This window comes from Acinetobacter sp. I-MWF (genome assembly GCF_025433935.1).
Lineage (GTDB): Bacteria > Pseudomonadota > Gammaproteobacteria > Pseudomonadales > Moraxellaceae > Acinetobacter > Acinetobacter guillouiae.
Genome location: NZ_JAMBAR010000001.1, coordinates 4081475 through 4196817 on the forward strand (window position 1 = coordinate 4081475; position 115343 = coordinate 4196817).

A 115343-nucleotide genomic window follows, 5' to 3' on the forward strand; every position below is an offset into this window, starting at 1 on the left:
AGGTACACGACCTTCACGATACCATTCAGTACGTGCAATTTCTGCACCACCTAAACGACCAGAAACTTCAACTTTGATACCTTTAGCACCAGCACGCATAGTGTTTTGAACCGCACGCTTCATAGCACGACGGAACATTACACGTTTCTCTAATTGTGAAGCAATTGCTTCAGCAACTAAACGAGCGTCTAAGTCTGGGCGATCGATTTCGTTGATGCTTACTTGCGCTGGAACACCCATAATCTTGGTAAGTTCACGCTGTAATTTCTCAATGTCTTCGCCTTTTTTACCGATAACGATACCTGGACGAGCAGTGCTAATTGTTACTTTAGCAGCGCCTGTAGGACGTTCGATAAGAATATTGCTGATCATCGCACTTTTAAGTTTTTTAGTTAAAAACTCACGAACTTGAAGATCTTTAAGCAAGTATTCAGCGTATTGTTTCGGACTCGCATACCAGTTGGCGTTATGACGTTTTACAACACCAAGGCGGATACCGATTGGATGAACCTTCTGACCCATATCAAACCCCTACCTTAACGGTAATGTGACAAGTACGCTTAGTAATACGATCTGCACGGCCTTTAGCACGTGGCATAATACGTTTAAGGCTAGTGCCTTCATCAACGTAAATCGTAGTAACCTTAAGGTCGTCTACATCTAAACTGTTATTGTGTTCAGCGTTTGCAATTGCAGATTCCAATGCTTTTTTCACTACAACTGCAGCTTTTTTGTTGCTGAAGTTTAAGATATTAAGCGCGTGAGCAATAGATTTGCCACGGATTAGGTCTGCAACCAAACGAGTTTTTTGTGCCGAGATAGCGGCACCGCGTAATTTAGCAGTAACTTCCATCATAGCACCTTAACGTTTAGACTTCTTGTCAACACCGTGACCACGATAGGTACGAGTTGGCGCGAATTCACCGAGTTTGTGACCAACCATATGTTCAGATACGATCACTGGAACATGGTTACGACCATTATGTACAGAAATTGTTAAACCAACAAAATCCGGGAGGATCATCGAACGACGCGACCAAGTTTTGATCGGCTTACGGTTATTAGCCGCGATAGCCGCTTCAACCTTAGCGAACAAGTGCGCATCGACGAATGGGCCTTTTTTCAGAGAACGAGGCATTGTCAGATTCCTTTACTTGTTACTTAACGCGACGGTCGCGAATGATCATCTTAGTCGTACGCTTATTGGTACGAGTTTTGTACCCTTTAGCTTTTTGACCCCATGGGCTTACAGGTTGAATACCTTTGTTACGCCCTTCACCACCACCATGTGGATGGTCAACTGGGTTCATCGCCATACCACGAACGGTAGGACGAACACCACGCCAGCGTGCAGCACCTGCTTTACCAAGTGAACGAAGGTTGCTTTCTGAGTTAGATACTTCACCTAACACAGCGCGACATTCAACGTGTACTTTACGCATTTCGCCTGAACGAAGACGAATGATTGCGTAAGAACCGTCACGACCCAACAACTGAGCAGAAGTACCAGCAGAACGCACTAATTGTGCACCTTTACCGATTTTAAGCTCAATGTTATGTAATGTAGAACCGATAGGCATATTACGAAGCGGTAAGCAGTTACCTGGACGAATTGGAGCATCGTTACCAGATTGTACTTTATCGCCAGCACGTAAGCCTTTAGCAGCAATAATATAACGACGTTCACCGTCAGCATATTTCAATAAAGCAATATGCGATGTACGGTTAGGATCGTATTCAATACGTTCAACTACAGCAGGGATGCCGTCTTTGTTACGTTTGAAGTCAACGATACGGTAGTTTTGTTTATGACCACCACCAACGTGACGAGTTGTAATGTGACCGTTATTATTACGACCACCAGTACGTTTTTTAGCTTCAACCAACGGTGCATAAGGCGCGCCTTTGTGAAGATGATTATGAACCACCTTCTCTACAAAGCGACGTCCTGGAGACGTTGGCTTACATTTTTGAATTGGCATAATTTTCGTCCTTATTCCGCTGTGCTTTCAGCGGTATCGCCCAAGTCAGCCATTTCAACATCTTGGCCAGCTTTCAGGGTGACGTATGCTTTTTTAACATCAGAACGACGTCCTAATGTTTTACCAAAGCGTTTAGTCTTACCTTTAGTGATAGTCGTGTTAACTTTAACAACTTCTACACCAAATAATTGCTCTACTGCTTTTTTGATTTCAAGTTTGTTTGCATCGATAGCAACTTTAAAAACTTGAACACCAGCAGTTTCGCCTAGAACTTGTGCTTTTTCTGAAAAAACAGGCCCTTTTAGGACTTGATAGATACGTTCGTTGTTCATCCGAGTTCTACCTCAATCTTCTTAGCAGCCGCAACAGACATAACAACTTTATCAAACGCGATCAAGCCAACAGGATCGATCCCAGCAGCATCAACCACATCAACGTGTGGAAGGTTACGAGCAGCTAAATATAGATTTTCATCTACAGCTTCAGTAACGATTAATGCGCGAGTAGCGTTCAAGCCGTTTAGTTTTGCAAGCAATTCTTTAGTTTTTGGAGCTTCAACTGCAAACTCTTCAACCAATACAAGACGATCTTGGCGAACAAGTTCAGCTAAGATACATTGCATTGCACCGCGGTACATTTTGCGGTTTACTTTTTGAGACCAATCTTGTGGACGAGCAGCAAAAGTTTTACCACCACCAACCCAGATTGGGCTACGAATAGAACCAGCACGAGCGCGGCCAGTACCTTTTTGACGGAATGGTTTTTTACCACCGCCAGAAACGTCTGCACGTGACTTCTGAGCTTTAGAGCCTTGACGACCACCAGCTAAATAAGCTGTAACAACTTGGTGTACAAGAGCTTCATTAAATTCACGTCCGAAAGCAACTTCAGACAATTCAACAGCAGAGCCGGAAACAGTTTTTAAATTCACGTTATTTCCCCTCAGGCCTTGATCGTAGGACGAACGATAACGTCGCCACCAGTAGCACCAGGAATCGCACCTTTAACAACAAGAACTGAACGTTCTGCGTCGATAGATACAATTTCAAGACCTTGTACAGTTACGCGATCATCACCTAAGTGACCAGGCATTTTTTTGCCTTTGAACACGCGACCAGGAGTCTGGTTTTGACCTGTAGAACCAATTACACGGTGAGATACTGAGTTACCATGTGTAGCATCTTGCGTACGGAAGTTCCAACGCTTAACACCACCCTGGAAGCCTTTACCTTTTGATTGACCAGTAACGTCAACAACTTGACCTACTGCGAACAAATCAACACCGATAGTGCCACCAACTTCACGACCTTCAAGATCAGCTTCTGCAACGCGGAATTCTTTAACTAAACGACCAGCAGCAACACCAGCTTTCGCAAAGTGACCTTTCTGAGCATTTGTTACGCGAGATTCGCGACGTTCACCAGTAGTGATTTGAATCGCTTGATAACCATCAGTTTCAAGCGTTTTGATTTGAGTGATACGGTTAGGATCAACCTCAATCACTGTTACAGGCACAGAAACACCAGCATCTGTAAAGATACGTGTCATACCGCACTTGCGACCGACTAAACCAATAGCCATGTGCATAAACCTCTAAAAAAGCGGCCTAATTAACTTATAGAGCGTTAATTAACCGAAAGCCTTAACCCAATGCGATCTGAACATCAACACCAGCTGCAAGATCCAACTTCATCAACGCATCTACAGTTTTATCTGTAGGTTGAACGATGTCGATCAAACGTTTATATGTGCGGATTTCATATTGGTCACGCGCATCTTTGTTTACGTGTGGTGATGTTAAAACGTTAAAACGTTCGATGCGAGTAGGCATCGGAATTGGACCACACACTTGTGCGCCAGTACGTTTTGCTGTTTCTACGATCTCTTGAGAAGATTGATCAATTAAACGATGATCAAAAGACTTAAGACGGATACGAATTCTCTGGTTAGACATACCAGTTAACTCCAAGCCAAATATATAAAGAATCACCCTTGACGCATCTCACCCCACTAAATAAGGTAAGTGTCAAAGGCAGTGAAAATCACTAAGGTCGTGATCGATGCCACGACTGTAACGATCTGAATGACTTTCTTCGCCATTCACCCCACCATATCGGAGGGTCGCTCATTATAACGATTGTTTAACACTTAAGCAAACTTATTTGGACATTTTTACCTTTTTTTGAGTAATTAATTATAAATAAAGCGCTTATTATTTAAACACCAGCTTAAACCCTTAAAACGTAGTCAATCGCATGATTGAGCAACTGATTCCCAATCACATAATCCGTTTGTTGTGATTTTTTTAGCTTCAATAATGATTGACTGTGTACCCCACTAAACACCATATCCTCTTCTTCATGCTCAATGAAGATTTTTAAGCTATGTGGGGTGATTTCTGGGTGAAACTGAAATCCCAATACATTTTTACCAATCTGATAAAGTTGGTTGGGACATGCTGGATTCTCCGCCAAACGAATTGCACCTTTGGGAATATCAAAGGTCTCACTATGCCATTGCATAACATTGACACGTTCAGGCAATTGGAAATAATCTTCTGGCACATGGTTGCTTTTATTGACCAAAGTCCAGCCAATCTCTTGCACAGTATTACGCCGAACATTGGCACCTAGAGCATTGGCTATCAACTGCCCACCCAAACACAACCCGATTGCGGGCTTTTCCGATGCCAAATAACGGCGAATCCATCGTTTTTCGACCTTTAACCAAGGATAGTTGGCTTCATCATTTACACTCATTTCCCCACCCATAATGATGAGTAAATCCACATCATTGACATGCGGCAAAGCTTCTATTTCTAATTGTGAATCTGTGGGTAAAGCAAAAAATTCTGTTGCAGTAATTTCTGCGCCCATTGCTTTTAAATATTCATAACAGCTACCAAAGCCTTCACCTGCAATATGCTGAAAATAATGCACTTTAAGTTTTTTCATGTTATCACCTATTCTTGTTGTATCAATTACGCTACAAATCACAAAACATAATTGGATAAATGCAAAAATGAAGCCAATATCAATTTTATTTATTATTTTTCACAATTTATTGCTTTTCGCCACTGAGCGATTATGTTTTGCTTACTTTAGTCCAGCTATTAACAAAAATTGAGTATTCCTGTGAAACAAAAACCAGTTACTGCTTTAATTCATTCTTCTCGTAAAGCACCACAATATATAAATACAATACAGCCTCCCCTATTTCGTGCGTCAACAATTATATTTGAAAATACCGATGCACTATTTAATCGCCATTGGACAGATCGTTATGACTATAGTTATGGAACACATGGCACGCCGACAACGTTTACCCTAGGTGATCACATTGCCCAAATAGAAGGTGGTGAATATTGCTTGCTTGCGCCCAGTGGTTTATCTGCAATTAATCTGGTCAATTCATGTTTTTTGAGTCATGGAGATGAAGTCTGGGTTGCAGACAATATCTATGGTCCCAACATGGAACATCTACGTCATCTTGAAAAAAGTTATGGCATTATCGTTCAAGTTTATAATCCTATCGATGCAGATACATTCCAACCCAATGAAAATGCCAAACTGATTTGGCTAGAAGCCGCAGGTTCAGTCACACTCGAATTTCCTGATTTGGTGAGTTTAGTCAAAAAAGCCAAAGCAAAAAATATCCTCACAGCTTTGGATAATACCTGGGGCGCTGGCCTAGCGTTTAATGCCTTTGATTTTAGTCATGAACATTTAAGTGTAGATATCAGCGTACATGCCTTAACCAAATACCCAAGTGGTGGTGGCGATATTTTAATGGGATCTATGGTCACTCAAGATAAAGCTTTACATCATAAGCTATTCCGTATGCATGCCATTCAAGGTATCGCGATTTCGGGTGATGATGCCGCACAAGTGCAACGTAGCTTGGCCTCAATGCAAATTCGTTATGAGCATCAGTCTCAAAGTGCTTTAAAGATTTTAAATTGGTTAAAGAATCAAAATGCGTTTGCTCAAGTTTTACATCCTGCGGATTCTGACAATATAAGCCACACCTATTGGAACCAGACCTGCCAAACAGGACAAAGTGCTGGTCTTGTTAGTGTTATTTTTAAACCTGAGTTTGATATCAACAAAATCAGAAAGTTTTGTGATCATTTATCTTTATTTAAACTCGGTTTTAGTTGGGGCGGTCCTGTCAGCTTAGTCATGATTTATAATCTGACAGACATGCGTCATTTAGAACGCACACACCTAGAGCAAGGTCTATTGGTTCGTTTCTGTATTGGCTTAGAGCATCCAGACGATTTAATCCAAGATATTCAAAACGCACTTCAAGCCATTCAGGCTTAATATATAATCTCTGGGTCTTTACTATATAAATGATAGCAAGGGCCCTACACTTACCTTTAAACGCGATTAAGTGCAGAGATCATTCAGCGAAAAGTACATTTAGCTTTTACTTATTCCCTGTGCATTTCAAGAAACAATCCACACCACCCTACATTCATATTCAACAATAAAAACAGATTTACAACATCATCATTTAATGCAATTTTGTATAACAACAATGATATAAATATTGAGTCAGATGAAGAATATCCAAACTCAAATTAAAGCTATAGGAATAACAATGGGCACACCAATCGTCATCGCAAAAAAAACTTCAGATACAACACAAGATATTGTATTACACTCACAATTTGCTAACCGTCATGGTTTAATTGCAGGCGCCACAGGGACAGGTAAAACCATTACCCTTAAAGTGCTTGCTGAAAGTTTTTCACGGATTGGTGTACCCGTATTTCTTGCCGATGCCAAAGGGGATGTTTCCAGTATAGCCAAAGCAGGTTCAACCAATCCTAAGTTCGAAGAACGCATTAAAAGCTTAGGAGTAGACAGTGTTCCTTTTGCTGCGTCACCGACTATTTTTTGGGATTTATTTGGTGAGCAAGGACATCCGATCCGTACCACAGTCTCTGAAATTGGCCCACTGTTACTTTCGCAAATGCTGAATTTAAATGACACTCAAGAAGGTGTGCTTTCAGCGGTGTTCCGTGTTGCAGATGATCAAGGCTTACTGTTAATTGATTTTAAAGATTTAAAAGCCATGCTGACCTATGTCAGTGAAAATGCGGCTGCTTTAAAAGCAGAATACGGCAATCTCTCACCTGCAAGTTTAGGTGCTATTCAGCGCAATCTATTGGCCTTAGGTGATCAGGGCGGTCAACGTTTCTTTGGTGAGCCAAGCCTTGATATTATGGATTTTATCCAAACTGATGCCAATGGGCATGGTTATATCAACCTATTGGCTGCGGATAAGCTGATGAACACACCAAAGCTCTATGCGACCTTCCTGCTTTGGATGCTTTCAGAATTATTTGAAAAGTTACCTGAAGTCGGTGACTTAGATAAGCCAAAATTGGTGTTCTTTTTTGATGAAGCGCATTTGCTCTTTGATAATGCCAGCCCAGCATTACAAGAAAAAATTCAACAAGTGGTCCGTCTAATTCGCTCTAAAGGTGTCGGAATTTATTTCATCTCACAAAGCCCATTAGATATCCCAGAAAATGTTTTAGGACAACTGGGCAACCGTGTACAACATGCCTTACGCGCGTTTACCCCTAAAGATCAAAAAGCAGTAAAAACTGCGGCTGATACCTTCCGCGCTAATCCAGAGTTTAAAGTAGATCAAGCAATTACAGAACTGGCTGTCGGTGAAGCGCTTATTAGTTGCTTAGATGAACAAGGTACACCTCAAGTGGTTGAACGAGCGATGGTGATGCCACCCTACTCATCATTTAGCCCAATTACTTTAGATGAACGAAAAGCATTGATGGCGCAAAGTATTGTTGCGGGTGTTTATGACAATGAAGTGGATCGTGATAGCGCTTATGAAATGCTACAACGTAAAGTTTCTGATAGCTCACAACAACAGGTGGCTTTTGATGCAGTGGCACAACAAGCCAAGCAATTAGAAGAGCTCACAAAGCAACAACAGACTCTCGATAAGCAACAAGCCAAAGAGCAAGAACGCTTAGAAAAAGAGGAAGCAAAAGCTGCAGCTGCACGTGCCAAACTAACTCAAGATGTGATCGGAACTTTTGCTAAAAGTGCCGCAAGAACCTTAGGCGGTCCTACAGGGCAAAAACTGGTCCGCGGTTTGTTAGGTTCATTATTTGGTGGGCGTTAATTCTTTTAAACACAAATATGAGGAGCGTTAGCGCTCCTTTTTTATTCCTCATTTTATAGCGCATGTTCTTGCTTATGTTTTTATTCGCTTATCCCACTTATCATCTCCCCTAAACACATCTAAAAACTTATTCAAAAAATTCATCTAAAAAACTTAAAAATAAATTCAATAATTTCAATTAATAAAGCTTAAATTAAAAATAAACCATAATTATTTTATGTGCTTTTCTTAAAGGTGTATTGCAAATACACTTTATAAGGTATATTTTAAATACATCTTATAAATGACAGCCAAGAGAGATCAACAATGACTCCGCAGCAAATTGACCTTGTAAAAGCAACAGTTCCTGTTCTTCGCGAAAATGGTGTAGCACTTACCGGTTATTTTTATAACCGCATGCTCGGCAATAATCCCGAATTAAAAGAAACCTTTAACATGGGGCATCAACGTAGTGGTGCACAGGCTCAAGCCTTGGCTGGTGCTGTTTTAGCATATGCTGAAAATATTGAAGACCCTTCTGTACTTTTGCCTGTGGTTGAACTGATTGCCCATAAACATGTCAGTCTGAATATTCAAGCACCTGATTACAACATTGTCGGTGAAAACCTATTACATTCGATTAGTGAAGTATTAACTATTTCGATGGAAGATCCATTAATTGACGCATGGGCTGCAGCTTATGGGCAATTGGCCGATCTATTTATCAGCACTGAAAAAGCGATTTATGAACAGCACCAACAAACTCAAGGCAGCTGGTTAGGCTGGCGTAAATTTAAAATCGCTAAAAAAGTGAATGAAAGCGAAGAAATTACCTCTTTCTATCTTGCACCAGTCGATGGTGGTGCATTACCTAAATATGAAGCGGGTCAATATATTTCAGTGCGCGTATTTGTTGAAGCATTAGGCTTAAAACAACCACGTCAATACACACTATCGACAAGTCCACAAGCAGACTATTTACGTATTTCAGTTAAACGTGAAGATGAAAAAGGTGATTTGGCAAGTGGTTGGGTATCAAATACTTTACATGGCTTAGCTGAAGGTTCAGAAATTGAAGTGTCTGCTCCAACAGGTAACTTCTACCTGATTGATAGTAGCAAACGTAATGTCTTCATTAGTGCGGGTGTAGGTTTAACCCCAATGATTGCAATGCTTAACCAATTGGTGACTTTAGACATGCCTCAACCGGCTAGCTTTATCCATGCATGTCGCAGTAGCCAAGTACATGCGATGAAACAACATATCCAAGAGCAAAAAACTAAATTCCCACGTCTCAGTACATTTACAGCTTATGAGTTCCCACATAGCGGTGATGTTATAGGTGAGGACTATGATGTGGCTGGTCGTTTAGACTTGGCAACGGTTGATACAGCACTACTCCCAGCCAATGCTGATTATTATCTTTGTGGCCCAATACCATTTATGCAACAACAACACCAAGCATTGGTAGCTCGTGGTATTAAACCTGAACAAATTCATAGTGAAGCGTTTGGTACGGGTGGTGCAGGTATCTAAATCTACATCCGTTCTTTATAAGGCTGGTCTATGATAGACTGGCCTTATTTATTTCAGGATGAGATACATCTTTACCCATAGATGAGCAGCCTACATGCAACTAAATAAATTTACCGACTATGCCCTGCGCATCTTAATGTACATCGCGCCTCCAAAAGATGTGCCTTATACGATTGCTGAAATTGCAGAAGATTTACATGTTTCAGAAAATCACTTGGTCAAAATTGTGCATTTTATGGGAAAACAAGGTTGGTTGATTACCACACGAGGTAAAGGCGGTGGTTTGCGCTTAAACCCAGATATCTTAGAATTTCGCTTAGGATATATTGTACGAATTCTCCAACGTGATGCACAAATTGTAGAGTGCAATACGCCACCTTGTGTGCTACGTCCACGCTGCGGCTTAAAGGGTATTTTAGATCAGGCCGTTGAACAGTTTTATCAAAGCCTAGATCACTATACTGTTGCCGATGTTCTCAATGCACCACCACAACATCCAAAGATCGTAAACTCGCCTATTCCCAATCTCAATGTGTAAATCGCAAAAGCTCATCGTCCAGCATCTTAATAGCCAATATTTCAGTTAACACGATCAAAATTCGCTTGAACCTCCGACTTCCTTTATAATGCACTTTGTTTATCCGTTTATTGAAGTTGAAATATGCATCGCAGCAGTGGAAAGTCTAAAAATAGTAAGACCTCAAGCGCCCCTAAACAAAAAATCAGTTATGAAAAAAAGGCTGATCCTGCGATTTCAGAATACTCAACTTCATCTTTGAACTGGTTGCGTAAAGCTGAATTTCTAATGAGTGCACCTAAACTGAATCTTTGTGTAGAAGATACCGGTTATGAAGTTGCCTTTGCAGGCCGTTCAAATGCAGGAAAATCAAGTGCTATCAATGCATTGACCAATCAAAAGCAATTGGCACGCGCGTCGAAAAGACCTGGCCGTACGCAAATGATTAACTTTTTTAGTTTAGGTAATCCAGATCAACGCCTTGTCGATTTGCCAGGTTATGGTTATGCGGCTGTACCTGAAGCAATGAAAATTGTTTGGCAAAAAGAACTTGAGAATTATTTGATTCATCGCAAAAGTTTACAAGGTCTGGTTTTGCTCATGGATATTCGCCACCCTTTACAACACTTCGATGTGATGATGTTGGAATGGGCATATTCACGTCACTTGTTTGTGCATGTACTGTTGACTAAATCCGACAAACTCAACCGTGGTCCTGCCAGTAAAGTGTTGTTAGATGTACAACAACAATTGAAGAAAATGAAGTTGAATTTTTCGATACAACTGTTTTCATCACTCAACAAACAAGGTCTAGAAGAACTCGCGTCAATTATGGCAGGTCGCTTAAACTACACCTTAGACAAAACTTTAGATTTTGATATTGATGCAATTCCTGAAGCCACTGAAGATGATTTGGATGATGAGTTCATTGATCAAGACCAAGAATCCGAATTCAATAGTGAAAATATTGATGGAAATGTAGATGAAAATCCACAAGCATAAATAAAAAAGTCTTGTCTAACAAAATTCATCACATATTGATACTGGAATGTCCTAAATTGCTAATAACTATTTAGGACATTTTTTTATACTTGAATAATAAAGTGTGAAATCACCAAAGAAAAATTAGGACACTGTGATGAAGTTACTCGCTAAATTAAAGAACAGTCGGATTGGATCGTCTATTCAGTACCACATCAAACCACGTAAAGTGAAATTTGAATGGCAAGATACCCCTGTCGATTGGATTCCAAATCAGCCATTTGTCAGCTACTTTATCAATGAAATTAACAATATTCTCCCAGCAGGTGAATTTTGGTTTTGCCGTTTATACAATCGTGTTTTACCCAAAATCACAGATGAAAAATTAGCTGAAGATGTTCGCGCCTTTATCCGCCAAGAAGCGATGCATGCTCAAGCACATGCTTCGGCAAATAAAGAATACTTAACTGTGCGTAATATTGATATTCAACGTAATCTTGAGATTATGGATTTCTTGTTTGGTAAATTACTTGCAGATCAACCACTCGGCTTTAAAGTACCCAAAGTCCTCGATCATCAATGGGATTTGTTCCGCTTAGGTATCGTCGCCACTGTTGAACATATGACTTGTGTCTTGGGTAAATATGCACTTTATAATAAAAAATGGGCGGAATTGGGTGCAGATCCAAATATGCTTGATTTAGTCAAATGGCATGGTGCCGAAGAGATTGAACACCGTACAGTGGCTTTTGATCTGTATCGTCATTTAGGTGGTGGTTATATTTCTCGTTATTATCAAAGTGTTATCGTGATTGCCGCTGTATTAGGCTTATGGGTTGATGGTGCTGCACATATCATGGGGCAAGACCCACGTTATGCAGATAAAAAACCTGCTTTCTATAAGCCTTGGATTTGGCGTGAATGGGCGAGTATCGCACAATCAGATAATCGCTTAATGCCACATCCATTATGGTTGGTTTCACAGCAATTGGGCTATTTAATGCCTTGGTATGATCCAGTACATGAAGCTAAAACAGAAGATGCAATTGCTTATTTGGATCAATCCCCTGCAGCAAAACGTGCATTGCCTAGAGTTGCAGCATAATAACTGTTAAAACTAATCAATACTGAAATCAAATAAAAAAAGCAGGATTTAGATCCTGCTTTTTTAGGTCAATCTTTTAGAACAAGATCCTAACCATACACTAAGTTGGACTTTCCATATCTTTGGTATTTCGGTCAACCACCACACTAATCATCATATCCCCTTGTACATTCACTACGGTACGTACAGTATCGAGAATACGGTCAATTGGCAGAAGAATCGCAATTGCTTCCGCTGGTAATCCCACAGATTGCAGCACCATGATCATGGTAACCATGCCCGCACTTGGAATACCCGGTGCACCCAATGAAGCAATCATCGCGGTCAAACAAACAATCACTTGTTGGGTAATTGATAATTCTAAACCCATTAAATTGGCAATAAAAAGCGCTGCTGCTGCTTCATAAAGTGCTGTTCCATCCATGTTTAACTGGGAACCAAAAGGAATCACAAAGCCTGCAATTTGTGGACGCACACCTAAATTTTCTTGAGTACATTTTAAACTCAATGGCATGGTTGCAGAACTTGAACTGGTTGCAAATGCTGTAATTAATGCTGCACGCGTTCCTTTAAAAAAGGTAATCGGATCCATTTTTCCAAAGATCCATAACAACAATGGCAGAACCACGACACCATGAAATATGGTGGTTCCCGTAACAACAATAGCAAACTCAGCAAGACGGCTTAAAATAGAGATGTCTTCTGTTGCAATCAGCTTTGCCATCAACGCAAAAATACCAATCGGCGCAACTTTCATCACCCAACCCACTAACATCATCATGATGTCAAAAAACTGACGTGCCAGTTGTTTGATTGAATTAAAGCGCTCTCCACCATGTACCAGTGCCAAACCCAATAACAAAGCAAACAGCACGACTGCCAAAACATTACCATCACTAAATGCTTTAAATGGATTGATGAGGGTATTTTGAATAAAATTGGTTAAAAATGAGCTAGGTGTCAGTGAATCTGGGCTTTTATGTTGATTCATTGCATCCTGAAACATTGCAATATCCACACCTTGTCCAACATTGAATAGATGTGTTGAGGCTAAACCGAGAATAAGTGCCAATGTCGTTGTGGTTACACAACAAGCCAAGGTTATTTTCCAAACTCGACTGAGTTGACTGCCCGCTTCTAAGTTTGAAACACCCACCAAGATTGAACTAAAAATAAGTGGAACCAAAAGCATTTTTAATAAACCAATAAAAATACTACTGGCGATGCTCAAACCATAAATGCTGGCATCTAAAAATTGAGTATTAGGGAATTGATTTAATAAAAATCCAAATGCCACACCAAGAATGGCTGCAATAAAAATTTGGGTATTTAAACTCATCTTCGCTGACTATTATAAATATTTACACGTTGAACTATGCCATTGAAGTTATTTAGAATCGAGCATTTTTTTGTCACAAGCTCTGCTAAAAAATAGAAAAGCCATCATAGATGATGGCTGAGTTTCACGATTAGCATATCAATGCAAAAGTATTATTGAGTTTCGATTTCACGTACTCGCATCAAGCCTTCTTGAACGGTACTACACACCAATTCGCCATTTTGCCACATACGGCCAAAATTCAGACCACGTGAATTTGCACTGACGGTTGCATCCATATCATAAAGCATCCAATCATCTGCTTTTACTGGTTTATGGAAATAGATCGTATGATCGATACTGGCACATTGTAAACTTGGCGAGAGGTAATTGAGACCATGTGGGCGCAAAGCAGTCATCATCAAGGTATAGTCCGAATAAAACGCAACAATTGCTTGATTTAAGGAGATATCATCCGCCTGCTCTGCGGCTAATGGCTCATGCGTACGCAAGTAATGTGCATAAGACGGTGCTTCAGGTTGTGGCTGAAATGGATTGGTCACATTGATCGGACGAATTTCTACCTGACGTGGACGCATAAACGCAGCGCGAATATTTTCCGGGATAAAACTGATTAAATTTTCTTTAAGCTCTTGCTCTGCTTTTAATTCATCAGGTGCTGGATATTCTGGTTCAGCAATTTGATAATTCAAGCCTTCTTCAGGTGTTGCAAATGATACCATTGCAGAAAAAATGGTACGTCCATGCTGGATTGCACGTACTTGACGACTTAAGAAGCTTTTGCCATCACGTAACCGATCAACCTCATAAATGATTGGGGCATTGATATCACCGCCATATAGGAAGTATGCATGTAAAGAATGCACAGGGCGATCAGCGGTATATGATGCTGCCCGCAGTGCTTGTCCTAAAACTTGCCCACCAAAAACACGCTTACCAACTAAATTTCGACTTTGACCACGAAAAATATGTTCTTCAAGTTTTTCAAGGGTTAAAAGCTCTACAAGCTCTTGGGTTAAAGCATTCATAAGTGACCTTTCTATATACTGAATACTGACTTTATTCCAATGGATAGAACAAAGTATCCATATTTTAGAGATTTAACTCTATTTTGCCATAAGTCCTGAGAGAAACATTAAATTTTCATAAACTGTATTGTCACTTCTCTTGTGCTGATGGATTGTTTAAAATACGTTTTTTAACGATAAAATCTGACAAGCGACCCGCAGTTTGTCAGAAAATGACATACTGTTCTGTGCTTTAATTACAGAAAATATTTTTTATCCGCTTTATTGCGTGATTCACCATTGGCTAGGAGTATTTATGTCCAAGAGTGGCTTTGGTCAAATGTATCGTCGACTTTCGAGTAAAATACTTGACCTTGTGGTAACACCACATGTTCTTGGAGAGGTTCCTACAGAAGCTCAACCTTTAGACCCTTCAACTGAAAATTCTGAGCTCATTCAGCCCACAACTCAAAAGGTTGTCTGCTATGTTCTACAGAATTACTCACGAAGTAACGCTTTAGTTGTTGATGGTGAAACACGTCGTTTGCAGCTTCCTCCTGCACTTGACCCATTAATCATTGGCAATAGTCGCGAAAAAGCTGCGATTTTATTTTTACAACACCAAGATGAAAACAATTATTTTAATCCGCCTACGCATGCTTATCCGCCGCGTTTAGTTAGACTGATTGAATCACTTGATCAAAATGTTGATTTAGATATTGAATTAATCCCTGTCACAGTACTGTGGGGACGTTCACCAGATAAAGAAGACTCTTGGTTTAAACTGTTATTTACCGACACTTGGGCAACCCCAAGTAAAGTTAAACAGTTGATGAACATTGGTTTACATGGTCGACAGTCATTTTTGGAATTCCATGAAGCGCAATCGCTTAGAGCTTTGGTCGATCATGCGAAAATTGCTCATCCCAATATTTCACCAGCCACTTATATTGTCAATCAATTAAATGACTACTTAGATCGTCAGCGTGAGGTCATTCTCGGTCCAGATTTATCTGATCGCCGTAATGTCATGCAATCACTGATTAAAGCCCCTGATGTACAGGATGCAATTCGTAAAGAAAGTATTCGCTCAAAAATCAGCATGATTGATGCTGAACATAAAGCGATTGGTTTTGTAAACGAAATTGCATCCGACTATTCTGCATCGGCTGTACGCTTTGCAGATATGGCTTTGACTCGTCTATGGACACAACTTTATGACGGTGTTGAAGTACATAACTTCAATACTGTGCGCGAGTTAGTCAAAGACTATGAAGTGATTTATACACCTTGTCACCGTAGCCATATCGATTACTTGTTATTGTCTTATGTGATTTATAAACGTGGTTTGATGGTGCCGTATATTGCTGCAGGCGATAACCTTAACATGCCATTTGTCGGTCAATTACTGCGTGGAGGCGGTGCATTCTTTATCCGTCGTTCATTCCGCGGCAATGCACTTTATACATCGGTATTTAAAGAATATTTATTTAGCATCCTGTCTAGAAACACACCTCTTGAATACTTTATTGAAGGCGGTCGTTCTCGAACTGGACGTTTGTTACCCCCGAAAACTGGCATGCTCGCAATGACGGTACATGGTCATTTGCGCGGCCGTGCCAAACCGATTGTCTTTATCCCAACCTATGTCGGTTATGAGCGCTTGATGGAAGGCGCAACTTATGTCGGCGAAATGAATGGTAAGCCAAAAGAAGCTGAATCCATTTGGGGAATCTTGCAAACCCTGAAAAAAATTGAGCGTATTTTTGGTAAAGTGCATGTCAATTTTGGTGAGCCTGTTTTCTTAGATGACTTACTCAAAGCACATGGCGCTGATCAAATCACCATTGAACATAATGATGATCCAATTCCGCAAGAAGTCTCAGATGCAGTAACCAGCTCGGCAAATGCGATTCTGGAAAATATCAACCGTGCTGTGGTGATCAACCCTGTTTCTTTATTGTCACTGATTTTATTGGCAACTCCAAAACACACACTTGATGAAGAAATCTGCATTAAACAGCTTGATACATATCGCAAGTTATTAACTGCAAATCCTTATGACAGCCGCACTCAGGTCACGCCATTATCAGGTAAAGAAATCATTGCCTATGGTATGAAACTGAAATTGATTAAACGTGTCCAGCACGTCCTTGGCGATATTATTGCCATTGAAGATAATCAAGCCATTTTACTGACTTACTTCCGCAATAACATTTTGCATGCCTTTGTTTTACCGTCGCTGGTCGCAGCATTGGTCGAACATAATGGCAAGATCAGTAAGTCTGATTTACTCAATGTGATTCGTACCCTTTATCCATTCTTAAAAGCAGAGTTGTTCTTAAAATGGAAAGATAGTGAAATCAAGGCTCAAGTGACTGAATATGTCGATGCTTTGGCTCAAGCGAATTTAATTTTTGTCGATGATGAAGATTTTATTTTCAGCCCTGCGCCAAACTCAGAAGACCATAATCAATTGGCTGTTTTAGCTGCTCCAGTACGTCAAAGTCTTGAACGTTATTACATGACGCTGGCTTTAATTACTCAACGTGGCTCTGGAAATATCTCGATTCGCCAAGTTGAAGAATTAAGTCACTTGGTTGGACAACGTTTATCTGTATTGTATGAGTTCAACTCACCTGAGTTCTTTGATAAAGCGTTATTCCAAAGTTTTATGAAAGTCTTAACTGAACAAGGCTATATCAAAACCAATGAAGACCATGCCATTGTTTTTGATGAGCAGTTTAGAAATGTTGCGCAATATGCCAATTTGGTGCTTGATGATGTAACTTTGCAAATGCTTCACCATATCACCTCATTTACAGATGAGGAGTTAAAAGAAGCTTTAGATGCTTTAGCCGCTCAACAAGCCAAGAAGCGTTTAAAACGGAAGAAAAAATAAAAGCTTTAAAGTGCCTTTTTCCTTTGGGAGAAGGCTGGGATGATTACCTCTCCCTAACCCTCTCCTGCAAGGAGAGGGAACTTCTCAAGTCCTCTATAATAAACAATACTGAACCAACCCATTTTAATATCTAACAATTTTTTAGTTCATTTACAAACTTATCTAAAACGTAAAATGATCCTTAAAAATAGCTAGTATATTTTAAGGTTTAAATTCTTCTGATAATCAAGATAACAGTTTTGATGTACCCACTTAAATTCTGTTGCAAGCATCCTCTCCGCAAAAATTTGCTTCCCTGTTTGATTGGAACTTTCCAAAACCAAGTGCGATAAATTCAACTGTTGTTGGAACCATAAAATTATTTCATGCAATGGTAGCGGTTGATTATTTGTACAAATATATGATTTTTCTGGATGTTCCACGTGAAGCAAATGCGCTAAGAAATGTGCAAGGTCATCTATATGGATTCGATTTGACCAATGAATATTGGGATAACTTCGTGTGGTTTCTGCAAGTTTAACCATACGAGCAACGGATGTGCCATAAATCCCAGTTGGGCGTACAATCACACATTTAGATGGATAAGCCTGTTGCCATCGCTGTTCCATTGCCAATAACAACTGACCCTGTTGATCACTCGGAATAGGCGTTGACTCATCATCAATACGTTCACCACGGTTTTCCCCATAAACACGTGTCGATGAAACCACAATAATTCGTTTGAGCGGATGGTCTTTTAAAGCCCTCACAATCGGTTGTACCGAGTCGACATAGGTTTGTTGATAATTTTCGATAGCACTTAGCGGAGAATTTCGAGATGGTGCGAGCAATACATACACCACATCGACAGGCTGAATTTGCGCTAAATCGAGTTGTTGAATGTCTTGAATCAAATGTTGTGCGAAATCATCATCTTTCGTACTGCGGCTAACTGTGGTAATTTGGTGATCTTGCTGAAATAATTGTTTGGCAACACGTTGCGATGTTTTACCATAACCAATAAATAGAATATGCATTACACGACCTATTCTTCGAAACCGATTTTCAAAATCAATCAAACTTAAGTTGAGGGGACATGGCTGCCGTCCATCAATTGCAAGGGGTTGGCAATGCCGCCGCTGCTTTACTTGAAAAACTAAATATTTTCACCACAGATGATTTGCTGTTTCATTTGCCACGTGATTATGAAGATCGTAGCACGATCATTCCCATGAACCAATTACAAGTCGGTCGTAGTTATCTCATGGAAGGCGTGGTCAGATCAATCGATATGCCACCCGGTAAACGCAAATCGATGGCGATTTTATTGCAAGATGATTTTGGCAAAGTTACTTTACGCTTCTATCATATCTATAAAGCACTCACAGATCGTGCTAAAGCAGGTAATCGTTTAAGAATCTTTGGGGAAGTCCGTGTAGGGGCTCGGGGCCTTGAACTTTACCATCCTGAGATCCAGTTAATTACTGAACATACAGCGCTCCCTAAAACCCAACTAACAGCAATTTACCCTGCCACCGAAGGCTTAACTCAACCCAAATTACGCGAATACGTTAAGCAAGCTTTAAACCAGCATGCCGATGCTTTACCTGAGTTATTACCTGAAAAATTCACCAATGGTTATGCGCTTAAACAGGCATTGGAGTATATTCATCACCCTCCTGTAAATGCCAATATGCTGCAACTTTCACAAGGTTCTCACCCTGCTCAACAACGTTTAATTTTTGAAGAATTGGTTGCACATCAAATCAGCCTATTAACCCGACGTGCTTATATTCAACAAATTGCAGCGCCAGCATTTTCAACCAGTAAAAAATTTGCAAAAGCCTTATTGGCAAGCTTACCTTTTGAAATGACCAATGCACAGAAACGTGTATCAAATGAAATTGCCAAAGATTTAAAACAAAACAAACCTATGTTGCGACTGGTTCAGGGCGATGTAGGTGCAGGTAAAACATTGGTTGCAGGTGTTGCGGCTTGTCATATTTTGGAAGAAGGTTGGCAAGTGGCGCTAATGGCACCGACTGAAATTTTAGCTGAACAGCACTATATCAATTTTAAGAAATGGTTCGAGCCACTCGGTTTAAATGTGTCATGGCTTTCAGGCAAACAAAAAGGCAAAGCACGCGCTGTGGCTGAACAAACCATTAAAGATGGAACTGCCAATATTGTGGTGGGTACCCATGCTTTATTTCAGGACAATGTTGAATTTTCCAAACTTGGTCTCGTGATTATTGATGAACAACATCGTTTCGGGGTAGATCAACGTCTAGCTTTACGTAATAAAGGCGTGGATAACACCACACCACACCAATTGGTCATGACAGCAACACCAATCCCTCGCACACTGGCAATGTCTGCCTATGGTGACCTAGATACCTCAGTGATTGATGAATTGCCTCCTGGACGTACTCCCATTCAAACAGTCACGATTCCACTTGATAGACGCGAAGAAGTGCTGAATCGTATCACCACCAACTGCGCTGAGGGTAAACAGGCGTATTGGGTCTGTACATTGGTAGAACAATCAGAAACTCTCGATGCTCAGGCCGCAGAAGCCACCTATCAAGAGATTAAAGATCGCTTTCCACAGATTAATATTGGCTTAGTCCATGGAAAAATGAAAGCCGATGAGAAGCAACGGGTCATGCAACAATTCAAAGACAATGAATTGCAACTGCTGATTGCAACGACAGTGATTGAAGTCGGGGTCGATGTTCCAAACGCTTCCATTATGGTGATTGAAAATGCTGAACGCTTAGGCCTGTCTCAGTTGCATCAGTTACGTGGTCGGGTCGGTCGTGGTGCAACCGCAAGTTTCTGTGCTCTACTCTATAAACATCCTTTATCACAAAATGGCCAAGAACGTTTACGTATCATGCGTGAAACCAATGACGGTTTTATCATTGCAGAAAAAGACTTAGAAATCCGAGGACCGGGTGAATTACTGGGCACCAAGCAAACAGGAGATTTAGGTTTCCGTGTCGCCAAGCTAGAACGAGATGATCATTTACTTAATCAAGCACATTATGTTGCCAGTCAAGTACTAAAAGATGATCCAGAAAATGCTGAAGCTTTATTAAAACGCTGGTTACCTGAAGCACCCAGATATGCCTATGTCTAAAGATGTATTTAGAATATCCATGCATAAACATCATAGCTTAGATATTTGATTCATTCAGTCTAACGACGCTTATCAAAATCTATGACCACAAATGATGACATGGAGGTTGTCATAGCATGGTGATATGAAGATTAAGCGATATAAAGCTTAATAAAAATCTGCTATTGATCTATTCAGCACACTATGCGAAATTAATCCCAAATAAAAAATAGAACAGAGCATGCTCCAATTTATCAATCAACTTCTCCATAAAAGCGTACAAAGCCTTTCCCCTTGCCTGCTTTGTGGAACAGATCGACAACAACAGCATTCTCTTTGTAACACGTGTTGGAACGAACTTCCTTGGTATAAGCAGCATATAGAACGGCATCAACACCAGATTGTTTGTGCTCACCGTTACGACTTCCCAATTGATCGCATCATCCAAGTCTATAAATATGAACAACAACTGCAATATCAGACACTATTGGCACAAAGTTTATTGAATTTAAGCCTACCTAAAATTCAAGCCATTGTTCCTATGCCAATTTCTACTGCTCGTTTAAAAGAACGCGGCTACAATCAAATGCTGATTATCGCCAAAATCATGGCAAGGCAATTAAATATCCCGGTATGGCAACCCGTGATTCGAGAGGCGCAACACTCACAAAAAGGTTTAAGTAGAATTGAGCGCTTAGAAAATATTGAATATCAATTTAAAATGATCAAAACAGAAAAAAGAAAATATAAAAAAGTACTGATTATTGACGATGTCGTGACCACAGGCAGTTCAATTCATGCTTTAACCCACGCTTTAGAAAACTTGGGGTGCCAGCAGATTTATAGCGTCTGCATTGCCGCAGCTCAATAAATTTTCCTCATCGTTCAGCGATACATGCATTGTGAAGCAAACATAGCAAAAATTATGAATGGATTAAATTTGCTTTACACCATGGGATCACGATCTCTTTGGTCAATGGCGCTAAAAGCGTTTGCGCACCATCCAAATCAATCCATTTCATTTCAGCAATTTCTGCATTGATTTTTGGTGTTTGTTCTAGGTCGACTAGATAGAGATAACTCACCAATTGAAAGTCTGCTTCATTGGCTGCTTTTGTTTCAAAACGCCCAATAAACTGAGTAATCTCTGCTTGAACACTAATTTCTTCTAAAATCTCACGCAACATGGTCTGCTCTGGTGGTTCATTGGGCTCAAGCTTTCCACCAACCTGCATAAAAAATTGTGTATTTTGCTTTCTCACCAACAGCAATTGATTTTTATCATTCAAAATCACAGCTGCCGCGACAGTAATTACATTCATAAGATTTAAAAATAGAATAAAAACACAATATATTGTGACAGCAATAAATTTAAAAACAATATATTGTGTTTTAGTTTTTAACCAAATGTACGATCTGCTTGATCTAATTTAACCAATTCTTCACGTTCTTTTACGCCCCATTTTGGTTCTGGCGCTTGATAGTGACTAAACTGGATTAGAATTTCTTCGATCGAGGCAGAATCAATCAACTGATCTGTAAAACGCGCTTTAGAAAAACCTTTGTCTGTCGTGAGTTGAATAAATTTCAATAAATCATCATAAAAACCTTCAACATTTAAAAATGCACAAGGTTTTAAATGAATTCCCAATTGTGCCCACGTCCATTGCTCAAAAATTTCTTCAATGGTTCCTGCACCACCAGGCAATGCAATAAAGCCATCGGAAAGTTCAGACATTTTTGTTTTTCGTTCATGCATATTTTTAACAATATACAGCTCGGTCAAATCTGGATGTGCCAATTCACGATCGACCAATCCCTGAGGGATCACACCAATCACTTTGCCTCCTGCTGCCAAAGCACTGTCAGCGACGATGCCCATTAAGCCTGAACGGCCACCACCATAGACCAAAGTTTTCCCTTGCTTGGCGATTGTTTCACCAGTCAGCTCTGCAACATCAGCAAAAATTTGATCCGTACCTAATGATGAACCACAAAAAATAGCAATAGAATTCATAAATTTAACCTAACTTTAATTTTGTCATGCTAAAAATGCAGACGACCAATCAAGATTTTTTTTACAAAACAGCAATGTAATGAGTGTTTTTCCTAAAATCCTTGTCTAAAATACACACATCAAATCGACACCACACTGCGCAAGGGAGAAAAGACATAATGCTTGAAGCCTTTTACGCCACTGAGCGCGGTAGCTTAGAAGATGCAACAATTAATGGTGGATTCGACCTACATCCTGAATTGGTATGGGTTGACCTCATTGCACCTTCACAAGAAGAACAAGAATGGGTTCTAGATGCTTACCAGCAAAATTTACCAACTCTTAAATCTTTAGAAGACATTTCATCCTCTGCACGATTCTACCGTGATGATGATGGGATTCTACATATCAGTACTTATTTTTTAACAAAAAATAAAAATTACCAAGTTGAAGGCGATCCCGAAGATACTTCAAACATGCTTGCCAATGTGCAAACGGTTGCATTCATTTTGCATAAAGACCGCTTATTTACCTTACGTGGTGAAAAGCTGGTTGCCTTTCGTGCCTTTCGCGCACGTGCACGCCGTAATGACTATGAAATTGAATACAAAGATCCGACATGGATTCTTTTAGGCTTATTAGAAGCAAAACTAGATGAGCTTGCGGATATCTTAGAAGATATCCACAAAGACTTAGAGTTATATTCCACAGAAGTCCTCAACGTACGTCATCGTGAAATGATTTTAGATTTAGATGACATGATTACCCGTTTAGCACAAAAGGAAGATATGCTTGGAAAAGCGCAACTTTGTCTGATTGACTTACGTCGTGTCTTAACCTTTTTGTCTCGTCCTCGCGCATTGGGGAGCCATATCTATGATGCAGATATTCGAGAGTTAAGTGAGGATGTACGTTCCCTTGTAGAACATGATGCGTTCTTGTTCCAAAAAGTACGATTCTTACTTGATACCACCTCTGGATTTATTAACACTGAACAGAACGATACCATTCGTCGCTTCTCCATCTTACCCAGTATGCTTGCGCCACCGATGTTGATTGCCAGTATTTATGGGATGAACACTGAGATTCTGCCTTTTGCCCATGGCCACTGGAGCTTTTATGTGGTGATTAGCATCTTAATTGCTTTCTTTGTGGGGCCTTTGGCTTACTTTAGATGGAAGAAATGGATTTAAATACTCCATTCCCCTTATTGGATTGAGTTGAGATTTAGCACTACTCAATGCAGAAAGAAAAATGAGTCAATAAAAAAGCACCTTTAGGTGCTTTTTTACATCAATATTGCATATGCTAAATTAATTTCAAGTCATCTTGCAAATGGCAAGCTTGAATAATTTTCATCATCTTTTCAGGCACTGCTTTAAACTGCAGCCCCTGAAGATTTGGTGTTTGACGTAACCACTGCACAAACACAGATAAAGCAAGGGTACTGCCATGTTCAAGCTGTGATAGATTCACAGTTATTGGAAAATTTTTCTCATTTTGAATCACTCTCAAACCATTTAAATAATAGCTTTCAGCATTCTCGTAAGCAATTTTACCACTAACATATAATTCCTGATTTTTAAATTCAATCACTCGCTTGCACCTATCTATGTTATGAGCTTACTTCTTAACAGCAGCGTCTGCATCAGGCTTGAATGTTGCAATTGCTTTATCAATATTGCCGCCATTACGTTGCACGTTCGCAGCAAATTGGTTACGGAATTGCAAACCTAGATCGATACCAGACACATTCAAATTACGTACTTTCCATTGGCTACCTGCATCAGACAATTGGAAAGATACAGGGATCTTTTCGCCATTGTTATTGAAGTCTAAAGTAACGACAGGAAACTTGCTGTTGGTTGCCTTATACGGACGCATTGAATACGATTGATTTGAATACTTTGCAAATGCGCTACCATAATTCTCAATCAACGTATTACGGAAATTTTGTTCAAATTGCGCACGTTGAGCAGGGGTACTGCTATTTGCATAAGTTCCCATCACAATACGTGTAAACGCTTGACCATCGACATAAGGATCAAGGTTTTGGCGAACAATCGCTTTCACAGTAGCAGGGTTTTGCAATTTACCTTGATCTGCTTTTAAGCGCGAAATCAGGCCATCAGCAACACGTTTAACAAATACTGGTGGTGCTTCTGCTGGAGCAGCTTGAGCTGCAGTCGCCACCATAGTTGCCAAAATAGTTGCAGTAAAAGTTTGTTTTAACAGCATGTTCATTTTCAATAACTCCTCTAATGCCTATTCAACAAATGAAGTTTGAGCATCAGTTGTTTCAGTGGATGCAGATGCATCTTTAGCTTCCGATGTGCCAGTTGATGATTTTCCTGCACCACCCGTAATAAATTTGGTAATCAAATCTTCTAGATCCATCGTACCTTGGGTATTTTCAATGCTTTCACCACGTTTAATGTAGTTAATGCCGCCACCTGGTACGATTTTCAAATATTTTTCGCCTAAAAGACCATTGGTTGCGACCATTATGTAAGCATCTTCATCAATATTTGTGATGGATTTCATGTTACCTAACAGTTGCTTTTCCATTTCTTTTTGTTTCTCAGGTGTTGCAGCCTGATAATCAGCACTGTAATGTAAATCACCTAGCGCATTTTCTTTTACTTTCTTCAACTGTTCCGCATTGAAGGTGGTCAATGAACCATCCAAATCGAATTTAACCGTTGCATGACGTGTCACAGGATCAAGTGTAATTGCATCAACTTGTCCAATTTTAACACCGCTCATGGTCACTTTGGCACGCGGTTTTAAACCATTCACATTGTCGAATGTTGCAGTCATTTCATAACTGTCTTTTAAGTTTGTACCGACCAAACCACTCACTTTCATGGCTAAAAAGAATAGAGCAAGAGCAAAAATGATGACAAAAATACCGACGGTCAGCTCACTAGCACGTGATTTCATTAAACACCTCCGAACATGACCGCAGTCAACACGAAATCAAAACCTAAAACACATAACGATGAATACACAACAGTACGTGTCGTAGATGTTGCGATACCTTCAGATGTTGGTTCACAAGCATAACCTTGATACACCGCAATCCAAGTACAAATTAAAGCGAATACTAAACTTTTAATGATGGTTCCGTTAAACACATCTTTCATAAACTGAGTGCTACTCAGAATACCACTCCAGTACGAGCCTTCGTCTGCGCCGAGAAAATCCACACCGACCATTTTGCCACCCATAATACCAATCGCAGCAAAGATCACAGACAGCATCGGTAAACTGACAATACCGGCCCATAAACGTGGAGAAATCACACGCTTTAACGGATCAACACCAATCATTTCCATACTAGATAATTGTTCAGTTGCCTTCATTAGACCAATTTCAGCAGTCAAAGCAGAGCCAGCACGACCAGCAAAAAGCAAGGCAGCCACAACAGGCGCAAGTTCACGCAACAAGGTTAAAGCCACAGCCGCGCCCAACATGGCTTCACTACCAAAAGTGACCAAGATGTTATACATCTGCAAACCGAGTACTGCACCGATGAACAGCCCAGATACCGCAATGATCAATAAAGACAGTACGCCTACTCGATACATCTGATAAATGAAAAGTTTTACACCAAGTATTGTTGGCAAAGAGAATAAAATGCGCAACAACATGAGCATTGCAACACCAATGCCCTGAACACGTTCTAGAACGCGTCTACCCAATAAGGCAATAGCATTCATGAACTAACCTCATTACTTAAATAGGCTTGATGACTAAATTGATAATCAACAGGACCTTCAACCGAACCTGTTAAGAATTGCTGTACAAATGGAGAAGCGTGCTGTTGCAATTGCTCAGGTGTCCCCTCGCCTTGCACCTTACCTTCAGCCACAACATAAATATAGTCAGCAATTGATAATGTTTCATCAACATCATGTGAAACAATAATTGTTGTTAGATCTAAAGCGTCACGTAATGATCGAATTAATCGGGTCAAAACCCCCATCACAATCGGATCTTGCCCAGCAAAAGGTTCGTCATACATAATCAAATCTGGGTCAAGCGCAATCGCACGAGCAAGCGCCACGCGTCGATTCATCCCGCCAGAAAGTTCTGCGGGCATCAACTTTTCAGCACCACGCAAACCAACCGACTCTAATTTTAGTGCCACCAACTCAGCAATTAAATTTTCTGGTAATTTTGTATGTGCGCGAATTGGAAAAGCAACATTTTCATAGACGGTCATGTCGGTAAATAACGCACCACTCTGAAATAACATCCCCATACGCGCACGTGCAGCAAAAAGCTCATTACGTGACATCGAAGCAATGTTTTTCCCATCAAGTCGTACTTCACCAGCATCTGGGCTAAGCTGACCACCAATGAGCCGTAACAAGGTTGTTTTACCTGTTCCAGATGGTCCCATGATTGCGGTAATCTGCCCACGACGAATCTGTAAACTCACATTATCGTAGATAACGCGTTCACCTCGGTTAAAACTTAAATTTTTGACTTCAATTAAAGCTTCAGCTTCGGAATGACTGTGTTTATTCATAGCTGAACTTTTTCCTGCATTTATCAGCCCACATACTATACTCTTAAATATCTATATGTTTTGTAATTAAAAGATAATAAAAAATCATAAAGAATATTCATCTTTATAAACAATGTTTGTTGGGCTATTTTTTAGTTTTTTACTTTTAAATTTTATTTAATGAGCAAATAGATTATCTAAAAAGCAGGCTATAAAAAAAGTACCCAACATTTGAGATTAATAAAAGTGAGAACATATATAACATAATTACCTCAAAGAAATCATCAACTTTATTAGATTCAATTTTTCATAAGTTAAGTCTAACTGTTTTATTAAATAAATTGAACTATGTCACACTTTATTCTACCAAATACTTTTCAACTTGCAATAAAAAACCAGCCTGAAGGCTGGTTTTTTATTAAAAATATCTAATTAATCGTTGAATTTGCGACGCGGACGGTCTGCATTGAATTCACGTTTTGGACGATCTTCACCACCAAATTCACGCTTAGGACGATCATCACCGCCAAACGCACGTTTAGGACGATCTGAATTAAATTCACGCTTCGGACGGTCTTCACCACCGAATGAACGCTTAGGACGATCATCACCGAAAGAACGTTGTGGACGGTCACCGAAACCACCTTCACGACGTGGTGGACGATCACCAAAATCACGCTTAGGACGATCAGCAAAACTGCCTTCACGACGTGGTTTGTAATCTACGCTGTTACCACGGTTGTCATCATTCGAGTTAAAACGAGGTTTATCGTTAAAACCGCCTTCACGACGTGGACGATCAGAGTTGAAATCACGCTTAGGACGATCTTCACCACCGAATGAACGTTGTGGACGGTCACCGAAGCCGCCTTCACGACGTGGTGGACGATCACCAAAATCACGCTTAGGACGATCTTCGCCACCGAATGAACGTTGTGGACGATCACCGAAACCACCTTCACGGCGTGGTGGACGATCACCAAAATCACGCTTAGGACGATCATCACCATAAGATGGACGATCACCACGTGGTTTGTCATCGAAGCTACGACGTGGACGATCATCACCGCCTTCACGACGTTTGAAGTTTGATTCACCTTCAAAACGACGACCACCGCCGAAACCGCCACGACCGCCTTCACGACGACCGCCACCGTTACTACGACCACGACCGCCACCATCACGACTACCGCGAGCTGGAGGTGGAGATGGCTCTAGACCTTCGATTTCAGAAACACTTAAACGCGCTTCTAAATAATCTTCTAAAGCACGGATTTTACCGCGTTCACGGTAAGTTGCTAAAGTGATTGCTTTACCAGTACGACCCGCACGACCTGTACGACCAATACGATGCACATAATCTTCATTCTTCATTGGAAGACCGAAGTTAATTACGTGAGAGATTGTTGGTACATCAAGACCACGAGCAGCTACGTCTGTAGCAACAAGAATTTTTGCACGACCTTCACGGATACTGCGTAAACGACGGTTACGTACAGTTTGTGGCATAGCACCATGAAGCGCAACAACTGAAAGACCAGCTTCTGCAAGCTCTTCAGCAAGCATATCTGTATCTTCTTGAGTTGAAGCAAATACAACTGCTTGATCTACGTCTTCTTCATTTAACCAATGCGTAAGCAATTTTTTCTTATGCTCAAAGCCATCAGTCCAATGTAAAGTTTGGGTAATATCAGTATTTGTTGAATGACCTGTTTCAATTGCAATACGTTCAGGTTCGTTCATCATGCGTTCAGCAAGATTAATGATACGTGGTGCAAATGTTGCAGAGAACATTAATGTTTGTTTACGATTTAAAGCTAAATCGCTGATTGCTTCTAGGTCTTCAGAGAAACCTAAGTCAAGCATACGGTCAGCTTCATCGACGATTAAAGCATCAACTAAATCAAGTTTAATTTGACGACGGTTTACAAGATCAAGTAAACGACCTGGAGTCGCAACAACAACTTGTGCACCTTTTAATTGTTGGATTTGCTTACCAAAAGGCATACCACCCATGATTGCTGCAACACGTACACCTTTCATATGGCGTACAAATGCAATCGCATCTTGACATACTTGTTGTGCAAGTTCACGAGTAGGTGAAATCACCAAGATATTTGGTTGAGTTACTGCTTTCATACGATCTTTAAATGGTACAAAAGTATCTTGACCAGCTAAAGCGTTTAACGTAGGGAGTAAGAATGCAGCTGTTTTACCAGAACCAGTTTGGCTTGATACTAGAAGGTCTTTTCCTTCTAAAGCCGCTGGAATAGATAGTTCTTGAACAGGAGTCGGCGTAGTAAAACCAAGACTCTCGAGTGCTTTCTGTAGCGACTCGTCTAATGAAAATTCAGCAAAAGTTTTGCTCATAGAGATATTCACCCTAATGTGGGTGCTCCATTAATATATGGTCTGATGGACATCGGCAAAAAGCGGCACAGCAATAATCGCTGAAAATATAGAATCAGCGGCGATCCGAGAACGACGATGCGTATAACGCACATTTGATAACAGCCGCAACCTGAAGGAATCGCTTAAGCGATTGGGTGGGGCGCGAAATATTGTCCTCTCTTTGGACCGGACGCGCATACACAATATAGAAGAGAAATGTTCAGGTAATGAACGAAATTTAGTGCGTGCGCAGAGTATAGCAGAATTTATAATAATGTCACGAAGTTTTATTGTTTTTTCCTGTATTGTATTAAGTCATTCATTATCTACAGGAATTAAATAAAAAACTTGATCTACAGCTAAACTTTCATCCTTAAGAATATCTGCTACAGCTCCCCCTAAACACTCAACGGTAAACTCGCTTAGAATAATCGTATTGGTTTGCCAATGATATGTGATCTTAACTTCCCCCAATAAGTTGTATTATTTTTATATCAGTACTATTCGCTAGGTCTTGCAATCACCAATGTTTAAACGACTATATTCCGTATTAATAGTATCGCATTAAATCACAACCCATAAAAAAGCCCTCATAAAGATGAAGGCTTTTTAAAACTCAATCTACACAAGTATAAATTACTTCGCAGCTTCACCCCAAGCAGGAACAACAGCTTGCATCAATGGTTTTAGCATTTTCATAGAACACGCAATCACTTGACCATTTTCCATAGAATCTGAACCACCACGAGCATCAACGACAGTACCACCCGCTTCTTTCACCATAAGCTCGCCTGCTGCGATATCCCAAGGTTTTAAACCGAGTTCAAAATAACCATCTAAGCGACCAGCTGCAACATAAGCCAAGTCTAATGCAGCAGAACCCGCACGACGATATTGTGCGCCAGCTTCAGTTACATTTAATAATGATTCAAAATGGTTTTTCGCATAAGAAACAATCTCACCATTACGTTTAGCGCGGTAAGCATGACCTACACCCATAAAGGTATTTTCAAGACTGTCTTTAACATTCACACGAATACGACGTTGATTCAACATTGCGCCACGACCACGGCTTGCAGAGAATAGCTCATCTTTCACAGGGTCATAGATAACACCGTGTTGAGTTACACCTTTATGTTGAACTGCAATAGATACACAGAAATGTGGGAAAGCATTGATAAAGTTTAAAGTACCATCAAGAGGATCAATCACCCAACACCAATCAGCATCGTGACCTTTACCTTCTTGTAGCCCAAACTCTTCACCAAGGAAGCTGTGATTTTTATAACTTTTACGAAGCGTATCAATAGTCAACTGCTCGATATAACGATCTACACGAGTTACTGGACCATCAATACCTTTTTCTTCGACTTGTAGATCGAGTTTATGACGATTTTGATGCGCTTTTAAAAGCTCTTGACCAACTAACTGAGCCGCACGCGCAGCCATCACCACCATAGGTTCCATTGAACACCCACTACAAATTTGAAGATACTGATAAAGAATAATGCATAAAAGCGCCGACATTTTAGCAAATATCGGCGCTTTTTGGGAAATTTTGTTGCTAAATTTTTACAACTTTAACTTTTACATGAGGTTAAACGTGTTGTACCAGCTTTAACCAAGCCTGTTCAATCGAGTTTTGAATACCTTTTACATCTAAACCACAGTCTTGGAGCATTTCAGAATGGCTTGCTTGTGCGAGGAATTCATCAGGTAAACCTAGGTTTAAAATTGGCTTCACAATTTGCGCCTGTGCCAAGAACTCATTTACCGCACTACCAGCACCCGCCATTACAGCATGTTCTTCAACAGTTACAAATAAGTGAGTTTTGTCTGCCAAATCACGAATAATCTGTTCATCCAATGGTTTCACAAAACGCATATTGATCACACGAATTGCAATATCCAACTTTGGTGCCAGTTGTTTTGCTGATTCAAGCGCAGGTTGAACTCGACTACCAAAGGCCAAAATCGTGATACCTTCTTCGTGTTCAGTATTGAGTTCTAACAATACTTCAGCTTTACCAATTTCCAGCTCAATCAACTGTTGTTGAATTTCTACACCTAAACCATTACCGCGTGGATAACGGACTGCAGTTGGGCCTTTGTATAGATATGCTGTATGCAACATTTGACGACATTCGTTTTCGTCTTTTGGCGCCATGATCACCATATTGGGTACGGTACGCATATAAGCATAATCATACGCACCAGCATGCGTAGGACCATCTTCGCCGACTAAACCTGCACGATCAATACCAAAGGTCACATCAAGATTTTGTAAAGCAACATCATGAATCAATTGGTCATAACCGCGTTGCAGGAAGGTTGAATAAATCGCCACAACTGGCTTCAATCCTTCACATGCCATACCCGCAGCTAATGTCACGGCATGCTGTTCTGCAATTGCAACATCAAAGTAACGCTCTGGAAATTGTTTAGCAAACTGTACCATGCCTGAGCCTTCACACATGGCAGGCGTAATTGCGAGTAATCTGTCGTCTTGTGCAGCTTCATCACAAAGCCATTGCCCAAATACATCTGAATATTTTGGCGCTACATTTTTAGTTGCTGATGCATTAATTTTGCCAATCGCATGATATTTAATTTGATCCGCTTCAGCAGGTGCAAAACCCTTACCTTTCACGGTATAGACATGGATCAGGCGTGGCCCTTTACGCTTTTTCAGCGCATTAAAGACTTGTACCAATTGCTCCACATCATGGCCATCAAATGGGCCAAAATAATCAAAACCAATGGCTTTAAATAGATTATCCGCAGCATCAGTCGCAGATTGATGTAAACGAGAGTTGTAGTTCCATTCAGGGCAATCCTGTACAAAAGCTTGCCCTTCTTCATCAATATTGATGAATTGCCCTTGTTCCCAAATTGCAGCTAAATGCTTTGCAAAACCACCCGTGCTACATGAAATCGACATATCATTGTCATTGAGCACCACCATCAAATCAGCATTATGCGCCACTGCATCATTCATGGCTTCAAATGCCATTCCAGCAGTCATCGCACCATCACCAACGATGGCAACAACTTCACAAGGGTCTTTTTGATAACGACGTGCCAAAACCATACCCAAGCCAGCAGAAATTGCAGTCGATGAATGTCCTACACCAAAAGTGTCAAATTCAGATTCATCCCGTGCTGGAAAAGCCGCCAATCCATCTTTAGAACGGATGGTCATCAATTGCTCACGGCGTCCTGTAAGGACTTTATGTGGATACGCCTGATGGCCCACATCCCAAACTAAACGATCTCGTGGTGTTTCAAAACAATAGTGTAAGGCAACTGTTAATTCTATAACGCCAAGGTTTGCACCAAAATGCCCGCCACTTTGTCCAGCAGCATACAAAATAAATTGACGCAATTCGTCTGCGACCTGCGGCAATTGGCTTTGCTCAAACTGACGTAATTGTTGAGGATGATTAATTTCATTCAACAAAGGCGTAACAGGACGATGACTAGGTATTTCGGTATACAACATATGTGGCAAAGCCTTCTAAAGCCTGGCAAATCTAGCTAGGTAAACGGGTTAGCATGATTGTGAGAACCAATGATATCACATTCAATCAGCCACATTTATAATGATGCGTCATTGGAACTTCCAAGTCAGCAAGTGTGCTCTTGGTGTCAATTATCATGAATAATCTATCTATATATCAACTATTATCGTGTGCTTTATACAAAAAAGAAATTTTTATAGCAATGTTATCTATAAAAACATGCTTTACAAACCTACCAATGTCCAAGCATTACGCTATACTTTAGCCAATTTCTAAACAAATAGATGGAAGATTCTGTGTCAATAGAGTTTGTTGCCACTTCAAAATTACCCACTGCTTATGGTGATTTTAAAATTTCTGTATTTCAAGATCCACAAACAGGTGAAGAGCATGTTGCTCTTTCTAAGGGTTTAGAAATCGCGCCTACAAACCCCGTTTTAGTTCGTATTCATTCAGAATGTTTAACTGGCGATGCCTTTGGTTCATTAAAATGTGACTGTGGCCCTCAATTGCACAACACCATGAAAATGATGAATGATGCAGGCCAAGGTGTGATTTTATATTTGCGCCAAGAAGGTCGTGGTATTGGTTTGACCAATAAAATCCGTGCTTATGCTTTGCAAGATCAAGGGCATGATACCGTTGATGCAAATTTATTGTTAAACCTACCTGCTGATGCACGTAAATATGATATGTGTAGCATCATGCTCGATCATTTACAGGTTAAACAAGTCAGGCTAATTACCAACAATCCATTAAAATTAAAAGCTTTAACAGATTTAGGTATTGATGTATTAGACCGTGTACCGTTGACAGTGGGCTTAAATAAGTTCAATGAAGATTATTTAAAAACCAAACATGATCGTATGTCACATATGTATGAGAAAGATGATTTTTAAATAATCACTAAGTTAAATAATAGGAGACTGAACTAATGAAATTAAGCTCAACCTTATTTGCAATCAGTCTCCTTTTACTCAGCACATAGTGTCAGGCATCTGATTCAAAAACCCAATCTGCAACCATTCAACAATTAAGACAGTTTCAACAACAAGACCATTTCTTGCCCGATAATTTTTTATATACGGGAATCAAAAATCCTCAATTAAAGCAAAAACTCAATCAAAATATAGCCGATACAAGTCAAGCTTTTATTAAACTTTATGAGAGTCATACACCGCCCTCTAAAAAACAATTACTTAAAACTCTTGCTGATGGCATCAATCAAATTGACCCATACAGCCTAGATACAGATGATAGAGAACAAGTTGCTGTTAGCTATGAAAAATTTTTAGATATTATTGGCCTAGAAAGCTCAGATGGTATTTTAAATACTTGGGTATATGGTGAAGTCATTAATAAGTTAATTGAACAAAAGAAATCAGTAAAACCATAACCTCTCTATTAATTCACTAATTTTTATAAATAAAACATCAAGAAAGGTTTTGCTATCGCGGATGGCGACAGGGATGTCGCCGTTGGGCAAGGGTGACAGGAGTCCCCTTTGCCCAACAAAGGATTTTTGTTTCTTTTCATCCCTGAAAAGAAAGGAATCATCTACACTTCTTCATCTAAATTTTTAAATACAATATTTTGTAAAATATAATCAAATCGTCATCGAGAAAATTTGCGTTTCAGGCTTTCTACGCTTTAAATGCAAATCAAACGCCATACAAATATTTCGAACAAAAGGCTTCCCTTGCTCCGTGATCACAATCCGATCCGCTTCAATGTTCAATAAACCATCATGCTGCATTTCAACAAGCTGTTGAATCACATCACCACGCTCAGCAAAATCCATCGCCTGATCTGACCAAGAGGTTTGAAAGGTGCACATCAAATTCAAAATATGCTGACGAATCTTTAAATCTTCGACACTTAACACATGCCCTTTTACTACAGGAATTTCATCATTTTCAAGACAAGTGTAATAGGCATCTAAATTTTTCTCATTCTGTGCAAAGCTATACCAACTATCACTGATTGAAGATAGACCCAATCCGATCATGACTTGTGTTTTTGATGAGGTATAACCCATAAAATTACGATGCAAAGTACCTGCATGAAATGCTTGATACATCTCATCTCGATCTAAAGCAAAATGATCCATTCCAATCTCATGATAACCATGCGCTAAAAGTTGCTTTTTCCCTTCCTCATATAGGGTTCGCTTCATCCCATCTTTAGGTACATCATGATCTTTAAACCCACGCTGTCCGTTGCCTTTAATCCAAGGCACATGCGCATAACTATAAAAAGCCAAGCGATCTGGCATTAACGTATTAGTCAAATCAATGGTATGCAACACATCTGCTAAATTTTGAAATGGCAAACCAAAAACCAGATCATGTGAAATCGATGTATAACCAATCTCTCTTGCCCATTGCGTCACTCTTTCTACATTTTCAAAAGGTTGCACACGATGAATAGCTTTCTGAACAGTCTCATTATAGTCTTGCACCCCATAGCTGACACGGCGAAAACCAAGCTCATACAAGACTTGTAAATGATCTCGCGTAGTATTATTGGGATGCCCTTCAAAACTAAATTCATAACCATCCGCAATATTGGCTTTGGCTAAAATACCTTGAATTAATTGTTGTAAATGCTCAACTGAAAAAAATGTTGGTGTCCCGCCACCCAAATGGATTTCTTTAATGATGGGTCTGTCTGCTAACAACTGACAATATAAGTCCCATTCTTTTAAAACGGCTTGAATATAGGGTTGTTCAACATCATGCCGTTTCGTGACTTTTTTATGGCATCCGCAAAATGTACATAGACTTTCACAAAATGGTAAATGAATATAAAGACTGATGCCTTCAGAGTGATTAGACTCATCAAAAGAGCGCTTTAAGGTCTGTTTCCATTGTTGCAGCGAAAATGATGCCTCCTCCCAATATGGAACCGTTGGATAACTGGTATAACGGGGTCCAGCAACATTGTATTTTTGAATCAAAGAACAACTCATATTCACTGCTCGATACGCAATTTACATTCAAAAGAAATAAACCCAAAAATTGAATTTACCTTCAATACATTGTGCTGAGCTTAAGCATAGATTTCAACCTAGTGAATTGCTCGGGATTGCGCAGCATGTATCCGCGATACCCAAAGATTTTTTTAGTCTCATTCGATTCATTCACGTCACGTTCAAAACATGCCTTTATGATGACTTGGTTTTGTTTTTTTAGCATTTTATGTTTTGATGTAGAAAATTTTTCAATTCTCCTTTGAGGATGATCATGCAAAACCCGACTTCTGCAGATATTCAACGTGTTCGTGATTTCCTAACAGATTTACAAGCTCGAATCTGCTCTGCCCTAGAGCAACAAGAAAAATTAGGCCACGGCACTGCAACATTTGAAATTGATGACTGGCAACGCCCTGAAGGCGGTGGTGGTCGTTCACGTGTTCTACAGAATGGTACTGTGATCGAAAAAGGCGGGGTGATGTTTTCTCACATCAACATTTCCAAACTGCCAGCTTCAGCAACAGAACGACATCCAGCAATTGCTGGAGCCAAAGCTCAAGCCTTGGGTGTTTCTTTGGTCATTCATCCAACAAATCCCAATGTTCCAACATCTCACGCCAATGTACGGCTATTTGTTGCAGAACCTGAAGGACAAGCACCAATTTGGTGGTTTGGTGGTGGTTTTGACCTCACGCCTTTTTACCCGAATGATGAAGACGTTTTATCTTGGCACCAAACAGCATTTGATCTGTGCGCACCGTTTGGTGAAGAAATTTATGCGGAACATAAACAATGGTGTGATGATTATTTCTATTTAAAACATCGTGATGAACAACGTGGTATTGGGGGTTTGTTTTTTGATGATTTAAATCAATGGGATTTTGAAAAATGCTTTGAATATATCCAAGCGGTCGCTAATGGTTATTTAAATGCTATTTTGCCTATTTTCCAAAGAAATCAGGATAAATCATTTACACAAGCCCAACGAGACTTCCAACTGTATCGTCGTGGTCGCTATGTTGAATATAATTTGGTTTATGATCGCGGGACTTTATTTGGCTTACAAACTGGTGGTCGAATTGAATCTATTCTGGTCAGCATGCCACCGCTTGCAGCTTGGTCTTATCGCCCAGAATGGGATGAAAATAGTCCAGAAAAACGTCTCACTGATCATTATTTAAAGCCTAAAGACTGGTTGTCGATATTAAAATAATCTCTCGACATTTAGGTTTCATCGTTAAAAAGCTATCTTTCATTCAAGATAGCTTTTTAACTTAAACCAATGAATACTTCTGAGAAAATAACGCTTGAAAGATTTACTCACAATTAAAATGAGAATAATTCACGATAAGAATACTTTTTTAATTTAATATATGCTCAAACTTGAGCTAAGATACCAACCTTAAAATTTCCTTAATTTTTTTGAAAAAGTCTTAGCGTTTAAAGAATATTATAGCAGTAGAAACCAGAGGTAGGTATGAGGAATTTATTAGAAAATCACAAGGTTACTCTTTCATTCAGTATTTTATTTTTATTAGCATGCTCCATTTCAACCACCATTATCTCTAACAACCATCTCTCTGACAGCATCTCAATTACTTCTAGTGTTGTTTTATCTGCTGGCTTTCTTGTTGTTTTTGCTATGATTTTCCTTGACTTCTTAGAGTCAGTTTGCAATCCATAAGTATCTTTTTTGAAGCACAACATTTTTTCAAAAAACCTTCCTCTTAAAAACCAGCTTTAGCGTGATTAAAAAAGCGCTCTAAATCATCAATTTATTCAAATTTTAGCATAAGCTAAACCGCAGATAGTTTGGTTGTATCATCCATTTTCACGTATATTGTCGACATTCTCTAAAAATCAACACAATCAATACTTGGACATTTGGCATGAGTAAACTATTCGCAGTCATTGGAAATCCGATTGAACACTCTCGTTCACCTGAACTACACCATGCCTTTGCAGAAAAGACTGGTATTGATCTCAACTATGTAAAACGTCTTGCCCCACTCGATGGCTTTGCTGCAAGTGTAACTGAATTCTTTGCTCACAATGGCGTAGGTATGAATGTTACTGTGCCATTTAAAGAACAAGCTTTTGCCTTATGCCAACAACTGACAGAACGTGCAAAAATCGCCAAGGCGGTCAATACGCTTTGGATGGAAAACGGCGTATTGCATGGTGATAATACGGATGGACAAGGTTTAGTCGATGCGATTAAAGCATTAGACTGGACTTTAGAAAACACAGATATTTTGATTATTGGTGCGGGTGGTGCAACTCGCGGCGTGGTTTACCCTCTGGTAAAAGCAGGGGCTAAAAAAATTGTGATTGCCAACCGTACCCGTTCACGTGCGGAACAATTGGTGGCCGATTTACAAAGCGCTGTTCCTGAAGCAGAACTTTCTGCTTGTAGCCTAGATGAATTAGATGGGCAATTTGATCTTGTTATCAATGCGACTTCAGCAAGCTTAACGGGTGATGCACTGATTCTTCCTGAAACCTTAACCTTTCACCATGCTTATGAAATGGCCTATGGCAAACCTTCAAGTTTTATCGATCAAGCCAAAGCGCGTCAGGTTCCAAGCTCAGAAGGCTTCGGGATGTTGGTTGGGCAAGCCATCGAAGCCTTTTATATTTGGAATGGGGTTCGTCCAAATTTAAAAGATTTTCTTTAATCATGGATGTATCTTTGTTTAAAAAAAATCCATAAAAAAAGAACCTCAATTGAGGTTCTTTTTAACCAAACCAAGATCAATTACTTTAACTTGGCATCACTCAAGATCTGATAAGTTTGCTTAAATAAATCATAATCAATAAATTCAGTCGCGTCTTGATCCAAGCCAGCTACAACCTGATCGTTAAATTTATTGCGTTTAAACGCAGTATAAGACTTGGCTAAAATCTTCGCTGTTTTGATAAAGTCAGCACGTTGCCCTTTTTCAATCTCATTTTCTGCTTCAAACTTCTGCATATAATATTGCGCAAAAACAGCTTCAGTGGTTTTGTATTTCTTGACTAAATTCTGAATTTCTAAAACACTTTGTTTATCTTTCCAGACTTTAGCTACAATCTCATCAACAGAATTTCCAAGTCCATCATCATATTGGTGGTCATCTTCCAAATGATGCTTTTTCTGTAAAGCTTGGATCTGCTTTAAAGCCTGACCTTTCGGATTGTAAATCTCTTCATCAGAATAAGAATAAGCATAAATCGCTGCAATTTCCTGTAAATCTTGAGCAGAATATTGTTTGATTAGCTCAGGTTTTTCTGCAGTCAGTTTGGCAATAAATACGGCTTTATAGGTTTTTTCATAAGAACCCGTTTGTGTATAAACTTGTTCAGCCAACTGCGCTAACCGCTCATCTAAAGTTAAGTACTTTTGTTCTGAATGACTACCTGTATCACCTGAAACACCCGCAATACCGCCTACAGCTTGCTCCATAATGCTGCCTTTAAAGATATCTTTAAATGGTTTGGCTTGCTGTAAAACACTCTGGTCGATCTTGCTGGCATTTCCATAATTAAGAAATTGCATATCCATCTTAACATTCAGTTTACGATTTAATTTATCAAAATCCACACCCAAATCATAATCTGCTTTTACCGCTCGGCCTTTGTTATCTAAAGACAGATCAACGATTAAAGGATTACGTTTATTTTTAGGCGGCAAACTGGCTTCAACTTCAGTATGATGTTGATTCCACAATTGTTTAAATTGTTGAGCATCAACCAACTGGTCTTTCGCATAGCCTGTAAAGGTTTTGACAAGCGCTGCATTACTTTGCTGCTGTAAAGCTTTACTGGCTGAAGATGCATCATCCTTTGCTTCAGCACTTAAAACATCAATTTCATAATGATACTGACAATATTCCACATCACCAAAACGTGGATGAGCTTTTGCTTTTGTTAAGTCTTCACATTGTTGTTCAGTTAAAATTTTCTGACGCTCTGCTGATGCGTCTTCAGACTCAGCTTCAACCTTATCATCTTCCTGATCAGCAACATCAGAAGCTTGGCTAGTGGCATAGTCTTCATCATCTTCAACTGCTTTTTTAGCCGCGTCTTGTGCATTTGCATAAACAGCGTCCACCTCTTCTTCAGACGCTTCATGAGATTGACGATTGACTGCACTATAAAGTTGATACATGGCGCTAGCGGCATCAGCCACTCCCGCATCATCAGTATTAATCCCCGCTGAGGCTTCTTCTACTGCTTTCATTGCAGCTTGTGCCGCTTCGTTAGCAGCATCGCTTGATTGATTTTCTCCAGTAGTATCTAAGAGTTTTGCAATATTTGTAGGACTCAATCCAAGCACTGAATTCATGAAATATTCACGATTCACCGTGGAATACAATTGCCCTTGCAAAAACATTTCTTCAATGCTGGTATTTAAGCGGATTTTTTCAACCACACCCGCTTGCTTCTCAGCTGAACTCACCGCAAGACTTTCAATTTGATTCGGGGAAGCGATCAAATAAGAGGTTGCGCCTGATTGTTTAAGAAACTCAACCAAGGCTTTTCCATTTACCTTGGCAATATCATCTTTGTATTTAGAGAAATCATAATAGGCATATTTATTCTGATCTTGTGTATTGGCTAAATAAGGCATTAAAGAAAAAATATGGGTATAAAATTTATAATTATTCAGATCCAATACTGTAGGAACGCGCATTTCCACAGAGAGGTTGGGTTTTTTATACTGTGTCTCTAAGTTAAACGATGCCATTTTCTGACGATAATTTACTGTTCCATCATAACGAATCTGTAAATCATTCACTATATTTTGTACAATATCTGCCCCCATACCAGCAAAGCGACTAAAAGAGTTTGAGTCCTGTTTAGCAATTGCTTGATAAAGGTCTTTTTTTTGTGCATCAGTTAACTTAATTTTTTGATCTTTCAGATACTGATTGACCTTTTTTTCAATTGTAGGGTCTAATTGCTTTGTATCAGCTGTGTTGGTTTTCTGAACGCTATCAAGTCGAACCTTGACTTGTCCACGGTAATCAAAATTCGGATATTCATACAAGGCATTAAAGCCTTGAATTGCACGTTGCGGAGCGTCTTGATCTGCATTTAAAGCATTGCTTTTAATCACATGTGTAGAACATGCTGATAAACTCAAACCCAATAAACACAATGTTAATTTTTTTAAATGCATGATAGATCTACCCACTTGAATATTATAATGACAATAAAAATAACAATGAAACAATAAAAAACAAAGTGTACAAGACTATCAAAAAATCAACAAATTCACATGTGCTTTTTCTACCAAATTCGCATTTCTGACAATTTTTTTAGAGAGTCTTATCAATGTAATTCCCATATGATTATGAATAATGAAGCTATAGATTGAAAATCCAAAACTATTTTTAAATTAGGATTAAACACATGCCAGCATATAAAGCGCCGCTCCGTGACATACGTTTTTTAATGAATGAAGTTTTTGACTATTCTGCACATTATAAAACACTATCAATTGGCGAAAATGCCGATGCTGATACTGTCGATATGATTTTAGAAGGTGCTGCAGATTTTTGTGAAAATGTACTTTCTCCACTGAATCAATCTGGTGATGAAGAAGGCTGTCATTTTAAAGATGGTGAAGTCACGACGCCAAAAGGTTTTAAAGAAGCCTATAACCAATTTATTCAAGGTGGCTGGCAAGGTCTGTCTTATCCTGAAGAGTTTGGTGGTCAAGGTTTACCGATGTCATTAAACCTGATCAAATCCGAAATGATGGGGACTGCAAACTGGTCATTCACCATGTATCCAGGTTTGAGCATGGGATGTATGAATACCATCCTGCAATTTGGTACAGACGAACAAAAAAATACCTATATGCCACACCTGACTGCGGGTACATGGTCAGGAACAATGTGTCTGACTGAACCACAATGTGGTACAGACTTAGGTCAAGTAAAAACTAAGGCTGAACCTAATGCTGATGGTACTTATGCGATTACTGGGACAAAAATCTTCATCTCTGCCGGTGAACATGATTTAACTGAAAACATTATCCATATCGTTCTTGCGCGTCTTCCAGATGCACCTGCAGGTACTAAAGGTATTTCATTATTTATTGTGCCTAAATTCATCCCTACAGCTGAAGGTACAGCGGGTGAACGCAATCCTGTGACTTGTGGTTCTATTGAACATAAAATGGGGATTCGTGCATCTGCAACTGCGGTATTGAACTTTGATGGCGCAACAGGTTATTTGATTGGTGAAGTGAATAAAGGCTTACATGCAATGTTCACTTTCATGAACACAGCACGTATTGGTACTGCTGTACAAGGCCTTGCTCATGCGGAATTATCATTCCAAGGTGCTTTACCATACGCAAAAGACCGTATGTCTATGCGTGCTCTATCTGGTAAAAAAGATCCAGATAAAGTGGCTGATGCAATCATTCACCATGCCGATGTACGTCGTATGCTTTTGACTCAAAAAGCATTTGCAGAAGGCGGTCGTGCCATGATTTATCACGCAGCTCAGCTTGCAGATAAAATGACTGATGCAATGTTACAAGGTGATCAAGCAAAATTTGAAGAATATGATGATAAGCTTGGTTTCTATACCCCGATTCTCAAAGGTTTCTTGACAGAAATGGGACTTGAATCTGCGAATTTGGGTATGCAAGTGTTCGGTGGTCATGGCTATATCAAAGAGCATGGCATGGAACAAATTGCACGTGATGCGCGTATCGCGACTTTGTACGAAGGTACAACAGGTATTCAAGCATTGGATTTAATTGGTCGTAAAGTGCTGCTTTCATCTAAAGGTAAAGTGGTTCGTGAATATACTGCTGAAATCTTGAAATTCTGTGGTCAACATGCACGTAACAAATATATGCGTCGTTTTGCCTGGGATTTAACTAAGATCTGTGCGCAATGGAATGCTTTGACTGTTCGTATCATGCTTGCAGCTCGTAAAGACCGTGAAATCGTATCGTCTGCTTCTGTCGATTTCTTGATGTTCTCTGGTTATGCAATGATGGCTTACTACTGGGCGCAACAAGCAGCAGTCGCTTCTGAAAAATTAGCGTCTGGTAATGGTGCGGAAGTTCCTGAGTTCTATAAAGCAAAAATCAAACTTGCAGATTTCTACTTTGAACAATTATTACCACGTTCACAAGGTCATGCTGAGTCTATGGTGAATCCATCTCGTACCATGATGGCACTTGATGCAGAACATTTTAGTTTTGATTACTAAAATTTAAGATTTCTGAAAAAACAAAGAGCGCTACGGCGCTCTTTGTTTTTTAAATATAATAGTGCAAGCTGCACTTCAGTGATATTCATTCACTTGTAGCAGAAGCCTATCCTTGAAAGCCTGAACTTAAAGATGCCCTTAAGCACTCGCTTTAATGCTTTTAAAAATTGATCTGTTTAAAAGTCAACAGAAAATTCTGTCATCCGCTACTATTGAGTTTTAGATGCGGGTTGAGTAATGGTTTTAAGCAACTTAAATCGATTTTTTTCGAGCACATAAAAACGTGTAGTCACTTGATCCACTGCATAGTTTTGGTCCATATGCTCTTCTTGTGTGACTAAGAGACGGCTGTTTGGACGTGTTGCAATCACATCTTCAGTCCGTTCCTCACCACCAAAGCCATCCGCTAAAAGCTGACCCGTACGTTTATTGACAAAAGAATAGACTCTACATCCCCCGCCACAACCCCACATGGTGGTGACATATTCACCGGCAAAATCTGGTTTTTGTGTTAATGCATCTCTCAGTCGAGTACGAAACATATTGGCGCTTGGGTCTGAAAGATCAAGTTTCGCAGTCTTGCCTGTATACACAGCTTTCACAGGATAGTCGCTAAATTGGGGTACAACGTTTTTTGCATATGCCAGTGAAATGCTTGCCACAGCAAATAACACACTGATTAGAAACTTATTCATTGTGATGACCTTAACTTTTTAATAGATTATTGTTTTAAGTCAGATTATAACAAAAGCTAAATTGTTGTACTGTACATTTATAGAAATTCTTCCAGCACAGAATTTAAAAATACATGACCTTGCGCTGTACACGCCAACTGTGTGTCATCATTTAACATCAATTTACGCTGTTTTAATGAACCAATCACCTGATCTAAATCAGACAAATTCAACCCTGTACGTTCAGGATACATTTGGGCATGAACACCCTCATTTAAACGTAAAGCATTCATCATAAATTCAAAAGGCATGTCTTGTTTTTCAATACGTTTAAATTGCAAATGTTCAGCCGGCACTTTGGCTAAGTAGTCTTTAGGCAAACGGGTTTTTTGAAAACGGTATACACCATCAGCTTGGGTAATTTTGCCATGTGCCCCTGCCCCAATCGCTAAATAATCGCCAAATTGCCAATAATTTAAATTATGTGATGAAGGTTTTTCTTTCCGCCATGCAGACACTTCATAATTAATAAAGCCATTGGCTTTTAAATATTGTTCACCCTGTTCTTGAATGGTTTCTAGAACATCATCTACAGGTAAAATAGGCTGAGTGCGGAAAAAAACCGTATTCGGTTCAATGGTCAATTGATACCATGAAATATGGGTTGCCCCATTTTCGACTGCAAGTTTTAAGTCATACAAGGCTTGTTCTAAGGTCTGTTCTGGCAAACCATGCATCAAATCTACGTTGACGCGTTGAAAACCCGCTTGTTTGGCATGTTGAATGGCGGAAACAGCATCATCATTGGAATGGATACGCCCCAGCTTTGTTAAATGATCAGGATTAAAACTTTGTACCCCAAGCGATAAACGATTAATTCCAACATCTAAATAATCTGCAAATGGATCATGTTCAACTGTCCCTGGATTGGCTTCCAAAGTAATTTCACAATCCTGCTCAAACGGTACTAAAGCTTTTAACTGGGTAAAAAGCCACTGATAACCTTGTGCGGAAATCAATGACGGGGTTCCACCACCAATAAATACACTATGAATTTTACGGCCCTGAGCAAAATCCACTTGGGTTTTAAAATCTTCAACCAATGCCAATAAATATTCTTGCTCTAAATCTAAAGACAGCTTCCCATCGGGTACAGCATGTGAGTTAAAGTCACAATACGGACACTTACGGACACACCACGGCATATGGATATAAAGCGACAAAGGTATATTTTGAGGTGTTAAATCAGTCAAAGAAAGCTCAGAACAAGTTTAGAGAATGATTATTTTAACATGACTTCTACCATCCGATTAGAACAAGTCATCAATTTGCTTTAGACTGAACATTAACAATAAAAGTAGATGAAGAAGAATGCTAAAATTATCGAGTCAATTATTGTTCCTTTTACCACTTACGATGGGTATTGGCATTGCCATGACCTTTCAAACTGCAATTAACACTCAATTGCGTGAATATCTGCATTCTCCACTACAAGCTGCCCTTTTATCCTTTTTAGTTGGTACACTATTGCTCGCTATTTTGGTGATTGTACAAGCTGAACAAAGACCAACCCTTTCAAGTTTAGCAGTGATACCTTGGTATCTTTGGCTAGGTGGCTGCTTAGGTGTTTATGCAATCAGTATGAGCATTTATACTGCACCAAAACTGGGTTTTTTAACCCTGTCAGGCTTAATTATTTTTGGACAAATTGCAATGTCGATGATCGTTGACCAATTTGGACTACTGGGTACAGATAAAACGCCAGTAAACTGGCAACGTCTTTTAGGTGGCGTGGTGATTTTTATAGGTGTGCTTCTCACTCTACAACGCTAACCAATCTATTTTCTAAGCACATTTAAAACGAGTATTTCCTGTGTCTGCATCGATAAAAGCCACAACTACCCGCTTTGAATTAAAGCAACTCTTTAACTTAATGCTCCCAATTTTAATCACTCAGTTTGCTGCCGCAGGCTTTGGTTTGATTGATACCATTATGGCTGGACATATGTCTCCCGAAGATCTTGCCGCAATTGCTGTTGGGGTAGGTTTATGGATTCCAGTCATGCTGCTGTTTAGTGGCATCATGATCGCAACCACACCTTTAGTGGCAGAAGCCAACGGTGCGCGTACCCCAGAAAACATCCCTTCGATTGTTCGCCAGTCTTTATGGGTTGCCTTATTGCTGGGTATTATTGGCATGCTGGTTTTACAGATCATTCCTTTATTGTTGCCTTTGGTTGGTGTGCCTGAATCTTTATTGCCTAAAGCCAGTTTGTTTTTACATGCGATTGCTTTTGGTATGCCTGCTTTTACCATGTATTCAACATTACGCGGCTATTCCGAAGCTTTAGGCTACCCTCGCCCTGTTACAGTGATTAGCCTCGTTGCGCTTGTGGTGCAAATTCCGCTGAATTTTATTTTTATGTATGGGATTGGGCCGATTCCACACTTGGGAAGTGCTGGCTGTGGTTTTGCAACAGCTTTGTTACAGTGGATCATGTTCATCACGATTAGCATTTATATTTTAAAAGCCAAACGCTACCAAGCTACACAACCCTTAAATATGTTTGAGAAAATAGACCGCGTACTGATTAAACGTATCCTCAAACTGGGATTACCGATTGGTTTGGCAATTTTCTTTGAGGTCAGTATTTTTAGTACAGGCGCAATTGTACTCAGTCCGCTTGGTGAAGTTACCGTTGCAGCACATCAAATTGCCTTATCCATCACATCACAATTGTTTATGATTCCAATGTCATTGGCTTTAGCGCTGACCATTCGCACAGGGACTTATTATGGTGAAAAGAATTGGTATGCGATGCGAAAAGTCCAGAAAGTTGGATTAATGACCAGTACCTTATTTGCCTGTATCACCATGTTACTGCTGTTGATTTTACGCCCTCAAATTGTGTCTGTTTATACCAGTGACTATAATGTTTCCCAAGCAGCGATATATTTAATTTTATTTGCAATTGGCTACCAACTTATGGATGCATGGCAAGTCAGTGCTGCGGGTTGTTTACGTGGAATGCAAGATACCAAAGGCCCAATGTGGATCACTATGCTGGCCTACTGGATCATCGCTTTCCCTGTTGGAATTTATTTGGCTCGCCATACCGATATGGGCGCCGCTGGGGTATGGACAGGACTGATCATTGGACTGACCATTGCCTGTGTTTTATTATTAACGCGCCTGTATATGAACAATAAAAGGTTGAGTCAGGCTTAAATTAGAAACTTTTATATTTAACGCGTTTACCTAAAAATAATGCTGTTTAAATACAGCATTATTTTTTATAAGTGTCCTTTATTTTACTCAGATTGAAGCTGATAGGCTTGCTGAAACTTTTCAGACATCTCAGATGCATTGCCAACCTCTTTTACAATGGCTTGCCCGACAATGACATCAGTTCCATTAAACGTCAACGTTGGAGAACCATATAACTCATAGCCGTCATTTAAAGCTTTACTGACCCGTGCACAGAAATTCACATCATCCTTACCAGTTAAATAACGATAAACTTTCATGATCCAACAACGATTAAAATATTGAAGAATATTTTAATCCAAAACCACTGAGAAGAAACCGATAGCATGCTGGATATTTTAAGATTTAAAATAGCCAAGTAGAAACAAACGCTTAACAAATTAGAGTAGGCAGTTTAACAATAGTCGCCTATGATCAAAATGAATTAAACGTTTAATCCCAATTAAAGGATGGTTACGAATGTCGAAAAGTACCAGTACCCCAGGTCGCCGCTTTATGAAACTTGCGAGTATGACTGCAAGTATCGCGACGAAAACGGTATCAAATTCAATTCGTAACTTTAATGCGGATGAAGAACAAAAAAATGAAGCCCGCAGTAAGCTGTTCCAAGATATTGGTGTTCAAATTGCAGATACCTTAGGAGAAATGAAAGGGGCTGTGATGAAAGTTGGTCAAATCGCCTCGCAATATAAAGATATCTTTCCACCTGAAGTCGCACGAGCAATTGCTAAATTACAACGTCAAGCGCCTGCAATGCCATTTGCTGAAATTAAACAACAAGTAGAACGCGAGCTAGGCAAACCGATTGATCAAACCTTTCTGCATTTTGATGAACAACCCTTCGCAGCAGCGTCTATTGGCCAAGTTCACAAAGCCATGTTAAAAAATGGCACTGAAGTTGTGGTCAAAGTACAATATCCTGGGGTAGATGAAGCATGTGAAAGTGACTTAAAACAAGTTCGTTTGGCATTACGCTTAATGGGTGTTTTAAAAGTAGATAAAAAATTACAAGATCGCTTATTTAAAGAGATTCAAGACAGCTTACATGAAGAACTTAATTACGAAATTGAGGCACAAAACTTACAAGTTTTTAGAACATTCCATCAAGCTTTGGACACAAAAATTATTATTCCCAAAGTGTTTACAGACTATTCGAGTCGTCGCATCTTAACCCTAAGCCTTGAAAAAGGTGAAAGCATTGAGACTGCAAGTACTTGGGATTTATCTGTGCGCAATGAAATTGGTCGACGCTTAATCTTGGCATTGGGTCAACAGATTTTCTTCTTAAAACGTTTCCATTGTGACCCTCATCCTGGCAACTTTGCTTTCCGTGAAGATGGCAGTGTGATCATTTACGATTTTGGTGGTGTAAAAACCTTATCCAATGAAATCATTACTCATTTTAAAGCCTTGGTCAGAGCTGCACGAAAACAAGATATTGTGACGATTGAAGAGCATTTAACCGTTTTAGATGCACTGGCTGAAAAAGGTAAATTTCCAGTAGAGTTATATGAGGCATGGCTTGAAATTTTATTACGACCGCTGACTACACATTATGATTTTGCTGAAAATTCAGCACATCATGATGGCATCAAACTGGTGAAAAAATCATTGAAGTATTGGGATGTATTTAAACCATCACCAGATACCTTAATGGTAAATCGCACGATTTCAGGACAATACTGGAATCTGATTCAACTTAAAGTCCATGATAATTTAAAAGATCTCTTTGAAGAGTTGGTGCCGTTACAAGACTAAGTTTTCTTGATGTTTTTTATTGAAGCCGATTGCATCCAGTTCATTTAAAAGTAACATGATCAATGCATTCATTTTAAAAATTTCGTTATACGCTTCATCTAATTTTAAGAATAGAGCTTTACATTAAACTTATATTTGAAGTCTAAGCCAGATCCTCCTGCTTAGGCTTCTTTTTTTATCTCACTTTTTTTCAAATCCGCTAGACAACACGAATACCCATCAAATGAAGTACTTTACAAGTTAAATGTAATATTATAACATTTCATCAAGTTTAAATAATTAGAGGTTAAAACCATGCGCCAAGGTATCCACCCAGAATATCGTCAAGTGTTATTTCATGACACCAATGCCAATGCATACTTTGTTATTGGTAGCACGATCAAGACAACAAATACCAAAGAATATGAAGGCATACAATATCCTTATGTCACACTCGATATATCCAGTGCTTCACATCCTTTCTATACAGGTGAAATTCGTCAGGCAAGCAATGAAGGTCGTATTGCCAACTTCAATAAGCGCTTTGCCCGTTTTAAACGTTAATTGAACTGTATGTTATGTCTAAGCCTAAGCTTCCCTCAGCTTAGGCTTTTTCATTTTTGAATATTGCACATTATTTTGTGGATAAAAGCATTTGAAAAATATAAAAGCCTATCGCTAAACAGATCACACCAACAATCACACTAGAAACGGTATAAGCCAAAGCAATTGGAAACTGTCCCTGCCGAATCAGCTGGAATGTTTCCAGACCAAAACTGGAAAAAGTTGTAAAACCACCGAGGATTCCAACCATTAAAAATAATCGAGTTTCATTCTGTAAAATAGGATAGCGTTGGGTAAAAGCGAAAAAAATCCCAGCCAAGAAACAGCCCAAGATATTGATCGACCATGTTGTCCAAGGGAATAGGCTATGTGGTTTAGAAATAATAAATCCTGCACCATAACGTAAGCTTGCACCAATTGCCCCACCGCATGCGACCAATAGCCAATTCATGTTTAGATATCCTTAAAACTTTTTAAAAAACGCATTTACCCACCATCCGATTTTTTACAGCTCAGCTTGTTTATAAGCAACTTGTGTATAAGTGGATAGTTATCCACAGATTAACATGGAGAAGCTTAACGATCTAATTTAAGTGGCAACTCATTTCTGACATAAAAGTCCAAAGTTGGCACAACAAAGGCAAATACATCTTGTTCACGAACACCCCATTGTTTTAGCAAGGGGCAAGCAATATTAAGCACTTGCGCAGGCAGAACCTGACTAAAATCAAAAGGCATTTCAATATCCCCTTGTGATAGTTTTTCAGGTTGATCGACCCATTCTACCCATGCATGGTCTTGTTCAGCCAGATATTGAATGGCCTCATCCCATGAAGAGAATAAATTTTGCCACGCCTCAGGTAAGCGCGGATCTGTATTGATTTGAACCGTGCTAGACAATTGATAAACTGGATCAAGTTCAAGCTCTGTTTGAATCAGCTGTTCAGAGACTTGATGAACAAATTTCTTTGCATATTGTGCTGGCATCGCATCACTTGCCAAACGCCCACTCAAAACATAAAGCTGCTGGTCAATCATAACTTGCTCGAAAATCACCGTTTTATCCTGTTGTGTAGGGGCAATATAAAAGCGCCAATTGCTTTGTTTCGGTGATGGCATCAATTTGCGTAATGGACCTAAAAAAGAAAAACCAAAATGTTCATGCTGATATGTCAGTATGGTAAAAATCGTTTTCCCTTGCTTTTCCCATAACTGAATAGGCTGTGGATAGCGTGAACGAACTTGATCTATATCCACCAACCACGACAAATACACAATATTCTTGACCTGACTTTGTAGCTGTAGAAAAGGAATAAAACCCATCAAGATACGGCGTAGTTTTAATAATAATGGGCGTTCAGCAAAAAGACCGATCAGGCTCAAAATAAAGTTTGAATCTTTATTTTTAATATTATGACGATTCATACCAACCTATTTTTATGAATTTCGATGCTGTTATTTTAGCAAATATGGTTAAAGAATGGCCCATCTCAAAATATTAAATAGCATTACTGAATTATTTAACCATAGGCTATGATATTGGCACGATTTAACACGGAATTTTCACATCATGGCTCAAGATTTATTGAAACAACTTCAAGCAGGCAATGCAAAATTTGCAGATGTCATCAGTCATATTGAAGCTCGTTATACCCACACTCCGACTGCATTTCAAAATGGTCAACAGCATAATGCTGCTACTGAGAACCAAGGCAGTGCCAAAGTTTTTTCTTTTGCACAATTAAATGATTTAGATCAACAACAAACACTGAATCTATTTGCAGAGCATTATGCTGCTGTTTTGGCAACGCCTGATGCTACAGACCATCAGAACATTCGCCAGTTTATACAAAATGGCTGGAATGGCATCAAATTTGAAGGCGATGCTTTAACAGCAAAATAACAACAATACAATCAAGTTAGGGATCTATTCGATCCCTTTCTACACGATTATGGACGCTCATCATATTGAGGTAAACCGTCACAAATCGTATCCCACTCTGCTTTATAAGCAGTAAAAATATGCATTGTTGGCTTCTGTTCTAAAGCTGTATCTAAAGTTCCAATTCTTAAACGATAGGTATCTGGTGTTTCTGCTTTAATACTGATGATTGGTGAGCCACATTCTTGGCAGAAACAACGTGTTGTTGTTGCTGTCGATGCAAATTTTTTCAGTAATTCTTCACCTTTGGTAATTTTAAAATCTGCTTTTTGAATTGGCGCATTAGTCGCAAATGCTGTGCCATTGGCTTTACGACAACGTTGACAATGACACTCGATCACCTCTCCAATTTCACCATGAATCTCATAGTGAATACCGTCACACAAACAACTTCCCGTATATATTTTTTCAGCAGACATTGAGAAAATCTCCCTATTTCAAAGGCTATTGGCAATAGCATCAAACTAGCATAAAAGTCGCGTTTTTAATCAAAACACCATCATATTTTTTGCCTAATCTCATCTATTGAGATATTGATGTACACCCTCACCCGCAGCACGCCCTGTCGCAAAACATGCCGTCAACAAATATCCTCCTGTCGGGGCATCCCAATCCAGCATTTCACCACAGCAAAATACAGAGGGATTGGATTTTAGTTGTAAATGCTGTGTTAATACGGCTTGCTTTACACCACCAGCACAGCTGATCGCTTCTTCAATCGGACGAAATCCTTCAAGCTCAATTTTTAAATGCTTCATCTGTTGTGCGAGTTTTTCAGGAATGTTCCATACTGATTTATCTACCAATTCACGAATCAGATTGGCTTTGGCAGCATCTAAACCTGCCTTGCGCCAAATATTGGTACTGGATTGCTTTTTGGACGGCTGTAATTTCTGAGTAAGCTGTTGAACAGTTTGATCAGGTAACAAGTCTAAATAAATCGACATCGGTTGATTGTGTTGTACTAACTGACGTAATAATCGTCCCTGCTTATAGATGAGGCCACTTTCTAGTCCATAATGGGTAATCACAATATCACCTTGTGTCTTTGCAGAATTTTCCACCCAAGCATCTACACGTTTAAGAGGCTGACCAAAGACAGGTTGCATATAATTCGACCATGCCCGAACCACACCTGCATTACTCGCTTGAAACGCTTCAATTTCAGAAGCAGGCAACCACTTTTGCCATGCGCCATCACTGCCTAAACGTGACCATGACACAGCACCACAAGCCAGAACAATCGCATCAAAATCCAATTGCTGTGTTGCATTGTTTCTTAGATCAAGAATTTCGAGTTGTTGCTGCTTTAAATCTGTAATTTGATGACGATAATGAAATTGAACGTGCTGCGTTGCCAACTGCTTTAACCAAGCACGTAACAAAGGCGCCGCCTTCATTTCTACAGGAAAAATTCGCCCTGAACTGCCTACATAGGATTCAATCCCTAAACCATGCATCCAATTTTGAATCCATGTCGCATCCCACTTTTCTACCCAAGGTCTTAACCATTCCACATGATCATAACGTTGAATAAATTGTTCAAATGCTTCTGCATGGGAAATATTCAGCCCCGTCTTTCCAGCCATCAAAAATTTACGTGCAGCAGAAGGTTTCTGTTCAAAAACATGAACTTCATAATCAGTTGTAGACTGACTTAAAACATCTGCAGCCATTAAACCTGCTGGCCCTGCCCCGATGATGGCAATTTTCTTAATTGGCATCAGACGGCTCTGATAAGTTTTCAACACTTTGACCCTGACGTGGTCCGACCTCATCAAAACGGGTTTGATAGTGTTCAGGTTTAGCAATAATCAATTGCTGACACAATTCACCACGTTCTAAATATTTAATTTCAAAATGCGTACGTGCTGAATCTGATGCAATCGTTTGTTTTTCATAGGGCAGTTTCCAAACATCTTTTAGTTGCTGTTCTGCTTCAGCAATATATTCAGGAATATTACTGGCTAACGTGATACTGCCATTTGGAGATAATCTGGAAAGCAAAAATTCAAAAAAAGGCATATTTAACCAGCGTTGCGCAGGATTATGCGGTTCTGGATTTGGATAGAGGATAAAAAGCTGTTGTACCTGATTGGGATAAAGTGCATGCACCACCCATGGCAATGCATCTGCATGAATAGGGGTTAAATTTGTTTGGCCTTCCAACTGATGCTGTTTCTGCATGGCAATAAATTTTTCACGAGTTCTTTCTATCGCAATCAATTTCAGTTCAGGGTGCTGTTCAGAAAAGAGCAAGGCATGTTTGCCCTTTCCTGCCCCAATTTCTACACAAATTGGGTTATTTTCAATACATTGAAAATCACGAGGAGCATGCATACGCTGTGCTTGAAATTGACGAATCGACATAATCAGATCAAACTAACAAGAAATCGTTCACAAGTTTAACAACTCTTTACGGTTTTTGCTTTTTTAAATGAGGATTTCCATATGTCTAAAACTTTTCCTTGCCCTCGCTGCGGTGAACCTTCTACATGGGAAGGCAACGAATTTCGTCCATTTTGCTCTGAGCGTTGTAAACTGATCGATTTAGGTGCATGGGCCAATGGAGACTACACGCTACCGACAGAAGACGCACCTCAAGCAGAAGATTCTTAAGCTGTGTGCCAAGTTAATGCAATCATCACAGACTTAGCATGGTTAAACGAAAACATTTTATTAGAAACAATTAAAGAAAATTATACTTATACTTCACAATAACTATTTATTTTTTAATCTGTATAGCGATATGATACGGCATGTTTCACTTCACACTTTATATATAAAAATTTGATTAGTTTCAATTTATAATGAAACTTGGAGTATTAAAGTGCCTATAAGCTTAAAAATTTTTGTCGCCATCCTTACAATTTTATGTGCATTTTTTACTTTTATTGGAGTATATACGCTCGATTTTTCTCTTATCGCGATTGGAATTCTATTTGCAATAGTCATCTTATTAATCAAATTGGAAATGGTAAAGTAAAATGATTCAAATCAATTCACCACTATTATTAAACTATTTAATAGATCTCTTTCATAAATCAAAAATGATCATGTTGAGCAAATCATATGGATATTGAAAGTTCCATCTCCCCTAGCGTGAAGCCTATGTTGATTTATAGTTTTAAAAAGGACTTATGAAAGAAGCATAATTTTAATTTTCTCATTCTCCACGTATATTATTTCCATGATGAGATGAATAACTTTTGCAAGAGTTATTTAAAGATGAGCATAAATAGCATCGTTCTATGAACTGTTTTCACTCAGATCATTCACGTTACTATTACAGATTCTTACAAAATGTTGAATCATTAATAAACTATACATTTAAAACAAAAATGGTGAGTAAAATATTGATTACTTCACCATTTTCATTTCTTATTTTTACTATAAAGCCAGACGGTGAATACTCAACCCGCTTTACTTGCCACAAAAGGATTGTGTTGTTTTTCAAAACCAATGGTACTCATTGGACCATGCCCTGAAATAAATTGAGTTTCATCAGGCAGGGTAAAACATTCACGCTGAATTGAATCCAAGAGCTGTTGATGGTTGCCTTTTGGAAAGTCAGTACGACCAATTGAACCTTTAAACAGCACATCTCCAGTCCACAGCACACCATATTTGGCATTGTAAAAAATGACGTGGCCTGGTGTATGTCCTGGTGCAAAACGCACTTCAAACTCTTCATCCCCTAAGCTTAGCTTTTCACCACCCTCTAACCATTGATTGACATGAACAGGCTCAGGAATTGGAAATCCATAACGGGCAGATACGTCTTGAATCATTTCTAACCAAAACTGGTCTTCTCTGTGCGGACCAATCACAGGCACATCCCATTCTTTGACCAATGCACCTACCGCACCTGCATGATCCAAATGACCATGTGTTAACCACAATGCTTTGACTGTCAGTCCTAATGCTTCAACTTCTTGTTTTAATTTCTCAGGCTCACCACCAGCATCAATCAATACCGCTTCTTTGGTTTCCGAATCCCAAACAATAGAACAATTTTGGGCAAATGCAGTAACGGGTACAATCTTGACTTGTAACATGATAATTTTCCTAAAAAACCCTATACCTGTAAATGAAACTTGAGTGTATTCAATTGAGTCTGTAAAAGTTGCTCAAATAAGTCAATATGATCCGCACGGCTATTTAATGCCGGAATGTAAGCATAGTGTTGACCACCTGCCTTTAAAAACAATTCAGCATTTTGAATCGCCAGCTCTTCCAAGGTTTCTAAACAATCTGCCGAAAATGCAGGACTTAGCACTTGAACAGATTCAACACCTTGCGCTGCCCACTCTTGCAAGAGCTGGTCGGTATACGGTTTTACCCATTCTTGTTTGCCAAAACGGGATTGGAAACTGATCGCCCATTGGTCGTCTTTTAAATTTAACGCCTGAGCTACCTTAAGTGCAGTGATACGACAACGCTCTGCATAAGGATCGCCTTTATCTGCATAAGGCTGTGGGATCCCGTGAAAAGACATCAACAGTTTAGTGGCTGGTCCATATTGCTGCTGATAATCACGCACACTGTTGGCTAGCGCCTGAATATAAAGTGGGTGTTGATAATAATCTCGAATAAAACTTAAACCCGGGATATTGCGTTGCTTTAACAACCATTGTGCAACGGCATCATATAAAGGGGCTGTTGATGTTGCAGAATACTGAGGAAATAGCGGAAAAAGAACAATATGGTCATACTGCTTGTTTTTCGCATCATTCAATACAGCATCAATACCCGGTCGCCCATAGGTCATTGCTGGCACAATCTCTAAATCTAAATCAGCATTGGTACTTATTAATTTTTTTTGTAGTGATTCAACTTGTTCAAATAGAATTTCACGCATCGGTGAATCATTTGACCAGACTTGTGCATAAGCTTCGGCAACACGCTTTGGTCGAAAAGGCAGAACAAATGCATTTAAAATAATTGCCCATAAAATTTTGGGAATTTCGATAACACGCTGATCTGATAAAAACTGCTTTAAAAAAGCCCGAACAGCTGGAGCTGTAGGCGCATCTGGTGTCCCTAAATTAGCAATAATAATCAGGACTTTAGGTTTAGATAAAGACATTTTCACCCGATTTACAGAATAGTTTATCTCGAATGATCAGCTTAACAGAGTCTTTATCTAAACAAAATTTTTTATCTTAACTCACTCAATTTATTTAACTTAAAAAATTGAAGAGCGGCTGCTAATACGTTGTGAACTTTCAAGCAGTTTCACGCATTTATCCGTCATCTGCCAGAGCATACGCTGACGATCATCACGCCCCACAGGGATGATCCATTCATTTTGACGGACTTGTTGCTTAATCGTATGCAAGGAACGCACATTAATCTGCGCTCTAGACACAGCATGAGCACGTGGCATCACCACTTGCGCATCGGTTAAACCCGTATTATTCAAATATTCATTTAAGACTTTAGAGAAAAAATCCTCAGACGTCGGTTGTCTAAATTCAACTGATAAGATTTTCAATAACTCTGCCCATGTCATCTCACGCGCTGGCGATAACTCTTTAAAATTACCATCTTGATAGGCATGCATTCGATAATCAAAATTAAACACTTCATGTAATGAAACTTTGGGTAAAGTTAAAAATGGATCTGCTTCTTTTTTTCCTTGCTCTACGGAAACATGTGCCAACTTTGCTTTTAAACGATCAATCTCATCTTGTAAGACCTGAATATTCTGAGGTCTGACCCATCCTACGACAGGATAACGTTCTAGCATTTGTGGCATATATGAACGTACCGCAAGTTCTAAATCTCGTAAAGTTCGATAAGTAACGACTTGCTCAACTTCTTTTTGTAGTTGATGTCTAAATTCATTAAACTTTTCTTTTAGCAGCGTACTTTCTTCTTTTAAATGCGGTTCGCGAAATTCAGGACTCTCATGCATAAATACAATAATTGGTTTCTGTTTGGTCACCGCATAAATATATTCAAGATGTAAATAACTCACCCCTGAAACAGATTGTTCACCGTACTGACTCCCCAACAACAATAAAACGTAATCACAGTCATCTATCTGACGACGTGCAAATGCGGTACTTAATGGTGTCCGTTGTTCTAATCCCCAAGAAAAAAACCCCATCCCTATAAGGGTTTGTGACACGACCATCCGTTCTGGCTGCATTTCTTTGCCAGATGTTGTAATAAAAACTTGATACCGTTTATCGAGCATAGGTTAACCCATTCTTGTCACACCCTACTTAAATCCATCCATGAGCTTTAAGTTGGATATGCCCTACACTTATGAAAATATATTAAATCTGTTCAATATTGAAAGAATTAGCCGAGTTTTTCAACAATATTTTCTACAGACCATGTAATTTTTGGTTGTATGAGATGTTTGATGACATTTTCTAATTGTTTTGCATTTTCCCCACTCACAAAACATTGTAAACGCACCCCTTTTTCTTGCAAGCTACTTGATATTAACTCATTTTTTAACAATATACGCGCCGTTTGTCGTGCAACCGCTAATCCAGAATCAATTAAGTTAAGCTGAGGGCCGTATAATTCTTGAATACTTTGTTTTAAGTAAGGGTAATGAGTGCAACCCAACACCAAATAATCTGAACCTTTGGCAATGACTGGATCTAAAACCTTTTGCAGGCTATGTTTGCATTCCAAACTGTTATAACGTCCAGATTCAATCAAGGGAACCAGTTCAAGATTGGTAATCGTCAGTACTTCGACATTGGCAGGTTCTGCAAAACGCTGCATCACATCTTTGATCAATTTTCCACGAAAAGTGGCAGGTGTAGCCAAAACGGAAACCACTTTAGACTGGGTTTGTAGCACTGCTGGCTTTAAAGCAGGCACCAGCCCAACAATAGGAAAGTTTTCACCATAATGATCACGTAAATAATCAAGACTAAATGCTGAAGCGGTATTACATGCCACAACTGCGATTTTACAACCTTGACGATATAACCATTCAATTGCTTGTGCAGTTAATTCACGAATATTTTGATCCGTCCGTGGGCCATAAGGGACATGTGCAGTATCGGCATAATAAACAATACGTTCATTTGGTAAATAATTGGCAATTTCCTGTGCAATAGAAAGCCCACCGATACCTGAATCAAAAATACCAATCGGGGCATCTGCCAAGGCTTTTGGCATTGGATTTTCTAGAGGAGAGAGAGGAAGAATCGCGCTCATTTGATCCACTATTGGCATACGGTAAAAATAATTAACAAGATTAAACCTCAAGTCCCTAATTGCAAGTGAAAATCACCACTTTCTAAAGATAAAATGGTATCTCCTTGTTCATTTTCAAGCAATTTCCCATATTCAATCAGATGGAAAAAAGCAGAACGTTGAATCAAGGCATTTATCCCAAAACGAATATGTACATAAGGTCTTAACTCACCTTGATATTCACGCATAAAAATAGGGTGTTCTGGATCAATCAGTGTAATGTCTTGATTGGTGGTGGTAACTTGTAGATAGACCTGCCCATCGAGATTCACCTGATCAACTTGATTGACCAATAAAGGTTCATCCTCAACTTGAATTTCAATCTGTTCAACTGGGGTTTTTAAATAGAACTTCCCGTCTTCTTTCCAAAGTACTTTTGTAAACAGGTCTAAAAGCGCTTGGCGTTTGATCAATTGACCTTCGTGCCACCATTCGCCATTGGCTTTTACTGTCAAATCCATTTTGCCACAATGCTTTGGCTGCCACTGCTCTAAAGGGGGTATTGACCTTTTGTGACCCGCCTGTACATCTTTTAAGTATTGTGCAATGCTCATTAAGTTTTTATTATCAGAATCTGGCTGATTTTGAGCCGCTGATGTTGAATTATTTTGATTTACCATGGTTTATGCCTTGCTGACTTAAAAATAATACGACTCAGCCAATTGGCTAGATTAGGGTTTCTAACTATACTAGCGCAAAATATATTATTGGTACGAGCGTTAATTCGTATCACGGAATTTTTAGAACACTCATGGCAGCACCGATTTATTAATTCCCAATAAATGCTCACGGTTGCCACCCTTAGAAATATGAGGAGTCCTACATGGAACACATCGAACGCGAATCGATGGAGTTTGACGTAGTGATCGTAGGCGCAGGCCCTGCGGGTCTTTCTGCTGCGATTAAAATTCGTCAATTAGCTCTTGAAAACAATCTTCCAGACCTTTCCGTCTGTGTGGTTGAAAAAGGCTCTGAAGTTGGTGCGCATATCCTTTCTGGTGCTGTACTTGAACCTCGTGCAATCAATGAACTTTTCCCTGACTGGAAAGAACAAGGTGCACCTTTAAATGTACCTGTGACTGAGGACAAAACTTATTTCCTCATGTCTGCTGAAAAGTCACAAGAAGCACCACATTGGATGGTTCCTAAAACCATGCACAATGATGGTAACTATGTTATTTCAAGCAATCCAAGCGGGTCATGAGAAAGGTGGTGATTTAGCGGTTGCGCGTGTCGCTGAAGGCGAAGATTTCTTTGCTAAAGAATTGACTGCTTATACTGACAAATTCAACAACAGTTGGTTAAAAGAAGAGTTACATCGTTCGCGTAACTTTGGTCCAGCAATGCATAAATTCGGTTTATGGATGGGTGGTGCATTTAACTTTATCGATCAAAATATCTTTAAAGTGCCATTTACCCTACATGACCTTGCACCTGACTTTAGTGCATTAAAAACTGTAGATGCTACGACATTTAAACCCACCTATCCAAAGCCAGACGGTAAATTAACCTTTGATCGTTTATCTTCTGTATTTGTATCGAATACCGTACATGAAGAGAATCAGCCAGCTCACTTAAAGCTGACCGATGCTTCTATTCCAGTCAATGTCAACTTACCAAAATGGGATGAGCCTGCTCAACGCTACTGCCCTGCTGGTGTTTACGAGATTATGGAAAATGATGATGGTTCTAAGCGCTTCCAGATTAATGCTGCGAACTGTGTTCACTGTAAGACTTGTGATATCAAAGACCCATCTCAGAACATCACTTGGGTAACTCCTGAGGGTGGCGGTGGTCCAAACTATCCGAATATGTAAATAAATAAACCCGCTTCGGCGGGTTTTTTAATTTAATATCGTTAGAGCGATGTCAAAGCTAATAGTTTTTTAAGTTTGCTTACATAGATGTAGATTATTAAAACGATGATTTATATCTATGTCTATGTCTTTCTATTTTAAAAAATCCCAAACATTTGGATCGTGGTATTCTTTTTTAATATCATAACCTAGTTTTTCCATTTTAACTTCTGTCCTTTGTCTCTCACTTTCCCACTTATTTAAATCTTTACTCAATAACACTTTCCAATCTTTATCTCTAATTTTCTCATCATATTGATAAAAATAGTGAGAAAAAAAAGTAATAAAATCCAAGTGAATTTTTACTTCATCAATAGATTCGCGAAAATTTATCGTTAATATGACATTATTTTTATAAAATCTAAGAGGCTGGCGTTTTAACGCACTCGAATACTTCTCCCATTTTTCCTCACTATCCAAATAAAACCCATCCAAACTCCCCTGATAGTTAGGTATTTTATTATTGGCTTCAAATGATTGTTTTCCAAACACTCTCGGTTCAGACTCGAAGTAAAAGACTTTCCAACCATTTTTATTTAATTGCTTTACAATTTCCTCATAAGAAAAAAAATTATTTTTTTCATTAATTTTTTTAGATTTTATATTACTAATATCAAAACCTATATCTGTAACGCCTTGTTTTGGGTAGTTAGCATCTGAGACAAAAACCAAATTTTCTAAATTATTAAAAACTAAAACTGTGTGGTCATATCCATCTTTTAAATTTAATTTTAGTTTACTTTCTTCATTTACATTTAAGTTTGGTCGTATAAATCCAACACTTGCACCTGAACTATATTGTGAAAAAAACTTAGCATTACTATTAATTAAATTTTCACTAGGGTCGCCAGCCACAACGCTAATAATATAATCAGATTCATTCATTTTTTTTTCTTCCTGCTTATTCATAGTCTCAGATGATGAATTACAAGCTGCTAAACTCGATATTAGTGTGATTACCAAAATTTTAAAAACTTTTTTTAAATTCATTCTGATTCTCAACTTAAATTATTGGCATTTTTTCGGTTATATCACCTTCAGCTAACCTAGCTAAACAATTTTCCATATAACCAGGATATTTTTTCATAACATAATGAAAATCTTCAGCAATACGTGTAATAAACTTCATTCTTTCTTTAATTATATATAGCCTTTCATTTTTTAGCATATCTTCAAAAAACTTATCTTTATCAGATAAACTGTTTAACCCTATTGGTAAACTACATGAATTTGTAAACACTGCCTGTCTATTTTGAACGTCTGCAATTAAAGCTCCAAATTGTGTATAATATGGATGATTACTTTCAAGTTTAGACTGTTTATCAAAAATATCTTTTAATCTTTGGTCAGGCTGCCCATTCGGAGAATAAAAACTTTTTTCTAAAACGACATGTTGCTCATGGACAGCTATTGTCATTAAATTATTAAACTGAGCATCTTGTTTTTTTTGGATTGTTTTAGCAATTTCAAAATCTTTTACATATTGAAAAGCTTCTTTCAAGTTATTTAAAATATTATCTGAATATTTAAATTTTTCCAATTTATTATATGCTTCTTTATATGGGATTTTATTCATATTATTTGCTACTTTAGCATCATAAGTAGCACCATCTCTTTTTGGCAAACACTCGTTAAATGTATTAGAAAATCTACAATAATATTCATGATAGGGATATATATCTAAATAAAGCCAAAGATTACCCTTTAACATACAATATTTCATATAGTCAAAATCTGATTTTGTGATCCCTCCAGTTGCGATAAAACGCCTATCACTTATATCAATTTTATCTAAAACTCTATTTGCTCCATCAAGAATAACACCACCACCAACTTTTGAAACAAAATCATCTAATGCTAAAATCCCACAATAAACTTGTTTTGCTGCAATTGCCCCTAAAGCCATCCAATAAAAACGACCTTTATATTTAACGTTACTCATTTTAGTTTTTTCTAAATACATTTTTGCATATTGACTAGAAATTAATTTTACTCTTTTTTGATCATCACTTCCTTTATATAAAAACTCTCTCTTAGCATCTCCACCATGAACAGCTTTCTTTATAACTTCTAAGCTTTTATAACTAGTTAAAGCCATATATGATGAGTATTGAACTAATGACCACATATTTTTACAATCAACTTGAGTAATACAATTACTATTACATATTTCATTTGTATCTGTTTCTTGCAATATCGTCATTTTTGCCCCTCTTCATCTTCTGTTTCATTAACTATTAAATCTTCGTAATTGAATTCAATCTTTAATTTTTGACTTGATGTTGTACCTAATCTTTTAGTAAAACCATTTCTATCACTTTTCCCTAAAAACTGCTCATTAGAAGCAGTATTAGTTATTATGTAATCTAAATCTGTAAGTTTTTTTCCTAATGGATCTAACAATTGAAATTTGTCATCAAAAATAGAACTTATTGGTAACTTATCAAAACCTATAGCGTTTTCTTGTGGCCCCAAAAACTTATGCTGCCCCGCCTTACTCTCAAACTTACCCGCAGTGGTCGGTAAAACACCTGCACTACTAATTTCAACTTGCGAACCATCTGCAATCAGAATAATTTTCTTATCCGCTTTAATCTCGATCTTGTCTTCGGTCGAAATAATTTGAATACCTTTACGCGCAATCAAATCCGCACCATCGCCTTGTGCTTGGATCTCAACTTTACCTTTCCCTGCAAATAATCTTGCCCCTTCTTGTGCCGCAAAAAGACTGATCTTTGATTGTGCATGTGCAACTAAATTCTTTTGCGTACTCAATTGAATACTATCGCCCGCAGTTTCATAGATTTGTCGATCGGCAGAAAGATGTAGATCTTCATTAGTAGTAAGCGCAACCGAATTAGGTGAAGCCAATAGCATTAAGGCTTGCTTAAAGGTATCGGCTTGATTTTTTGCTTCACTGGATTCGCCTTTTTCCAAATAAGAAATAAACGATTTTAAATGATCTAAATTTTCTAAAGGGTCAGTTTGCTGATTCTTGGCAACTTCACTTAAGGCTTTAGAATTATTTAGACTGCTTTCTAACTGACTTTTCGCGGCTGTTGCATCGAGATGGTTACCTGAAGCTGAGTCTTGAGCATAGGTACTCAGTAGTAGCCCCTGTCCTGCACGCACTGCTCCCCATTGGTCTGTTCTTAGTTCAAAGCCTTGGCCTCGTCCTTCACTGGTATCAGTTTCTTTAGGATGACTCAGATTACCGAGGTTAAGCTGACTCGTGCCGTGACTGCTTTGTAGCTGGCTGCTAATTTGGTCTGTGGTATCGTCAAATCTAAGCTGGCCATAGCCACTGCCTTTAACTTCCCGACTTTTGATCCCTGCCAGTTTTTTGGTATCAGGCAATTGCCCTTTGTCATCAAATTTCGTTGGACTTCGTTGCGCTTCATGGATACGCCCCACCACAAATGGTCGGTCAATATTACCATCAAAGAAATCTATCACGACAATCTCACCAATCCTCGGTAAGAACCGCGCACCATAGCCCTCACCTGCCCACGGGGTCAGTACATCCACCCAAGCGGAATCAGTGTCGTTGTCATTGCTCCCTGCACCACCATCATGACTGTGATCTTCATTGCGGGTAAACAGGAAGCGAACTTTAATACGTCCCCATTCATCGACATGAATTTCTTCTCCACTTGGCCCAACCACTTTGGCTCGTTGTGGATGGGTACTTGGACGGTGTTGTAGTGGATGGTATTCAGGAACAGTAGTGATATTACGGCGTTGTAGCACCAATTGATTGGCTTGGCGTTCTGGGTTGTTTGAGTCTACATTTGAATTGACCCAATTGCTCTGTTGGAGCAAGTGATTGATTTGCTCGCTCAGATCTTTGGGTAAGTTGTTTTGGTTATAGAATGTCTTTGACGTGATCAGAAACTCTTTATCTGAGCCACTGTGTTGGTCTATTTCTGGGTGTTCGTTTAACTCAAACCAGTAACCTACTTGTGCATCACGTACAGTGGAGTTGGCAACAAATTGTTTGGATTGAGCATCGTAATAATGACTGAGGTTTTGGTTAATCTTTTCAATCTGATTGTTATTTGAAGCAGTTGCTTGGTCTTCACCATTCAGGTCTTGAATCCATGCCGGACTGATATGCCAAGCTTGTTCTAAACCGAGACTGGCATTGTTTTGATTTTGACTGTGTTGGTGTTTGCTTTGAACACTACCTGCACCCTCTTCTTGCTCTAACACATCTGCTTGCCAGCGTTGTACATGGACAGCGGTGGGTTGTAAGCTACGTTGCCCGATAAAGCTGGTAATGCTGTCTTGTTGTTCTGTGGCACTGCTGCGATGGAAGCGGATCTTTCTTCGTTCTAGTGCTTTGTATTCACTGTTATCATCCACCAAGCGCAGTTTTTGCGGCTGAATTTGAGTCGCAGAACTAGGTACAATCAATTGCGCTTCATCAATCAGCCAGTTGATCCCTTCACTGCGCATCAAGCGGCTTAAAAATGCATAGTCGCTTTCGTTACTCTGCATAATGAATGGTCGAATATCGTAATCTTTTTTAAGACCACTTTTATCGAGGCTTAGACTCGATGCAAAGAGTGGGCTTTTGTCTTGCCATTCTTTAAAGAGGGTTTCTATGACTTGCACAACCGACTTATTCATAAACACTCGGCTGTTACGGCGTTTATGCCACAGTGAAGTGGCATCTTCGAGTTTGAGTTTATATAACGTCAGTGCACCATCACTTTGCCCTTGTGCGGCCTCAGTAATCACCCCTGTGCTACGAAACAGTTGTCCATGATCTGTGACTTGATCAATGGCCACTTGGCTACCAATGAATTGTTTAAGCGGAATCACAGCCGAAGTGGCAAGGCAAATCAGTTCAATAGACACACCTTGGTTTAGACCATGTTGTCCATCGATGCGTTGTAAGAAGACTTGGTTGTTTAAGTCTGTATTGCTAAATTGGATATGCAAAGCTCGTTTTTGTGCGTTTAGTCCAAGCTGATCCAATATTTTATAAATGCTATTTACTAAGCTGTTCATTTGAATGAGTTAATTATTATTAAAAAATATGTTTAGATTATAATCATAAGTCAAAATTCTGTCATTTTTAATTTTGTAAAACTCTTTGATTAGGGTGTTGAATCAATTAACTCTAATAACTCCGCATCAAGCAATGACTGAGTAAAAATATTCCAAAAATCTTCAAATTTCTCGGGAATATCATCTAAATTTGCAAACTGAATCCCAGATCGTTCATTCTGCCAATTTTGTGCCAGCTTCATACAAGCATCAGCCAAAATAGGTTGATTCAAATACAAAAACTTAGTCAAAACCAAACCATCTCTTTGACATTCACTTTTCAATATTTCTATGGCATAAAGTTTTGCAAAAATATCCGAAAATGATGGATGCTTGAGTAAATAGGTCAAATCAAATATATCTTTATAGCGCGGGTTCACAATACATTGGTGTAACTTCCATGCAATTTGCGTAGCTAAAGATGGGGTTTGTGCCAATCGGAAGTCCTTACCAACAAAAGGATGATAAATAAGTCTGTTGTGAATATCTTGAATTTCAAGATTAAATGAAACATCAATATCTATTTCAGTTTTTTGCCCATTCACCCATGCGATAATATTTGTACTGACTGTTGGAAAGTCTTCTGCCATTACATACTCCAACTCCCACCAATAATTATCTCTCGAAAATGGTTCATAACGAATACCATCATTAAAATCTACAGTTGTTAAGTAGCACATCCATTCATTCAAATGATCCTGAACAAAATGTCGATCGATTAATGGTTTTAAACAAACCCAATCTAAATCTTGTGGTTTACGTTCAATATGCGCAGGAAAATATTGCCGAGTTAAGAAACTTCCTTTTAGCATAAAAGGAAAGTACTGGTGGCTTTCTGCAAAACGTCGAATCAGGCCCTCACAAGCCTTTTGCTTTATTTCATTCATTTACATTCTTCTTCATCTATGTCTATTTAAGATAACCATCCATGATCTAACATGATATTGGTATCATAAATACAAATCTCAAATCTTTCTTTAGCAATCACTCTATGTTGGTTTAATAATGCTATGTACAACAACTCTAAGCGTTTCAAGAAAAAATCTGCTGTTCCTGTTTCGCGTAATGTTAAAAATCGAAAGTTCTCATGGCGTTTTAAAGCATTTTGAGACAAGTGTGCTTGATGATGCTCACATAGTTGTTTAAGTTCAAAAGCATCTCTACATTCAATCAAAGCATGCCATTCATAATAATAAATAGACTGTTGATCTGTTTGAGAATCTTGAAATGGAAGTTCAATTTTGGTTCGGATAATTTGAATATTCTGTTGTTCAAACGCCTTGATCCAAGGCACAATATCCTCAAGGACAGTACTTAAATCCGCTGAGTAAACACATTTAGAGAGCATAATCTGTTTAGAATACATACCACGGGCAAGTATAATTTCAAGAGGCTTAGCATCTAACTGTTTACACATCGTTTTAAACTGATGGTACATCACTGGACTTTTAATATCCGCTGTCAGATGCACTTCAAATTCTTGTTTTTGCATCTATAATTACTTAACCGTTTTCTTTTAACCTTTCTTCACTAAATAATGAAATTCCTTATTTCCGGCATCATCTAGCACTTCTTCTTGTAAAATCAACTCATGACCGAGATGCATACAAAATTTAGGAATGTCCCAAGAGGTTGAATTATCAGTTGCAAATACTTCAACGACATCACCTGATTTAGATTTACGAATTGCTTGATGCAACATCATTACAGGCTCAGGACAACGTAGTCCACGCGTGTTTAATTGAATGCTTGCTGTAGGCATCGGTTCAGACATTATCTATTCTCAAAAAGAAGCGAAATCAATCAATAATTTTAACACAAACTCAAATAATGAATAAGGCTTGCAATATATCTATAATATGACACATACATTCATCTATTTACCTTATTTAATAGATAGACATCTGTGTTTTCTTCGGTATGATAAAAAAACATTTACTAGATATTAAGCGTCTTTAGGAAAGATCATGCACGAGGAATCAGGCCCATCGTGGGGAATGCGTGGCTTACGCAAATGGTTAGGAACAGCGCCAGAAACCCGAGATGAACTGCTAAAATTAGTACAAGATTCACGTCGTTTTTTAGAACCCGATACTGTTGCAATGTTAGAAGGCGTATTAGACCTTCCTGCAACAAAAATCCGTGAAGTCATGACTCCGCGCACAGCGATGGTCAGTTTACAAGAAGATGATCAACTTCTTGATATTTTAGATATTCTTATTGAATCTGCACATTCACGTTTCCCTGTTTTCTCTTCTGATCAGCCTGAAAACGTGGTGGGTATTTTACTTGCTAAAGATCTTTTACCCTTTTTAACTGATCGTTCATCTGTTGTCGATGTGCATGCATTAATGCGTCAGCCATTATTTGTCCCAGAAAGTGCACGTTCCGACCAAGTTTTGAGAATGTTAAAAAACACTCAAACCCATATTGCCATTGTAATTGATGAATATGGTTCAACAGCAGGTCTCGTCACTTTAGAAGATATTCTGGAAGAGATTGTTGGCGAAATTGAAGATGAGCATGATAACGTTGACGAAGAAGCGCAATTTATCATTCCAGATACAGCCCATACCACAGCCAATACATGGATTGTGCAAGCACTTACACCAATCGAACATTTTAACAATGTTTTAGATGCTGAATTTCCTGACGATGAAGTAGAGACTATGGGCGGATTACTGCTTCAAGAAATTGGTCTAGTGAGTGATCTTCAAGGCCAAGTTGTTGAGCTTGAGGATTGGGAATTTACAATTATTGAAGCAGATGCACGCACTATTCATCTGATTCGAGCTGTACATAAATGAGAGCATACTTTGACAAGCTGTTAAATTCATCACAACAACAAAAACAGCTGCCCTTCATTTTCCCATTATTGATTTCGTTAATGTCAGGCGCAGTGTTCAGTTTAGCACTGGCGCCTTATTACTGGTGGTGGTTGGCAATTTTATCGCCTGCCCTGCTATATGCTTGCTTAAAAGGCCGTACACCACGCCAAGCATTTGCGATTGGCTTAAGCTATGGCTTTGGTCTATGGTTTGTTGGCGCATTCTGGCTCTATACATCGATTCATGTGTATGGAGATACCAATGCAGTATTGAGTGTCTTGATGATCGCCATCATGGCCATTGTCATGGGGCTTTTTACTGCGATTCAGACTTGGGTATATCGTAGATTCTTTCCTGAAACGCCATTAACTTTCGCTCCTTTGTGGGTGATCTTCGAATGGTCAAAGACTTGGGTCTTTACGGGTTTTCCTTGGTTATTTGCAGGTTACGCATTCACTGAACGACTTTTAGATGGCTATGCTCCACTGTTTGGTGTGTTTGCAGTATCTTTTGTTGTGATTATCCTTGCTTGTGCATTGGTTGAAATTTTAAATAGAAAAGTCTTTTGGATCTTTCCTGCAATCATTTTAATCCTTGGCGCATGGGGCGCATCGTTTATCACTTTCGTACAACCGAAAGCAGAAAAGCCGCTCTCCGTTTCTTTGATTCAAGGCAATATTCCGCAAGATTTAAAATGGTTAACTGAATATCAGATTAAAACCTTAGAAATTTACGTTAATTTAAGCCGTACTGAATGGGGGCGTGATCTGATTGTTTGGCCAGAATCCTCGATTCCGCTGTTCCAAACAGATATTCAACAATTCTTGGATATGATGGATCAACAAGCCAAAAGTTCAGGCACAGCATGGGTAACCGGTATTCCTTATTGGGACTTAAAAGAGTCACAGAAAAATGGCTATCCAATGTACTACAACAGTATGATGGCTTCTGGCGCAGATTCTTCAGGCTTATATAAAAAACAACGTCTGGTGCCTTTTGGTGAATATATTCCACTTTCAGGATTGTTGGCTTGGGTGTTACCTGCGCTACAAAATGATCCATCCATGAGTGGATTTTCACAAGGTGCATCCAATCAAAAACCTTTTAATATTAAAGGACATGATTTAGCTGCAGCCATTTGTTATGAAGTGGCCTATCCGAATCTCACTCGACGAAATGCGATTAATAGTGACTTTTTAGTGACTGTTTCTAATGATGCTTGGTTCACTGGTACAGCAGGCCCATTACAACATCTTCAAATGGTGCAAATGCGTGCCAAGGAAAATGGACGTTGGTTTATTCGTGCTACCAATACAGGCGTAACAGCATTTATTGACCACAATGGGCATATTGTAAAACAAGCCCCTGTAGATCAAAAAGCTGTGCTTCGTGGTGATTTACCTGCCATGCAAGGTGAAACTTGGTACACCCGCTTTAGTGACTATCCTATTTTATTGCTATCCCTATTATTATTAATTTTAGGCTGGATCTATCGACCTAAAGCAGTCGATATTAGCTTTAAATCTAGACGTTAATGCTTGAATCCCTCATCTCTGGTTTAAGGAGATGAGGTCAGCTTCAACAAAGCGCTTGATTCAATGATTAAAGTAACTTTGTTCCCAATGGCACATTTGCATCAGGCACACACAACGTCACATGCCCATCTTGATTATGAAAACCCGTCACTAAACACTCTGATTGAATCGGCCCAATTTGCTTTTTTGGAAAATTCACAACAGCAACCACAAGCTTCCCAATTAAATCTTCAGGTTGATATAGGTTGGTAATTTGCGCACTCGATTTCTTTATACCGAGTGCTTCGCCAAAATCAACATGCAAAATATAAGCAGGCTTACGCGCTTTCTCAAACACTTCGGCTTGAATAATTTTTCCTACCCGTAACTCTACTTTAAGAAAGTCATTCCATTCTATTTGTTGCATTGCTGAGTCCTCGTATTTTTATCAGTTCATCTCAAGAGATAAAATCATTTTAGATAAATTTAAAGCGATCAACCTTATACAAAACAGACAAATGATCCTGTTAAAAAGACAATCATGTTCAATCCAAGCCCTATCAAAACGAAATTGAAAATATTTTCGGCGCATTTTTTATTATATTTTTTTCAAGTTTATGCTAAATTATTTTCGCTGATCATAAAGCCGTAAACGTTTACGTCAATCAACGTGCCAACATATCTCCAACAAGGCTTGGGGCTATTTTTAATCAAAATTTTAATATTTTGGTGCGGCACTGGCGTTTGTTGGTTTACGGAGTAAAAAATGCAAAATTCTAAATCGTCTTATTTTAATTTTAAAAAGATTCCACATCGCTATGCAGCGATTGTTTTACCTTTGTTACTGTCTATTATCATGACATTTATTGTTTCATGTATCAGTACATTCAGAAGCATGGGGTTTGAGAATTTTTCGCTATACACATGGCTTTCAGCTTGGGGGATTTCTTGGCTGATTGCCTTTCCAGTGTTACTGTTTATCTTACCTATTGTGCGCAAAATCACCATGAGCCTGGTTCAACCGACTTAGTTGAATAAATCTGAATCATTAAATTGTAGTGCAAAAAAACCGAGGATTATACTTATACCCTCGGTTTTCCATGATATTTCAACTAAAGTTGAGTCACCAAATAAGACATCATTGCAGCTAAAAATAACATTGGCACATAACGATATGAACGTACTAAATATTGTTCTAATAATGATGAGAATTCAGTTTTTAACTGAAATACTGTCAAATTTAAGGCATTATAAAAACTAATAATAGATAATGCACTAAATACGCTAATCGCCATAAAACCAATCATGATCTGGCTATTGGCATCGGCAACTTGCCAAATATTGAGAAAAAACTGGCTAATCGGTAATAGGCTCAAAATTAAAAGAACAGATTTGAGCATAGTCCAATGAAATTGGCTGATTTCATCTGGTAATAATAATGCTTTCATCTCATCCTCCTAAGCAATTCAGATTGCCCTGAGAACTATTATGCAAGCTTTTAATTAAATAAAAAGTCTATTTTTATACACAATTTAACTTTCTTGTAACTATTAAATATGGGAATAATTCTTATTATAACTCTCAAACATCGTTATTTTAAATAGCTGTTATATTTCAATAAATTAAATACACTTTAGCAAACAAGAAAGATTATCACTTCACTCAAGATTTATTAACTCGATTAAATGAAGTGATTAATCCCATAAATAATAACTTAAATAATCTTCAATTAAGGTTGGTAATAAATATCTGCATCATTTCCTTCACCACCTTGTTTACCATCGGCACCAAAAGAATATAAATCAAATTTACGACCTTCAGAACCAGGGATCACATATTGAATATCATTTTCCCAACTGTCTTTCGGATAACCACCTTTAACATAACCACCAGGTAACCAGTTTTTAGCCGTTGCAGGTTGATTTACAAGCGCGTCTAAACCACCTTCTTGGCTTGTCGGATAACGCCCATTGTCCAGTTTATACTGGTCTAAAGCACCCGCTACACCTTTTAATGCAATTTTAGTGGTGTCAACTTTGGCTTTTTCACCACGTCCCATCACATTGGGTACGATCAATGCTGCAAGTACGCCTAAAATAACAATCACAACCATCACTTCAATTAAGGTAAAACCTGACTGACGAGTCCTATTCATCTTTCGTTGCATCTGCTTACTCTCTATATATTCTTTATAAAAATAATTGGCTTAAATCATATTGTTCATATTGACGATTGGCAACATGACTGCAATCACAATAACCAAAACAATACCAGCCATAAACACCAACATTAAGGGTTCCAGTAAAGCCAATAATGTTGAAATAAATGAGGATACTTCTCGATCCTGCATATCTGATGCACGGCTTAACATTCGATCTAACTCACCCGAAGCTTCACCGCTTTTAATCATTTGTACCATCATCGGTGGGAAATAACCACAACGCTCCAATTGTGTTGCAAGATTTCCACCTTCTGTGACTTTCTCTGCTGCAATATTAACAGCATCTCGTATCACCCAATTGCTACTCACCGCTGCTCCAATTTTTAAAGCATCAACCAATGGCACGCCTGATTGGGTAAGAATAGATAAGGTACTGGCAAAACGCGCTGCATTTATACCACGAGATAATTTACCAAATAATGGCAATCTGAGTGTTAAACGATCAAAAGCATAGTGCCCCGCAGAAGTTCGCAGGAATCGAATTAATAAAAAGATCCCAACCACACTAAACACCAGCATAAAGGGCCAAGCCTGCCGAATAATCTCACTGGCTTTCATTAACGCCACAGTGATCCATGGCAAGGCTTGCTTACTTTGGTCAAAGGTTTTAACAATGTCTGGAACAACATACGTCATTAACCCCATCACAATCGCAAAAGACATAAACATCAAGATGATTGGATAGATCATCGCACCTTGAATTTTCTTTTGCATGGCAAAGCGGTTTTCGGTGTAATCAGATAATTGATCTAAAATTAAATCTAAATGTCCTGAACGTTCACCCGCAGCAACAGTCGCAATATACAAATCTGGAAAGCGTCCTGTTTGTTGCATCGCTTGAGCCAAAGAGTGCCCTTCAAGCACTTTTGAACGTGCCGAAAGTAAAAGATTTTGTACATGCACTTTTTCACTTTGTTTGGCAACGGCTCGTAATGCTTCCTCTAAAGGAATCGCAGCAGCGACCAAAACAGAAAGTTGACGTGTCATTAAGGCCAGATCATAAGCCGAGAATTTACGTTGAAAAAATCCTGAACTTTTATTTTTATCTTTTTGTTCAACAGCATCCACTGTGACAGGAATCAATTCCTTGTCCCGTAGTTGTTGTCGAATCTGGCGTGCTGAATCTCCCTCTAACACGCCTTTTTGCTGCTTTCCTGAAGCATCAATTGCAGTAAATTGATATGCTGGCATTATTATGCTCTAGTTTTCCAAAATTTTTTGATTACGCTGTTGCGTCATACCCTATAAATCATTCATATTCATGTTTATAGATGACTGTTACACTCTAACACAAGCCGAATCTGCACATGAAACAATTTCATCACAGCCTCACTAAATTAATGAGTCACTAAATTAAAAATGTCGAATACCCTTGCTACGCCACAGACGATTTATCGTATTCAAGTTGCTGTTCCAGTCTATTTGAATGACTGCTTTGATTACCAAGTCACCGCTGAACAATATGCGCAAGCTGAAGTCGGTGCGCGTGTTGCAGTGTCTTTTGGCAGACAAAATCTGATTGGTGTTATTGTCAAGAAAGTACCGATTGATGAACCTGTGGATTCTCATTTTAAACTCAAAGCCATTACTGAACTGTTAGATGAACAGGCCATTCTAGACAGTAAAGTTTTAAGTTTATTGACATGGTCATCACAATATTATCAATTTCCTATCGGTGAAGTGATTCAAACGGCGTTACCTACCTTATTACGCCAAGGTAAACCTTATAATTTATTGGCACGTATCTGGAAACTTTTAGACTTACATGCCGAAGACAAAGTTAAGCGTTCTGAAAAACAACAAGAAGCCTATAAAATTTTAAAGCTACACCCGAAAGGGACACAGGAAAACATTCTTAATTTAAGTGGTGTTGAAACAGCCACACTCAAAGTCCTTGAGAAAAAAGACATTGTTCGTTGTGATTTAGAACCACAAAATGTCACGCCAGAACCTGTGCAATTGGCACAGATGCCACTCACGCCAAATGACGATCAGAAGAAAGCCATTCAAGCGATTTTAAAAGCGCAAAAAAAATATCAAGCGTTTCTACTGGATGGTTTAACTGGGAGTGGTAAAACCGAAGTTTATTTGCAAGTGATGCATGAAGTACTTAAACAAGGCAAACAAGTTCTGGTTTTAGTGCCTGAAATTGGCTTAACCCCACAAACCATCAGCCGTTTCCAATCACGTTTTCATTGCAATATTGCCTTACTACACTCAGGCTTAAATGACACTAAACGTTTACAAGCATGGCAGCATGCGCAAACGGGCAAAGCCTCTATTATTTTAGGTACACGTTCTGCAATTTATACGCCTTTGCCGCATTTGGGTTTGATTATTTTAGATGAAGAGCATGATCTTTCGTTTAAACAGCAAGAAGGCTTCCGCTATCATGCTCGCGATGTGGCCATGTATCGTGCACATTTAGAAAATTGCCCGATTATTTTAGGTTCGGCCACACCAAGCATCGACAGTTATTATCTTGCTCGCCAAGAAAAGCTGACACGGATTGAGTTAAATCAACGTGCTGGTGCCGCAATCATGCCGAAAATGCATTTGATTGATTTAAAAGTGGCAAAAAAACAGCATGGCTTAAGTGATGTTTTGATTGCTGAAATCAAAAAACGTTTAGAGAAAAAAGAACAAGTTCTGATTTTTTTAAATCGCCGCGGTTATGCCCCTGTGCTTATCTGTGAAAGCTGTGGTTGGCAGGCCAATTGCCCCAACTGCGATGCTCACTTTACCCTGCATTTAAAGCCTTATCAGCATTTACATTGTCACCATTGTGGCACGATTAATCGTATGCCTGATGCTTGCCCTCAATGCAATCAACAACAATTAAAGCCAATTGGCATGGGAACTGCCAAAGTTGAAGAAACCTTGAATGAGCTGTTCCCTCACTTCCCCGTCTTGCGCGTAGATCGTGACTCAACCAGTCGGGTTGGTAGTTGGCAAAAGATTTATGATCAAATCCAAAAAAGTGAACCGACCATTTTACTTGGCACTCAAATGCTGGCAAAAGGACATCACTTTCCTTATGTCACCTTAGTGGCAATTTTGGATATTGATGCAGGTTTGTTGAGTGTGGATTTCCGTGCCACAGAACGTACTGCGCAATTAATTATTCAAGTTGCAGGTCGTGCGGGTCGTGGTGAAATGAAAGGTGAGGTCTATTTACAAACCCTAAGACCTGATCATCCGTTATTAAACACCTTGATTCATAATGACTATCGGACCTTTGCCAAACAAACCTTAAAAGATCGCCAAGCAGCACTACTTCCACCCTTTCGTTATACAGCTTTGATCCGTTGTGATTCAAAGCATCAGGAAGAAAATTTAAAGTTTCTGACTGAAATGACGCAGCTCCTTAGACAAACTGCCGAAGAGAATTTAATTGATATTTGGGGACCGATTCCAGCGCCAATGGAGCGTAAAGCAGGGCGTTACCAAGCCCATGTGGTTTTGCTTTCTCAAGATCGGGCAAAAATGCATTTTTATATTCGCCAATGGTGGCAACAGCTGTTACATAGCAAACCTTCTACGATGAAAGTCACCATAGATGTTGATCCGCAAGAATTGAGTTGAGTTTATTGTTGTATGTTGAATATCCTCATATCTTGATTCAATTGCTTGCATAACCGAATATTGATGTATTACAACCACTTCCTGCCATTAAGTAAATTGTAATTATCAGTATTTTTATCAATTTCGTGGTGCCGATTCCAATTCAATACTTTTTATTCAATATATTTAGGACTTAGCTCTCCACAGACAAAGAATGCTATTTTTCTTGCGGATATGATTGTTTTATAATTTCGTAAAAAAGTAATTAATTCTGAAGATAAAAAATAATCAACATCCCATGATTCTTCTTTTTCTTTATCTAGCGGTAGATTGTGTATTAAATTCAAAATCATTCCTGCGCTACGGAAATCGGAGGATTGAATTTGTAATAATACTTCTTTTAAACAAAAATCAAGTATTCTACGTGTACTCTCCACTTGAACGAATGAAGAATTATCAACAACATATTGGATGCGATCAACAATATGCTCTTTGGGATTTCCATTTAACAAAACATTTCTACAAGATATTATGTTTGCTCGAATAGAATAAATAATATCCATTAATACCCTCCTCCCTATTTCTTAAACATAGCCATAGAAAACTAAAAAAAGTTGAATAGTTAATATTTAGTATCAAGTAGAAGTTTCAATATTAAGAGTTAATCATCATTTCGAACACTTCCTAACTCTTCTGCTCGATCATACCAAATAGCTCCAAGAACTTTATTCTTTCTAGTACCGATACCAAAATAATAGCATCTAGAAACTTCATAAACCGCTTCAGATGAGCCTCTTAAAGCTGATTGTAAATATAATAAAAACGCTTTTTTTTGATTTTTAGAAACATATACTCCTCTTTCATAACTAACAGCCAAATCATACATTGCATCAGGCCATTTCATTTCTGCCGCTTTTTTTAGATATTCAGTTCCTTTGACATAATCTTGTTCCAAAAAATGACCACCATGTAAATACCATGTTGCAATTGCGTAAGTTGCTTCTGGAGATCCTCGTTTATATGCAAGGTCTAATAGCTTATAAGCTTGTTCGCAATCTGGAACATCTTGTTTTACAAGCTCGCGGGCTGTTTGTATCAATTCATCGTTTTTCAAAACTTTCTCCTTTTAATTACACTTATCCCCCCTACCTATTGCTCCACAAATTAGATTATATAAATAAATATCACTCTCTAACTGTTAAAATAATTTCAATCTATTAGTGAATAATCCTTCTAATCTTTTCACAGTCTGTTTCATATCCATTGAGTGGTAAACTATTTAACATCGATTCAAATTGCTGCTTCTTTTTTTGATCATTTGAATTGATCATTGATTTGGATTGACTAGAGAGAGAAGCCATTGCTTCTGAATAGCATAGGTTTAAGCTAAAAGAGTTTAGTACACTTCCTAAATAGAAAGCTGTGATAACCAATAAGAGGTAAATTATAGCAAATAGAAATATTTTAAAATTTTTCATATTTATAACCTTACATTAACAACAAGAATAGAAAACTATAAAACAGTCCCTGTGGAGCCTATAAACAAATACAAGTCGTAACCTCATGGATTAAATCCCAACATCTTTTATAATATTTTTTTTGGAGAAAACTAAATCTTACATTCTCAACACTATCTAAGATAATTAAAACTATTTTCCTTTATCATAACTTCTCTCTTTTAGCTTAACATCAAAATATTCTACCCAATTTTCCAACATTTGGATTTCATCTCCAGATACGTTTTTATATCTATGTCTACTGATAAATTCTTTTAAGTCATTGATTAATAATTCAGTATCTTCTAACTTTACACTTTCATAAAAAATTAAGCTTTGATCATGATTTCTTGAGATTTTATCACCACAAGTGACCAAAAGAGCAGTATAAAAATCTACTCTTTCATTCTGTTCTAGACCTTGATTTTCTTTAATCTCATAGTCGATAGAGGCCCATAAATAAGTCGGTATTTTTTCACTAGGCAACCTCATACATATATTCACAACTTTAAATTTTAATAGATTAGACTCTACAAAATCTAACTTATGAAATATAGAAATTAAATAAACACATCCTATTAAAAGAAGACCAATCATTAAAGAAAACAAGAATAAACGTAATTTATTTTTAGTTAACAATTTTTCCCTCAAATTCTATTTATTTCGATTTTAAGGAACTATGAGGTGATCACTTACAATATAGAGTACATCGCCAGTGTCAATTCTTTTAGCATCAATTTTTACTTTTAAAGATTTAACACATTCGCACCTATTTTTATTTTCACTATAAATAACTAAAGAGGATTTTTTGAAGGAATTTAATGTCAAATAAGCATTTTCATTTTCAGCACATGAAAATACATCTGTTAATGAAACTAAATAAGACTTTTCATTATCTATTTTTGTAATGGTTGGTTTAATTTTCTCGTATCCTCCATCACATTTATTTTCTTCGGCAAAAATTTCCACTCCCGTTTCGAATGTAAATGTATTCTCTAAATTCTGAGCCCTATTACAAGCTGAAGAGCTTAGAATCACAAATAAACTTAATGATGATTTAAGCCATTTATTCTTTACCATTATTACCCCTCAATCTTGTAGAATAATTAAGCTAGTAATGCAATAAAATTTCAAATGAATAAAAATTAAAAAACACCTTTTCTCTATCCTTATCCTCAAAGGAGTATTTTATTCTATCCAAACCATCATTGTTTTTAGTTATTTGACTAAACATAAATTGATTAAGGCCTCCTCCAAAATTATTTATCTGAAAATTAGAGATATCTTTAAATAATATAATTAGAGGTTTGGTATCATCTAAATCCGACCCTATTTCCAAAATTAAATTATAGGAAAAATCTTCAAAATCAAAATACATTTTAATAACGATGCTCTTTTCAAAAAGCATTTTGTTAATATTTTCTATATTCGTCATTCTATTCAATACTTTTTATTCAATATATTTAGGGCTTAACTCTCCACAGACAAAAAATGCTATTTTTCTTGCGGATATAATTGTTTTATAATTTCGTAAAAAAGTAATTAATTCTGAAGATAAAAAATAATCAACATCCCATGATTCTTCTTTTTCTTTATCTAGCGGTAGATTGTGTATTAAATTCAAAATCATTCCTGCGCTACGAAAGTCTGAGGAATGAACTTGTAATAATGCTTCTTTTAAACAAAAATCAAGTATTTTACGTGTGCTCTCTACAGAAACAAACGAAGAATTATCAATAACATATTGAAGACAATCAACAATATGCTCATTTTTCCTTCCATTTAGTAAAATATTTCTACTACCTATTATGTTTGCTCGAATAGAATAAATAATATCCATTAGTTAGTACCCTCCTGGTGAGTACATGAGATCGGCTGGGGTTCTGTAAGGGCCATATGGTAATTCAACTCTTTCAATTGGCACTTCAAATATCCCTGAGCGATTGGCTCCAATTATCCTATGATGACCATCAAGAATATATAGCTGACCATTATATTTTGTTACAGTAACTGGTACTTTTACACCTTGTTGCCTAATACTTTGCGTTAGTTCTTTTAAATCTTTTCTACTCATTGTTGGACCATGAGTTGGTCTAAGATTAGTAATTTTTTCAACAGGATTGGTTTGTCTTTGGTTGGAGACACCACTTCCACATTGGCCTGCTGCTTGAGCATTACGTAGCTTTTCAGTTAACTCATTAATATTACTTCTATTATATCTTGCTGGGCTGTAAGTATTACTAATTGTTGAATAATTAAATGATGGATCATAACGCCGAATTTGATTTATTAAAGACACCGCTTGATAGTTAATAAGAGCTGATCCACCAGAAGGATTTGGAAGCCTGCGATTTAGTCCATCCTCATCTATAAAATTAATCGGATTATTTTCTACATACGCATATGTATTTAGACCACCCGCCAATCCAATCGGATCACTCTGAGTATAACGCCCTATACTTGCATCATAATAACGGTTCCAGTTATACCAAAGTGTACTCTCTGCATCATAATATTGCCCAGGGAATCCAAGATTAAAAACACCTAATGTTTCATTCGTCACTGTACGCCCAAAACTACCGTTAGAAGCCTTCCACACCACCGACTTATTTGGGGCAGTAATTGATTCTGCCCGACCCAAATGATCATTGTGTATGAAATGTACATCACCTCTTGTGAACAGAGCGATAGGTTCGCCACCTAACCAGATATAGAAACGGCCTATGCTACCAACTCGCCATGTCTCTGCTGTTAAACGACCATCAGGCGTATAAATATAATCTGTGCGGGCTGAACCATTGACTTTACGACTGCGAAGATTGTCCACATCATAATCATAACGGGTAACGCTTTCACCTGATTTCACTGTTTTAAGACGCCCAAAACCATCATAAGCATAGTTGTAATTAGCTGTCCCGACCGGACCTGTACGAGCAGTTAAGTTTCCAAGCGTGTCATAACTATACGATTGTATACCCGCAGCAGTGGTCATTGATTTAAGCTGATTTCCAGCAGAAATTTCATAACGTGCTGCATTACTGGACTGGTTCAGTCTGTTCGACCCCGTATCATAGCCCCATCTTAGTGCTTGTACATTTGTACTAGAACCAAGTAAACGGCCCATCGCATCATATTCATGACTAAGGCTCTTGCGATCGTCTACAATATCTTTGACTTGCGTGATCCAGTCATTGCTGTTGTAGCTGTAAGCATAGTTTTGTAGGTTTCCACGAATACCAGTCAAGCGATAATCCTGATCATAACTGCGCTTTTCAGTCAGACCATTGCCATAGGTCCAACTTTTAACTCCACCATAGGGTTCATAAAGAATATTACTCACCACAGTTATGATAATATCTGTATCGAATTTGAATATTACCTCCTTGACTCGATTCAGTTCGTCATATATATACACGCTATTAAATATTAGTTCATGACCTTCTTGAAACACACGGTCATAATCATCGTATAACCAGTAATAATTGTATTCTGTACCATCAATTTTAGTCACTTGAACGGTGAGTTGGCCTGATTTGGTATAACCATAGCCTTTACCCGTTATCCCATCTGAGGTTGCACATAATCTTCCAATGCCATTGGTACAATCATCATAACGCCAGACTTGAACCTGATCACCTGTTCTGGCCTGAGTTTTTCGATTCAAGGCATCATAGTTATAATTGGTGATACTGCCATCGGCACGGGTCAAGCTGATGAGATTCCCATCATTGTCATAAGTGTAGCTGGTTTGACCGGTGGCTGGGCTCTTCTGGGTAAGAACTTCCCCGAAACCGTTATAGCTATAGGTGGTTGTATTACCAGCTGGATCAGTGACTGAGGTTAAGTTACCTAGGGAATCCCATGTGTATCTTACAATTGAGCCATCTGGCTGACCTTCTGTCAGCAAACGCCCCATGGCATCATAGCTAAAGGTTTTTACCTGGCCCAGTGCATTGCTTTGTTTAATCACATTGCCATTGCCATCATATTCCCGAGCAATGTTCTGACCATTATTACCTTTGTCTGCTGTTATCCAACCCAACTGGTTTTGGTCATTTGCTCGAGCGTAGCGAACAGTATTACCTTCACGATACTCTACTCGTTGTAGGACACCCAAATTGGAATAACTGTAGTTCTGCTGGCTAATGACATTGCCATCGGTACCATGACTAATACTGGCAATCGTTCCATTATCATTATAAGTCGTTGTTTCAACCATTCCATTTGGATAGCTGGTTTTGGTACGGCCGAAAGGCCCGTATTCATAACGTGTTTGGATATACCTCGCCAGTGAATTTTTTAAGGCTTCACTGATTACTCGCCCCCGACTGTCATAGCTGTATTGAATGTCTTGCCCATTGGCTGAAGTAATTTTACCCACATTGCCTAAAGTATCATAATCGCTATATGTCGTGGTTTGCCCCAAGGCATTCTTAAACTCGATCAGATTTCCAACTGTGTCATACATATAACGGCTGATCTTTCCATTTTTAGTGACGGCCATCGTTGCCAGCATCGTATTGGCATGGAAGGTATAACTGTATTGTTCTTTACGACAACTGTGTTGGTCGCAGACGGAGAAGCTTTTTAAGCGGTTTTTAGCGGGTTCATTGGCAGCATAATAACTATAAGTTTCCTCTCGAATTAAGCGATTAGATCCATCAAGCATTTGAATTTGAGTGATTAAACTGGTTTCTCCAAGGTAGCTATATTTTTTGATATACGCATTGGAAGTATTACCATTTTGGATACCTATAGTTTCTTGAGTGACTCTGCCAAAACGATCACGCTGATATTGTGTCTCTACGCCATTCCAGTCTTTGGTGGAAATCACATATCCATTGTTATCGTAAGTATTTTCCATACTGCTATTCGGGCAGTTATTTACCCCACTTCTTTCTACTTTAGCCAGTTTATTTTTTTTATTATCTGTATAAATATATTTAATAACTGCACCTAAAGGATTGGTGACAATTGTATAATTATCAGCAAAAGTTAACCTATCAACTTGTGTACCATCACTCCGGCCACTTTGAACTGCTTTGTTTCCATTAAAATAATAGCTATTGTAAGGCTTGCGATTTATCCATATCCCACTCAGCATATGATAAGAGTCAGCTCCATTTTCGCCATAATAATATGTACGTGTGCCTGTATTTTTAGGATAAGAAACTAAATAAAGTGTGCGGTAATTATGGTGGTATGAATAAATATTTCCAGCAGGATCTATCACTTCTGAGAGTTCACCCGCATACCAAATTAACTTAATAGATTTTCCATTTGTATGTGTGACTTTAATTAATCTTTTATTTTCATCATAAGAAAGTACCCAACCGATACCATAAGCATTTTTTTTACTAAGTAACCTTCCATTGAGCGTATAAGTCTCAACCCCACCATCTGGTAGGGTAACAATAAATTCGTTATTAGATTTCTGAATACGTGTTAATTCATTTAAGTAATAATTTTCACCATTGGGTAATTGTCGAATTCTCTTTCCCTGAGGATCTATAGCTAAACGATAATCAAAATTATGCCTCCATTTTCCATTGACTGAAAAATTCGCAGTGCCAGTAGCAAAAGAATCATAATAGCGAATAAACGCTAAAGGCATCTCACCAGACGTTGTAAAGTCCAGTTCCTGCTGGATTTTTTTCCCAGTTGCAATCACGATAGGATTAGAAGTACTATCTGCGGAACATTCCCTTGCCTCAAAAGCAGGAACAACAAGCTCCGTATCCTCAGAACTAGACGTTGGACCCGTGCTCGTAGAACCACCACCTCCACCAGAAGTACCACCACCAAGCCAAGGATCATATATACTAGGGAATGGACTTGGTCTTATAGCCTCTACTTCTATTCTTGGTAATTGACCTACATCACCTCTTTTACTAGAACCTGAAATTAAACGACTTCCAAAAGTATTTTCACAGTACGATTCTATTTTATACCAATAATTGCAGTCTCCTCCGCTATAACATGCCTCATATTCCATTTCACATTCTTCAAATGACGTAGCGAATGTTTTGATTGGAAAAAAAATTATAAAAAATAATAGTACAAATATTCTCATTTTTATTCTCAGTAAATCTTGAACTACGGAATACTGTATCACGCTAAAAATTAAATAAGAATCATTCTCAATTGATTTTTTAAATTAAATTTAGTATTTATTAAGTTTTTCTAAATATATTGAAAAATATAGTATTCCATTTAAGCCCAATATCATCTTCATAAAAAAGATCATTTAGAAAAAAGCAAAAAATCACCACCATATAAAGTAAAGGATTTTCAATACAATTTATTATCACGGCTTTATTTACACATCAGTTCTCATCTTACCTTGCTAATCACTTTTAAATTTTTATTGGGTAAAAAGACAATTTCTTAATAAATATCTCCAAGTCAATCACAAAATCACGCTACAATTTCTAAAGAAAGAAAAAAACTTAAGGCAAGTGAATGTCACTGTTACTCCAAATCACCATCTTCCTTGGTGCAGCATTAATTCTGGTTCCTCTAGGGAAAAAACTCGGTATTGCCACCGTACTGGGTTACTTATTTACAGGAATACTTCTGGGTCCAAGCGCATTTAACATTGCCAATGATCCAGAGGAAATCATGCACCTTGCAGAATTTGGGGTGATTTTACTGATGTTCCTGATTGGTTTAGAACTTCGCCCACAGCGTTTATGGGAAATGCGCCAATCCATTTTTGTGATGGGAAGTTTACAGGTGGGGGTTACTGGTTTAGTGCTGATGGGAACCATCTATTTAATCTTTCAACAATCACTCCCCGCAAGTTTTGTGATTGGTTTTGCCTTAGCACTTTCTTCAACCGCCTTTGTTTTACAGCTTTTGGAAGAAAAACAACAGTTAAACACCACCCATGGTCAGCAATCCTTTTCGATTTTACTGTTTCAGGATATTGCTGCGATTCCATTACTTGCCATCATCCCACTCTTAGCAGGCAGTGAATCGAGTCATCATGGCGTTGCTTACTTTGCTGCGATTATCGCCACGTTCACGGGTTTATTTCTGTTTAGCCGTTATGTGATGCGACCATTTTTCCGCTTTGTGGCAAAAAGTGGTGCAACAGAACTGATCACAGCTGTTGGCCTATTTATTGTGCTGGGTGTGGTGTTGTTGATGGATACACTTGGGATCAGCACAACCTTAGGCGCTTTTTTAACAGGCGTGCTTCTAGCTGACTCTGAATTCCGTCATGAACTTGAAGCCAGTATTGCGCCCTTTAAAGGTTTATTGCTCGGTTTATTCTTTATGACGGTAGGAATGACCACACAAATCTCGTTAATTGCAGATATGCCATTACTGATTATTGGTGGCGCAGTCAGTTTAATTCTGATCAAAATGATCGCGATGGTAGCCATTGCACGTTATAAAAAAATGAGTTGGACCAACAGTTTAATGGTCGCAACCTGTTTAGCCCAAGGGGGTGAATTTGCCTTTGTGGTATTAAACGTGGCAAAAAGCGAAAAAGTATTGGCTGAAGCAATCATGGAGCCCATCACTTTAATTGTGACCTTATCCATGGTACTGACCCCAATCTTCTTTTGGCTGGTAAGTACGCAAGTATTGCCATTAATCAATAAAGACAGTGCGCCGAAATACGATGAGATTCCCAACGAACACCCTGCTCTTATTGTTGCTGGTTTTGGTCGTGTAGGGCAAATTGTTGCTCGTTTGGCGCGTATCCGTCATTTTACCTTTACCGCCATTGATAATAATTTACAAAAAATTGATTTTGTTCGACGCTATGGTGGTACTTTGTATTATGGCGATGTGACTCAACCCGATTTACTCCGTGCAGCCGGAATTGAGCAGGCCAAGGTTTTTGTATTGGCAATTGATAATGTTGAAGATTCAATGAATGTTGCGCGACATATTTTGCTCAATTATCCAAACCTTACCTTATTGGTTCGAGCACGAGATCGTTATCACATGCATCTCCTACGTGATGTCGGAGTTAAACATATTTGGCGTGAAACCTATTTGACTTCATTGGGGATGGGTTATCGAGCATTGTGTGAACTGGGCATGAGTAAACAAGAGGCTTATGATAGTGTTGAGCTATTTAGAAACTACGATGAAGAACTGTTAACACGTCAACAGCGTATTTATACCGATGAGCAAAAGCTTTTTGAAAGCTATCGGGACTTTATTTCGGAGCTTGAGCACCTGTTTGAAAGCGATGCGCAAGTTGAAAACCACAATCCTGAGCAATATAAAGATGTTCCAGATTTGGATGAATCAGGCTTAGAAAGACCCACAGCAAAAGCTCAAACCACACATGCCAAGCATGATCGTATTAATATTATGCGTGATGACGAAAATTAACTTTAAGATGCAGCGTTTTTCAGGTGAAATAAACTTGTGATTTATAATATCGCCACCATCTAAACAGGGATTTGGAGAATTTTATGTCTGATTTACGTCAACGTTTTTATATTGAAGATAGCCCTGTACGTGGTGAAATTGTACATTTAGATACAGCACTACAAACGATTCTATCGCAGCGTAATTATGCGCCTGCTGTACGCATTTTATTGGGTGAAATGTTGAGTGCAACAGCATTACTTGCAAGCACATTAAAAATTAAAGGACGTATTAGCTTACAAATTCAAGCACAAGGTACATTCAAATGGGCGATGGCTGAATGCAACCATTTAGGTGATGTACGTGCACTTGCAGATTATGAAGAAGATCCGCATTTTATGTTGAGTGAAGACAGCAGTACTGTGCTCAGCACGTTGCAACAACCTGTGTTATTTATCAATATTGAACCTGAATTTGGTGAGCGTTATCAAGGGATTGTGCCACTTGATCAACCGACGCTTGCGGCTTGTTTAATGCAGTATTATGACCTTTCTGCACAAATTCCAACACGTATTGTCTTGGCAAGCACCCATCACAATGCAGGCGGTTTACTGATTCAGTTATTACCTCGTAATAATGAAGAAGAACAGCAACGTGTAGATGAAGACTTATGGCCACGTTTGATTATGTTGACGCAGACCTTAAAGCCTGAAGAATTGACGGATTTAACCGCACAAGAAATTCTTTACCGTTTATACAATGAAGAAGAAGTTCGTCTACCAGACGTTGAACAGCTTCAATTCAACTGCACCTGTTCACGCGATAAATGCAAAAATGCATTGATCCAGATTGGTCTAGATGCGGTCAAAGAAACTCTAGAAATTCAAAATCCAATTGAAATGGATTGCCAATTTTGCAATAAAAAATATCAGTTCACTGCAAAAGAAGCTTTAAATCTGTTTGGTGAGCATTTGAGTTAATCTATTAAGATCTGAATGGTTTAAATTTGCAAAAATTTAACTATCGATTTTTACCAAGAAAAGAGCAAATTCAGTTTGCTCTTTTTTTTTCAATTAAAATTCAAAGCATAATCAGCAAGTGTTATAAATTAAAAGGTTGAATAGCTATTTAGAATCGTCATTTACTTAACCAAAGCACCAACCCGAACACACAAAGCCCATAGAACATGAAACACCACCTTTATCAGCATAAGCGGGCTTTTGCGCTAGATAAGTTTTGAAACAATAACCACACTAAGTTGCTCTTCCATATGTAGCCAAAAAGGCATAAAACTAGAATAAAGTTAAACAAAATAATGACCTTAAGTATGGCAAAAAATTATTATGAAGATTTGGGTGTTTCTAGAAATGCGACACCAGACGAAATTAAGAAAGCTTATCGAAAACTCGCACGTAAATATCATCCTGACGTGAGTAAAGAAACTGATGCTGAAGCAAAAATGCAGACCATCAATGTCGCCTACGACACCTTAAGCAATGAAGAAAAGAAAAAGCAATACGATTTTGAACTCGATAACCCCTATGCCAATACAGGTGGGTTTGGTGGGCAATCTACAGGTCAAAGTGGTTTTGATGGTAGCCAATTCCATCGTTCGTACAGTAGCAATGGTGGACAAGATTTTAGTGGTTTTGAAGATCTATTTGGACGTTTCGGTGGCGGTTTTGGCGGTGGACATCAACAAGATTTTGGGCAACGCGGCTCTCAGCAACAACGCAGCTATAAAGGTGAAGACCAACATGCCAGTATTGAAATTCCTGTAAGCATTGGTTATGAAGGCGCAACTCAGAGTATCACCTTACAAATCCCAACCTATAATGCCTATGGTGAACCCGAGGTACAACGGAAAACCCTCCAAGTTAAAATCCCCAAAGGAATGAAAGAAGGTCAGCAAATTCGCCTTGCAAAACAAGGACAAGCTGGAATTAACGGTGGTGAAAATGGCGATCTTTATATTGAGATCCAATACCAAGACACTGACCGTATCCGTGTTGAAGGTGCTGATGTCTATTACACGGTTGATGTCACACCTTGGGAAGCAGCACTTGGTCAAAGTATTGAAATTGATACCCCAGCAGGTAAAGTAAAAGTTACTGTGCCACAAAATGCCAAACCCAATCAGCAACTCCGTTTAAAAGACAAAGGGATACCGCATAAAACACCAGGTCATCTTTATTTGGTGATCAATATTGTTTATCCCAAAGCAACCACCGAAACACAGCAAAAAGCCTATCAACAATTTGCTGATGCTTTTACTGACTTTAATCCTCGTTCATAATTTTATAGATACCAACATAGCCTTGCTAAAGGAGAGCAATCATGACAACTATTCAATATCGTGAAATTGTCTATGACGGTTTCCATGATGCAGAAATCGTGGATGAAAACCTAAATCTAGATCTCAAGCACTTTGCTGAGGCATGCGGTCAAAGTCCGGATTGGATTTTGCAATTGCTTGAATATGAAATTTTACCTGCACGTCCTGAAGACCGTATTCATCAATTTTTTGGAGAAGACATCTCACGCGCACGTCGTGCTTATCGTTTACAACGTGACTTTGAAGCCAGTTTATCTGCCGTTGCAATGATGATGGATTTACTTGATGAAGTTCAACAATTGCGTAAACAAGTCAAACATCTTCACCTTCATACTCATTAATTCATTTCAAAATGTTAATGCCTAGTGACAGGTTAATATTTAACCTGTCATGATGGAGAACTTGTCTCTCCGTTTTTGTTTTTTCGTTTAGAATTTTCTGACAAAGAGGTTAATGAGCTCTGATGAATTCGAAAGTAATGAATAAAAAGTTGAAACACATGTTCCCAGAACACCGCGATCTCATGTGTAGTTTAAAACAAGAAGATCCGCATTTTGCTAAACTTTTGATTGACCACGATGAACTTGATCGTGAAATCAGTCACCTTGAGCTTGATCCACTCAATCATATTCATGAAAATATTGAGCAGCTCAAGCGGAAAAAATTAAGATTAAAAGATCAACTCTACTTAATTTTACAAAAGACAGCTCAGATAAATCCTCAACTAGAATAATGCTTAATTATTTCAGTTTTGTGATTTTTTCGACTTCTTTCATGGTTTGTTTGATCGGTTCATAATCTAAAAACCAGAGTAAATTGACGTGCTGATTTTTATGTTGTTGTGCCAACATATCAATCACACTTCTTTCACCGCGTCCAACCAAATGACGGCGGTAAAAATAGATTAACAGCCCAATCGTACAGCCCAACATCACACCCAGCATCACCCAGAAACCTATCGGGCTACGTAGACCTGGAATGAACTCAAAATTCATTCCATATACCCCTGTTAATAAGGTCAATGGCGCAAACACCGCAGTAATAATCGCAAGAATTCGCATATTCTCATTGGTTTGATTGGCGATTGCAGAAAAGTGTAAATCTATTGCAGTTTGAATTGCGGTACTTAAGCGTACCGTATATTTTTGAATACGCTCAACATGGCTAACCAGATCATCCACGCGAACCAACATAATATCTTGCTTTTCAGTGCGCTTTTTACCTTTTAAATGTGCATAGTTTTCAACAATTTCATCTCGAAGTTCCTGTAGGGAATCTATTTGTTCTTCGCACAAATTTTCAATTTGTTGAAAAACCAGATTCTCTTGAAACAGTTGATGCCACTTGGTAAAACGGCGATTGCCTTGCAATAGTTCTTGTTGCCAGAATTCAACCCGACGAGACAGAGGATTACGTAAATCCAAATAGCCATCAATCATACTATTCAGCAAGCGCAGTGCTAAATCTAAAGGCGTAGTCGGTAATTTACGTGGTTTATTTTGTTCTTCTAAACTCTTATTCATGATATTGAAAATACGTGCAAGATAACTTTCAAAGGCATGGTTGCCCTTTTCATGAATGGTGATTAAAGCTTGTGAAGTAATAATAAAACTGACTGGCGAGGACGCCAAACCAAAAACACGATCATGCTGTTCAAGCGCATCTTCACCACTATCGATTTGATCATCTGGGGTAATTAATTTACGAAAAATCAATAAATCATAATCTTCCATTGCATCAAATGCGCATGGATGTTCGATATTTAAAATATCTCGAATATGGTATTCATTGAGGTGAATTTCGGTCGCATTATAGATTTCTTTTTGCCATTGCTCAGCACGATTGACCACATCTTCACGGGTACAATCCACCCAGACAAATTGTTGCTCTGCATTAAAAACAGGCTCTTTTTGTATACAGGTATAAGGTTCATCTGTGTGTTGAAAAAAATAAAAGCTTTGCATATTCACGATATTTTTGGTCTTTATTGTTATGCATCATGCCATAAAAAAAGCCCTGAGCAAGCCAAAGTTGTAACTTTGGCGAAGCACAAGGCAGTCTTTTCTGTATTAAGTTTTAATCAAACCCTAAAGGATTTAAACCTTGCAAATATTATGCTTGGTCTACATCTTTCATGGTTAATTTAATACGACCACGGTTGTCTACGTCAGCAACTTGAACTTTAACGTCTTGACCTTCAGCCAAGATATCAGTCACGTTTGCAACGCGTTCGTTTGAAATTTGCGAGATGTGAAGTAAACCATCTGTACCTGGCATGATATTTACAAACGCACCAAATTCAACAATACGAATCACACGACCAGCATAGATTTTACCTGGTTCAACTTCAGCAGTAAGCGCTTGGATTTTTGCAATCGCAGCTTGAGCAGCCGCTTTGGTTTCACCAAATACACGTACAGTACCGTTATCTTCGATATCAATAGCTGCTTTTGTTTCTTCTGTGATTTGACGGATTGTCGCACCACCTTTACCAATCACATCACGGATCTTATCAGGATTGATGTTGATCACTTGGAATGTTGGCGCATGCATAGAAATTTCAGGACGTGCACGTGAAATCACTTGGTTCATTGCATTCAGAATATGCATACGACCTGCATACGCTTGATTCAACGCAACTTCCATAATTTCTTCTGTGATACCTTCGATTTTGATATCCATTTGAAGCGCAGTAATACCGTTTGCAGAACCAGCGACTTTAAAGTCCATATCACCTAAGTGATCTTCATCACCTAAGATGTCAGAAAGAACAGCAAAACGCTCGCCTTCTTTTACTAGACCCATTGCGATACCCGCAACTGGCGCTTTAAGAGGAACACCTGCATCCATAAGTGATAATGAAGCACCACATACAGAAGCCATTGAAGATGAACCATTTGATTCAGTAATGTCAGATACAATACGAATCACATACGGGAAGCGATCAGCTGGTGGAAGAACAGCTTGTACACCACGACGTGCTAAACGACCATGACCAATTTCACGACGCTTAGGACCAGATTCACGACCTGTTTCACCTACAGAATATGCAGGGAAGTTGTAATGCAACATGAAGTTGTCAGTTTTTGTACCAGACAAGGTATCAACCATCAACGCATCACGTGTATTACCCAAAGTCGTTGTAACCAACGCCTGAGTTTCACCACGCGTAAATAATGATGAACCATGAGCACGATCTAACACACCCACTTGTACGTCTAATCCACGAACAGTTTTAGTATCACGACCATCGATACGTGGTTTTCCTGAAAGGATGTTGTCACGTACAGTACGGTATTTAAGATCTTCAAATAATTCGTTTAAGTCATCTGCAATACCAGCTTCGTCATTTTCAGGAACGAATTGAGCCGTTGCTTCAGCTTGAAGTGCATCTAAAGCAGCATAACGGTCATGCTTAACAGCAATGGTATACGCTTCAGAGATTTTAGCTTCAAATGCGTCTTTTAATTTTGCACGAAGATCTTCGTTTTTAACTGGAGCAGTCCAAGTTGATTCTGTTGCACCAGCGGCAGCAGCAAACTCTTTAATCGCTTGGATCGCAATTTGCATTTCGTCATGACCGAAAAGCACAGCGCCTAACATTTGGTCTTCTGAAAGTTCTTTTGCTTCAGATTCAACCATCAATACTGCAGATTCTGTACCGGCAACGACAAGGTCAAGGTCAGACTGAGCAAGTTGTTCTAAATTTGGGTTAAGGACATATTCGCCATTGATCAAACCAACACGTGCACCACCGATTGGGCCACGGAAAGGTGTACCAGCGATTGCAAGTGCAGCAGACGTACCTAACATTGCAGCAATGTCAGCATCCATAGTTTTGTCTGAAGACACAACTGTTGCAGTAACTTGGATCTCGTTGTAATACCCTTCTGGGAACAACGGACGAATTGGACGGTCAATTAAACGAGAAATTAAAGTTTCTGCTTCTGAAGCACGGCCTTCACGCTTACCATAACCACCTGGGATACGACCCGCAGCATATTGTTTTTCTTGATAGTTAACTGTAAGTGGGAAGAAGTCTTGACCCGCTTTAGCAGTAGGTTGTGCAACAACAGCAACCAGCACTGTTACGCCACCCATTGTAATAAGAACCGTGTTTGCTTGACGAGCAACACGACCTGTTTCTAGTACAACTTGATGTTGACCATATTGAAATTCTTTACGAATAACATTAAACATTGACATGTATTTTTGTTTCCTAATTTTATTCTAGTGGAGACCCCTAAGGTTTGGCATTCACATCAACCGCATAAATGACAAAGCTTAGAAGCCGACCTCACTAGACAATAAATCTTTAGTTAGACTAATTTTAAACACGAAGAAGGAGCGAATATTCGCCCCTTCCCTTTTATCCAGTAAATACTGGATAGACTTTAGTTTTCATCAGTACAGCATTCAGCATGCAATAATCCGAAAATAAAAGTTTAAATCGAATTAACGACGTAAACCTAAAGCAGCAATCAAATCGCTGTAACGAGTAGCATCTTTACCTTTAAGATAGTCAAGAAGCTTACGACGTTGGTTAACCATACGGATCAAACCACGACGGCTATGATGGTCGTGTTTGTGTTCTTTAAAGTGACCTTGCAAATCATTGATTTGAGCAGTCAATAAAGCAACTTGTACTTCAGGTGAACCAGTGTCATTTTCAGCACGAGCGAATTTTGCAACGATCTCTGCGCGATCTGCGTTTGTTAAAGCCATTCGATTTCTCCGAGATGCTTAATTTAAATATTTGATACAAATCAAATTGATTCTTCAAAATCAATTTAACTGCCGTGCATCACTACAGCAGTCGCCTATTTTAAAGGAAGTGGGGTGAGATTGCAAAAATATCGTACAACCATATCCCATAAGGCTTAATTACCAAACTATTGCATTTTTTTTACAAATCGCATGGCAATTGGGACACTGACATCATGCTCAACTCAGTTCACACTGCCGTGGAATAAAAATAATCATGGAAAAAGATTGTGAAATTGTTTTCAACCAATATCTGCTATGTACCCAAGGACTTAAGCAGTATCACGCAGTGCAAAAATGAAGTTTCTCCAGAACTGGGAGGGATGACCCAACAACAAGTTGAAAAGATTTGGCAAAGTATTGAAAACCTGTATCAAACAGGCAACCATCCCCTGATCACCATGTGCTTAAGACGCAAAGGTGAGATTATTCTCAATCGTAGTCTGGGTTATGCGTCTGGTAATTCTGCTGATGGTCTGGCTTCAGATGCGGTACTTGCCAATCCAGACACCCCGATTTGTCTATTTTCAGCATCAAAAATAATTACAGCAATGTTGATTCACATGTTAGATGAAACAGGTGCAATCAATCTATTAGATCCGATCAGTTATTACATTCCTGAATATGCACAAAATGGCAAGCGCCGTGCCACAATTTTCCATTTATTGTCTCACCGTGGTGGAATTCCACGGATAGAAATGGAAGTCACCCCAGAACTGCTTTTTGACAAAGATCAAATTTTACAACACCTCTACGCTGCACAACCCATTTCACCTGCTGGTACGCATTTGGCTTATCACGCTGTTACTGCGGGCTATATTTTAGGTGAATTGATTGAGCGGGTAACAGGGCAAGATATTCGTCAGTTTTTACATGAACAGATTGAAAAACCGATGGATATGCAGTTTTTTAACTATGGCTTAAAACCAGAATATAGAGATCAAGTTGCTTTAAATTATCCGACTGGTGTACACCCTAAACTCGGTACAGACTTATATTTAAACCATGTGCTCGGTGGTGGTTTACAGCTTGCTGTCGATGTGACCAATGATCCACGTTTTATGGATACGGTATGCCCTGCGGGCAATATTTACACCAGTGCTGAACAAGCCAATCGCTTCTTTGAGATGTTATTGAATGGCGGTCAATATAATGGCAAGCAAATCATGAGTCCTGAAACGGTATTTCGTGCAACTTTGCCCACCTCAACCACCAACATCGACCGAACCTTGCTTGCACCGATGCGCTATGCCTTGGGGCCTATGCTCGGCAGTAACCCAGTGGGTATATTTGGACCAATGACGGGGCAAGCTTTTGGGCATTTAGGCTTTTCCAACATTCTCTGCTGGGCTGATCCAGAGCGTGATATTAGCGTCAGTATTTTAAATACAGGCAAAGCTGTGGTTGGAACACATATTCCTGCTCTGGCGCAAACGCTTTATCAAATTTCTAGCCAGTGCCCTAAAATCCCTAAAACACAACGTCGAGCATTATTTGGCACAGATCGAACAGAAACCGAATTGGTTTAAATTGTCGGTTTAAACAGCGGTTTTGGTTTAAACGCAACAGATAAAATATGAAAAAGCCCTAAGATTACTCTTAGGGCTTTTCCTTTGCGCTGTAGTTTCTTGTTTAGTTATTGTGCTTATCTTATTTATAGTATTTGCTTGTACCCTAAGCAGTTTTTGTTTTTGTACATGACACTTATTTCACAACCATGTGACCAATTATGTCCTTATGTGACTTATTATGCCTGTGACAGACATTGAACAGAAGTCGCATTTACCGCAAGATTATGTGAGAAATAACGTACATAGAGGCAATGGTTGTAACGTTTAAAAAAACCTACTAAATTTAAATAATTTGATTCTCTTTGAAGTAAAAAATTCAGAATTTAATTTCAATAAAAAAGCCCTGTAGTCTCTCCCAAAACTACAAGGCTTAGCGGCTGTAAGTTTCCTCTTATCACTTACTTTCATGTAAGTTCGCAGTCTCACGACTTTAAATTGTTATTATTTTGCGATTTTACTCAACGATCCTTGCTGAGTTCTTTATGGCTTCATCATCTCAAAAAGTAACAAGAAGCTCTATGCGCAAATCTCTCGAATTCATGTAAGCAATTTCGTACATAGAGATAAATTATCAATAAAAACTACAAAATAACTATGCCGTGTTAATCATGCTAACCAATCCACTCATTCTGGTTGTGGCTGTGTCTAAAGCATGGATAAATGCCTGTCGATCCACCAATAAACTCACTACAGATTTGGCCCGTGTGATGGCAGTATAAATTAACTCTTGGCTTAACAAACGTGTTGCTGCAACATCCAAAACTACGGCGGTATGGGTGAATTCTGAACCCTGAGACTTATGGATGGTTAAAACAAAAGCGGTTTGCATCGATTTAGGCAAACGCGTTGCAGCAATCCATTTGTCTAAACTAGGGAAATAGACCTCAAATTGATCAACATGCTGGCGATGTTTTAGACAAATTCCGATATCTCCATTGGAAAGACCAAGTTGATAATCGTTATAGCTCATCATCACAGGACGCCCAACATACCAGTCGCCATAACGAGCCAATGTTGGAAGATATTCAAATAATGCTTTTTCCATTTCATGGTTTAAGCTATTCAATCCCAATGCGCCATGCCGAACAGCCGTTAAAATACGATAAAGGTCAAACGCTTGTGTCACCGCTTCAATCTGATGATAAGGCTCTTCGGCCATCAGATAGCTGTTTAAACTTTGAAAATAAGCTTGAAAACCTAAACTGAGTTTTTGGTAATACTGGATTAGATCTGCTGGCAAAATCTTTTCAGGCAGATATTCAAGCTGAATCACATCTTGCATATTTGCTTTGAGTTCAACTGGTTTAAGCGCACTCGCCTCAACAATCTCTTGCTCAAAATTCGCCAATAATTCTGCACGGTCTATACTTTGATTTTTCTGTGATTGAATAAACTGTGCCATTTTTCCAATTAAGGCACCATCTTTAAAGCGCTGACTGGTCTTAAGATTGACCCGATTGTGCTGTAATGATTGTACATTCTGTAAATCTGCCAACACCGAACCGACATCTACAGAAGCCAACTGATTGGCATCGCCCAAAAGAATTAAACGGCAATGTTCAGGAATCGCCTCAAATAACATCGTGGCTAAATTTAAATCTAGCATCGATGCTTCATCAACCACGATTACATCATAAGGCAATGGCTGTCGCAGATTAAAACGAGGAATATGCTGATTTCCCAAGCCCAATAACCGATGCAAGGTCATGGGATTAAATTGATGTTGGTTCAGTCCAAAACTATGTAGTTTTGGATCACTCAATGATTTTTGTAATGCTTCCCCCATTCTCTGTGCGGCTTTGCCTGTCGGCGCAGCCATTGCAATACGAATATCAGGAAGGGTTTGCTGCAATACTGCAATGATTCTGGCCAAGGTATAGGTTTTACCTGTACCTGGTCCGCCAGTAATAATATTAAAAGCATTGCCTGCCACCATAGTTAAGGCAGCTTTTTGATGTGGATCGGTGAGAAGCGAATCAAATGCAACAACATCAACATGTTGAATCTTCTGCTGTTTTAACCGTGCCACTTGTATCGCCAAACGGCGCTCAAGTTGCCAATAACGATATAGATAAATCAAGCCATGCTGTTGCACAAATGGTGCAACCACTGTTTCAGCTAAATCATGTTCTACAATATCAGGTTCTTCAATATCATGCGTTACAATCAATGGCTTTAATAAGGCGGTGTTTTGCGCCCCTGCGGAGATACAGCTATCCCCTTGTGTGGTTGCCAATAAAATTTCTTGTACTAATTCAAGTGTCTGTTCATCTAATCCTGAAGCTGTGGAATACTGCGCTAAAATGTATTTACTCCATGTCTCAATCCATTGCGGGACTTGGCTTTCTAATTCCTGTTTATTTTCCACACGGTTATCCTCAGAGTTATCTACAAGGTTTTCAACAGAGTTATCCACAGAATAACTTATTGTTTGCAAAGATTTTCAAGCAACTATTCACACGATTCAACTGGATTTATCCTCAGTAAAATAACCCAATATGGCATCAAGTCTTAAAATAAATTCCGTCGTGGGTCGCCAGAAGTAATAACCTTGTCCACTTTGACCATTCATACCACGTAAATACAAATAGGTTGCGCCTCCCAGATCACGATCAATTTGATAATCTTCCAGCTGGATTTTCAAATAACGATGCAATGCCACCAAATACAACGAAGCCTGTAGCCAATAACTGGCATGTGACATGCTGTCCTGAACAGCGTCAAAGGAATAACTTTGCTGATCAACACCCAAAAAATTACTTTTATAATCGGCGATATGATATTGCTGACCATCAAAAAACACCAAATCAATTGACCCATTTAAATAACGTGCTGAATTGGCATCTTTAAACTCAGGCATTGCAATGGCATGCTCATCAAACAATTGATGTATACGTTTAATTGCCAAAACTCGATCTGAAAGGGCCAGATAAAATGGAAACTCAGCTAAATGCTCATGTGGTTCAAGTTGCCCCATTTTAAAATGACTGAGAATCGGAGTCGATAAAACATCCTGTAGCCACTCAGCCATCCAGTCAATCAGCGTCTCTTCTACAGCCTGTTCTGTTTGAGAAACGCCCTCACTCGAATTGTCGTTGAGAAACGCTTGCTGATATTTTTCCAGTAACTCCGTCCATAAACTTGAATAATCATTTTTAAAGCGACGACGTATTTCCAAACGCCAATAATGCGTATCTTTAAAATCAATATGCTCAAAAATTTCATGCAGGAAATTTCCTGCAATTGTACCCATTGGGAAATTGGCTTTGATCCATGCAAGCGGTTGAGTAGGAACTACATCTGTAATGATTTCAACAATGGGTTGTTGAATTTCATCTTCTGCTCGATCCTGTTTTTGTTCAGAAACGGCCAAAGCATCCTGAATTTGTTGCCGAGTTAAATGCTGAGCCAAAGCACTAAAACTGGTTTTACCCCGCGGATAAAAACGTTGAGTAGGAAAGGCTTGTGCAAGTAAAGGCAATTGGATATCGCTCTTAGCCTTTTCTAAACATGGTGGGCGTTCGGTCAATAAAGCTTGCATGGCAGTTCCAGCATGCTGAAACGTATTTGCGCCTTGACCGCGCCAAAATGCCAGTCCTGTTGTAGATTTTTCCTTAACATCACTCAGCATTGCATACACCCGATAACTGGCACGGGTCAATGCCACATACCACAACCGGTGATGTTCTGCTAAAGCACGCTCATTGTGCTGCTCAATGTCTTTTTTATCGAGTAGATTGGCATCATTGATCGCCACCACACGCTGTTGTTCATTCTGTCCTGTTCGTACATTCAGCTGTTCAACCGTCGAGAAATTCAGCGTTTTATTGATCTCTTTAAAGTCTTTATCAGCGCCCAATAAAAACACAAACTTAAATTCAAGCCCTTTGGATTGGTGAATGGTCATCAACTGAACCCCTGCCTCATTGGACAGTTTCCGTTCCATCTCCCACTCTCTCTCCATCGGTGAAGTCAGTTGTTTTAAATACCAATGATAAAGATTTTGTGCACCTTGATAGTCTTCACTGTGCTGGCTCAATAACTCTGTTAAATGACGTAAATTCACCACCACACGTTCATTGTCACGACTGTGTTTTTCCACCAATTTTGTCCAGACAGAAAATTGGTTAAGCAGATATTGCCAAGCTGTTAAAAACCCTTGATTGAGCCACATCTCACGAATCTGATCGAACAGTTCAATATAGACACTCAAACCATCGGCATGCTGTTCCAAGGCAATCAACGCTTTTAAATCAAAGCCGATCAGGCGGCTTAACAAAGCCCGTTTTACTTTGGCTTCATGATAAGGATGCAAAATTGCAGCAAGCACAGCCCCAACATCACCAGCTATCTGACTTTCAAAGACACTTTTTTTCGAGGGTCGACTGGTTCGAATCCCTAAAAATTCCAACGCGGATTGTGCTTTATCTAAGCCATCATGGTTTTTGGAGAGGATGGCGATATCATTTTCATCTACTGCACGATGCACTGATTTTTCAATAAAATATAAACTGCCTTGAATCCCCTGATTCAGTAGCTCACGAATTTTCCATGCCACTTGTTCAGCTTCTTGATTCTTATCTTCAAGCTTGATCCATCTTAAAGGCTGTGGATTGACATGGCCATGATCCAGTAAATCAGGATGCGGACGAGGACCTGCTTGTACTGGGGTATACCAGACCTGTTCACCAAAATCCATTTGGCGTTGAAATAAGGCATCAACCACTTCAACCAAAGGCTTGACTGAGCGATGATTAAAAATCAGATTATATTCATGCCCTGCTTTACCAAACACATCCTGATGCGCTTTTAAAAAGGTCAACATGTCCCCACCACGGAAACCATAAATCGCCTGTTTACGGTCTCCGACCATGATCATACAACCCTGTTTGACACGATTGGGATGCCGCCAAATTTGTGCCAACATATCATCTTGATCTTGGTTGGTGTCTTGAAATTCATCGACCAGAATCAGTGGATAACGCGCATGTACAAAGCTCGCAAAACGCTGCCCTTGTTCACCTTGCAAAGCCTCTGCAAGGGTACGAATTTGTTGTGCAAAGGTGGTTTCACCCTTTTGCTGTAACACTTGAGGTAAACGTGTTTTAACTTCTTTTGCCAGATAATATTTTAAGAATGTATTGGTTCCAAGCAGTTGATTTTCATATATCTCAATCTGCGCATAAATACTGAGTAATTGTTGAATAAGTGGGTGTTGATAAAAATCGGATTGTACATTTTCAGGTGCCGCTTTTTTAAAAATTTGCTGCTCCCGAATCACCTTCATCAAGGTTGCAAAGTCGGACTTTTCAACACTCAGCTTTGAACTTAGATAATGCTTATAGTCATGCTGTTGTAGGGTTTGAATAATTCGCGGCAAGCTCTTGGCAAAAATACGATTCAATCGATCATTTCTAAATTTTGTCCCATTCGCAAATTTATAAAACTCACCATCCAATAAATAATAACTTTGCAAAGTCAGCAATTGATCCAGTTGAATCTTGGCAAGCTGTTCAATCACCTGTTGGAATAGCTGAACATCTGCATTGGAAAATTTAGGCTCAATAAAATTTGCCGAGGCAAAATTTAAGCTTTGTTCCACCGTTGCAACATAATAATCGACCCCATGTAACTCGCCCGCAAACATCAAGCTATCCACAATATCTTGGGGCTGTTTTTGAATCCATGCACGAAGTACATCATGAATCAATTGCTGGCTATAACTTTTCGCATCATCAGTAATTTCAGCCCGCTCGATTTTGCCACTTTCAAAAGCAAACTCACGCAGTAATTTCTGACTAAAACTATCTAAAGTCCCGACAAAAAGTTCATCCAGTTGATCAATCACCAATTTCAAGCGTTCACAGGCATACGCAATCCGTGAGGCAAACATCTTTAACACTTTAGAAAATAATGGATCTGACTCTTGGGCTGCTTTGGTCAAGACTTGCGCTTCGGTTAATTCACGACATGAGTCAAAATAGCGGTATGTTTCCTGTAATCGTAAGCGAATACGTGTTTTCAATTCTGCCGCAGCTTTACGGGTAAATGTGGTCGCAATGACTTGGCTCGGTAAGTATTTTTCTAAAAAAATCCGCACCATCAAGCTTGAGAGCGTATAGGTTTTGCCTGTACCTGCAGAAGCTTCGATCCAGTGCAATCCAGCAAATTGCATATCTTCAATCGGCTGAATCGAAACTTTTTTGGCTGTGCCGTTTTGTGCTGCTGGTAACTGTGAATTTACGGAAGTCATGTTTATTCCTCCGCAACAAATTGATGCTGATAAATCGGCTGATACAACGCATAGCCAAAATGATCACAAGCATGTTTTAACAATGCGGTCGCATCTTGCTCTTGCAAAATAAATTGCCAATCCCGATGCTTTTTACTCCATTCCATTTCAGTCAAATCATAAGGTAGAAACGCATCGCTTTTATTCCATTCATTTAAAAGATCTGCAAAGTTATCGATCAACATGCTTTCCACATGAGGTTGTGTATCCGCATTTAAACCATGTTCATTTAAACGATGTTCAGCTAAGCCACCTTCAACAGTCCCGAGTGACCATTGCAACTGCTTATTATTTTCAGCGGGCTTTAATAACAAAGCAGCAGGTAGAACCAAAGGTTCCGATTGGGCATAGGCAAATGCTTTAAACCACGGCAATAAATATGCTTTCGCCTGTTCTGAACTTAACCCAGTACTGATGATCGTGACATCACTAAATACCGCAATACGTTGTAGTGTTTTAGACTTTTCAGCATCGACATTTAAATAGCTTAACCAAAGTAAATATTCTAACCAAACTTTGGCACGACGTTTAGCACGACCGCTTGACGCATCCAAACTCACCCAATGCTGCCCTGCTTGCTGAGGTACAGTAATATTCATGACCAAACCAGCGTCAATTCGCCATTGCCGTTGCGTTGTCACCGTCACATCAGCAGCATAACGCTGTAACCGCTCTTTTAAACTGTCTTGCTCCGCCAAACTGATTTGCCATGCGCTGTGCTGAACCTTACCAATGGGTAATTGATTTTGCAGTAATCCAATCTCTTGAGACCAAGAGTCTTCAGCAGAATGAGTCGATTGTTTCTGCAAGAAATCTCGAATCTGATAACGTGCCAAACCATCCAAAATTAAGGGTTCATTCATTGCAGGAATATCTTCTGCGCGCAGATTCTCTACGCCTAAAGTTTTTAAATATAACTGTGCCGGGAAAGTGACATCTTGAATCCACTGTCGCGCATCCAAAACAGTGAGCTCTTCTTGAACAACAGGATATTGTGTATTTGCCCAAGCCTCACGTTTAGCAAGCATTTCCGCTTGACGGATGTGTTGTGCAACATTGAACCATTGATCTTGAAAACGAAGCGGTGTGGTTGACTCAAAACCATTTGGATCAAAAGGTTGTAGGCTATGAATGTGATATAAACACTGCAAATGTTCAGGGACTTGAATCCCCTTAAGCTCAATCATCTGATCAACAGGACTGATATCTTTACTATCCGTAGATAATGCCGTTTCAGATTGGGCAATCAGGGCAATATGGTTGATCAATTCCTGTAACACGCTGGTTGGCTCACGAACTTCACCATCACTCACATCAAAGCCATTATAGAATAACCATAGATTTTCCTGCGCCAATAATAAAGCATCGAGGAAAGCGCCTTGATCATCATCTAGGCGGGAACGATCCCCCAACTGCGGCTTGAGAATTTGCATCAAATCAAAGGGTAAATGCACATTTCGATCTGGAAATTTACCCCCATCCAAATTTAACAGGACGATCAACTTATAAGGCAAAGGACGAATCTGGCCAATTTGGCTAAAGGTAATCTGCCCTGTCGGTAAAGCCTGATCGATTTGACCTTCTAATAAATTTTGAATTTCATTCAATAGATAGGGTAAAGGTAAATAAATATTTTTAAGGATGGGTTGCGCATGTTCATCATAAAAACTGGCTAAAGTCAGCATACGCTCTTGTTTTTTGACAATTTCACGTACGACTTTTAACGACTCAACACCGGCTTGTTCAAACTCAACAATGTCTTGCATCAGTAGTTTTAACCACGCCTCAACATTGCATTTTAACGTGGTATTTTTCCCCAACTCATGCGCAATCATCCAGTCACGGCGCACATCAAAATCTTGATAAATCTGAATCAGTTTAGCCACTAACTCAAAATCACTTTGCAAAATTTGGGCATAACTTAGGGTATTTTCAAAAATCGTATGCTCTGGAATCGCAATACCTAAAGCCAAACGATCAAGAGCAAATTTAAAACTAAAACGAAAATCTTCATCATCCTGACTTAAAGATCGTCGTAAATGTTGTGCATCTAGACCACGTTTAAACCCAGCATTGATCAATAGCTCAATCATTCTTTCTGTATTTGAAATATCCAGAGCGTAACGTAATTGCGTGGCATTTAAACTTAACCAATCTGCAAAATCCTCAACGCTAAAACGACCTTCAACCAATTGAATACGGCCTAAAACAGCACGCCAAGCATTATTGGCATCCAGTTGCGTTACACCAGCAATCTTCACTGGCAAATAAATACTGTCTTGGTTTGGTGTATGCGGAAATACACTGCGAATAAGCGGTTCAATTTGTTTTAAATCTGGCACTAACACCAAAACATCACTTGGCCGATGTGGCTGTTCAACAGTGCTTTTCATCAGCCAAGCAACCAACTGGTCTTTTAATACTTCAAGCTGTCGTAAAGACGAATGACACACATGGATTTGAATTGAGTCATCCGTTTTGGCAATTGGATAAGCATGCGGTTCAGGCTCAACCAAATACAGAATATCTGATTGTAATTTACTTAATAAATGAATCGGTTCTTCATCGACAAAGGCATCCACCCATTGTCCTTCTTCGCCTGAAGACAGATTAGATAAGATCGAAAAGTGATCACGGGCTTGTTTACCAAAACGGGTTAATAATGGATGTCGTGATTCACGAATTTCTGCATTAAAATTCAAAGTAAATTCATCAAAAAACTTTTGAATATCTGCATCAGTCGCTTTGGGATGCTTACTGACAAAACGCGCCTTTACCCGCAAATCATATTGTTTTTTCCAGTTTGGATCGACACTGTCAGCCCAATATTCTTGTGATGGGTTGTAATGTAAAATCACCACATCCAAATATTGTCCCAGTCGTCTTAAAAACTGTAATTGACTTGGTGGTAAATCCAATAAAGTAAAGATAATCAGCTGGCTGGGTAATTTCTTTAAGGCTTGAGGGCGTTGTAGATCATCATCCATGATTTGCCAAAAATCATGATCAATACTTTGCATTTCAATAAAATCATCATGAAATGTATGTTGCCACAACCAACGTTGCCAAGTTTCCAACTCTTGTGCTTGATTTAAAGTAAATGCTGAAATTTGTTGATTGGTTTTAAAGAATTGCTGTTCGAGGTTAAGTGCTTGACCTCGTCCCCACTGCCCTAGCCAATTGCCTGGGCAACTACATGCTTGTCCATTGTTCTGTTGGCAACCGCGTTGACAGTCCCCACGATACAACATGTAATGACTGAACAATTTTGACACTTGTTCAGAGACCCAATACAACATACTTTGTTTTTTGAGTTGCTTCTCTAAACCTTGTTCCAGTTGCGAGGCTGCATCATAAATACGCTGGATAATGCCATGCAAAGGATGCTCTTGGGCTAAGCTATTTTCATCCTGCTCAATAAAACTTTTCAACGTTTGATAAATTCGCCACTTCATAATCAAACGCGGAATATTGGCTTTACGGACTTTGTCTTTGTCGTCTAAAACTTGCTGATAAGCAAACCACTGAAAACCACGAATACGTTGATGAAATTGACTGTTGGCACTGATGCCTTGTTGTTCAGCAATACGCTGGCTCAACCATTCTTGTACCGCAGGGCTTGGGACAATAAAATGTTGTGTTTGCAAGACTGCAAAAGGATTCTTGGATGACCGAATGGTATTTTGCAAAAGCCCTTGCACCAAAACATCAATGCGTTGGCTTTGAATCACATGAATGGCCATAATTCCTCAACTTTCAATCTTCTATTGTCTACGTTTATGCACAAAACATAAACATTCGCCACTATACAACAACACCATACTATGGCATTTTTAAAACATTATTTGGAAATAACTTCACAATTTCAAGCTTAAACATGCGTTTTCAAAAATATGAAAAAAAGCTTGAAACAAAGGTAATTGTTTTATGAAAATTGATAAACTTCCAGACGCAATCGATCCAAGCTTAAACCTAGAACAAATTCGTGATGAATGCTTGGAGCAAGTGAAAAAGCGCTCTTATGTCTCTGCTGGTGTCGCAGTGATTCCTGTTCCGTTTTTAGATGTGGTGATTGATGTCGGGATGTTGTCGCTTCTGATTCCTGAAATCAATGCCCGCTTTGGTTTAGCGCCAGATCAAATCAGTGTATATGATCCTGCAACCAAGAAAATTCATTGGAATGAATTACGTAAACGTGGTTTTGAGTTTTCAGGTTTAGTGGTTGCGCGTACAGCGGTAAAGGCATCATTAAATAATATGGCGGCTAAAATCATTACCAAACAAGTGACCAAATTTATCCCACTGGGTGGCTCAATCATTGCAGCAAGTTTAGGCTATATTGTGATGAAAAAAGTTGCTGAAGCGCATGTAGATGAATGTTATAAATTAGCCAAAAATATTCAAAATAAACAAACGCAAAAGTTAGTAAGCTAAGCGCTGCTACATTTTAAAATCTATACTTAGTAAAACAAAGAGATATCATCTGATATCTCTTTGTTTTTTGTTCATTGTAAAAATACAGCAAATTCTTCAAGACTGAGTCGTGAGGGATGAAAAGAATTAATTTTTTCATTCACATCGGCATAGCCTAAAGACATGCCACAAACCAATTGTTCATCATCTGTAGCACCTAAAATTGGCATGATAATCTTGTGATAATCATTCCATGATGCTTGGGGACAGGTGTCTAAGCCTTGTGCTTTTGCAAGTAACATAATATTTTGCATCAACATGGCGATCGCCATTTTTGCGCCCGCTTCTAATTGACGATGCGTGGTAAAAAATAAACCAACAGGCGCATCAAAAAACTTAAAATTTCGAAGGTGTTGTTGGTGCATTTCCTCTCGTTGTTGTTTGCTAATGCCCAGTACAGCATACATCCCCCAACCATTCTCCCGTCTACGGCTAATATACGGTTCAAACCATTGTTTAGGATAATAAAGATAAGGGGCCGTAAATTCGCTTCTTGAACATTGACCAGAATAAACGGAATCCGCTGCTGCAATCACTTGCTGGCTAATCCTCAATTTACTATTGCCCTGAACCACATAGACTTTCCACGGTTGAGTATTGGTTCCAGAGGGTGCATAACTGGCTTTTCGCAGCAGATCCTGAATGATCTCAGGATCCACAGCCTGATCTGTAAATGCACGTACAGAATGTCGATTTAAAATCACTGCTTCGACCAGATTATTGGCTGTGAATTCCATTTATTCCCTCATAGGTCAAGACTAAAAGTTATATCCGACGTTGATATTCCACCTAAATTTCCAGTCATTGCTATAGTCCGAATTCGTCGAGGTATAGCCAGTTGCATTTTTAGCACCACCCAACACATTGACATTCTTCCCGACACTTCCGTCTACCCAAATTAAGAAAGGCATTGCATTAAACTGCACTCCAAAGGTGTCCATTTGCGAGCGATCCCAGCCGGCTTTGTCTTTCCATAACACACTATAATCATTATAGAATTTTACAGTTTTTAAATTCGGAAAATACTTGGTTTGCACAGGTTGGGTATAACCGATATTAAACGAACCAATCGTCCCTTCAGCTGCGACAAAATAAGCAGGTGTTATACCATTCGCTTGCATTAAAATTTGATCATTATTTAAACCCTCTGGGTTTTTTGCATCATATTTATAGCGAATCGCTGAAGTTTGCACATTCCATTTTTCGTAATTATTTAAGCCATGCACTCCAAATGCATAATAATCGCCATTTTTGTCCGTCGCTTTATTACGCAATTGTGAATATGCCCCACTGACACCAAACTCCTGTTTACCAAATTCCAAATCCATTTTATGGGCATAACGTAGATTGAGCTGATTTCTTTTTTCATTGAGATATTGCTGTTGGTGAGGCAGCACATTATCCAATTTATCCGCCGAACCTGACTCTGGCGAATAACGAATATTGCCTGGACTCATGATTGGCATATACGCCACGGTAAAATCATGTGTTGGCGAGGTATTTTTCCAACTCAATCCCGGCGCTACACTGTCGGCAAATCCTAAGAAAAATGGAATAGGGAAAGTCCATGCATGCTCTGGGAATGGATAAATTCCAAAAGGCTTATAAATAATTCCGGCCTGAAAATCATTATTGTCATCAGGCTTATACCCGACAAAACCATGTTCAACAGAACGTTTATGATCACTTTGGAAGGCATAACTTACATCCAAATAAAATTGGTCATATTTGCCTTTAATATTTAAACGGGCATTATCAAACAAAAACTTGCCATTATTGGGGCTTTCCCATCGCTCATCACGATAATTGGTTCGGACAAAACCGCCTAATTTCAATTGTTTTAAACCATCTTCAGTTTCCCATTGGAACGGTGAAGGTTGTGCATTGGCATAGGCTTGAAATGAGATCAAACTCGATACAATTAATCCTAAATATTTAATTTTTAACATGAGAACCTCCTCAGCAATTTGTTCTCCCGAACGCATTGCCATTCAATTTTTTTAATTTATTTGTTTACTAAAGTTTTAGGCAAAGACAGCACAATGAAGCAACTCAACAATAAACATGCTGAGAACACGATGAGTGCGCCTTCTGGTTTACCAGTAATCTGAATGGCATACCCCACCAAAGTGTTACTGACTAAGCCGGCAATGTTGGCAATAGAACACGCCAGTGCAAACCCTGTCGCCGCCGCAGTTCCTGATAAAAAAGTTGCAGGAAGACTAAAGAACACGGGGATGGTGCCTGTGGTCGCAATCGCAGCAATCGAGAACAAAATCAAGGTCATGACAATATTGGTACTAAACATTGTGGTTAAAAACAGTGCGACTGCACCAAAAATAAATGGTACGACCATATGCCAACGACGCTCTCTATATTTATCTGAGCTCCGCCCAATGACCAACATTGCAATCAAGCCAACAATACTTGGAATGGCAACCAGTAAACCGATATTTAATAAGTTGGCAACGCCTGTGGTTTTAATAAATGTCGGCAACCAAAAGCCCATAGAATAAGTACACAGCAACATCGAAAAATTAATTGCACCGAGTTTCAGGATATTGGTATTGAAAAATCCATCTTTAAAACTATGCTTTTGTTTGGCAGAGTCATTGCCTTCTAAATCTTTATTGAGGTTTTTTTCAATGATTAATTTTTCAGCATCATTGAGCCATTTGGCTTTGGAAAAGTGATTCGGTAACATTTTAAATGTCAAAATACCCAAGATCACGCTTGGAAGTGCCTCTAAAAAGAACAACCATTGCCAACCTGCCCAGCCATAAACTTGATCAAAGGTGGTCATGATCCAACCTGATAGCGGGCTACCAATAATCACCGCCAAGGGTAAACCAATCATAAATAAGGCAATGATCTTAGCGCGATAATATGTTGGGAACCATGTGGTTAAATAATACAAAACCCCGGGTAAAAAGCCTGCTTCCGCAGCACCGAGCAGAAACCGCAACGCATAAAACTGCATCGGTGTGGTCACAAACATGGTTAAACCAGACAAAATCCCCCATGTAATCATAATCCGCGCAATCCAAATTTTTGCGCCAACCTTTTCCAGAACCAAGTTACTGGGTACTTCAAAAATAATATAGCCAACAAAGAAAAGTCCTGCACCTAACCCAAATGCTGCCTCACTTAAGTTCACATCATTTAACATATGTAATTTGGCAATCCCGACATTAATTCGGTCTAAATAGGCTGCGATATAACAGAAACACAGGAATGGAATCAGTTTCCAAATCACTTTTTTATAAACCTGAACCTCTTGTTCAGGGTAAATTTCTTGTGGTTTTACAACACTGGTAGACATATCTAACTCCTTTAGATCACAAACCAAGTGAGTTGTTTTTCTTGTAATACTTAGAACAAAATGAACAAAACTTTTATGTCACTGATGATCTGCACATTCTCTTTTGTTTTAATGCATCACCAAAAACCATTCTATCCTTGGTTTTTTATTACCCTAACGTCCATAATTTTTAGCTGTATCAATCATCAATTTTTGTTTTGAGTGAAATAATTCAAGACTTCTTGTTTTGATACAACATCTCCATACTTGCTATCGATATCAAACAGATTGGCTTCATGGGGCTCATGATGACGATCCCCAACACAGTCACGGATCACAATGGTTCTAAATCCATGTTGCACAGCATCCACGGCTGTTGCGCGAACACACCCACTGGTCGAACAACCCACAATAATCACGGTATCTATCGCCTCAGCGTTTAAAACTGATGACAAACTTGTTGCAAAAAAAGCACTTGCATAATTTTTAGTGATCACCAATTCAGTGTCGAGCGGTTGAACTTGTGGGCAAAATTGAGTGGCTGGATTATCCACCGTCATCGCTGCCATTACGGGTGATTTTTTTACCCACATTCCCCCGTCAATTTGGTTTTTAGCGTGATAAAGAATATTGGTGTGAATCACTAAAATATTCTGTTCACGTGCCAGTGCCAAAACCGCTTCGGTTTCTTGAACTGCAGTAATCACATCAGGCGCATATAAAGGCTCAGATGCCGTAATATAAGACTGGATAAAATCAACCAACAGCAGCACGGGTTTCTTGCCAAAACCAATTCGATTTCCCCACACGCCTTGGTAATTATCATTTAGGGATTGTTGATTCATTTCACACTCCTTATGCATATGCGCCAGAGAGCAATGCACCAGCACCCGGTACAATTGGCTCTAAATCCATTGCTTTAAGCATCTGATAGGTTGTTGCAATTGCTGCTGAAATCACGGGCTTACCCGTAAGTGCCTCAACTTTAGCGACTGCAGGAAGTGACTGCATTTGTACACATGCTGAAAGCACAATCACATCTGCATCTTGGTAATTCAGCCTCTGCACAATGTTGGGCAAATCAGTAGGGTCATGTTGCGCAACAGCAATGTTGTCAGCGATTTCTAAGGCCACATAATCGAGAATTTCAACCCCCTCTTCAGCAATGTAATTCACCACCAATTCGGTTAAGGGTTTCATATAGGGCGTAACAACAACAATTTTTTTCGCCTTCATCAGCTTCAAACAGTCAACCAAAGCCCCCGCACTGGTGACGACAGGTGCAGCAGCAGCATTATCAACCGTGACTTGATGTAGACGTTTTTCTGACTCACGGTGATAACCGATGCCCATGGACATAATCGCAACCAGACAGGCATATCCCAATACATCCACTTGGGCATCTGAAAGTTCTAAAGCACAACGGTCAGACTGTGCATCCATTGCCGCAAGCTCTTCTTTTTTGACATGTTTCATCCGCATACGGCTAGAATGGAAGGTAAATGTTTCAGGACGAATCAGTTGACGTGCTTTCAACATCGCTGGAATTTCAGTTTCCATCGTGGTATTGGAACTGGGTACGATTTGACCAATTTTATAAATTCGTTGCATGAGCATTCCTCCTTAAATAAGCCTCTGTCCTAAAAAATCTGAAAAGCCGGCTAAGAAACCATTTAAGTCATCCCAAGGAATCATATGCCCTGCATTTTCCACACGGCTCACCAAAATCCGTGAATTAAGCAATTGGATTTCTGCAATATCGCCTGCCGAGATCACATCGCCTTTGCCAGCCACCATCAATAAAGTTGGTACTTTGATTTTTGGGATATATTGATGAATATCAACATGATGAAAATCATGAAAAGACTTGATAACGGCTGGTAAATAACAGCTATGTAGCCACTCTGCACGTAATTGTCTTTGCGCTAAAGTCCAAGATGGGCAATATTGCTTCATGTCTTCTGCATTCATACCCTGAATAGATTGCTGAATAGAGTCGACATACCAAGATAATTGGCTCGGGTAAGCACGCCGTCCTGGACCTGAGACAGGAGGATCAATCAGCACAATTTTTTTCAAACCTTTGGGCTCAAACGCAGCACAACGAATTGCAAAACGCGCGCCCATCGAGTGCCCAACCAAATAATAAGATTCCAAGTCCAATTTTTTAACAAAATCTAGAATATCTTGCGCACAGGTATCGGTGTCATATTGCAGATGCTCCCCCGAAGAAGACAGCCCTCGGCCTCGAATATCCAAAACATAGACATCAAAAAATTGTGCTAATTTTTCCGCTACAAACCCCCAAGTAATGGCAGGGCTGGTAATCCCGGGGATCAACACCAAAGCATGCCCTCTCCCACCATAACGAAGATAATGTAAGCGGACTTGATTGATCGCTACATTAGACCCATACAGGAATTGACTCATACGGCCTCCTCCTCATTTAATGCATGTGCATATACATCATATCCATACACCCAAGCTGGATCTTCTTGGCTTTTTAAGAAGGTATTGGCATTGGAAACTTCTTGCACTCGACTGGCACGTTGTTTACGGTTTTGTTCATATAATTTGAACGCCTCCTGATAGTGGTCTAACCCTGTTTGCAGCAAACAGCGCGTGAGCATTGCAGCATCTTCAATCGCCATACCTGCGCCTTGTGCCATATGTGGTTTCATGGGGTGGCAAGCATCACCAAGCAATACCATACGGCCATTGCTCCATATTGGTAATGGATTACGATTGTTTAATGGCCACTTGGTAATATCTTCACTGGCTTCAATCATGGCTAAGATGGTTGGATGAAAATCATTAAATGTTTCAAATAGTTCTTGTTTTGAACAAGGCACAAAACTTTGCCCTTGGAAATCCCATGCTGGATGAGGCACACCTGTAACAAAGTAGTACTCATCACGTTCTTTGGTGGTGTAATAGGCCATCATATGGCGATCCTCATACCACCATTTGACACAATCATCTAAATCAAATTGCTGTTTTAATTTCTCTAATTGTTCTCCTTTAATCATGGCACGGTGCGCAACCCAACCACTGTATAAAGGGGCTTCGGGTCCAAGAATGATTTCTCGAATTTTTGAGTTAATCCCATCAGCACCAATCACAATATCAACATCACTTACTGTGCCATCCTCAAAGCTTAGGGTTACTCCATCTAGCTTTTGAGTAACAGCACTTAAGCGCTTGGCAAAATGTAATTTGTCTTGTTGCAATGCTTCGATTTGTCGGGCATGCATATCACCACGATGGATCGTGATATAGGTTGCTCCATATCCAGTCAAACCAACATTGGACATATAGTTTGCAGTATTTCCATCGCGGCTGACCCAATGCGTTGGATGACATCCCATGTCTTCCAAATCTTGCTCTAAACCCATTTCTCGAAAGATTTTCATAATGTTTGGGCCAATATGAATACCAGCACCTAAACGAGAAAATTCTGCGGCTTGCTCATAGACATCAACATCAAAACCCGCTCTCTGTAGTAGTAGCCCCATTGAAGCGCCACCAAGACCTGCACCAATCACTGCAATTTTTTTTGCTTTATTCATTGTTTACTCCATCAAACAAATTTTTCTTTTAATAGATATACCTCACGACAATATTAAAGTCTATGCACTTTAAATTTTTAAACAAATCTCATTTTATAAAATCAAATAAATCATTGTTTAACATAAAATAATATTTATATTACAATGTTGTAATAAATATATAATCAACACAATTAAAGTGTATACTCTATAAAAATACAAAAAACAGCGATGAAAAAGGAGCATCATCATGCCTGTAAATAGCACTGAACTGACCCAAATGTTTGAGCATGTTTTAACCTTATCCAAAGTCGATGAAACACAAAGTGTGGCCATTTTAAAAAGTCATTATTCACATCAACAAACCGTTCAAGCCGCACTTGATGCAGCATGTCGGTTAAAAGCCAAAGTGTTTATTTTAGAATTACCTTCGTTCAATCATCCCAGAGCCATGGGAAATGATATGACTGCTTATTGTGGAGATACTGCGTTAACAGGCAATCTTGCTGCTCAACAAGCACTTGAATCTGTCGACCTCATCATTGACACTATGATGTTGCTGCACTCACCAGAACAGGAACAGATCTTAAAAACAGGAACACGGATTTTATTGGCCGTGGAACCCCCAGAAATTCTCGCTCGTATACTGCCCACTCTAGAAGACAAACATCGGGTTCAAACTGCTGAAAAATACTTAAAGAAAGCGAAAAGTATGCATGTGAGCTCAAAGGCAGGCACAGATTTTTATGCTCCGCTTGGGCAATACCCTGCTGTAACTGAATATGGCTTTGCCGACGAAGTTGGGCGCTGGGATCACTGGCCGAGTGGTTTCTTATTCACTTGGCCCAATGAAAATATGGCAGAAGGCATCTTGGTTGTAGATATTGGTGATATTTTATTACCCTTTAAAACCTATACCCGTGAAAGAGTCACTTTAGAAATCGAAAAGGGGGTAATTACTCAAATTCATGGTGGATTTGAAGCAGAATATCTTCGTGATTATATGAAATATTTTAATGATCCAGAGGTGTATGGAATTTCACACATTGGTTGGGGCTTACAACCTCGAGCACAATGGACAGCGATGGGTTTGCATGATAAAAATGATGGGATGTGTATGGATGCACGTGCTTTTAATGGTAACTTTTTATTTTCAACGGGACCCAACACAGAAGTAGGTGGTAGCCGTAAGACACCATGTCATATGGATATTCCACTTCGTAACTGCACAGTGAAACTCGATGATTTAGTGGTTGTTGATCAAGGCGTTCCTATAGCGCTCAGCTAACGCGAAGAAACTAACGATTAAAATCAAATGCTTAATACATCCAACCAAAGCATAACGACCAAGTAGTATTATGGTCGTTATTTTTATGCAACCCTTTTATACTGACCCTGTTAAAGTTTAAAAAAAACTTCAATATTTTAAATCTTCGGGTCTAATTTTCCTCACATGATAAAGAAGTCAAACATGAATGATGAATATGTAATTGAAGAACAAGTGGGATATTTACTTAGACGGACTTACTTTCATCATTTAACGATTTTTCAACAAAGCTTGGATGAAACTCGCCTCACTTCGGTTCAGTTCGCTGTACTTTATGCCATCAATAAATTAAAAGAATGTTCGCAAAAAGAATTGGTTGAGGAAACTGGTATCGACCAAGCAACCATTCGTGGCATTATCCAGCGATTAAAAGACAAGCTTTTTATTTCACAAGATCCTGATCAACATGACAAACGCAAGGTGTTGATTCATATTACACCATCGGGTATTCAAGAGCTTTCGCAAGCGATTCCAATTGCTGCAAGTATTAGTGACTTAACCCTCGCTGCATTAAATCCCGCCGAAAAAATTGCTTTAAAATTTTTACTTAAAAAAATTCTGGGGCATCAATTAGATTAGGATCTTTTACCGCATTAGATCATTGTGATTGGCATCGCACTAAAGCGTAGAATAAGAGCATCTATTCTTTAGTGCGATACTATTTATAACCTCAACTTAGCTGTTGCTAGCAAACAATCAATCCGCTTTTAACTGCTTTAAAATCGTTTTAAGGATTTGAATACGTGCCGTGTACTTATCATTGGTCGCAACCACATGCCACGGTGCATACTCAGTATCGGTTCGTTCAAACATATCCGCAGCCGCATTTAAATAATCGTCCCAATGTCCACGATTTCGCCAGTCATCAGGGGTAATTTTAAAGCGTTTATGCGGTGTTTGTTCACGTGCTTTAAAACGTGCTTCTTGTTCATCTTTGCTGATTGCCAACCAGAATTTAACTAACACGGTTTGATTATCCGTTAAATCTTTTTCAAAGCGATTAATTTCATCATAGGCACGTTGCCATTCCGCAGGCTTGGCAAAGCCTTCAATACGTTCAACCAATACTCGACCATACCAAGTACGATCAAAAATGCTGATTTTTTCCTCGGGTTGAATCTTGGTCCAAAAACGCCATAAATAGGGTCGGCGCAATTCATACTGTTCTGGTGCTGCAATGGTATAAATCTCGTATTCACGCGGATCAAGATTTTTCACAATCCGCTTGATTGCCCCACCTTTACCTGCTGCATCCATGCCTTCAAAGGTTATGATGACATTGCGTGAATCATTGCGTAGCGCTTCCGATACTTTTTTGGTTAATTTCTTTAATTCAGCTTTATATTGATCTTTATCCAGTTCTTCTGTGGCAGGTTGCAATAACGACTCAGGTACAGTCGCCTGTTTCCACTTGGTTCTCACTGCTGTTTTATGTCGAGGCAACTGCTTTAATGCTTGCAAAATATACTGAGCAAATTGTTGATCTCGAGCAACACAATCTTCGCAGTCAATCACATACCAATCATCGGTAAACCGTTGACGTAATTTTTGCACAATGTCGTATTGTTTTTTATTCCGCCAATCCAAACCCATTAACTTATGCCAACGCTGTTCAGACGCATCCATTGAATCTAAACGCTTTTGTAAACTTTTCCACGGTAGATCAAACCAGATTTTAATCACATCGACATGATTATTTTTTAGGTCTTGTTCGTAAGCACGCATATTTTCAATATAGGTATCGAACAAGGTTTCATCTAAGGGTTTAGAAACATGCATCGCTGTTGACAATAAATCACTGTACCAATTGCCAAAAAACAGCTGAATTTGCCCTTCTGATGGAATGTGCCGTGCATAAGGTTGCCAAAAACTTTGTTTACTGCTAAATAAACTGGCTGGATCTGCTTTAACTCGTAAGTAACGAGGATCAACCCATTCACGTAATTGTTTAACCGCTTCCCCTTTCCCCGCAAGCTCAATACCACTGACTAAAATAACCAAGCTTTTGGCATTATTTTTATCTTTAGAATTCTTTAAGGCATATTGTGCCTCAATCAGATCAACGGATAACTCTTCTTCATCACGCAACGCAAACGCTAATTGTTCTTCAATCATCTGCTTCTCTATTATCTGAAACTTCAATTGAGTATACCCATTCCCAAAAACAGAGTTATATTATTTTCTGTATAAAATCTTTGATATTGGCTATTTAAA

101 protein-coding genes and 2 pseudogenes (1 of these 103 cut by a window edge) are annotated in these 115343 nt (G+C 38.9%); 35 read left to right on the plus strand and 68 right to left on the minus strand.

From position 1 onward, the window contains the following. From rpsC to M2R48_RS18950, 9 genes and pseudogenes are all read right to left on the minus strand, one after another. Positions 1 to 522: pseudogene (gene rpsC / locus M2R48_RS18910) on the minus strand (30S ribosomal protein S3) (it extends 295 nt beyond the left edge of the window). 1 nt (position 523) lies between these two features. Then, positions 524 to 853, minus strand: a complete 330-nt coding sequence (gene rplV, locus M2R48_RS18915) for a 50S ribosomal protein L22 (protein ID WP_004816873.1) — start codon at positions 851 to 853, stop codon at positions 524 to 526. Positions 854 to 862: 9 nt separating this feature from the next. Further along, positions 863 to 1138 carry a 30S ribosomal protein S19 gene (gene rpsS / locus M2R48_RS18920; RefSeq protein WP_004281508.1) on the minus strand — a complete coding sequence of 92 codons (276 nt, stop codon included), beginning with the start codon at positions 1136 to 1138 and terminating at the stop codon, positions 863 to 865. Positions 1139 to 1157: 19 nt separating this feature from the next. Further along, complete coding sequence (rplB, locus tag M2R48_RS18925; RefSeq protein WP_004725686.1) at positions 1158 to 1982, minus strand: 50S ribosomal protein L2; 825 nt, start codon at positions 1980 to 1982, stop codon at positions 1158 to 1160. A gap of 11 nt (positions 1983 to 1993) precedes the next feature. Further along, entirely contained in the window at positions 1994 to 2314 is a 321-nt protein-coding gene (rplW, locus tag M2R48_RS18930; protein ID WP_004725684.1) for a 50S ribosomal protein L23, read from the minus strand. Then, positions 2311 to 2913, minus strand: a complete 603-nt coding sequence (gene rplD, locus M2R48_RS18935) for a 50S ribosomal protein L4 (RefSeq protein ID WP_004816870.1) — start codon at positions 2911 to 2913, stop codon at positions 2311 to 2313. The genes rplW and rplD overlap by 4 nt, the downstream gene beginning before the upstream one ends. A gap of 11 nt (positions 2914 to 2924) precedes the next feature. Further along, the gene (gene rplC / locus M2R48_RS18940; protein WP_004816868.1) at positions 2925 to 3563 is read right to left on the minus strand and encodes a 50S ribosomal protein L3; all 639 of its coding nucleotides are present in this window, start codon (positions 3561 to 3563) and stop codon (positions 2925 to 2927) included. Positions 3564 to 3624: 61 nt separating this feature from the next. Next, complete coding sequence (rpsJ, locus tag M2R48_RS18945; RefSeq protein WP_004725677.1) at positions 3625 to 3936, minus strand: 30S ribosomal protein S10; 312 nt, start codon at positions 3934 to 3936, stop codon at positions 3625 to 3627. 274 nt (positions 3937 to 4210) lie between these two features. Beyond that, positions 4211 to 4936, minus strand: a complete 726-nt coding sequence (locus tag M2R48_RS18950) for a type 1 glutamine amidotransferase (protein ID WP_004816865.1) — start codon at positions 4934 to 4936, stop codon at positions 4211 to 4213. A gap of 180 nt (positions 4937 to 5116) precedes the next feature. On the opposite strand from M2R48_RS18950, the gene M2R48_RS18955 reads away from it, so the two are divergent. The 6 genes from M2R48_RS18955 (at position 5117) to M2R48_RS18980 (ending at position 12265) form a co-directional block, all read left to right on the plus strand. Beyond that, entirely contained in the window at positions 5117 to 6307 is a 1191-nt protein-coding gene (locus M2R48_RS18955) for a PLP-dependent transferase (RefSeq protein WP_262087129.1), read from the plus strand. Between the two features lie 280 nt (positions 6308 to 6587). After that, positions 6588 to 8147 carry a helicase HerA-like domain-containing protein gene (locus M2R48_RS18960; protein ID WP_105714580.1) on the plus strand — a complete coding sequence of 520 codons (1560 nt, stop codon included), beginning with the start codon at positions 6588 to 6590 and terminating at the stop codon, positions 8145 to 8147. Positions 8148 to 8453: 306 nt separating this feature from the next. Then, on the plus strand, positions 8454 to 9662 hold the full coding sequence (gene hmpA, locus M2R48_RS18965; protein ID WP_151956989.1) for an NO-inducible flavohemoprotein: 1209 nt from the start codon (positions 8454 to 8456) through the stop codon (positions 9660 to 9662). A 94-nt stretch (positions 9663 to 9756) separates the two neighbouring features. Then, positions 9757 to 10200 carry an RrF2 family transcriptional regulator gene (locus M2R48_RS18970; protein ID WP_004725666.1) on the plus strand — a complete coding sequence of 148 codons (444 nt, stop codon included), beginning with the start codon at positions 9757 to 9759 and terminating at the stop codon, positions 10198 to 10200. Positions 10201 to 10323: 123 nt separating this feature from the next. Continuing rightward, entirely contained in the window at positions 10324 to 11181 is an 858-nt protein-coding gene (gene yihA / locus M2R48_RS18975; RefSeq protein WP_004816856.1) for a ribosome biogenesis GTP-binding protein YihA/YsxC, read from the plus strand. 136 nt (positions 11182 to 11317) lie between these two features. Then, positions 11318 to 12265 (plus strand): metal-dependent hydrolase, encoded by a 948-nt coding sequence (locus M2R48_RS18980; RefSeq protein WP_056512178.1) that lies wholly within the window; start codon positions 11318 to 11320, stop codon positions 12263 to 12265. A gap of 100 nt (positions 12266 to 12365) precedes the next feature. Here M2R48_RS18980 and M2R48_RS18985 read toward each other — a convergent pair whose 3' ends face one another. Next, complete coding sequence (locus M2R48_RS18985; protein ID WP_004725660.1) at positions 12366 to 13604, minus strand: dicarboxylate/amino acid:cation symporter; 1239 nt, start codon at positions 13602 to 13604, stop codon at positions 12366 to 12368. Between the two features lie 152 nt (positions 13605 to 13756). Further along, entirely contained in the window at positions 13757 to 14632 is an 876-nt protein-coding gene (locus M2R48_RS18990) for an acyl-CoA thioesterase (RefSeq protein ID WP_004816853.1), read from the minus strand. 295 nt (positions 14633 to 14927) lie between these two features. Here M2R48_RS18990 and plsB point away from each other — a divergent pair, with 295 nt between their 5' ends. After that, positions 14928 to 17513, plus strand: a complete 2586-nt coding sequence (gene plsB / locus M2R48_RS18995; protein ID WP_262087131.1) for a glycerol-3-phosphate 1-O-acyltransferase PlsB — start codon at positions 14928 to 14930, stop codon at positions 17511 to 17513. 191 nt (positions 17514 to 17704) lie between these two features. Here plsB and M2R48_RS19000 read toward each other — a convergent pair whose 3' ends face one another. After that, complete coding sequence (locus M2R48_RS19000; RefSeq protein WP_262087133.1) at positions 17705 to 18529, minus strand: NAD-dependent epimerase/dehydratase family protein; 825 nt, start codon at positions 18527 to 18529, stop codon at positions 17705 to 17707. Between the two features lie 59 nt (positions 18530 to 18588). Between M2R48_RS19000 and recG the strand changes: the two genes are divergently transcribed. Beyond that, positions 18589 to 20634: an ATP-dependent DNA helicase RecG gene (recG, locus tag M2R48_RS19005; RefSeq protein ID WP_262087134.1), complete on the plus strand. Its 2046-nt coding sequence runs from the start codon at positions 18589 to 18591 to the stop codon at positions 20632 to 20634. A gap of 220 nt (positions 20635 to 20854) precedes the next feature. Then, positions 20855 to 21484: a ComF family protein gene (locus M2R48_RS19010; RefSeq protein WP_262087135.1), complete on the plus strand. Its 630-nt coding sequence runs from the start codon at positions 20855 to 20857 to the stop codon at positions 21482 to 21484. A 52-nt stretch (positions 21485 to 21536) separates the two neighbouring features. Here the strand turns inward: M2R48_RS19010 and M2R48_RS19015 are convergent, their stop codons facing one another. Beyond that, the gene (locus M2R48_RS19015) at positions 21537 to 21935 is read right to left on the minus strand and encodes an NUDIX hydrolase (RefSeq protein WP_262087136.1); all 399 of its coding nucleotides are present in this window, start codon (positions 21933 to 21935) and stop codon (positions 21537 to 21539) included. A gap of 77 nt (positions 21936 to 22012) precedes the next feature. Then, positions 22013 to 22630, minus strand: a complete 618-nt coding sequence (locus tag M2R48_RS19020) for a TIGR00730 family Rossman fold protein (protein WP_262087137.1) — start codon at positions 22628 to 22630, stop codon at positions 22013 to 22015. 158 nt (positions 22631 to 22788) lie between these two features. Between M2R48_RS19020 and M2R48_RS19025 the strand changes: the two genes are divergently transcribed. After that, on the plus strand, positions 22789 to 23802 hold the full coding sequence (locus M2R48_RS19025; protein WP_004816845.1) for a magnesium and cobalt transport protein CorA: 1014 nt from the start codon (positions 22789 to 22791) through the stop codon (positions 23800 to 23802). A gap of 115 nt (positions 23803 to 23917) precedes the next feature. Here M2R48_RS19025 and M2R48_RS19030 read toward each other — a convergent pair whose 3' ends face one another. The 8 genes from M2R48_RS19030 to dxs all read right to left on the minus strand — a co-directional run bounded on the left by M2R48_RS19030 (position 23918) and on the right by dxs (position 33018). Next, positions 23918 to 24205 (minus strand): toluene tolerance protein, encoded by a 288-nt coding sequence (locus M2R48_RS19030; protein ID WP_034614405.1) that lies wholly within the window; start codon positions 24203 to 24205, stop codon positions 23918 to 23920. Positions 24206 to 24232: 27 nt separating this feature from the next. Then, positions 24233 to 24853, minus strand: a complete 621-nt coding sequence (locus M2R48_RS19035) for a phospholipid-binding protein MlaC (protein ID WP_004816842.1) — start codon at positions 24851 to 24853, stop codon at positions 24233 to 24235. Between the two features lie 21 nt (positions 24854 to 24874). Then, complete coding sequence (locus M2R48_RS19040) at positions 24875 to 25552, minus strand: outer membrane lipid asymmetry maintenance protein MlaD (protein ID WP_262087138.1); 678 nt, start codon at positions 25550 to 25552, stop codon at positions 24875 to 24877. Continuing rightward, positions 25552 to 26331, minus strand: coding sequence for a lipid asymmetry maintenance ABC transporter permease subunit MlaE (gene mlaE / locus M2R48_RS19045; RefSeq protein ID WP_004725633.1), 780 nt, complete (start codon positions 26329 to 26331; stop codon positions 25552 to 25554). Before mlaE ends, M2R48_RS19040 begins: the two co-directional genes overlap by 1 nt. Next, complete coding sequence (locus tag M2R48_RS19050; RefSeq protein WP_004725631.1) at positions 26328 to 27146, minus strand: ABC transporter ATP-binding protein; 819 nt, start codon at positions 27144 to 27146, stop codon at positions 26328 to 26330. The genes mlaE and M2R48_RS19050 overlap by 4 nt, the downstream gene beginning before the upstream one ends. Positions 27147 to 27557: 411 nt before the next feature. Next, on the minus strand, positions 27558 to 29495 hold the full coding sequence (locus M2R48_RS19055) for a DEAD/DEAH box helicase (RefSeq protein ID WP_262087139.1): 1938 nt from the start codon (positions 29493 to 29495) through the stop codon (positions 27558 to 27560). Positions 29496 to 30152: 657 nt separating this feature from the next. Then, positions 30153 to 30983, minus strand: coding sequence for an inositol monophosphatase family protein (locus M2R48_RS19060; protein ID WP_004725624.1), 831 nt, complete (start codon positions 30981 to 30983; stop codon positions 30153 to 30155). A 130-nt stretch (positions 30984 to 31113) separates the two neighbouring features. Further along, a complete protein-coding gene (gene dxs / locus M2R48_RS19065) occupies positions 31114 to 33018 on the minus strand; it encodes a 1-deoxy-D-xylulose-5-phosphate synthase (protein WP_262087141.1) in 1905 nt (634 codons plus the stop codon). A 315-nt stretch (positions 33019 to 33333) separates the two neighbouring features. Between dxs and ribA the strand changes: the two genes are divergently transcribed. Further along, positions 33334 to 33936, plus strand: coding sequence for a GTP cyclohydrolase II (ribA, locus tag M2R48_RS19070; RefSeq protein ID WP_016539373.1), 603 nt, complete (start codon positions 33334 to 33336; stop codon positions 33934 to 33936). A gap of 125 nt (positions 33937 to 34061) precedes the next feature. After that, a complete protein-coding gene (locus tag M2R48_RS19075) occupies positions 34062 to 34433 on the plus strand; it encodes a DUF4844 domain-containing protein (RefSeq protein WP_262087538.1) in 372 nt (123 codons plus the stop codon). Positions 34434 to 34643: 210 nt separating this feature from the next. On the opposite strand, the gene hemN is transcribed toward M2R48_RS19075, so the two are convergent. Beyond that, positions 34644 to 36008 (minus strand): oxygen-independent coproporphyrinogen III oxidase, encoded by a 1365-nt coding sequence (gene hemN, locus M2R48_RS19080; RefSeq protein ID WP_262087142.1) that lies wholly within the window; start codon positions 36006 to 36008, stop codon positions 34644 to 34646. Positions 36009 to 36282: 274 nt separating this feature from the next. Between hemN and hemF the strand changes: the two genes are divergently transcribed. Together hemF and aroE are read left to right on the plus strand one after the other, a co-directional pair. After that, positions 36283 to 37224 carry an oxygen-dependent coproporphyrinogen oxidase gene (gene hemF, locus M2R48_RS19085; protein ID WP_262087144.1) on the plus strand — a complete coding sequence of 314 codons (942 nt, stop codon included), beginning with the start codon at positions 36283 to 36285 and terminating at the stop codon, positions 37222 to 37224. A gap of 676 nt (positions 37225 to 37900) precedes the next feature. Then, positions 37901 to 38689: a shikimate dehydrogenase gene (gene aroE / locus M2R48_RS19090; protein WP_262087145.1), complete on the plus strand. Its 789-nt coding sequence runs from the start codon at positions 37901 to 37903 to the stop codon at positions 38687 to 38689. A gap of 80 nt (positions 38690 to 38769) precedes the next feature. On the opposite strand, the gene M2R48_RS19095 is transcribed toward aroE, so the two are convergent. Then, on the minus strand, positions 38770 to 41175 hold the full coding sequence (locus M2R48_RS19095; RefSeq protein WP_262087146.1) for a hypothetical protein: 2406 nt from the start codon (positions 41173 to 41175) through the stop codon (positions 38770 to 38772). A 233-nt stretch (positions 41176 to 41408) separates the two neighbouring features. On the opposite strand from M2R48_RS19095, the gene M2R48_RS19100 reads away from it, so the two are divergent. Continuing rightward, positions 41409 to 43232, plus strand: a complete 1824-nt coding sequence (locus tag M2R48_RS19100) for an acyl-CoA dehydrogenase C-terminal domain-containing protein (RefSeq protein WP_262087147.1) — start codon at positions 41409 to 41411, stop codon at positions 43230 to 43232. A gap of 209 nt (positions 43233 to 43441) precedes the next feature. Here M2R48_RS19100 and M2R48_RS19105 read toward each other — a convergent pair whose 3' ends face one another. Further along, positions 43442 to 43927: a hypothetical protein gene (locus M2R48_RS19105; RefSeq protein ID WP_262087148.1), complete on the minus strand. Its 486-nt coding sequence runs from the start codon at positions 43925 to 43927 to the stop codon at positions 43442 to 43444. A gap of 77 nt (positions 43928 to 44004) precedes the next feature. Then, positions 44005 to 45159 carry a radical SAM family heme chaperone HemW gene (gene hemW / locus M2R48_RS19110; protein ID WP_034616421.1) on the minus strand — a complete coding sequence of 385 codons (1155 nt, stop codon included), beginning with the start codon at positions 45157 to 45159 and terminating at the stop codon, positions 44005 to 44007. A 118-nt stretch (positions 45160 to 45277) separates the two neighbouring features. Between hemW and M2R48_RS19115 the strand changes: the two genes are divergently transcribed. Then, positions 45278 to 45739, plus strand: a complete 462-nt coding sequence (locus tag M2R48_RS19115) for a DMT family transporter (RefSeq protein ID WP_004725603.1) — start codon at positions 45278 to 45280, stop codon at positions 45737 to 45739. A 40-nt stretch (positions 45740 to 45779) separates the two neighbouring features. Beyond that, a complete protein-coding gene (locus tag M2R48_RS19120) occupies positions 45780 to 47135 on the plus strand; it encodes an MATE family efflux transporter (protein WP_315972848.1) in 1356 nt (451 codons plus the stop codon). Between the two features lie 83 nt (positions 47136 to 47218). On the opposite strand, the gene M2R48_RS19125 is transcribed toward M2R48_RS19120, so the two are convergent. After that, the gene (locus M2R48_RS19125) at positions 47219 to 47434 is read right to left on the minus strand and encodes a DUF1737 domain-containing protein (RefSeq protein ID WP_262087149.1); all 216 of its coding nucleotides are present in this window, start codon (positions 47432 to 47434) and stop codon (positions 47219 to 47221) included. A 199-nt stretch (positions 47435 to 47633) separates the two neighbouring features. Here M2R48_RS19125 and M2R48_RS19130 point away from each other — a divergent pair, with 199 nt between their 5' ends. Next, positions 47634 to 48932: an ABC1 kinase family protein gene (locus tag M2R48_RS19130; RefSeq protein WP_004816806.1), complete on the plus strand. Its 1299-nt coding sequence runs from the start codon at positions 47634 to 47636 to the stop codon at positions 48930 to 48932. Positions 48933 to 49226: 294 nt separating this feature from the next. After that, complete coding sequence (locus M2R48_RS19135) at positions 49227 to 49475, plus strand: type B 50S ribosomal protein L31 (protein ID WP_262087150.1); 249 nt, start codon at positions 49227 to 49229, stop codon at positions 49473 to 49475. A 70-nt stretch (positions 49476 to 49545) separates the two neighbouring features. Here M2R48_RS19135 and crcB read toward each other — a convergent pair whose 3' ends face one another. Both crcB and M2R48_RS19145 read right to left on the minus strand, forming a co-directional pair. After that, positions 49546 to 49926, minus strand: coding sequence for a fluoride efflux transporter CrcB (gene crcB, locus M2R48_RS19140; RefSeq protein WP_034616430.1), 381 nt, complete (start codon positions 49924 to 49926; stop codon positions 49546 to 49548). 125 nt (positions 49927 to 50051) lie between these two features. After that, positions 50052 to 50900, minus strand: coding sequence for a DUF2071 domain-containing protein (locus tag M2R48_RS19145; RefSeq protein WP_262087151.1), 849 nt, complete (start codon positions 50898 to 50900; stop codon positions 50052 to 50054). A 145-nt stretch (positions 50901 to 51045) separates the two neighbouring features. Here M2R48_RS19145 and M2R48_RS19150 point away from each other — a divergent pair, with 145 nt between their 5' ends. After that, a complete protein-coding gene (locus M2R48_RS19150; RefSeq protein WP_262087152.1) occupies positions 51046 to 51378 on the plus strand; it encodes a HopJ type III effector protein in 333 nt (110 codons plus the stop codon). Between the two features lie 47 nt (positions 51379 to 51425). Here M2R48_RS19150 and M2R48_RS19155 read toward each other — a convergent pair whose 3' ends face one another. From M2R48_RS19155 to M2R48_RS19165, 3 genes are all read right to left on the minus strand, one after another. Continuing rightward, entirely contained in the window at positions 51426 to 51836 is a 411-nt protein-coding gene (locus M2R48_RS19155) for a GFA family protein (RefSeq protein ID WP_004725587.1), read from the minus strand. A 99-nt stretch (positions 51837 to 51935) separates the two neighbouring features. Further along, on the minus strand, positions 51936 to 53141 hold the full coding sequence (locus M2R48_RS19160; protein ID WP_262087541.1) for a TIGR03862 family flavoprotein: 1206 nt from the start codon (positions 53139 to 53141) through the stop codon (positions 51936 to 51938). Next, positions 53131 to 53793 (minus strand): tRNA (guanine-N(7)-)-methyltransferase, encoded by a 663-nt coding sequence (locus M2R48_RS19165; RefSeq protein WP_262087542.1) that lies wholly within the window; start codon positions 53791 to 53793, stop codon positions 53131 to 53133. Before M2R48_RS19165 ends, M2R48_RS19160 begins: the two co-directional genes overlap by 11 nt. Before the next feature lie 75 nt (positions 53794 to 53868). On the opposite strand from M2R48_RS19165, the gene M2R48_RS19170 reads away from it, so the two are divergent. Next, positions 53869 to 54036, plus strand: coding sequence for a DNA gyrase inhibitor YacG (locus tag M2R48_RS19170; protein WP_004816790.1), 168 nt, complete (start codon positions 53869 to 53871; stop codon positions 54034 to 54036). A gap of 794 nt (positions 54037 to 54830) precedes the next feature. Here M2R48_RS19170 and M2R48_RS19175 read toward each other — a convergent pair. The 5 genes from M2R48_RS19175 to M2R48_RS19195 form a co-directional block, all read right to left on the minus strand. Further along, entirely contained in the window at positions 54831 to 55475 is a 645-nt protein-coding gene (locus M2R48_RS19175; RefSeq protein WP_262087153.1) for an MBL fold metallo-hydrolase, read from the minus strand. 20 nt (positions 55476 to 55495) lie between these two features. After that, entirely contained in the window at positions 55496 to 56506 is a 1011-nt protein-coding gene (gene hemH, locus M2R48_RS19180) for a ferrochelatase (protein ID WP_262087155.1), read from the minus strand. Positions 56507 to 56605: 99 nt separating this feature from the next. After that, positions 56606 to 57622 (minus strand): DUF4062 domain-containing protein, encoded by a 1017-nt coding sequence (locus M2R48_RS19185; RefSeq protein ID WP_096735246.1) that lies wholly within the window; start codon positions 57620 to 57622, stop codon positions 56606 to 56608. 107 nt (positions 57623 to 57729) lie between these two features. Further along, entirely contained in the window at positions 57730 to 58608 is an 879-nt protein-coding gene (gene murI / locus M2R48_RS19190) for a glutamate racemase (protein WP_034616447.1), read from the minus strand. A 47-nt stretch (positions 58609 to 58655) separates the two neighbouring features. Next, positions 58656 to 59267 (minus strand): DUF1285 domain-containing protein, encoded by a 612-nt coding sequence (locus M2R48_RS19195; protein WP_004816777.1) that lies wholly within the window; start codon positions 59265 to 59267, stop codon positions 58656 to 58658. A gap of 203 nt (positions 59268 to 59470) precedes the next feature. Between M2R48_RS19195 and M2R48_RS19200 the strand changes: the two are divergent. Next, positions 59471 to 60464, plus strand: a pseudogene (locus M2R48_RS19200) (4Fe-4S dicluster domain-containing protein). Between the two features lie 132 nt (positions 60465 to 60596). Here the strand turns inward: M2R48_RS19200 and M2R48_RS19205 are convergent. The 6 genes from M2R48_RS19205 to tusA all read right to left on the minus strand — a co-directional run bounded on the left by M2R48_RS19205 (position 60597) and on the right by tusA (position 67332). Further along, positions 60597 to 61493, minus strand: a complete 897-nt coding sequence (locus M2R48_RS19205) for a hypothetical protein (protein WP_262087156.1) — start codon at positions 61491 to 61493, stop codon at positions 60597 to 60599. Positions 61494 to 61506: 13 nt separating this feature from the next. Continuing rightward, positions 61507 to 62706, minus strand: coding sequence for a DUF2515 family protein (locus tag M2R48_RS19210; protein WP_262087157.1), 1200 nt, complete (start codon positions 62704 to 62706; stop codon positions 61507 to 61509). After that, positions 62703 to 65519 carry a type VI secretion system Vgr family protein gene (locus M2R48_RS19215; protein WP_262087159.1) on the minus strand — a complete coding sequence of 939 codons (2817 nt, stop codon included), beginning with the start codon at positions 65517 to 65519 and terminating at the stop codon, positions 62703 to 62705. The genes M2R48_RS19210 and M2R48_RS19215 overlap by 4 nt, the downstream gene beginning before the upstream one ends. 89 nt (positions 65520 to 65608) lie before the next feature. Next, positions 65609 to 66445: a nucleotidyl transferase AbiEii/AbiGii toxin family protein gene (locus M2R48_RS19220; protein WP_262087160.1), complete on the minus strand. Its 837-nt coding sequence runs from the start codon at positions 66443 to 66445 to the stop codon at positions 65609 to 65611. 26 nt (positions 66446 to 66471) lie between these two features. Next, positions 66472 to 67050 (minus strand): hypothetical protein, encoded by a 579-nt coding sequence (locus tag M2R48_RS19225; RefSeq protein ID WP_262087161.1) that lies wholly within the window; start codon positions 67048 to 67050, stop codon positions 66472 to 66474. Positions 67051 to 67074: 24 nt separating this feature from the next. Beyond that, the gene (gene tusA / locus M2R48_RS19230; RefSeq protein ID WP_004725563.1) at positions 67075 to 67332 is read right to left on the minus strand and encodes a sulfurtransferase TusA; all 258 of its coding nucleotides are present in this window, start codon (positions 67330 to 67332) and stop codon (positions 67075 to 67077) included. A 193-nt stretch (positions 67333 to 67525) separates the two neighbouring features. On the opposite strand from tusA, the gene M2R48_RS19235 reads away from it, so the two are divergent. Both M2R48_RS19235 and lnt read left to right on the plus strand, forming a co-directional pair. Beyond that, positions 67526 to 68365 (plus strand): HlyC/CorC family transporter, encoded by an 840-nt coding sequence (locus M2R48_RS19235; RefSeq protein ID WP_056517349.1) that lies wholly within the window; start codon positions 67526 to 67528, stop codon positions 68363 to 68365. Further along, complete coding sequence (gene lnt / locus M2R48_RS19240) at positions 68362 to 69921, plus strand: apolipoprotein N-acyltransferase (RefSeq protein WP_262087162.1); 1560 nt, start codon at positions 68362 to 68364, stop codon at positions 69919 to 69921. Before M2R48_RS19235 ends, lnt begins: the two co-directional genes overlap by 4 nt. Before the next feature lie 67 nt (positions 69922 to 69988). Here lnt and M2R48_RS19245 read toward each other — a convergent pair whose 3' ends face one another. Further along, positions 69989 to 70327: a tRNA-binding protein gene (locus M2R48_RS19245; protein ID WP_262087163.1), complete on the minus strand. Its 339-nt coding sequence runs from the start codon at positions 70325 to 70327 to the stop codon at positions 69989 to 69991. A gap of 339 nt (positions 70328 to 70666) precedes the next feature. On the opposite strand from M2R48_RS19245, the gene M2R48_RS19250 reads away from it, so the two are divergent. After that, a complete protein-coding gene (locus tag M2R48_RS19250; RefSeq protein WP_034617824.1) occupies positions 70667 to 70930 on the plus strand; it encodes a DUF2798 domain-containing protein in 264 nt (87 codons plus the stop codon). Positions 70931 to 71012: 82 nt separating this feature from the next. Here the strand turns inward: M2R48_RS19250 and M2R48_RS19255 are convergent, their stop codons facing one another. The 3 genes from M2R48_RS19255 to gspF all read right to left on the minus strand — a co-directional run bounded on the left by M2R48_RS19255 (position 71013) and on the right by gspF (position 73312). Then, positions 71013 to 71348, minus strand: a complete 336-nt coding sequence (locus M2R48_RS19255; protein WP_004725552.1) for a hypothetical protein — start codon at positions 71346 to 71348, stop codon at positions 71013 to 71015. A gap of 281 nt (positions 71349 to 71629) precedes the next feature. Next, positions 71630 to 72067: a type II secretion system major pseudopilin GspG gene (gspG, locus tag M2R48_RS19260; protein WP_004725550.1), complete on the minus strand. Its 438-nt coding sequence runs from the start codon at positions 72065 to 72067 to the stop codon at positions 71630 to 71632. 39 nt (positions 72068 to 72106) lie between these two features. Further along, positions 72107 to 73312, minus strand: a complete 1206-nt coding sequence (gene gspF, locus M2R48_RS19265; RefSeq protein ID WP_004725548.1) for a type II secretion system inner membrane protein GspF — start codon at positions 73310 to 73312, stop codon at positions 72107 to 72109. Between the two features lie 168 nt (positions 73313 to 73480). Here gspF and M2R48_RS19270 point away from each other — a divergent pair, with 168 nt between their 5' ends. Then, entirely contained in the window at positions 73481 to 75706 is a 2226-nt protein-coding gene (locus M2R48_RS19270) for a primosomal protein N' (RefSeq protein WP_034617817.1), read from the plus strand. A gap of 152 nt (positions 75707 to 75858) precedes the next feature. Here M2R48_RS19270 and M2R48_RS19275 read toward each other — a convergent pair whose 3' ends face one another. From M2R48_RS19275 to M2R48_RS19305, 7 genes are all read right to left on the minus strand, one after another. Beyond that, on the minus strand, positions 75859 to 76248 hold the full coding sequence (locus M2R48_RS19275) for a hypothetical protein (protein WP_262087164.1): 390 nt from the start codon (positions 76246 to 76248) through the stop codon (positions 75859 to 75861). Positions 76249 to 76346: 98 nt separating this feature from the next. Next, positions 76347 to 76799 carry a tetratricopeptide repeat protein gene (locus tag M2R48_RS19280; protein ID WP_262087165.1) on the minus strand — a complete coding sequence of 151 codons (453 nt, stop codon included), beginning with the start codon at positions 76797 to 76799 and terminating at the stop codon, positions 76347 to 76349. A 535-nt stretch (positions 76800 to 77334) separates the two neighbouring features. After that, complete coding sequence (locus tag M2R48_RS19285) at positions 77335 to 77820, minus strand: hypothetical protein (RefSeq protein ID WP_262087166.1); 486 nt, start codon at positions 77818 to 77820, stop codon at positions 77335 to 77337. A 30-nt stretch (positions 77821 to 77850) separates the two neighbouring features. Further along, complete coding sequence (locus tag M2R48_RS19290) at positions 77851 to 78261, minus strand: hypothetical protein (RefSeq protein WP_262087167.1); 411 nt, start codon at positions 78259 to 78261, stop codon at positions 77851 to 77853. Between the two features lie 31 nt (positions 78262 to 78292). Then, positions 78293 to 78616, minus strand: coding sequence for a hypothetical protein (locus M2R48_RS19295; RefSeq protein WP_262087168.1), 324 nt, complete (start codon positions 78614 to 78616; stop codon positions 78293 to 78295). Between the two features lie 15 nt (positions 78617 to 78631). Then, positions 78632 to 79021, minus strand: a complete 390-nt coding sequence (locus tag M2R48_RS19300) for a hypothetical protein (protein ID WP_262087169.1) — start codon at positions 79019 to 79021, stop codon at positions 78632 to 78634. A gap of 3 nt (positions 79022 to 79024) precedes the next feature. Beyond that, on the minus strand, positions 79025 to 83176 hold the full coding sequence (locus M2R48_RS19305; RefSeq protein ID WP_262087170.1) for an RHS repeat-associated core domain-containing protein: 4152 nt from the start codon (positions 83174 to 83176) through the stop codon (positions 79025 to 79027). A gap of 467 nt (positions 83177 to 83643) precedes the next feature. Between M2R48_RS19305 and M2R48_RS19310 the strand changes: the two genes are divergently transcribed. The 5 genes from M2R48_RS19310 (at position 83644) to M2R48_RS19330 (ending at position 88586) form a co-directional block, all read left to right on the plus strand. Then, a complete protein-coding gene (locus M2R48_RS19310; protein WP_262087171.1) occupies positions 83644 to 85539 on the plus strand; it encodes a monovalent cation:proton antiporter-2 (CPA2) family protein in 1896 nt (631 codons plus the stop codon). Between the two features lie 83 nt (positions 85540 to 85622). After that, positions 85623 to 86498 carry an Hsp33 family molecular chaperone HslO gene (locus tag M2R48_RS19315; RefSeq protein WP_004725526.1) on the plus strand — a complete coding sequence of 292 codons (876 nt, stop codon included), beginning with the start codon at positions 85623 to 85625 and terminating at the stop codon, positions 86496 to 86498. 347 nt (positions 86499 to 86845) lie between these two features. After that, a complete protein-coding gene (locus M2R48_RS19320; protein ID WP_239044788.1) occupies positions 86846 to 87814 on the plus strand; it encodes a DnaJ C-terminal domain-containing protein in 969 nt (322 codons plus the stop codon). 41 nt (positions 87815 to 87855) lie between these two features. Beyond that, positions 87856 to 88194: a chaperone modulator CbpM gene (locus M2R48_RS19325; protein ID WP_004725521.1), complete on the plus strand. Its 339-nt coding sequence runs from the start codon at positions 87856 to 87858 to the stop codon at positions 88192 to 88194. A 122-nt stretch (positions 88195 to 88316) separates the two neighbouring features. Continuing rightward, a complete protein-coding gene (locus tag M2R48_RS19330; RefSeq protein WP_004725519.1) occupies positions 88317 to 88586 on the plus strand; it encodes a YdcH family protein in 270 nt (89 codons plus the stop codon). Positions 88587 to 88593: 7 nt separating this feature from the next. Here M2R48_RS19330 and M2R48_RS19335 read toward each other — a convergent pair whose 3' ends face one another. From M2R48_RS19335 to rpsO, 3 genes are all read right to left on the minus strand, one after another. After that, the gene (locus M2R48_RS19335) at positions 88594 to 89817 is read right to left on the minus strand and encodes a magnesium transporter CorA family protein (RefSeq protein ID WP_262087543.1); all 1224 of its coding nucleotides are present in this window, start codon (positions 89815 to 89817) and stop codon (positions 88594 to 88596) included. 148 nt (positions 89818 to 89965) lie between these two features. Continuing rightward, positions 89966 to 92053: a polyribonucleotide nucleotidyltransferase gene (pnp, locus tag M2R48_RS19340; RefSeq protein ID WP_171066865.1), complete on the minus strand. Its 2088-nt coding sequence runs from the start codon at positions 92051 to 92053 to the stop codon at positions 89966 to 89968. 255 nt (positions 92054 to 92308) lie between these two features. Further along, positions 92309 to 92578 (minus strand): 30S ribosomal protein S15, encoded by a 270-nt coding sequence (gene rpsO, locus M2R48_RS19345; RefSeq protein ID WP_004725514.1) that lies wholly within the window; start codon positions 92576 to 92578, stop codon positions 92309 to 92311. Positions 92579 to 92847: 269 nt separating this feature from the next. Between rpsO and M2R48_RS19350 the strand changes: the two genes are divergently transcribed. After that, complete coding sequence (locus tag M2R48_RS19350) at positions 92848 to 94146, plus strand: serine hydrolase domain-containing protein (protein WP_262087172.1); 1299 nt, start codon at positions 92848 to 92850, stop codon at positions 94144 to 94146. A gap of 634 nt (positions 94147 to 94780) precedes the next feature. Here M2R48_RS19350 and recD read toward each other — a convergent pair. The 3 genes from recD to M2R48_RS19365 form a co-directional block, all read right to left on the minus strand. After that, positions 94781 to 96556 carry an exodeoxyribonuclease V subunit alpha gene (gene recD / locus M2R48_RS19355; protein WP_262087174.1) on the minus strand — a complete coding sequence of 592 codons (1776 nt, stop codon included), beginning with the start codon at positions 96554 to 96556 and terminating at the stop codon, positions 94781 to 94783. A gap of 96 nt (positions 96557 to 96652) precedes the next feature. Next, entirely contained in the window at positions 96653 to 100441 is a 3789-nt protein-coding gene (locus M2R48_RS19360) for a UvrD-helicase domain-containing protein (protein ID WP_262087175.1), read from the minus strand. A 2-nt stretch (positions 100442 to 100443) separates the two neighbouring features. After that, the gene (locus M2R48_RS19365) at positions 100444 to 104223 is read right to left on the minus strand and encodes an exodeoxyribonuclease V subunit gamma (RefSeq protein WP_262087176.1); all 3780 of its coding nucleotides are present in this window, start codon (positions 104221 to 104223) and stop codon (positions 100444 to 100446) included. Positions 104224 to 104407: 184 nt separating this feature from the next. Between M2R48_RS19365 and M2R48_RS19370 the strand changes: the two genes are divergently transcribed. After that, complete coding sequence (locus tag M2R48_RS19370) at positions 104408 to 104914, plus strand: hypothetical protein (protein WP_004725502.1); 507 nt, start codon at positions 104408 to 104410, stop codon at positions 104912 to 104914. Between the two features lie 71 nt (positions 104915 to 104985). Here the strand turns inward: M2R48_RS19370 and M2R48_RS19375 are convergent, their stop codons facing one another. The 7 genes from M2R48_RS19375 to M2R48_RS19405 form a co-directional block, all read right to left on the minus strand. After that, positions 104986 to 105690 (minus strand): nitroreductase, encoded by a 705-nt coding sequence (locus M2R48_RS19375; protein WP_262087178.1) that lies wholly within the window; start codon positions 105688 to 105690, stop codon positions 104986 to 104988. 21 nt (positions 105691 to 105711) lie between these two features. After that, positions 105712 to 106902 (minus strand): hypothetical protein, encoded by a 1191-nt coding sequence (locus tag M2R48_RS19380; RefSeq protein ID WP_244014253.1) that lies wholly within the window; start codon positions 106900 to 106902, stop codon positions 105712 to 105714. Positions 106903 to 106958: 56 nt separating this feature from the next. Next, positions 106959 to 108275, minus strand: a complete 1317-nt coding sequence (locus M2R48_RS19385; RefSeq protein WP_262087180.1) for an MFS transporter — start codon at positions 108273 to 108275, stop codon at positions 106959 to 106961. Between the two features lie 185 nt (positions 108276 to 108460). Further along, positions 108461 to 109099: an isochorismatase family protein gene (locus M2R48_RS19390; RefSeq protein WP_239044783.1), complete on the minus strand. Its 639-nt coding sequence runs from the start codon at positions 109097 to 109099 to the stop codon at positions 108461 to 108463. 10 nt (positions 109100 to 109109) lie between these two features. Further along, a complete protein-coding gene (locus tag M2R48_RS19395) occupies positions 109110 to 109865 on the minus strand; it encodes an Asp/Glu racemase (RefSeq protein WP_315972849.1) in 756 nt (251 codons plus the stop codon). A 12-nt stretch (positions 109866 to 109877) separates the two neighbouring features. Further along, positions 109878 to 110684 (minus strand): alpha/beta fold hydrolase, encoded by an 807-nt coding sequence (locus M2R48_RS19400; RefSeq protein ID WP_262087181.1) that lies wholly within the window; start codon positions 110682 to 110684, stop codon positions 109878 to 109880. Next, positions 110681 to 111823, minus strand: coding sequence for an FAD-dependent monooxygenase (locus M2R48_RS19405; protein ID WP_262087183.1), 1143 nt, complete (start codon positions 111821 to 111823; stop codon positions 110681 to 110683). The genes M2R48_RS19400 and M2R48_RS19405 overlap by 4 nt, the downstream gene beginning before the upstream one ends. Before the next feature lie 229 nt (positions 111824 to 112052). Here M2R48_RS19405 and M2R48_RS19410 point away from each other — a divergent pair, with 229 nt between their 5' ends. Beyond that, positions 112053 to 113090 (plus strand): 2,5-dihydroxypyridine 5,6-dioxygenase, encoded by a 1038-nt coding sequence (locus tag M2R48_RS19410; protein ID WP_262087184.1) that lies wholly within the window; start codon positions 112053 to 112055, stop codon positions 113088 to 113090. A gap of 183 nt (positions 113091 to 113273) precedes the next feature. Next, complete coding sequence (locus M2R48_RS19415; RefSeq protein ID WP_262087185.1) at positions 113274 to 113708, plus strand: MarR family winged helix-turn-helix transcriptional regulator; 435 nt, start codon at positions 113274 to 113276, stop codon at positions 113706 to 113708. A gap of 117 nt (positions 113709 to 113825) precedes the next feature. On the opposite strand, the gene M2R48_RS19420 is transcribed toward M2R48_RS19415, so the two are convergent. After that, the gene (locus M2R48_RS19420; RefSeq protein ID WP_004725481.1) at positions 113826 to 115244 is read right to left on the minus strand and encodes a hypothetical protein; all 1419 of its coding nucleotides are present in this window, start codon (positions 115242 to 115244) and stop codon (positions 113826 to 113828) included. Positions 115245 to 115343 lie beyond the last annotated feature (99 nt).

Coding starts and splice junctions, on each gene's coding strand:
- M2R48_RS19205 (WP_262087156.1), bottom strand. CDS start 61,493: ATGAATTTAAAAAAAGTTTTTAAAATTTTGGTAATCACACTAATATCG.
- M2R48_RS19145 (WP_262087151.1), bottom strand. CDS start 50,900: ATGAATCGTCATAATATTAAAAATAAAGATTCAAACTTTATTTTGAGC.
- M2R48_RS19405 (WP_262087183.1), bottom strand. CDS start 111,823: ATGAATAAAGCAAAAAAAATTGCAGTGATTGGTGCAGGTCTTGGTGGC.
- gspF (WP_004725548.1), bottom strand. CDS start 73,312: ATGCCAGCATATCAATTTACTGCAATTGATGCTTCAGGAAAGCAGCAA.
- lnt (WP_262087162.1), top strand. CDS start 68,362: ATGAGAGCATACTTTGACAAGCTGTTAAATTCATCACAACAACAAAAA.
- rpsJ (WP_004725677.1), bottom strand. CDS start 3,936: ATGTCTAACCAGAGAATTCGTATCCGTCTTAAGTCTTTTGATCATCGT.
- M2R48_RS19420 (WP_004725481.1), bottom strand. CDS start 115,244: ATGATTGAAGAACAATTAGCGTTTGCGTTGCGTGATGAAGAAGAGTTA.
- M2R48_RS19295 (WP_262087168.1), bottom strand. CDS start 78,616: ATGACGAATATAGAAAATATTAACAAAATGCTTTTTGAAAAGAGCATC.
- M2R48_RS18960 (WP_105714580.1), top strand. CDS start 6,588: ATGGGCACACCAATCGTCATCGCAAAAAAAACTTCAGATACAACACAA.
- M2R48_RS19245 (WP_262087163.1), bottom strand. CDS start 70,327: ATGCAACAAATAGAATGGAATGACTTTCTTAAAGTAGAGTTACGGGTA.
- rpsS (WP_004281508.1), bottom strand. CDS start 1,138: ATGCCTCGTTCTCTGAAAAAAGGCCCATTCGTCGATGCGCACTTGTTC.
- M2R48_RS19040 (WP_262087138.1), bottom strand. CDS start 25,552: ATGAAATCACGTGCTAGTGAGCTGACCGTCGGTATTTTTGTCATCATT.
- mlaE (WP_004725633.1), bottom strand. CDS start 26,331: ATGAATGCTATTGCCTTATTGGGTAGACGCGTTCTAGAACGTGTTCAG.
- pnp (WP_171066865.1), bottom strand. CDS start 92,053: ATGTTTAATGTTATTCGTAAAGAATTTCAATATGGTCAACATCAAGTT.
- M2R48_RS19370 (WP_004725502.1), top strand. CDS start 104,408: ATGAAAATTGATAAACTTCCAGACGCAATCGATCCAAGCTTAAACCTA.
- M2R48_RS19330 (WP_004725519.1), top strand. CDS start 88,317: ATGAATTCGAAAGTAATGAATAAAAAGTTGAAACACATGTTCCCAGAA.
- M2R48_RS19130 (WP_004816806.1), top strand. CDS start 47,634: ATGTCGAAAAGTACCAGTACCCCAGGTCGCCGCTTTATGAAACTTGCG.
- M2R48_RS18970 (WP_004725666.1), top strand. CDS start 9,757: ATGCAACTAAATAAATTTACCGACTATGCCCTGCGCATCTTAATGTAC.
- murI (WP_034616447.1), bottom strand. CDS start 58,608: ATGAGCGCGATTCTTCCTCTCTCTCCTCTAGAAAATCCAATGCCAAAA.
- M2R48_RS18980 (WP_056512178.1), top strand. CDS start 11,318: ATGAAGTTACTCGCTAAATTAAAGAACAGTCGGATTGGATCGTCTATT.
- M2R48_RS19305 (WP_262087170.1), bottom strand. CDS start 83,176: ATGGAATATGAGGCATGTTATAGCGGAGGAGACTGCAATTATTGGTAT.
- M2R48_RS19060 (WP_004725624.1), bottom strand. CDS start 30,983: ATGGAACCTATGGTGGTGATGGCTGCGCGTGCGGCTCAGTTAGTTGGT.
- M2R48_RS19410 (WP_262087184.1), top strand. CDS start 112,053: ATGCCTGTAAATAGCACTGAACTGACCCAAATGTTTGAGCATGTTTTA.
- M2R48_RS19325 (WP_004725521.1), top strand. CDS start 87,856: ATGACAACTATTCAATATCGTGAAATTGTCTATGACGGTTTCCATGAT.
- M2R48_RS19320 (WP_239044788.1), top strand. CDS start 86,846: ATGGCAAAAAATTATTATGAAGATTTGGGTGTTTCTAGAAATGCGACA.
- hemF (WP_262087144.1), top strand. CDS start 36,283: ATGCAAAACCCGACTTCTGCAGATATTCAACGTGTTCGTGATTTCCTA.
- M2R48_RS19035 (WP_004816842.1), bottom strand. CDS start 24,853: ATGAACATGCTGTTAAAACAAACTTTTACTGCAACTATTTTGGCAACT.
- M2R48_RS19135 (WP_262087150.1), top strand. CDS start 49,227: ATGCGCCAAGGTATCCACCCAGAATATCGTCAAGTGTTATTTCATGAC.
- plsB (WP_262087131.1), top strand. CDS start 14,928: ATGTCCAAGAGTGGCTTTGGTCAAATGTATCGTCGACTTTCGAGTAAA.
- M2R48_RS19250 (WP_034617824.1), top strand. CDS start 70,667: ATGCAAAATTCTAAATCGTCTTATTTTAATTTTAAAAAGATTCCACAT.
- recG (WP_262087134.1), top strand. CDS start 18,589: ATGGCTGCCGTCCATCAATTGCAAGGGGTTGGCAATGCCGCCGCTGCT.
- M2R48_RS18950 (WP_004816865.1), bottom strand. CDS start 4,936: ATGAAAAAACTTAAAGTGCATTATTTTCAGCATATTGCAGGTGAAGGC.
- M2R48_RS19390 (WP_239044783.1), bottom strand. CDS start 109,099: ATGAATCAACAATCCCTAAATGATAATTACCAAGGCGTGTGGGGAAAT.
- M2R48_RS19010 (WP_262087135.1), top strand. CDS start 20,855: ATGCTCCAATTTATCAATCAACTTCTCCATAAAAGCGTACAAAGCCTT.
- M2R48_RS19055 (WP_262087139.1), bottom strand. CDS start 29,495: ATGAGCAAAACTTTTGCTGAATTTTCATTAGACGAGTCGCTACAGAAA.
- M2R48_RS19335 (WP_262087543.1), bottom strand. CDS start 89,817: ATGCAAAGCTTTTATTTTTTTCAACACACAGATGAACCTTATACCTGT.
- M2R48_RS19175 (WP_262087153.1), bottom strand. CDS start 55,475: ATGTTACAAGTCAAGATTGTACCCGTTACTGCATTTGCCCAAAATTGT.
- M2R48_RS19225 (WP_262087161.1), bottom strand. CDS start 67,050: ATGCAAAAACAAGAATTTGAAGTGCATCTGACAGCGGATATTAAAAGT.
- M2R48_RS19150 (WP_262087152.1), top strand. CDS start 51,046: ATGGCTCAAGATTTATTGAAACAACTTCAAGCAGGCAATGCAAAATTT.
- rplW (WP_004725684.1), bottom strand. CDS start 2,314: ATGAACAACGAACGTATCTATCAAGTCCTAAAAGGGCCTGTTTTTTCA.
- M2R48_RS19105 (WP_262087148.1), bottom strand. CDS start 43,927: ATGAATAAGTTTCTAATCAGTGTGTTATTTGCTGTGGCAAGCATTTCA.
- M2R48_RS18985 (WP_004725660.1), bottom strand. CDS start 13,604: ATGAGTTTAAATACCCAAATTTTTATTGCAGCCATTCTTGGTGTGGCA.
- M2R48_RS19415 (WP_262087185.1), top strand. CDS start 113,274: ATGAATGATGAATATGTAATTGAAGAACAAGTGGGATATTTACTTAGA.
- M2R48_RS19185 (WP_096735246.1), bottom strand. CDS start 57,622: ATGCTCGATAAACGGTATCAAGTTTTTATTACAACATCTGGCAAAGAA.
- gspG (WP_004725550.1), bottom strand. CDS start 72,067: ATGCAACGAAAGATGAATAGGACTCGTCAGTCAGGTTTTACCTTAATT.
- hemN (WP_262087142.1), bottom strand. CDS start 36,008: ATGAGTTGTTCTTTGATTCAAAAATACAATGTTGCTGGACCCCGTTAT.
- M2R48_RS19310 (WP_262087171.1), top strand. CDS start 83,644: ATGTCACTGTTACTCCAAATCACCATCTTCCTTGGTGCAGCATTAATT.
- M2R48_RS19270 (WP_034617817.1), top strand. CDS start 73,481: ATGTCGAATACCCTTGCTACGCCACAGACGATTTATCGTATTCAAGTT.
- crcB (WP_034616430.1), bottom strand. CDS start 49,926: ATGAATTGGCTATTGGTCGCATGCGGTGGGGCAATTGGTGCAAGCTTA.
- rplB (WP_004725686.1), bottom strand. CDS start 1,982: ATGCCAATTCAAAAATGTAAGCCAACGTCTCCAGGACGTCGCTTTGTA.
- M2R48_RS19360 (WP_262087175.1), bottom strand. CDS start 100,441: ATGACTTCCGTAAATTCACAGTTACCAGCAGCACAAAACGGCACAGCC.
- M2R48_RS19025 (WP_004816845.1), top strand. CDS start 22,789: ATGCTTGAAGCCTTTTACGCCACTGAGCGCGGTAGCTTAGAAGATGCA.
- M2R48_RS19385 (WP_262087180.1), bottom strand. CDS start 108,275: ATGTCTACCAGTGTTGTAAAACCACAAGAAATTTACCCTGAACAAGAG.
- M2R48_RS19380 (WP_244014253.1), bottom strand. CDS start 106,902: ATGTTAAAAATTAAATATTTAGGATTAATTGTATCGAGTTTGATCTCA.
- M2R48_RS19235 (WP_056517349.1), top strand. CDS start 67,526: ATGCACGAGGAATCAGGCCCATCGTGGGGAATGCGTGGCTTACGCAAA.
- M2R48_RS19100 (WP_262087147.1), top strand. CDS start 41,409: ATGCCAGCATATAAAGCGCCGCTCCGTGACATACGTTTTTTAATGAAT.
- rplC (WP_004816868.1), bottom strand. CDS start 3,563: ATGGCTATTGGTTTAGTCGGTCGCAAGTGCGGTATGACACGTATCTTT.
- M2R48_RS19215 (WP_262087159.1), bottom strand. CDS start 65,519: ATGAACAGCTTAGTAAATAGCATTTATAAAATATTGGATCAGCTTGGA.
- M2R48_RS19020 (WP_262087137.1), bottom strand. CDS start 22,630: ATGAATTCTATTGCTATTTTTTGTGGTTCATCATTAGGTACGGATCAA.
- M2R48_RS19015 (WP_262087136.1), bottom strand. CDS start 21,935: ATGAATGTAATTACTGTCGCGGCAGCTGTGATTTTGAATGATAAAAAT.
- M2R48_RS19095 (WP_262087146.1), bottom strand. CDS start 41,175: ATGCATTTAAAAAAATTAACATTGTGTTTATTGGGTTTGAGTTTATCA.
- tusA (WP_004725563.1), bottom strand. CDS start 67,332: ATGTCTGAACCGATGCCTACAGCAAGCATTCAATTAAACACGCGTGGA.
- yihA (WP_004816856.1), top strand. CDS start 10,324: ATGCATCGCAGCAGTGGAAAGTCTAAAAATAGTAAGACCTCAAGCGCC.
- M2R48_RS19195 (WP_004816777.1), bottom strand. CDS start 59,267: ATGGTAAATCAAAATAATTCAACATCAGCGGCTCAAAATCAGCCAGAT.
- hmpA (WP_151956989.1), top strand. CDS start 8,454: ATGACTCCGCAGCAAATTGACCTTGTAAAAGCAACAGTTCCTGTTCTT.
- M2R48_RS19125 (WP_262087149.1), bottom strand. CDS start 47,434: ATGAAAGTTTATCGTTATTTAACTGGTAAGGATGATGTGAATTTCTGT.
- rpsO (WP_004725514.1), bottom strand. CDS start 92,578: ATGGCTTTAACAAACGCAGATCGCGCAGAGATCGTTGCAAAATTCGCT.
- M2R48_RS19220 (WP_262087160.1), bottom strand. CDS start 66,445: ATGAATGAAATAAAGCAAAAGGCTTGTGAGGGCCTGATTCGACGTTTT.
- aroE (WP_262087145.1), top strand. CDS start 37,901: ATGAGTAAACTATTCGCAGTCATTGGAAATCCGATTGAACACTCTCGT.
- dxs (WP_262087141.1), bottom strand. CDS start 33,018: ATGTTGTATACCGAAATACCTAGTCATCGTCCTGTTACGCCTTTGTTG.
- M2R48_RS19210 (WP_262087157.1), bottom strand. CDS start 62,706: ATGACGATATTGCAAGAAACAGATACAAATGAAATATGTAATAGTAAT.
- M2R48_RS19275 (WP_262087164.1), bottom strand. CDS start 76,248: ATGGATATTATTTATTCTATTCGAGCAAACATAATATCTTGTAGAAAT.
- M2R48_RS19375 (WP_262087178.1), bottom strand. CDS start 105,690: ATGGAATTCACAGCCAATAATCTGGTCGAAGCAGTGATTTTAAATCGA.
- M2R48_RS19050 (WP_004725631.1), bottom strand. CDS start 27,146: ATGAATAAACACAGTCATTCCGAAGCTGAAGCTTTAATTGAAGTCAAA.
- M2R48_RS19400 (WP_262087181.1), bottom strand. CDS start 110,684: ATGAGTCAATTCCTGTATGGGTCTAATGTAGCGATCAATCAAGTCCGC.
- hemH (WP_262087155.1), bottom strand. CDS start 56,506: ATGTCTTTATCTAAACCTAAAGTCCTGATTATTATTGCTAATTTAGGG.
- M2R48_RS19155 (WP_004725587.1), bottom strand. CDS start 51,836: ATGTCTGCTGAAAAAATATATACGGGAAGTTGTTTGTGTGACGGTATT.
- M2R48_RS19300 (WP_262087169.1), bottom strand. CDS start 79,021: ATGGATATTATTTATTCTATTCGAGCAAACATAATAGGTAGTAGAAAT.
- M2R48_RS19255 (WP_004725552.1), bottom strand. CDS start 71,348: ATGAAAGCATTATTATTACCAGATGAAATCAGCCAATTTCATTGGACT.
- rplV (WP_004816873.1), bottom strand. CDS start 853: ATGGAAGTTACTGCTAAATTACGCGGTGCCGCTATCTCGGCACAAAAA.
- M2R48_RS19315 (WP_004725526.1), top strand. CDS start 85,623: ATGTCTGATTTACGTCAACGTTTTTATATTGAAGATAGCCCTGTACGT.
- M2R48_RS19395 (WP_315972849.1), bottom strand. CDS start 109,865: ATGCAACGAATTTATAAAATTGGTCAAATCGTACCCAGTTCCAATACC.
- M2R48_RS19365 (WP_262087176.1), bottom strand. CDS start 104,223: ATGGCCATTCATGTGATTCAAAGCCAACGCATTGATGTTTTGGTGCAA.
- M2R48_RS19115 (WP_004725603.1), top strand. CDS start 45,278: ATGCTAAAATTATCGAGTCAATTATTGTTCCTTTTACCACTTACGATG.
- M2R48_RS19170 (WP_004816790.1), top strand. CDS start 53,869: ATGTCTAAAACTTTTCCTTGCCCTCGCTGCGGTGAACCTTCTACATGG.
- M2R48_RS19290 (WP_262087167.1), bottom strand. CDS start 78,261: ATGGTAAAGAATAAATGGCTTAAATCATCATTAAGTTTATTTGTGATT.
- M2R48_RS19000 (WP_262087133.1), bottom strand. CDS start 18,529: ATGCATATTCTATTTATTGGTTATGGTAAAACATCGCAACGTGTTGCC.
- M2R48_RS19160 (WP_262087541.1), bottom strand. CDS start 53,141: ATGCCAATTAAGAAAATTGCCATCATCGGGGCAGGGCCAGCAGGTTTA.
- M2R48_RS18990 (WP_004816853.1), bottom strand. CDS start 14,632: ATGAATGCTTTAACCCAAGAGCTTGTAGAGCTTTTAACCCTTGAAAAA.